The organism is Arthrobacter sp. 01N444, assembly GCF_056399305.1.
In genome coordinates this window covers 114,122-229,196 of record NZ_JBFTRB010000003.1, presented here as the reverse complement: position 1 = coordinate 229,196, position 115,075 = coordinate 114,122, and the positions used below count along the sequence as shown (strand labels likewise).

98 protein-coding genes, 6 tRNA genes and 1 riboswitch (1 of these 105 only partly in view) are annotated in these 115,075 nt (G+C 67.8%); of the genes, 41 read left to right on the top strand and 63 right to left on the bottom strand.

The features are described from left to right. The 14 genes from hisG to AC1DKN_RS05385 all read right to left on the bottom strand — a co-directional run. A protein-coding gene (hisG, locus tag AC1DKN_RS05450) for an ATP phosphoribosyltransferase (RefSeq protein ID WP_028277039.1) crosses the window boundary here: on the bottom strand, window positions 1-473 show its 5' portion. 370 nt of this gene lie to the left of the window's left edge; the window shows 473 of its 843 coding nt (coding positions 1-473); the start codon lies at window positions 471-473; its stop codon lies off the left edge, out of view. Window positions 474-577: 104 nt separating this feature from the next. Continuing rightward, a complete protein-coding gene (locus AC1DKN_RS05445; protein WP_018772463.1) occupies window positions 578-841 on the bottom strand; it encodes a phosphoribosyl-ATP diphosphatase in 264 nt (87 codons plus the stop codon). Window positions 842-1,007: 166 nt separating this feature from the next. Beyond that, window positions 1,008-1,493 carry a 6,7-dimethyl-8-ribityllumazine synthase gene (gene ribH / locus AC1DKN_RS05440; protein ID WP_018772462.1) on the bottom strand — a complete coding sequence of 162 codons (486 nt, stop codon included), beginning with the start codon at window positions 1,491-1,493 and terminating at the stop codon, window positions 1,008-1,010. 45 nt (window positions 1,494-1,538) lie between these two features. Further along, a complete protein-coding gene (gene ribA, locus AC1DKN_RS05435; RefSeq protein ID WP_476870768.1) occupies window positions 1,539-2,201 on the bottom strand; it encodes a GTP cyclohydrolase II in 663 nt (220 codons plus the stop codon). Between the two features lie 46 nt (window positions 2,202-2,247). Further along, the gene (ribB, locus tag AC1DKN_RS05430; RefSeq protein WP_476870625.1) at window positions 2,248-2,958 is read right to left on the bottom strand and encodes a 3,4-dihydroxy-2-butanone-4-phosphate synthase; all 711 of its coding nucleotides are present in this window, start codon (window positions 2,956-2,958) and stop codon (window positions 2,248-2,250) included. Beyond that, window positions 2,955-3,641 carry a riboflavin synthase gene (locus AC1DKN_RS05425; protein WP_476870624.1) on the bottom strand — a complete coding sequence of 229 codons (687 nt, stop codon included), beginning with the start codon at window positions 3,639-3,641 and terminating at the stop codon, window positions 2,955-2,957. Before AC1DKN_RS05425 ends, ribB begins: the two co-directional genes overlap by 4 nt. Further along, on the bottom strand, window positions 3,641-4,738 hold the full coding sequence (gene ribD / locus AC1DKN_RS05420) for a bifunctional diaminohydroxyphosphoribosylaminopyrimidine deaminase/5-amino-6-(5-phosphoribosylamino)uracil reductase RibD (protein ID WP_476870767.1): 1,098 nt from the start codon (window positions 4,736-4,738) through the stop codon (window positions 3,641-3,643). The genes AC1DKN_RS05425 and ribD overlap by 1 nt, the downstream gene beginning before the upstream one ends. Window positions 4,739-4,854: 116 nt before the next feature. Then, on the bottom strand, window positions 4,855-5,553 hold the full coding sequence (gene pnuC / locus AC1DKN_RS05415; protein ID WP_476857167.1) for a nicotinamide riboside transporter PnuC: 699 nt from the start codon (window positions 5,551-5,553) through the stop codon (window positions 4,855-4,857). Between the two features lie 94 nt (window positions 5,554-5,647). Next, window positions 5,648-5,798: riboswitch (FMN riboswitch) on the bottom strand. Between the two features lie 138 nt (window positions 5,799-5,936). Next, window positions 5,937-6,593, bottom strand: coding sequence for a ribulose-phosphate 3-epimerase (gene rpe, locus AC1DKN_RS05410; RefSeq protein WP_476870623.1), 657 nt, complete (start codon window positions 6,591-6,593; stop codon window positions 5,937-5,939). Window positions 6,594-6,659: 66 nt separating this feature from the next. Further along, window positions 6,660-8,261, bottom strand: a complete 1,602-nt coding sequence (locus AC1DKN_RS05405) for an RsmB/NOP family class I SAM-dependent RNA methyltransferase (protein ID WP_476870622.1) — start codon at window positions 8,259-8,261, stop codon at window positions 6,660-6,662. After that, window positions 8,258-9,178: a methionyl-tRNA formyltransferase gene (gene fmt / locus AC1DKN_RS05400; protein ID WP_476857165.1), complete on the bottom strand. Its 921-nt coding sequence runs from the start codon at window positions 9,176-9,178 to the stop codon at window positions 8,258-8,260. The genes AC1DKN_RS05405 and fmt overlap by 4 nt, the downstream gene beginning before the upstream one ends. Continuing rightward, window positions 9,175-9,747 (bottom strand): peptide deformylase, encoded by a 573-nt coding sequence (gene def, locus AC1DKN_RS05395; protein ID WP_230011447.1) that lies wholly within the window; start codon window positions 9,745-9,747, stop codon window positions 9,175-9,177. Before def ends, fmt begins: the two co-directional genes overlap by 4 nt. A gap of 134 nt (window positions 9,748-9,881) precedes the next feature. Further along, a complete protein-coding gene (locus tag AC1DKN_RS05390) occupies window positions 9,882-10,727 on the bottom strand; it encodes a cytochrome (protein WP_476851510.1) in 846 nt (281 codons plus the stop codon). An 86-nt stretch (window positions 10,728-10,813) separates the two neighbouring features. After that, window positions 10,814-10,885 (bottom strand) — tRNA-Val (locus tag AC1DKN_RS05385). 381 nt (window positions 10,886-11,266) lie between these two features. Between AC1DKN_RS05385 and AC1DKN_RS05380 the strand changes: the two genes are divergently transcribed. The 6 genes from AC1DKN_RS05380 (at window position 11,267) to AC1DKN_RS05355 (ending at window position 12,286) form a co-directional block, all read left to right on the top strand. After that, window positions 11,267-11,339: transfer RNA gene (locus AC1DKN_RS05380), tRNA-Gly, on the top strand. Between the two features lie 46 nt (window positions 11,340-11,385). Then, window positions 11,386-11,456 (top strand) — tRNA-Cys (locus AC1DKN_RS05375). A 39-nt stretch (window positions 11,457-11,495) separates the two neighbouring features. Then, window positions 11,496-11,570, top strand: a tRNA-Val gene (locus AC1DKN_RS05370). 56 nt (window positions 11,571-11,626) lie between these two features. Next, window positions 11,627-11,699: transfer RNA gene (locus AC1DKN_RS05365), tRNA-Gly, on the top strand. A 38-nt stretch (window positions 11,700-11,737) separates the two neighbouring features. Next, a tRNA-Val gene (locus AC1DKN_RS05360) sits at window positions 11,738-11,812 on the top strand. 204 nt (window positions 11,813-12,016) lie between these two features. Next, window positions 12,017-12,286, top strand: a complete 270-nt coding sequence (locus AC1DKN_RS05355) for an antitoxin (RefSeq protein WP_028277028.1) — start codon at window positions 12,017-12,019, stop codon at window positions 12,284-12,286. Between the two features lie 174 nt (window positions 12,287-12,460). Here AC1DKN_RS05355 and zapE read toward each other — a convergent pair whose 3' ends face one another. Further along, a complete protein-coding gene (gene zapE, locus AC1DKN_RS05350; protein ID WP_476851509.1) occupies window positions 12,461-13,498 on the bottom strand; it encodes a cell division protein ZapE in 1,038 nt (345 codons plus the stop codon). Window positions 13,499-13,724: 226 nt separating this feature from the next. Between zapE and AC1DKN_RS05345 the strand changes: the two genes are divergently transcribed. From AC1DKN_RS05345 to ybaK, 3 genes are all read left to right on the top strand, one after another. Next, window positions 13,725-14,642: a sulfurtransferase gene (locus AC1DKN_RS05345; RefSeq protein ID WP_476870621.1), complete on the top strand. Its 918-nt coding sequence runs from the start codon at window positions 13,725-13,727 to the stop codon at window positions 14,640-14,642. Between the two features lie 70 nt (window positions 14,643-14,712). Further along, entirely contained in the window at window positions 14,713-15,186 is a 474-nt protein-coding gene (locus tag AC1DKN_RS05340) for a SufE family protein (protein ID WP_243179191.1), read from the top strand. A gap of 27 nt (window positions 15,187-15,213) precedes the next feature. Then, on the top strand, window positions 15,214-15,711 hold the full coding sequence (gene ybaK, locus AC1DKN_RS05335; protein ID WP_476851506.1) for a Cys-tRNA(Pro) deacylase: 498 nt from the start codon (window positions 15,214-15,216) through the stop codon (window positions 15,709-15,711). Between the two features lie 110 nt (window positions 15,712-15,821). Here ybaK and AC1DKN_RS05330 read toward each other — a convergent pair whose 3' ends face one another. Next, a complete protein-coding gene (locus AC1DKN_RS05330) occupies window positions 15,822-17,189 on the bottom strand; it encodes an alpha/beta hydrolase family protein (RefSeq protein ID WP_476870620.1) in 1,368 nt (455 codons plus the stop codon). A gap of 137 nt (window positions 17,190-17,326) precedes the next feature. On the opposite strand from AC1DKN_RS05330, the gene AC1DKN_RS05325 reads away from it, so the two are divergent. From AC1DKN_RS05325 to AC1DKN_RS05285, 9 genes are all read left to right on the top strand, one after another. After that, a complete protein-coding gene (locus AC1DKN_RS05325; RefSeq protein WP_230007972.1) occupies window positions 17,327-17,815 on the top strand; it encodes a hypothetical protein in 489 nt (162 codons plus the stop codon). Window positions 17,816-17,829: 14 nt separating this feature from the next. Then, window positions 17,830-18,342 carry a peptide-methionine (R)-S-oxide reductase MsrB gene (gene msrB, locus AC1DKN_RS05320; RefSeq protein ID WP_476870619.1) on the top strand — a complete coding sequence of 171 codons (513 nt, stop codon included), beginning with the start codon at window positions 17,830-17,832 and terminating at the stop codon, window positions 18,340-18,342. Window positions 18,343-18,506: 164 nt separating this feature from the next. Next, window positions 18,507-19,937, top strand: a complete 1,431-nt coding sequence (locus AC1DKN_RS05315; RefSeq protein WP_476870618.1) for a DUF6421 family protein — start codon at window positions 18,507-18,509, stop codon at window positions 19,935-19,937. After that, complete coding sequence (locus AC1DKN_RS05310) at window positions 19,934-20,692, top strand: SDR family oxidoreductase (protein WP_476870617.1); 759 nt, start codon at window positions 19,934-19,936, stop codon at window positions 20,690-20,692. The genes AC1DKN_RS05315 and AC1DKN_RS05310 overlap by 4 nt, the downstream gene beginning before the upstream one ends. A gap of 127 nt (window positions 20,693-20,819) precedes the next feature. Further along, on the top strand, window positions 20,820-21,908 hold the full coding sequence (locus AC1DKN_RS05305) for a threonine aldolase family protein (protein WP_028277018.1): 1,089 nt from the start codon (window positions 20,820-20,822) through the stop codon (window positions 21,906-21,908). A 72-nt stretch (window positions 21,909-21,980) separates the two neighbouring features. Continuing rightward, window positions 21,981-22,628 (top strand): DUF3000 domain-containing protein, encoded by a 648-nt coding sequence (locus tag AC1DKN_RS05300; RefSeq protein WP_018772438.1) that lies wholly within the window; start codon window positions 21,981-21,983, stop codon window positions 22,626-22,628. A gap of 61 nt (window positions 22,629-22,689) precedes the next feature. Next, complete coding sequence (locus AC1DKN_RS05295) at window positions 22,690-24,048, top strand: HRDC domain-containing protein (protein ID WP_243179289.1); 1,359 nt, start codon at window positions 22,690-22,692, stop codon at window positions 24,046-24,048. Between the two features lie 148 nt (window positions 24,049-24,196). Further along, entirely contained in the window at window positions 24,197-25,534 is a 1,338-nt protein-coding gene (locus AC1DKN_RS05290) for a thiolase family protein (RefSeq protein ID WP_476870616.1), read from the top strand. Then, on the top strand, window positions 25,531-27,726 hold the full coding sequence (locus AC1DKN_RS05285; RefSeq protein WP_476870615.1) for a 3-hydroxyacyl-CoA dehydrogenase NAD-binding domain-containing protein: 2,196 nt from the start codon (window positions 25,531-25,533) through the stop codon (window positions 27,724-27,726). Before AC1DKN_RS05290 ends, AC1DKN_RS05285 begins: the two co-directional genes overlap by 4 nt. A gap of 157 nt (window positions 27,727-27,883) precedes the next feature. Here AC1DKN_RS05285 and AC1DKN_RS05280 read toward each other — a convergent pair whose 3' ends face one another. The 11 genes from AC1DKN_RS05280 to AC1DKN_RS05230 form a co-directional block, all read right to left on the bottom strand. Then, window positions 27,884-29,500 carry an ABC transporter ATP-binding protein gene (locus tag AC1DKN_RS05280; protein ID WP_476870614.1) on the bottom strand — a complete coding sequence of 539 codons (1,617 nt, stop codon included), beginning with the start codon at window positions 29,498-29,500 and terminating at the stop codon, window positions 27,884-27,886. Next, complete coding sequence (locus AC1DKN_RS05275) at window positions 29,497-30,255, bottom strand: energy-coupling factor transporter transmembrane component T (protein ID WP_476851496.1); 759 nt, start codon at window positions 30,253-30,255, stop codon at window positions 29,497-29,499. The genes AC1DKN_RS05280 and AC1DKN_RS05275 overlap by 4 nt, the downstream gene beginning before the upstream one ends. A gap of 78 nt (window positions 30,256-30,333) precedes the next feature. Beyond that, window positions 30,334-31,155, bottom strand: coding sequence for an ECF transporter S component (locus AC1DKN_RS05270; RefSeq protein WP_476851495.1), 822 nt, complete (start codon window positions 31,153-31,155; stop codon window positions 30,334-30,336). Between the two features lie 144 nt (window positions 31,156-31,299). Next, complete coding sequence (locus tag AC1DKN_RS05265; protein ID WP_230009738.1) at window positions 31,300-32,328, bottom strand: nucleoside hydrolase; 1,029 nt, start codon at window positions 32,326-32,328, stop codon at window positions 31,300-31,302. Between the two features lie 113 nt (window positions 32,329-32,441). After that, window positions 32,442-33,419 carry an aldo/keto reductase gene (locus AC1DKN_RS05260; protein ID WP_476851494.1) on the bottom strand — a complete coding sequence of 326 codons (978 nt, stop codon included), beginning with the start codon at window positions 33,417-33,419 and terminating at the stop codon, window positions 32,442-32,444. Window positions 33,420-33,490: 71 nt separating this feature from the next. Next, window positions 33,491-33,709 carry a helix-hairpin-helix domain-containing protein gene (locus AC1DKN_RS05255; RefSeq protein WP_026537002.1) on the bottom strand — a complete coding sequence of 73 codons (219 nt, stop codon included), beginning with the start codon at window positions 33,707-33,709 and terminating at the stop codon, window positions 33,491-33,493. Between the two features lie 66 nt (window positions 33,710-33,775). Then, complete coding sequence (locus tag AC1DKN_RS05250) at window positions 33,776-34,333, bottom strand: hypothetical protein (RefSeq protein WP_476857154.1); 558 nt, start codon at window positions 34,331-34,333, stop codon at window positions 33,776-33,778. Window positions 34,334-34,407: 74 nt separating this feature from the next. Continuing rightward, a complete protein-coding gene (gene dxs / locus AC1DKN_RS05245) occupies window positions 34,408-36,381 on the bottom strand; it encodes a 1-deoxy-D-xylulose-5-phosphate synthase (protein WP_476860243.1) in 1,974 nt (657 codons plus the stop codon). A gap of 220 nt (window positions 36,382-36,601) precedes the next feature. Further along, complete coding sequence (locus AC1DKN_RS05240; protein WP_476860242.1) at window positions 36,602-39,415, bottom strand: aconitate hydratase; 2,814 nt, start codon at window positions 39,413-39,415, stop codon at window positions 36,602-36,604. A 208-nt stretch (window positions 39,416-39,623) separates the two neighbouring features. Continuing rightward, window positions 39,624-41,036, bottom strand: a complete 1,413-nt coding sequence (locus AC1DKN_RS05235; protein ID WP_476870613.1) for a class I SAM-dependent RNA methyltransferase — start codon at window positions 41,034-41,036, stop codon at window positions 39,624-39,626. Continuing rightward, the gene (locus AC1DKN_RS05230) at window positions 41,033-43,009 is read right to left on the bottom strand and encodes an APC family permease (protein WP_476851489.1); all 1,977 of its coding nucleotides are present in this window, start codon (window positions 43,007-43,009) and stop codon (window positions 41,033-41,035) included. Before AC1DKN_RS05230 ends, AC1DKN_RS05235 begins: the two co-directional genes overlap by 4 nt. Before the next feature lie 154 nt (window positions 43,010-43,163). Here AC1DKN_RS05230 and AC1DKN_RS05225 point away from each other — a divergent pair, with 154 nt between their 5' ends. Both AC1DKN_RS05225 and AC1DKN_RS05220 read left to right on the top strand, forming a co-directional pair. Further along, entirely contained in the window at window positions 43,164-43,835 is a 672-nt protein-coding gene (locus AC1DKN_RS05225; RefSeq protein ID WP_079553719.1) for a potassium channel family protein, read from the top strand. Further along, window positions 43,836-44,579, top strand: a complete 744-nt coding sequence (locus tag AC1DKN_RS05220) for a potassium channel family protein (RefSeq protein ID WP_018772421.1) — start codon at window positions 43,836-43,838, stop codon at window positions 44,577-44,579. A gap of 83 nt (window positions 44,580-44,662) precedes the next feature. Here AC1DKN_RS05220 and AC1DKN_RS05215 read toward each other — a convergent pair whose 3' ends face one another. From AC1DKN_RS05215 to dut, 4 genes are all read right to left on the bottom strand, one after another. Then, window positions 44,663-45,511: a DUF3159 domain-containing protein gene (locus AC1DKN_RS05215; protein WP_476870612.1), complete on the bottom strand. Its 849-nt coding sequence runs from the start codon at window positions 45,509-45,511 to the stop codon at window positions 44,663-44,665. Then, the gene (locus AC1DKN_RS05210) at window positions 45,508-45,978 is read right to left on the bottom strand and encodes a hypothetical protein (protein ID WP_476850470.1); all 471 of its coding nucleotides are present in this window, start codon (window positions 45,976-45,978) and stop codon (window positions 45,508-45,510) included. Before AC1DKN_RS05210 ends, AC1DKN_RS05215 begins: the two co-directional genes overlap by 4 nt. Continuing rightward, complete coding sequence (locus tag AC1DKN_RS05205; protein ID WP_476850469.1) at window positions 45,971-46,717, bottom strand: DUF3710 domain-containing protein; 747 nt, start codon at window positions 46,715-46,717, stop codon at window positions 45,971-45,973. Before AC1DKN_RS05205 ends, AC1DKN_RS05210 begins: the two co-directional genes overlap by 8 nt. A gap of 182 nt (window positions 46,718-46,899) precedes the next feature. Further along, the gene (dut, locus tag AC1DKN_RS05200) at window positions 46,900-47,418 is read right to left on the bottom strand and encodes a dUTP diphosphatase (protein WP_230010969.1); all 519 of its coding nucleotides are present in this window, start codon (window positions 47,416-47,418) and stop codon (window positions 46,900-46,902) included. Between the two features lie 173 nt (window positions 47,419-47,591). On the opposite strand from dut, the gene AC1DKN_RS05195 reads away from it, so the two are divergent. Beyond that, complete coding sequence (locus tag AC1DKN_RS05195) at window positions 47,592-48,077, top strand: DUF3093 domain-containing protein (RefSeq protein ID WP_230010966.1); 486 nt, start codon at window positions 47,592-47,594, stop codon at window positions 48,075-48,077. Between the two features lie 117 nt (window positions 48,078-48,194). Here the strand turns inward: AC1DKN_RS05195 and AC1DKN_RS05190 are convergent, their stop codons facing one another. Then, the gene (locus AC1DKN_RS05190; RefSeq protein ID WP_018772415.1) at window positions 48,195-48,494 is read right to left on the bottom strand and encodes a DUF4193 domain-containing protein; all 300 of its coding nucleotides are present in this window, start codon (window positions 48,492-48,494) and stop codon (window positions 48,195-48,197) included. Window positions 48,495-48,826: 332 nt separating this feature from the next. Here AC1DKN_RS05190 and sepH point away from each other — a divergent pair, with 332 nt between their 5' ends. After that, window positions 48,827-50,254: a septation protein SepH gene (gene sepH / locus AC1DKN_RS05185; RefSeq protein ID WP_476857974.1), complete on the top strand. Its 1,428-nt coding sequence runs from the start codon at window positions 48,827-48,829 to the stop codon at window positions 50,252-50,254. 121 nt (window positions 50,255-50,375) lie between these two features. Here sepH and AC1DKN_RS05180 read toward each other — a convergent pair whose 3' ends face one another. The 3 genes from AC1DKN_RS05180 to AC1DKN_RS05170 form a co-directional block, all read right to left on the bottom strand. Then, window positions 50,376-51,602: an alkaline phosphatase family protein gene (locus tag AC1DKN_RS05180; RefSeq protein WP_476870766.1), complete on the bottom strand. Its 1,227-nt coding sequence runs from the start codon at window positions 51,600-51,602 to the stop codon at window positions 50,376-50,378. A gap of 67 nt (window positions 51,603-51,669) precedes the next feature. Next, complete coding sequence (locus AC1DKN_RS05175; protein WP_223917079.1) at window positions 51,670-52,413, bottom strand: DUF5998 family protein; 744 nt, start codon at window positions 52,411-52,413, stop codon at window positions 51,670-51,672. 80 nt (window positions 52,414-52,493) lie between these two features. Then, on the bottom strand, window positions 52,494-55,205 hold the full coding sequence (locus AC1DKN_RS05170; protein WP_223917081.1) for a bifunctional acetate--CoA ligase family protein/GNAT family N-acetyltransferase: 2,712 nt from the start codon (window positions 55,203-55,205) through the stop codon (window positions 52,494-52,496). A 67-nt stretch (window positions 55,206-55,272) separates the two neighbouring features. On the opposite strand from AC1DKN_RS05170, the gene AC1DKN_RS05165 reads away from it, so the two are divergent. Then, complete coding sequence (locus AC1DKN_RS05165; protein ID WP_476870611.1) at window positions 55,273-57,813, top strand: DNA gyrase/topoisomerase IV subunit A; 2,541 nt, start codon at window positions 55,273-55,275, stop codon at window positions 57,811-57,813. A 120-nt stretch (window positions 57,814-57,933) separates the two neighbouring features. On the opposite strand, the gene AC1DKN_RS05160 is transcribed toward AC1DKN_RS05165, so the two are convergent. Next, entirely contained in the window at window positions 57,934-58,317 is a 384-nt protein-coding gene (locus AC1DKN_RS05160; protein WP_223917085.1) for a VOC family protein, read from the bottom strand. A gap of 245 nt (window positions 58,318-58,562) precedes the next feature. Between AC1DKN_RS05160 and AC1DKN_RS05155 the strand changes: the two genes are divergently transcribed. The 4 genes from AC1DKN_RS05155 to AC1DKN_RS05140 all read left to right on the top strand — a co-directional run bounded on the left by AC1DKN_RS05155 (window position 58,563) and on the right by AC1DKN_RS05140 (window position 62,359). Next, entirely contained in the window at window positions 58,563-58,820 is a 258-nt protein-coding gene (locus tag AC1DKN_RS05155; protein ID WP_026266256.1) for an SHOCT domain-containing protein, read from the top strand. Window positions 58,821-58,828: 8 nt separating this feature from the next. Beyond that, on the top strand, window positions 58,829-60,280 hold the full coding sequence (locus tag AC1DKN_RS05150) for a multicopper oxidase family protein (protein WP_476870610.1): 1,452 nt from the start codon (window positions 58,829-58,831) through the stop codon (window positions 60,278-60,280). Window positions 60,281-61,041: 761 nt separating this feature from the next. Continuing rightward, complete coding sequence (locus AC1DKN_RS05145) at window positions 61,042-61,665, top strand: DUF305 domain-containing protein (protein ID WP_476870609.1); 624 nt, start codon at window positions 61,042-61,044, stop codon at window positions 61,663-61,665. 175 nt (window positions 61,666-61,840) lie between these two features. Next, window positions 61,841-62,359, top strand: coding sequence for a DinB family protein (locus AC1DKN_RS05140; protein WP_476870608.1), 519 nt, complete (start codon window positions 61,841-61,843; stop codon window positions 62,357-62,359). A gap of 65 nt (window positions 62,360-62,424) precedes the next feature. Here AC1DKN_RS05140 and AC1DKN_RS05135 read toward each other — a convergent pair whose 3' ends face one another. The 4 genes from AC1DKN_RS05135 to AC1DKN_RS05120 all read right to left on the bottom strand — a co-directional run bounded on the left by AC1DKN_RS05135 (window position 62,425) and on the right by AC1DKN_RS05120 (window position 69,817). Then, window positions 62,425-63,444, bottom strand: coding sequence for a GNAT family N-acetyltransferase (locus AC1DKN_RS05135; RefSeq protein WP_476870607.1), 1,020 nt, complete (start codon window positions 63,442-63,444; stop codon window positions 62,425-62,427). 21 nt (window positions 63,445-63,465) lie between these two features. Next, window positions 63,466-67,101 carry a thiol reductant ABC exporter subunit CydD gene (cydD, locus tag AC1DKN_RS05130; protein WP_476870606.1) on the bottom strand — a complete coding sequence of 1,212 codons (3,636 nt, stop codon included), beginning with the start codon at window positions 67,099-67,101 and terminating at the stop codon, window positions 63,466-63,468. An 8-nt stretch (window positions 67,102-67,109) separates the two neighbouring features. Next, window positions 67,110-68,159 (bottom strand): cytochrome d ubiquinol oxidase subunit II, encoded by a 1,050-nt coding sequence (cydB, locus tag AC1DKN_RS05125; protein WP_230008859.1) that lies wholly within the window; start codon window positions 68,157-68,159, stop codon window positions 67,110-67,112. Between the two features lie 62 nt (window positions 68,160-68,221). After that, window positions 68,222-69,817, bottom strand: coding sequence for a cytochrome ubiquinol oxidase subunit I (locus AC1DKN_RS05120; protein ID WP_476870605.1), 1,596 nt, complete (start codon window positions 69,815-69,817; stop codon window positions 68,222-68,224). Window positions 69,818-70,136: 319 nt separating this feature from the next. On the opposite strand from AC1DKN_RS05120, the gene AC1DKN_RS05115 reads away from it, so the two are divergent. Both AC1DKN_RS05115 and AC1DKN_RS05110 read left to right on the top strand, forming a co-directional pair. After that, window positions 70,137-70,523 (top strand): BlaI/MecI/CopY family transcriptional regulator, encoded by a 387-nt coding sequence (locus AC1DKN_RS05115; protein ID WP_018772400.1) that lies wholly within the window; start codon window positions 70,137-70,139, stop codon window positions 70,521-70,523. A 6-nt stretch (window positions 70,524-70,529) separates the two neighbouring features. Further along, window positions 70,530-71,519 (top strand): M56 family metallopeptidase, encoded by a 990-nt coding sequence (locus AC1DKN_RS05110; protein WP_223917105.1) that lies wholly within the window; start codon window positions 70,530-70,532, stop codon window positions 71,517-71,519. A gap of 103 nt (window positions 71,520-71,622) precedes the next feature. On the opposite strand, the gene AC1DKN_RS05105 is transcribed toward AC1DKN_RS05110, so the two are convergent. Together AC1DKN_RS05105 and AC1DKN_RS05100 are read right to left on the bottom strand one after the other, a co-directional pair. Further along, window positions 71,623-73,149, bottom strand: a complete 1,527-nt coding sequence (locus AC1DKN_RS05105; RefSeq protein ID WP_476859818.1) for a M20/M25/M40 family metallo-hydrolase — start codon at window positions 73,147-73,149, stop codon at window positions 71,623-71,625. 169 nt (window positions 73,150-73,318) lie between these two features. Next, on the bottom strand, window positions 73,319-75,427 hold the full coding sequence (locus AC1DKN_RS05100; protein WP_018772397.1) for a DNA gyrase/topoisomerase IV subunit B: 2,109 nt from the start codon (window positions 75,425-75,427) through the stop codon (window positions 73,319-73,321). A gap of 250 nt (window positions 75,428-75,677) precedes the next feature. Between AC1DKN_RS05100 and AC1DKN_RS05095 the strand changes: the two genes are divergently transcribed. Beyond that, the gene (locus AC1DKN_RS05095; RefSeq protein WP_026266251.1) at window positions 75,678-75,899 is read left to right on the top strand and encodes a DUF7455 domain-containing protein; all 222 of its coding nucleotides are present in this window, start codon (window positions 75,678-75,680) and stop codon (window positions 75,897-75,899) included. A gap of 257 nt (window positions 75,900-76,156) precedes the next feature. On the opposite strand, the gene AC1DKN_RS05090 is transcribed toward AC1DKN_RS05095, so the two are convergent. From AC1DKN_RS05090 to AC1DKN_RS05060, 7 genes are all read right to left on the bottom strand, one after another. Next, a complete protein-coding gene (locus AC1DKN_RS05090) occupies window positions 76,157-77,494 on the bottom strand; it encodes an RNA polymerase sigma factor (protein WP_018772396.1) in 1,338 nt (445 codons plus the stop codon). A gap of 284 nt (window positions 77,495-77,778) precedes the next feature. Further along, window positions 77,779-79,281, bottom strand: a complete 1,503-nt coding sequence (locus AC1DKN_RS05085) for a DUF4192 family protein (RefSeq protein WP_476870604.1) — start codon at window positions 79,279-79,281, stop codon at window positions 77,779-77,781. A gap of 179 nt (window positions 79,282-79,460) precedes the next feature. Beyond that, entirely contained in the window at window positions 79,461-80,339 is an 879-nt protein-coding gene (locus AC1DKN_RS05080; RefSeq protein WP_476870603.1) for a hypothetical protein, read from the bottom strand. A gap of 90 nt (window positions 80,340-80,429) precedes the next feature. After that, entirely contained in the window at window positions 80,430-81,086 is a 657-nt protein-coding gene (locus tag AC1DKN_RS05075; RefSeq protein ID WP_476859821.1) for a response regulator, read from the bottom strand. Next, window positions 81,083-82,342: a sensor histidine kinase gene (locus tag AC1DKN_RS05070; RefSeq protein WP_476870602.1), complete on the bottom strand. Its 1,260-nt coding sequence runs from the start codon at window positions 82,340-82,342 to the stop codon at window positions 81,083-81,085. The genes AC1DKN_RS05075 and AC1DKN_RS05070 overlap by 4 nt, the downstream gene beginning before the upstream one ends. Before the next feature lie 114 nt (window positions 82,343-82,456). Continuing rightward, complete coding sequence (locus tag AC1DKN_RS05065) at window positions 82,457-83,788, bottom strand: MFS transporter (RefSeq protein WP_476870601.1); 1,332 nt, start codon at window positions 83,786-83,788, stop codon at window positions 82,457-82,459. Window positions 83,789-83,822: 34 nt separating this feature from the next. Further along, a complete protein-coding gene (locus AC1DKN_RS05060) occupies window positions 83,823-84,761 on the bottom strand; it encodes a proteasome assembly chaperone family protein (RefSeq protein ID WP_476850450.1) in 939 nt (312 codons plus the stop codon). 374 nt (window positions 84,762-85,135) lie between these two features. Between AC1DKN_RS05060 and AC1DKN_RS05055 the strand changes: the two genes are divergently transcribed. From AC1DKN_RS05055 to AC1DKN_RS05040, 4 genes are all read left to right on the top strand, one after another. Next, window positions 85,136-86,662 (top strand): leucyl aminopeptidase, encoded by a 1,527-nt coding sequence (locus AC1DKN_RS05055; protein ID WP_476870600.1) that lies wholly within the window; start codon window positions 85,136-85,138, stop codon window positions 86,660-86,662. A 267-nt stretch (window positions 86,663-86,929) separates the two neighbouring features. Beyond that, window positions 86,930-88,315 carry a dihydrolipoyl dehydrogenase gene (lpdA, locus tag AC1DKN_RS05050; RefSeq protein WP_018772391.1) on the top strand — a complete coding sequence of 462 codons (1,386 nt, stop codon included), beginning with the start codon at window positions 86,930-86,932 and terminating at the stop codon, window positions 88,313-88,315. A 126-nt stretch (window positions 88,316-88,441) separates the two neighbouring features. Beyond that, entirely contained in the window at window positions 88,442-90,196 is a 1,755-nt protein-coding gene (gene sucB / locus AC1DKN_RS05045) for a 2-oxoglutarate dehydrogenase, E2 component, dihydrolipoamide succinyltransferase (RefSeq protein ID WP_476870599.1), read from the top strand. Between the two features lie 151 nt (window positions 90,197-90,347). After that, entirely contained in the window at window positions 90,348-90,698 is a 351-nt protein-coding gene (locus tag AC1DKN_RS05040) for a hypothetical protein (protein WP_018772389.1), read from the top strand. A gap of 88 nt (window positions 90,699-90,786) precedes the next feature. Here the strand turns inward: AC1DKN_RS05040 and AC1DKN_RS05035 are convergent, their stop codons facing one another. Beyond that, a complete protein-coding gene (locus AC1DKN_RS05035; protein ID WP_476870598.1) occupies window positions 90,787-91,170 on the bottom strand; it encodes a VOC family protein in 384 nt (127 codons plus the stop codon). A 134-nt stretch (window positions 91,171-91,304) separates the two neighbouring features. On the opposite strand from AC1DKN_RS05035, the gene AC1DKN_RS05030 reads away from it, so the two are divergent. After that, window positions 91,305-91,733, top strand: a complete 429-nt coding sequence (locus AC1DKN_RS05030; protein WP_026266249.1) for an OsmC family protein — start codon at window positions 91,305-91,307, stop codon at window positions 91,731-91,733. A gap of 108 nt (window positions 91,734-91,841) precedes the next feature. On the opposite strand, the gene AC1DKN_RS05025 is transcribed toward AC1DKN_RS05030, so the two are convergent. Continuing rightward, on the bottom strand, window positions 91,842-95,435 hold the full coding sequence (locus tag AC1DKN_RS05025; RefSeq protein WP_476870597.1) for a S41 family peptidase: 3,594 nt from the start codon (window positions 95,433-95,435) through the stop codon (window positions 91,842-91,844). A gap of 74 nt (window positions 95,436-95,509) precedes the next feature. Here AC1DKN_RS05025 and AC1DKN_RS05020 point away from each other — a divergent pair, with 74 nt between their 5' ends. After that, complete coding sequence (locus AC1DKN_RS05020) at window positions 95,510-96,403, top strand: TIGR01777 family oxidoreductase (protein WP_476870596.1); 894 nt, start codon at window positions 95,510-95,512, stop codon at window positions 96,401-96,403. Between the two features lie 9 nt (window positions 96,404-96,412). Here AC1DKN_RS05020 and AC1DKN_RS05015 read toward each other — a convergent pair whose 3' ends face one another. From AC1DKN_RS05015 to AC1DKN_RS04995, 5 genes are all read right to left on the bottom strand, one after another. Continuing rightward, a complete protein-coding gene (locus tag AC1DKN_RS05015; RefSeq protein WP_476870595.1) occupies window positions 96,413-97,672 on the bottom strand; it encodes a M20/M25/M40 family metallo-hydrolase in 1,260 nt (419 codons plus the stop codon). Between the two features lie 88 nt (window positions 97,673-97,760). Then, the gene (locus AC1DKN_RS05010; RefSeq protein ID WP_476870594.1) at window positions 97,761-98,207 is read right to left on the bottom strand and encodes a hypothetical protein; all 447 of its coding nucleotides are present in this window, start codon (window positions 98,205-98,207) and stop codon (window positions 97,761-97,763) included. Further along, entirely contained in the window at window positions 98,204-99,646 is a 1,443-nt protein-coding gene (gene gadC / locus AC1DKN_RS05005; protein WP_476870593.1) for a glutamate/gamma-aminobutyrate antiporter GadC, read from the bottom strand. Before gadC ends, AC1DKN_RS05010 begins: the two co-directional genes overlap by 4 nt. A gap of 195 nt (window positions 99,647-99,841) precedes the next feature. After that, window positions 99,842-101,128 (bottom strand): APC family permease, encoded by a 1,287-nt coding sequence (locus AC1DKN_RS05000; RefSeq protein ID WP_476859831.1) that lies wholly within the window; start codon window positions 101,126-101,128, stop codon window positions 99,842-99,844. A gap of 79 nt (window positions 101,129-101,207) precedes the next feature. Continuing rightward, entirely contained in the window at window positions 101,208-102,833 is a 1,626-nt protein-coding gene (locus AC1DKN_RS04995) for a serine/threonine-protein kinase (protein WP_476870592.1), read from the bottom strand. A gap of 107 nt (window positions 102,834-102,940) precedes the next feature. Here AC1DKN_RS04995 and lipB point away from each other — a divergent pair, with 107 nt between their 5' ends. The 4 genes from lipB (at window position 102,941) to AC1DKN_RS04975 (ending at window position 106,061) form a co-directional block, all read left to right on the top strand. Then, window positions 102,941-103,609: a lipoyl(octanoyl) transferase LipB gene (lipB, locus tag AC1DKN_RS04990; RefSeq protein WP_230007918.1), complete on the top strand. Its 669-nt coding sequence runs from the start codon at window positions 102,941-102,943 to the stop codon at window positions 103,607-103,609. Continuing rightward, window positions 103,606-104,613, top strand: coding sequence for a lipoyl synthase (lipA, locus tag AC1DKN_RS04985; RefSeq protein WP_476870591.1), 1,008 nt, complete (start codon window positions 103,606-103,608; stop codon window positions 104,611-104,613). The genes lipB and lipA overlap by 4 nt, the downstream gene beginning before the upstream one ends. 90 nt (window positions 104,614-104,703) lie before the next feature. Beyond that, window positions 104,704-105,453 carry a DUF4191 domain-containing protein gene (locus tag AC1DKN_RS04980; protein ID WP_476870590.1) on the top strand — a complete coding sequence of 250 codons (750 nt, stop codon included), beginning with the start codon at window positions 104,704-104,706 and terminating at the stop codon, window positions 105,451-105,453. 245 nt (window positions 105,454-105,698) lie between these two features. Further along, window positions 105,699-106,061 carry a DUF3817 domain-containing protein gene (locus tag AC1DKN_RS04975; protein ID WP_476870589.1) on the top strand — a complete coding sequence of 121 codons (363 nt, stop codon included), beginning with the start codon at window positions 105,699-105,701 and terminating at the stop codon, window positions 106,059-106,061. 310 nt (window positions 106,062-106,371) lie between these two features. On the opposite strand, the gene AC1DKN_RS04970 is transcribed toward AC1DKN_RS04975, so the two are convergent. Next, window positions 106,372-106,809 carry an RDD family protein gene (locus AC1DKN_RS04970; protein WP_476870588.1) on the bottom strand — a complete coding sequence of 146 codons (438 nt, stop codon included), beginning with the start codon at window positions 106,807-106,809 and terminating at the stop codon, window positions 106,372-106,374. A 284-nt stretch (window positions 106,810-107,093) separates the two neighbouring features. Between AC1DKN_RS04970 and glnA (AC1DKN_RS04965) the strand changes: the two genes are divergently transcribed. After that, the gene (gene glnA / locus AC1DKN_RS04965; protein ID WP_018772378.1) at window positions 107,094-108,518 is read left to right on the top strand and encodes a type I glutamate--ammonia ligase; all 1,425 of its coding nucleotides are present in this window, start codon (window positions 107,094-107,096) and stop codon (window positions 108,516-108,518) included. A 106-nt stretch (window positions 108,519-108,624) separates the two neighbouring features. Here the strand turns inward: glnA (AC1DKN_RS04965) and AC1DKN_RS04960 are convergent, their stop codons facing one another. The 6 genes from AC1DKN_RS04960 to glnA (AC1DKN_RS04935) all read right to left on the bottom strand — a co-directional run bounded on the left by AC1DKN_RS04960 (window position 108,625) and on the right by glnA (AC1DKN_RS04935) (window position 115,003). Beyond that, the gene (locus AC1DKN_RS04960) at window positions 108,625-108,825 is read right to left on the bottom strand and encodes a transcriptional regulator (protein ID WP_079553982.1); all 201 of its coding nucleotides are present in this window, start codon (window positions 108,823-108,825) and stop codon (window positions 108,625-108,627) included. Between the two features lie 44 nt (window positions 108,826-108,869). Next, window positions 108,870-109,517, bottom strand: coding sequence for an MBL fold metallo-hydrolase (locus AC1DKN_RS04955; protein ID WP_476870587.1), 648 nt, complete (start codon window positions 109,515-109,517; stop codon window positions 108,870-108,872). Window positions 109,518-109,587: 70 nt separating this feature from the next. Further along, window positions 109,588-110,103 (bottom strand): GNAT family N-acetyltransferase, encoded by a 516-nt coding sequence (locus AC1DKN_RS04950; RefSeq protein WP_476870586.1) that lies wholly within the window; start codon window positions 110,101-110,103, stop codon window positions 109,588-109,590. A 49-nt stretch (window positions 110,104-110,152) separates the two neighbouring features. Continuing rightward, entirely contained in the window at window positions 110,153-110,569 is a 417-nt protein-coding gene (locus AC1DKN_RS04945; protein ID WP_026266248.1) for a VOC family protein, read from the bottom strand. A 72-nt stretch (window positions 110,570-110,641) separates the two neighbouring features. Further along, on the bottom strand, window positions 110,642-113,653 hold the full coding sequence (locus AC1DKN_RS04940; RefSeq protein WP_476870585.1) for a bifunctional [glutamine synthetase] adenylyltransferase/[glutamine synthetase]-adenylyl-L-tyrosine phosphorylase: 3,012 nt from the start codon (window positions 113,651-113,653) through the stop codon (window positions 110,642-110,644). Window positions 113,654-113,662: 9 nt separating this feature from the next. Further along, complete coding sequence (gene glnA / locus AC1DKN_RS04935; RefSeq protein ID WP_028275859.1) at window positions 113,663-115,003, bottom strand: type I glutamate--ammonia ligase; 1,341 nt, start codon at window positions 115,001-115,003, stop codon at window positions 113,663-113,665. Window positions 115,004-115,075 lie beyond the last annotated feature (72 nt).

Genomic DNA, 115,075 nt, shown 5'->3' with positions numbered 1-115,075 from the left:
GTCTCGACGACGTCGGCAATCGCGTCGGCGACGCCGAGTCGGACGGAGGATTCAACGGCGCCGTCAAGGCGGACCACCTTGGCGTTGATGCCGCGCGCGGCTAGGTAGCCGCGCAGCAGTCCGTCGTAGCTCGTGGCCAGGCGTTTGCCCTCGAGCTCGGCGACCGTGGTGAAGTCGCCGACCGGGCCGGCGAAGCGGAAGGTGGAAGCGGCGAAGCCCAACGGCAGCAGCTCCTCGGCCTCGACCTCCGCGTCGAGCAGCAGGTCGCGGCCGGTGATGCCGACGTCGAGCGTTCCCTGGCCCACGTACACAGCAATGTCGCGCGGGCGGAGGAAGAAGAACTCAATGTCGTTGTCCGGGTCCACCATGACAAGCTCGCGGGTGTCGCGGCGCTGGCGGTAGCCTGCCTCGGCCAGCATGGCCGCGGCAGCTTCGGACAGGGATCCCTTGTTCGGGACGGCAACTCTAAGCATGGGAAAAGTCTCTCTTGGGTGTGGAAGTCTCTGTTGGGGCACATCGGCCACGCGGTGCACGGGATCCGCCAGCGAAGTCATGGCGGTGTCCGGTGCGGGCGCGGCTACAGATGCTTGTAGACGTCTTCCAGGGTGAGTCCTTTGGCGAGCATCAGAACCTGCAGGTGGTAGAGCAGCTGGGAAATTTCCTCGGCGGCGGCCTCATCGGATTCATACTCCGCAGCCATCCAAACCTCGGCTGCTTCCTCCACGACCTTCTTGCCGATGCCGTGGACTCCGGAATCCAGTTCGGCGACGGTGCGGGAGCCCTCCGGGCGGACGGCTGCCTTTTCACTCAGTTCTGCGAACAGCGACTCGAAATTCTTCACGCCCCCAAGCCTACTTGCTCCCGGCGCGGGAACGCCCGCCGGGGCGTTGCATGACGGCGGAGATGTGAGGCACTGCATATCCAGCACGGCCAGCGAGGCCAGCAGACTCTGCCGGCGCGGGCGGCCAGGGAGGCGTCCGCACCGGCTTTGGCTGCAGCCTGGCGGCTCAGCCGAACTGCTTGAGGGTCACTGCCGTGGCCAGGGCAGCGGTAACGGCCTCGTGACCCTTGTCCTCGGTGGATCCCGGCAAGCCTGCCCGGTCGATCCCCTGCTGCTCGGTATCGCACGTCAGCACGCCGAAGCCCACGGGAACCCCGGTGCGGACGCTGACCTCGGTCAGGCCCAGGGTGGCCGCCTCGCAGACATATTCGAAGTGCGGAGTGCCGCCCCGGATGACGACGCCGAGCGCCACGACGGCGTCGAAGTGCGGTGCCAGCCGGGCGGCCGCGACCGGGAGCTCAAACGTGCCCGGCACGCGCAGGACGGTCGGCTCATTGATGCCGGCGTCCTTCGCGGCGCGCAGGGCGCCGTCGAGCAGTCCGTCCATGATCTGGGTATGCCAGCTCGCGGCCACAATGGCCAGCTTGAGCCGTGAGGTTTCTTCCGGCTTGAAGGTGCTGAGGTCGATCTGGGGGGCGCCGTGGCCGCTCATAGGGTATTCCTTGCTGTTGAGTCTGGTGGTCGTGTTGCTGCCCGGTCAGTCCTGGTCGTGCTCGAATCCGGACAGGCCGGCGGCCGGAGCCGGTTCACCGTCCAGGACCAGGCGGTGGTCCATCCGGTCCTTCTTCGTCTGCAGGTAGCGGATGTTCTGCTCCCGGGAGGGGACCTCCGTGGGGACCATCTCCACCACCTTGACGCCTGCCTGCGCGAGCCGGTCCTGCTTGTCCGGGTTGTTGCTCAGCAGCCGGATCTCGTGGAGACCCATCTCCGCGAGGATCTGGGCCGCGGCCTTGTAGCAGCGCGCGTCGACCGGCAGCCCGAGCTGTTCGTTGGCCTCCACGGTGTCAAAACCGGCCTCCTGCAGGGCGTAGGCCTTCATCTTGTTCGCCAGGCCGATCCCCCGGCCCTCCTGGCCGCGCAGGTACAGCAGGGTGCCGCCGAGTTCGTTGATCAGCTCGAGCGCATAGGCCAGCTGCTCACCGCAGTCGCAGCGGTAGGAGCCAAACACATCGCCGGTGAGGCACTCCGAATGGAGGCGGACCAGCGGTGGCTGGCCGTCAACCGGCGCCATCGGTGAACTGACGGCCAGGTGCTCCGCGCCGGTGTCGAGGTCGGTCCAGGCCTGTGCCACGAAGTCGCCGAAGGCGGTGGGCAGCTGGACGATGGGTCCTGCGCTGACCGGATGCGGTTGACGGGCCATGGCCGTCTCTTCTCGGGTCTCCGAAGTCGTCACTATTTCTCCTCCATCAGACAGGGTCCGCTGCGTGGCTGCCGTGCTGTTCCGCTTCAAGATACGCCACCAGATCCGCAATCGAAATCAGGGGGCAGCCATGCTCGATGGCGAAGCCGCGCAATCCGTCCAGCCGCATCATTTCTCCGTTGTCGTACACCAGCTCTGCTATCACGCCCACGGGCTCCAGGCCCGCGAGCCGGCACAGGTCCACGGCCGCTTCGGTGTGGCCGGGACGTTCCCGCACTCCCCCCTTAACGGCGCGGAGGGGAAAAACATGCCCGGGACGGGTCAAGGAATTTGGCCGGCTTTGCGGGTCGGCCAGGATCCGGGCCGTCAGGGCGCGGTCCGTGGCGGAAATTCCGGTGCTGACACCCACGGCGGCGTCGCAGGACACGGTGTAGGCGGTGCCCTTCGCGTCTTCGTTGATTGCCACCATTGGCGGCAGCGCCAGGGCGTCGGCCCGGTCGGCGTCGAGCGGTACGCAGATCACGCCGGAGCTGTAGCGGACTGTCCAGCCCATCAGCGCGGGGGTGGCGTGCTCGGCGGCGAAAATGATGTCGCCTTCGTTCTCGCGGTCCTCGTTGTCCACCACCAGGACGGGGCGCCCGGCTGACATGGCGCTGATGGCGTCCTCGATCGGATCGAGGCCTACACGCCCGGTGCCGGCAGCGGCGGCGCGCAGCCCGGCCACATCATGGCCGGGCTGGTCCGTGACCCGGCTCATTTCGCGGCCCCGTCCGTGAGGGCGGCTTCTCCGTCGGAACCTTCGGCTGCCCTGTGCGCGGCGGGCGACGAACCGCCGGCAAAGGACAGCAGGCGTTCGGTGTACTTCGCCAGGACATCGACTTCGAGGTTTACATGGCCGCCGGGTGTCTTCTGGCCCAGGCCGGTCTCGGCCAGGGTGGTCGGGATGAGCCCTACTTCAAACCAGGGCGCCGGATAGTTGGCCGGGCTGACTGCCGTGACGGTGAGGGAGACGCCGTCGACGGCGATGGATCCCTTTTCGGCGATGTACCGGGCCAGCCCGGCCGGCACCGCGAACCGCAGCCGGTCCCAGTTGCCAAGCCCCTCGCGCTCCACGAGCTGGCCGACGCCGTCGACGTGGCCCTGGACCACGTGGCCGTCCAACCGTCCCCCGGCGGGGACGCAGCGTTCCAGGTTGACGGGATCGCCCGCAGTGAGTTCTCCGATCGTGCTGCGGACCAAGGTCTCGCCCATAACGTCAACGCTGAAGTCCCTGCCGTCGATCTGAGTGGCGGTGAGGCAGACGCCGTTGACCGCTATGGAACCGCCCAGGGCGAGACCGTCCGTGGTGCCGGGCGCATGGAGCCGTACGGTGGCGCTGCTGTCCCCGTTGCGCTCAATGGAGAGCACCTTTCCCTGCTCGGCGATAATTCCGGTAAACATCAATTGCCTCCTGCGGCGGTGTCCGCGCCGGTGCGGTGCGGGGTGGTATCGGATGAAGTAGGGGTGGCGGCCGGGTCAGCCTCATCGGCCGGGGCGGCCGGGCGAAGATGGAGCCGGAGGTCGCGGCCGAGGACCTGGACGGCGCCGCCGGATGCCGGGTCCCATTCCCAGCGCTGGGCATCGGCCAGGGTGGTGATGCCGAGGTCGTCCAGGGCGGCGGTGCCGGAGCCAAGCAGTGTGGGCGCCAGGTAGACGATGAGTTCGTCGACCAGGCCGGCGGCCAGGAACGCGCTCAGTATCCGGGAGCCGCCCTCCACCATGAGGTGCCGGACGCCGTGTGCGAACAGCTCGTCCAGGGCCTCGCGCGGGTCGCGGGTGGCCAGGTGCAGGACGTTGCCGTCGGCTCCGTGGATGGCGGCGTCGTCGGGAATGCCCCGGTACCCCATCACGGCGCGGAGCGGCTGTTTGCCCTCTGCTTCGCCGTCGCCGTTCCGGGCGGTGAGCCGGGGGTTGTCGATGAGGACCGTCTGGGTGCCCACCAGGATGGCGTCTATCCGGCCGCGCAGGGCGTGGTTGTCGGCGAGCGATTCCGGGCTGGATATCCACTGGCTGGTGCCGTCGCTGGCGGCGATGCGGCTGTCGATGGTCTGGGCGATATGCAGGGTGACGAACGGCCGTTTGGCGGCGACGGCGTCGAACCAGCGCCGGTTCAGGTCCAGCGCCGCCTCGGCGGCCAGCCCGGAGCGAACGCGGACGCCCGCGGCCCGGAGCGTCACGGCGCCGCCGGCCGCCGGGTCGTGGGGATCGTCGACGGCGTAGATGACGTCGGTGATGCCGGCGTCGATGATGGCCTGCGCGCACGGGCCGGTGCGCCCACAGTGGTTGCAGGGCTCCAGCGTCACCACGATCGCCGCGCCACGGAGGTCCCGGCCCGCCGCCTTCGCCTGGCCGATGGCGTCAGCCTCGGCGTGGGCAGTCCCGGCTCCGCGGTGGTAACCGGTGGCTAGGTGCGTTCCGTCGGCCCCGACGACGACGGCGCCGACGAGCGGGTTGGCGCCCCGCGGGCCCTGCGCCGCGGCGGCCAGGGCAGCCTGCATCGCAGCATTCTCGGCAGCGTTGAACGCGGCAGCGCCGGACGGGGCAGCGCCGGACGGGGCAGCGCCGGACGGCGCGGCGCTGAATCCGGCGCTCACGCCGGCGGTGTTGAGGGCACTCACTTGGCCACCACAGGGTCGGGGAAGGCGGTTTCGACCGTGACAGGCCGGTTCGCCAGCCTGGAGGCACGCCACCAGACAAAGAACCCGGCCAGGGTGAAGAAGCCGTAGAAGAGGTACATGACGGCGCTGGCGTAGTAGCCGGCGCTGAACAGCAGTGGCACACCGACGATGTCCACCGCCACCCAGATGAGCCAGAACTCCGTCCAGCCCCGCGCCATGCCGTAGGTCGCCAGCAGCGAGCCCATGAACGTCCACGCGTCGGCCCAGACCGGCGGGTAGGAGCCGAGGGAGTCGAAGACGGGGGTAAGCGCCATGGTGCCGGCCACGAGGCTGAGGGCCAGAATCACCCGGGTCTGGTTGCCGGCCCAGCGCGGCGCGACGGCAGTCCCGCCGCTGCCGGACTTCCTGCCCTGCTGCCAGCGGTACCAGCCGTAGAGGGCGACGCCGATGAACATGACCTGGCGTCCGGCCTGGCCCCACAGCGTGGCCGGCGTGGCGGAACCGAAGACGTTGCCCAGGAAGACCGTCAGGAGCAGCAAGTTGCCGGCGATGCCGACGGGCCATGCCCAGACCCGGCGGCGCATGCCGCCGACGGCGCTGGCGAGGCCAAAGATGTTGCCTAGCACTTCACGAAGAATCAGGACAGATCCGCCTACGGGGATCTGCGCTTCGAAGAGCCATCGCAAGGGGTCCATGTGTGTGTCGTTCCTTCCCTCAAGAACCGCGATGGCTCCGGGGGTATACGACAGCGCAATTATGCGGCGCCGTTGGGGCGCCGCAGTAACAGCTGTACGTGCTTCTCTCATCCAGACTTTAACTGTCGGTACCGGAATTTCACCGGTTCAACCGTCTGCCGGCTTCCTCCCGAGAGAGGGCGCTGGCGCGCGGGTCGCGGACTGTCACCGCCGGTTCGGACTTTCACCGACCCCGGAGCACGTATGTGTGTTGTTATTCTGACACAACTGCGGCCCTGCCCGGGCTATTCCCCGGATGCCGATGTTACGCCCGGCGTCATCTTCGCAGCAGTTCCCTGCCGGGACCGCGCGTCAGCGGGACCCCGCGTCAGCGGGACCCCGCGTCAGCGGGACCCCGCCGCCCGGAGCCTTTCGACAGCCTCCGCCGGATCCGCGGCGCCGTAGACGGCCGACCCCGCAACAAAGACGTTCGCCCCCGCCTCTGCCGCGCGCACGATCGTCTCCTCGGTGATGCCGCCATCCACCTGCAGTGCCACCGCGACGCCGGAGCCGTCAATGGCAGCGCGGGCCCGCCGGATCTTGGGCAGCGTCAGGTCCAGGAAAGCCTGCCCGCCGAAGCCTGGCTCCACCGTCATGATCAACAGCAGGTCCAGTTCCGGGAGCATGTCCAGATAGGGCTCCACGGGAGTGCCCGGACGCAGCGCCATGCCGGCTTTGGACCCACGGGCGCGCAGTTCCCGCGCGAGTTTGATCGGCGCGATCGAGGCTTCGGCGTGGAACGTCACCGAGGCCACCCCGGCGTCGGCGAAGCCCGGCGCCCAGCGGTCCGCGTCGGCGATCATCAGGTGGGCGTCCAGCGGCACCGGGCTGACGGCCTGGATGCGCTGCACCACGGTCAGCCCAATGGTCAGGTTGGGCACGAAATGATTGTCCATGACGTCCACATGCACGGCATCGGCATTGCTGATACGGCGCAGTTCGGCCTCAAGGTTGACGAAGTCAGCCGAAAGGATGCTCGGGTTGATGCAGCACTGGGCCATGGATTTCCTTCTCGTTCGTACTTAGCTGGTTCGTTTTTGGTGGCAGTGCCCCAGTATCAGCGAAACTCAGGCCAACTTGCGAATCAGCGCCAGGAACATGGCGTCCGTCTGGTGCACGTGCGGCCAGAGCTGGGCGGTGAGCTCGTGCCCGGCCTTGAGGTGGCCAGTGAGGCTGACGCCGTCCAGCACGGCGCCGGCGTCGAGGAGCTCGAGGTCCTCGCGCTTGCGCAGGGCATCACTGACGACGGCGGTGGTCTCTGCCGGGTGCGGCGAACATGTCACGTACGCCACCACGCCGCCGGGCTTGACGGCGTCGATCGCGGAGTTGAGCAGCTGGCGCTGCAGCGGGCCAAGGTCCACGAGGTCCTTGGGCGTGCGCCGCCAGCGCGACTCCGGGCGCCGGCGCAGGGCGCCCAGGCCGGTGCACGGGACATCCACCAGGACGCGGTCGAACGACTCCGGCTGCTCGGCGCCGATGTCGCGGCCGTCCCCGGTCCTGACCTCCCAAGCCTCCCGCGGGACCGCGGACAGGGCCTGCCGCACGAGTTTGGCACGGTGCGGGGCGGATTCGTTGGCCAGCAGGTGGGCGCCCCGCTGCCGGGCGAGGGCTCCGAGCAGGGCGGCTTTGCCGCCGGGACCGGCACAGAGATCCAGCCAGCGCTCCCCCGCGCCCCCGCCGTCCGTCCCCGCTTCGCCGCCAGAATTTGTGTCGGGGTCTGCGCTGATGTTGTTGCCGGGCCCGGCGCCGGGGGTTGTGCCGAGGTCGACGGCGGCCATGGCGCGGGCCACGAGCTGCGAACCGACGTCCTGGACACGGGTGCTTCCGTCACGGACCGAGGCGAGCCGGCCGAGGTCCCCGCCGCTGGAGAGCGCGGATCCCTCGACGAGCTCGCCCGGGGTGGCCCCGCCTTCCAGGGCCTCGTCGAGGCTGCCGACGCCGGGCAGCGCCACAAGGTTCACCACGGGCGCGGCGTTGTCGGCTTCGAGGAGCGCGTCAATCTCAGAAACCGCCCGGCCGTGGGCCACGAGTGACTGGCGGAGCGCGCGGACGATCCACTCCGGGTGGGCGTAGCGGATGGACGCGATCTTGATGGCATCCGTCTCGGTGCTCAGCAGCAGGTCGAGCCACTCGTCGAGGGTGCGGGCGGAGACTTTGCGCAGGACGGCGTTGATCAGTGCCGAGGGCCCGGCCCCGATCACGGCGCGGGCCAGCCCCACCGTCTGGTCCAGGGCGGCGTGAGCGGGCACGCGCATGGCGAGCAGCTGGTGCACCCCGATCCGCAGGGCATCCAGGATCGCGGGATCCAGCTCCTCCAGCGGACGGTCCACGCACCGGGCCAGGATGGCGTCGTACGTGCCCTGGCCGCGGAGGGCGCCATAGCTGAGTTCGGTGGCGAAACCGGCGTCGCGCTTGTCCAGCCCGTTGTGCCGGATCCGGGCCGGGAGCACCAGGTTCGCGTAGGCGTCCTCGGCGGCCACGGCGCGGAGCACTTCAAAGGCAACCAGCCGGGCCGGATCGGCGCGGCGGGTCCGCTGGGACGGGGCGCTCTCGGTGAAGCCGCGCTGCGGGCCGCGGTTGCGTTCCCGGCCCTGGGCGTTCCGCCTGCTGCCGCCCCCGGCGCCCTGGCCACTGCCTCGGCTGTTGCCGTTGGTCCCGGAACCGCTCATTCGAATACCACGCTTTCAAGTGTTGCCTGCCCACGCGCCCAATCAGCGGCGGCCATCATTTTCTTGCCCGCGGGTTGCACCCGCGTCAATTCCACCGGGTGCGATCCCGTACCGACGAGAACCCGTTTTCCGTCCAATGCCAGCTGTCCGGGCCGAAGCGCCGCCGAGTCCGCTGCCGGCAGCACTGGCTCCAGTTTGATCCGCTGGCCCTCCAGCAGTGTCCAGGCGCCCGGTTCCGGCGTGACGCCGCGGGCTCGGCGGCCGATCGCCAGGGCGGGCTGCTGCCAGTCGAGCCGGCCGTCTTCGAGACTGAGTTTCGGTGCCAGGCTGACGTCGCCCTGCTGCGGGAGCGCGACGGCCTTGCCGGCGTCGATGGCGGACAGCGTTTGGGCCAGCAGGACCGCGCCGCTGTGGGAGAGGCGTTCGAGCAGGGCCCCGGCGGTGTCGGCGGGGTGCACGGTCTCGGTGAGGGTCCCGAAGACCGGACCGGTGTCCAGCCCCTCCTCCAGGCGGAAGGTGACGGCACCCGTGACGTCGTCGCCGGCGATGACGGCGCGCTGCACGGGAGCTGCGCCGCGCCAGGCCGGCAGCAGGGAGAAGTGCAGGTTCACCCAGCCGTGGCGGGGGACAGCGAGGGCCGCAGGGGGAATCAGCCCGCCGTAGGCCACGATCGCCGCGACGTCCGGTGCTGCGGCGGCAATGCGGGCGGTCACCCCGGCATCGACTTTGGCGGCGTGGATGATCTCAATGCCGAGCTCGGCGGCCCTGGCGGCCACGGGCGACGGCGTCAGGACGCGTTTGCGTCCCAGCGGTGCGTCCGGGCGGGTGAGGACAGCGACGACGTCGAACCCGGCGGCAACAAGGGCGTCGAGCGACGGCACTGCGACAGCGGGGGTCCCGGCGAAGAGAACCCTCACGGGGTGATTCCGAAGCTGGACCCGCCGAAGCTCGTCCCGACGCTCTTCGCGCGCTTGGTGGTTGTCTGTTCCGTGATGGCGTCGTAGTTGGCATTGCGGATGGCGCGCAGGGCGGCCTTTCGGTCTTCGCCCTCGAGCCGGTCGGTATAGAGAATGCCGTCCAGGTGGTCGGTCTCGTGCTGGAAGCAGCGCGCCAGCATGTCTTCGCCCTCCACGGTGACGGGGTTGCCGTGCAGGTCCACGCCGGTCACCCGGGTTTGGCGGTACCGGCGGACGGGGAAGCCCAGGCCCGGGATGGACAGGCATCCCTCGACCTGGTCCGGCTGGAAGTCCTCGCTGTTTTCCAGCACGGGGTTGACGATGTGACCCTCGACGCCGCCGATCCGGTAGGTGAAGACGCGCAGGCTCACACCGACCTGGGGCGCGGCCAGGCCGGCGCCCTCGACATCCTCCATGGTTTCGGTCATGTCGGCGACGAGCTTTGCCAGTTCAGGCCCGAATTCCGTCACGGGATCGGCGACTGTGCGCAGCACAGGATCTCCGATGATGCGGATATTCAAAATGGCCATGTGCAGTCTGTCCTCACGGTGGGCGGCTAGGGGTCCAGTCCAGTTTAGTTGCAGCTGCCCGGCTTCTGTTCGGCGCGTCTTGTCGGTGCTTCTGGTCAGCGCTTCTGGTCAGCGCTTCTGGTCAGCGCTTCTGGTCAGCGCTTCACGGGCGGCGCCAGCGGGAGAAGTGCTGCTCCGGCGGTTGCCGTGTCGGCGGACATCTCCCACACGCGGCGCAGCGCACAGAATTTCCACCAGTGATGCTTCAGGACCTCGGGGTTGGCCCGCTGCGGACGGACCTCGGTCTCGCCGACCGCCACGGCCAGGAGGATCGGGGACTCGCCGTGCTGCCAGGCCTCCCACTCCCCCGCGACGGGATCCACGAGGCTTTCCTCCGCCTTCATGCCCGCCACGAGCTGCATGACCACCTTGTCATCAAGCGGTTTGACGGTGCCGTCCCGGCTGGTGCCCTTGGTCTTGTAGTCGATAAGACAGGTCCGGCCGTTGATCCGTGCCACGAGGTCCAGGGTGCCGGCATAGCCGACCGTCTTGTTCCACACCGTAATTTCCGGGGCGATGGGCTCAACCTGGAAGAGCTCCCACCATTCGTCGAAGCGTGCCGCGAAGGCTTCCTCGCCGTTGGCGGCCAGCGCCTCCCGTGTTTCCTTCATCTGGTGCGGCCGGCCGAGCGCACGCAGCGCAACCTGCTCGCAATAGTTGTGGACCCGGTCGCCGCGTTTGGCGGCATCGTCCCGGTACGACTCCGCCGCCTTGGCGGCCCGGCTGACCGCCTGCCGCAGTTTGGCCGGGCTCCCCAGGATGCCGGGGAGCTCGGGATCCTGGGCCAGACTGTTGGCGCCCATGTACCCGAACCAGCCATCCAGGCCGTGTGGCTGCTGGCCGATCACCGTGGTGATGGAAGGGACAGAGAACTGAGCCGACGTGGAGCGGGCGTACATGCGGCCATGGTCCGTGGCGTGGGCGAGGAGTGGAGCGGTCATATGAAGACTCTTTCACGGGGGTCAGACAACGATGAAAAGCAAAATGGCCCGCCCCGCTGAGTCAGCGGAACAGACCATTTCGTTAGTGGGCGATACTGGGTTCGAACCAGTGACCTCTTCGGTGTGAACGAAGCGCGCTACCACTGCGCCAATCGCCCTAACGACATTGAATGCTAGCCCACCCGGGCGGATTTTAGAAATCGGCCCGGAGGAACCTGGCCGCGGCGGGAATGCGGGCCCAATACTCCCGCGCAACAGGCCCCGTGCACGGGCAGTTCCACCAGCCCTCCACCGGCCGTTCCAGTCGTCCCCCTCAGAAGGCCCGCTCAGTAGTCCCGGCGCCACTTAGGGCCACGGCTGAACACCGACGCTAATTACAGCGCTGTAATTAGCAAAATCCCCTAGAACTCGGGGAAGTAGGGCCATGGAACCCGGGCCAATGGGTCTCGATTTGTAGATTCCCAGAACCTCCTATAGAGTTCTTACTCGTTGGAACGCGAGGAAATGCCGAATGCGGCAAGGAAATGCACACCAACAATGCGGACGTAGCTCAGCTGGTAGAGCACCACCTTGCCAAGGTGGATGTCGCGAGTTCGAATCTCGTCGTCCGCTCGCAGGACACTGTCACGGCAAAGGTTCTTCGGAATCCTGTCTACACGGTGGGTTGGCCGAGAGGCGAGGCAGCGGCCTGCAAAGCCGTATACACGGGTTCGAATCCCGTACCCACCTCGGTGAAAACCCTGGTTTCCGGTTTCGATCGGATGCAAGGGGCGATTGGCGCAGCGGTAGCGCGCTTCCCTGACACGGAAGAGGTCACTGGTTCGATCCCAGTATCGCCCACCAGAGCAAGGCAACTTGCTTGATGCAGTACCACCGGCCCAGCCGGCATGGACTAAAATGCGGACGTAGCTCAGCTGGTAGAGCACCACCTTGCCAAGGTGGATGTCGCGAGTTCGAATCTCGTCGTCCGCTCTCTTCATTACAACTCCACTCCGGATCCTTCCGGTTGCGGGCGATTGGCGCAGCGGTAGCGCGCTTCCCTGACACGGAAGAGGTCACTGGTTCGATCCCAGTATCGCCCACCACAAGAGCAGCTCCCCCGGAGCTGCTCTTTTTTGTGCACTGCGGGTTTGTGCACTGCGGATTGGTGCACTCCGGGCCCTTCTACCCTGTGCACCTGGCCTTCCATCTTTTATCCTCTGGGCGGACACCCTTGGCACCCCCGCCACCTCCCGCTAGGGTAGAAAACGCAAGGAGCGATCTGGCTCCGCGACCGAAGGGAGGTGCCCGTGGGTTTACTTGACGATCTAAAGGGCAAGGCTCAGCAAGTTATTGGTGGCAACGAAGAAGCCATCAAGGACGGCATCGAAAAGGCAGGCGACTTCGTCGACTCCAAGACCGGCGGAAAGCACGCCGGCACGATCGATGCCGTGCAGCGTGGCGCTTCCGACTTCGTGGACAAGGCGAACGACCGGCCGAATTCGGCCCCGGTCGCCGATCAGACTCCCGCAGCCGGTGAGCCCCCCGTAGCCGGGGAACCCCGCCAGCCAGGCCTCTGACCCAGATCCGTCAGCGAGGTGCCGGTCCCGCCGAGAGGCGGCGCCGGCACCTCCGGCATTTAAGGGCGACTCCAACCGGGCAACGCGGGGTCAGTTACGGCCCATCCGGTGCATCCGGATGGGCCGTAACTGACCCCGCGTTGGATTTGGCGTTGTACTTGGAGGGGCTGGCGGCTAGGACGGTTCGTGGTTTTGGCCCTCGCGGGCCAGCGCGGTCAGCCTGGAGACGGCGCGGAAGTACTTCTTCATGTACCCGCCGGTCATCATTTCCTCGGTGAAGAGCTGGTCGAACGGCACACCGCTGGCAAGGATGGGCACGTCCTTGTCGTACAGCCGGTCAGCCAGCACCACGAAGCGCAGCGCAACGGCCTGCTCGGTAATCGTGTGCACGTTCTTCCAGACCACGCCCTCGATCCCCTCCAGCAGCTGGCGGTAACGGCTCGGGTGCACGCCGGCCAGGTGGTTGATCAAGGTGCTGAACTCATCGCGGGCCACGGTCTTGCCGTCGAACTCGGCATGCATGTGGTGGGTCAGGTCATCATTGCGCAGCGGCGACGGCGCGGCCGGCAGGCCACGGTGGCGGAAGTCCTCGCCGTCGATCCGCACGACGTCGAACTGGTCCGCCAGCACCTGGATTTCGCGGGCAAAGTCGACGGCGGCGAAGCGCCCGTCCCCGAGGGACCCCGGCAGCGTGTTCGATGTGGCGGCAAGCTTCACGCCGGCGTCGGCGAGTTCGCGCATGAGCCGGGACATGAGCACAGTGTCGCCCGGATCATCGAGCTCAAATTCATCGATGCAGACCAGCTTGTAGTGGCTCAGGGCCTCAACGGTCTTGCGGAAGGACAGCGCACCGACGAGGTTGGTGTATTCGACGAACGTGCCGAAGGCCTTGGGCCCGGGGGCGGCGTGCCACAGCGATGCCAGCAGGTGGGTCTTGCCCACACCGAATCCGCCGTCGAGGTAGATCCCGGCCCGGGAAGTGTCCTTCTTGCCGAAGAGCCGCTTGAACAGCCCGTCGCCGTCGCGTGCGCCCACGCCCGCCGCAAAATGCTGCAGGGCATGGACCGCCTGGGCCTGGCTGGGCTGGGCGGGATCGGGCCGGTAGCTGGAAAACGACACCTCACCGAACCGCGGCGACGGATAGAACCCATTGAGGAGTTCATCCACGGAAACTGCCGGTGTGCGGGCGGCGAGCTGTTCGATCTGTACCAAGGTGGTCCGTTCTGCTGGTCTCTTGTCCCCAGCAAGAATACCGGCAAAGCCTGGCCGGCCCGCGTGCGCGGCTGTGGACCCGCGGCCGGCGTGAGGAAGACCACATTTCCCCGTGTGAACCCGGTGGAGCATTCCCATCGGCCCGTGACTAGTGTTGTAACAGGCCTGGCGCGGCGCACGCTTTCCGCGCCCGGCCTCCTGACCGTTCAAGTGAAAGGCCATCGCAATGACCTACCCCGTTGAGCAGAACGAGAAATTCGCCGCCTACGCCCACCCTGACCGCCTGGTGTCCACGGAATGGCTGGCCACGGCGATCGAGGACGGTGCCCTCGACGGCGGCAATCTCGTGGTGGTCGAATCCGACGAAGACGTCCTGCTGTACGAGACCGGGCACATCCCGGGAGCAGTGAAAATCGACTGGCACACGGACCTGAACGACGAGGTGACCCGCGACTACGTCGACGGTGAAGCCTTCGCCGCGCTGGCCGCGTCCAAAGGTATTTCCCGGGACAGCACGGTGGTCATTTACGGCGACAAGTCGAACTGGTGGGCCGCATACGCCCTGTGGGTGTTCACGCTCTTCGGCCACGAGGACGTCCGGCTCCTGGACGGCGGCCGGGACAAGTGGATCGCGGAAGACCGGGCGCTCTCCACCGTCACGACCGTCGCCACCCCCGCCGACTACCCCGTCGTGGAGCGGGACGACGCCCCGATCCGCGCCTTCAAGGATGACGTCCTGGCGCACTTCGGCAAGCCGCTGATCGACGTCCGCTCGACCGAGGAGTACACCGGCCAGCGCACCCACATGCCCGCCTACCCGGAAGAGGGCGCGCTGCGCGGCGGCCACATCCCCACGGCGGCCTCCATCCCCTGGGCCCGCGCGGCGGCCGGCGACGGCACGTACCGGAACCGCGGCGAGCTCGAGGCCCTCTACCTCGGCGAGGCCGGATTGAACGAAGGCGACGACGTCGTGGCGTACTGCCGGATCGGCGAGCGGTCCAGCCACACCTGGTTTGCGCTGAAGTACCTGTTGGGCTTTGAGACCGTGCGGAACTACGACGGCTCCTGGACCGAATGGGGCAACGCCGTGCGCGTCCCGATCGTCAAGGGTGCCGAACGCGGCGCGGTTCCGGCCGGCCGTTAGCCGTGGTGACCGTGGAGCGGGACCGGTCCCGACAGGGACACAATCGGCGCGCCTGCGTAAGCTGGGAGTGATGAATACTTCAGCCCTCCCCGCCGCACTGGCGGACATTGTCGACGATTTCCAGGCCCTGACCGAAGCAGAGCGGCTGCAGCTGCTCCTTGAGTTCTCACAGGGGCTTCCGGAACTTCCGGAGCGGCTCCGGGATCACCCGGAGCTGCTCGAGCAGGTAGTGGAGTGCCAGACGCCGCTGTTCCTCACCGTCGAGACGGAACAGGCCGACGGCGACGCGCCTGAGCGCGTCCGGCTCTACTTCAAGGCACCCAAGGAGGCCCCGACCACCCGCGGCTTCGCCGGAGTGCTCCACGAAGGACTCGACGGGCTCAGCGCCGCGGAAATCCTGGCCGTCCCCGACGACATGCCCGAACTGTTGGGCCTGACCCGCGCCATCACTCCCCTGCGCATGCGCGGAATGACCGCCATGCTGGGCCGGATCAAGCGCAAGGTCGTCGCCTCCGGAGACCGCCAGCCGTCGGCGCAGTCCTGACCTTCGGCGCCCGGACAGCCAGAGAACATGGCCCGCAAGCACGCGTCGCAGGGAACTCCGGCCACCGCGGCACTCGCGGCCGCCGGGGTTCCCTTTGTGGCCCACCCCTACACCCATGACCCCGCGGCGGCCAGTTATGGCCTGGAAGCGGCGGAAGTGCTCGGCGTCGACCCTGACCGGGTCTTCAAGACCCTGATGGTCGACGTCGACGGCCGGCTCGCCGTCGGCGTCGTGCCGGTCAGCGGCAGCCTGGACCTCAAGGCGATGGCCGCGGCTTTGGGCGGCAAGAAAGCAGAGATGGCCGATCCGGCCGCGGCGCAGCGGCGGACCGGATATGTTCTCGGCGGCATCTCACCGCTCGGCCAGCGCCAGTCCTCCCCCACAGTGGTGGATGAGAGCGCACTGGCGCTGGAGACCATCCTCGTTTCGGGCGGACGGCGCGGCCTGGACATCGAGCTGGATCCGGCCGAGCTCATTCGGCTCACGGCTGCCCGCACCGCCAGGATCGGGACCCGGCGCGACTGACCCGGCCCCAGATATCGAGACGGCACGTCACGGCCATGTTCGCGCACAACACTGCCGTGATCTGTCAGCGAACCGTCAATGAACTGTCAATGATCTCTGTCAGTGAACTGTCAATTGAATGCGGCATTGCCGGCCGGAGGCTCCTGGTCGCCGGGGTTGGCGCGGGGCGCCAGCTGCTGCCGGAGCCAGGCCGAGACCTGCCGCTCCCAGCGCTCCGGGTCCACGTTCCATTCCTTGGTATGCAGGGCCTTGTCGAAGGGCTCGAAGGTGACCATCTCGGGGTTTTTCTCGGCCAGCGCCGCTGAGGGCCCGTACGGTACGTACTCGTCGTCCACGCTGTGCACAATGAGGGTCGGCGTCCTCAGCTCCACGGCCCGCGAGACCCAGTCCATCGCTTTGAGGTCGACGGGCGCGGCCAGCCCGGTCAGCCGCCGGCCCAGGCGGTGGCTGAGCATGAGTTGTCCGTAGCGGCCCACGGACGACGGAATCCGGTTCAGCTCCGCGTGGTGGGCCAGCACGTTGACCCAGTTGATCACCGGCGCGTCCAGGACCATGGCCCGGATCAAGTGGCGGTGCCGGGAAAGGTCAGCGGTCTGGAGGCATATCGCGCCGCCCATCGACCAGCCGAACAAAACCACCTCGCGGGCGCCCTGCTGTACGGCGTAGCCGATGGCGGCCTCGACGTCGCGCCATTCGGTGGAGCCTAGGCCGTACCGCCCGTCGCTGGCTGACGGGGCCAGGCCGTCGTTGCGGTAGGAGATCAGAAGACTGGACATGCCCAGTTCCCTGGCGGTCCGGACGGCCCGCAGCCCTTCCTGCCGGGTCGCCCCGCGCCCGTGCACCATGATCGCCCACACGTCGGGGGCCACATCCTCCGCCACGGCCGGCGCGGCGCGGACGAGCCAGGCCGGCGCGGTCCCGGCGTCGACGTCGATCAGCACGTCCTCCACCGGAAACCCCAGGGCGGCCGGATCCGGAAAGGCCGCGCCGCTCCACCAGCCGCGCCGGGCGGTGGCCATGTCCCCGCTGTAGACGTGCTCGACCTCGCGCAGCACGGTGCGTTCGGCCGGGGAGTAGGACAGGATCCGGCCGATCCGCGCATGCCCGCGGCCGCCGTCGAAGAAGAAACCGTACACCCCGTCCACCGTGGCGTCCGGGGTGGCGGCGAAAATGACCCGCAGCGCCCGTCCCTCGCGGATGACGGCCAGCACTTCCTGGTCCTCTGCCCGGAACCGGGCCGGGGTGATGACGCGGCGGGCGAAGTAGAGGGCGAGGGCGGAGGAGCCGGCGGCGAGCACACCCGCAGCGGCGCTGCCGCCGATGATGCCCCCCACCGCCCACTTGGCGCTCCCGGACGTCACGCCGCCGGGGGCTGGCGCGACGGGGAGTGCTGTTCTGCGGGCAGAGGCCCGCCGGGCAGCGGCCTGGCGGGCAGCGGTCTGGCGGAGGTCCGGGCGGAGGCGCAGGGAGGATGCCATGGCACCATTCTTACTGAAGCGCAGCCCAACCACGGCATTGGCGGGGTTTCAGGCGCACGGCCGGGCCGGTCCAGACACGCCAGGGTCCCGCGGGACACAACGATGCAGGTCAACACGAGCGCGACTAGGCTGGGGTCATGAGTGATCCAATCGTCATTTTGACAGAAGAGCCCCTCGGTGCGGATGACCGCGTCAATATTGAAACCCTGATTGCCGGCGGTGATGCGCCCCTGCTGATCCTGGTGCCGGCCAACACCGAGCGGCACCTGGTGGTGGATTTCCTGGAAAACCTTTCCATGCTTGAAATCGCCAAGGCCTTCCGTGAACTGACGGCACACTCGGATCCCGCCGAGGAGCGGGCCGAAGCAGCCGACACCCTGGCCGCCTCGCTGGCCGCGCTGGCCGGTCTGGGCGGCGGCGTCTCGGGCGAAGTCGTCGAGGGCAAGGCCGTTGACGGCCTGGTTGCCAAGGTCAAGGAACTCAGCGCCGGACAGGCTGTGGTCATCACCCGCCCGCACGCCGTGGCCGACACGTTCCACACCGACTGGGCCACCAAGGCACAGGACAAGCTGGGGCTGCCCGTCCTGCATCTTTACGCCGGTTCGGGATTTATCGGGGACTCCTGAGCGTTATTGAGGCTATGAGTATCTTTAACAGGCCTAAATCCATGCCCTCGGCAGTGCCCGCCACCGACCCCACAGCCGACCCCGCCGCCACGGCCCTTGACCAGACTCCGACCGGAACGCCCGTCGAAAAGACGGACGCCCAGTGGCGCGAGGAACTGACGCCCGAGGAGTACCGCGTGCTCCGCCAGGCAGGCACCGAGCGGCCGTACACCGGCGAATACTGGGACACCCACACCCGCGGTGTCTACAAATGCAGGGCCTGCGGCACCGAACTCTTCACCAGCAACGAAAAGTTCGACTCGCACTGCGGCTGGCCGTCCTTCTGGGCGCCGCTCGCCGAGGGCACCGTTCGCTACATCCATGACCGCACCATGGGCATGGACCGGGTGGAAGTCCGCTGCAGCACCTGCGATTCCCACCTGGGGCACGTGTTCGACGGCGAGGGCTACGGCACCCCCACGGACCAGCGCTTCTGCATCAACTCGGTTTCCTTGAAGCTGGTTCCCGCGGACGACGCCGGGCAGTAGCCCGCAGCCCTGCCTCTCCTTCCGCTGGAACGGCTTTTCAGAATCACTTGCCACAGACTTTCTTATGCTCGAGGCAATTTTGCATTAGAGTCTCTGCTTGCTTGCTACGCTCGATTTAGATCCAGCGACACGCTCCACAGCAAACAGAAAGGCGACCGTCGACGATGACCACGACCGCTCTTACCGCCCCCGCCCCGATCACCGCCGGCAACCAGGAATGGCTGCGGCTCAAGGCTGCCGCCACCGCCCTGCGCGCCCTCCAGGTCCAGGACGGATCCGTGCCGGATGCCGAAGCCCACGAAGCCGCGGCCGGCCACGTCGCAACCATCACCGCGGCGGTCGCGGCCCTGGCCCCGTCCTTCCCGCACGACGCGAACTACCTGGAACTGCTGGTCACCGACTTTGACCGCTGGGCCGATGGCGGCTTTGGGGTCCCGGACTTCCTGGATTCCCTGCAGGCGTTCCAGCCGCAGCAGCACCGGGTCAACGGACTCCAGCACCTGGTCGTGTTCCCGATGTACACCCAGAACGGCAGCAGCAGCCGCCTCGTCGAGGCCGTGCTGATCGAGGTCATCTGGCCGGAATTCATCGGCGGCCTGGAAGCCGGCGAATACTCCAACAAGCTCTTCGTCCCGATCCGGTTCCTCGACTTCACCGCGGGCTACGACACCAACTCCGCAGTCCTGTTCCCCGAGACCGTCGCGGTCCGCGAGACCCCGACGTTTACGTGGGGCGCGATCTTCGCCGACCGCGAGGCCGCACGCTTCCGCCGCGTCCTGCGCGCCGCCGCCGAGATCACCTCCCTGCAGCTGCCCGAGGACGCCGCCGGGCTCCCGGAGGACCAGCAGCTGACGCAGGAAACCTTTGTCATGTGGGACCTGATCCACGACCGCACCCACATGCGCGGCGACCTGCCCTTCGACCCGTTCATGATCAAGCAGCGCATGCCGTTCTTCCTCTACTCACTGGAGGAACTGCGCTGCGACCTCACCGCCTTCCGCGAATCCGTGAAGATCGAGAAGGACGAGGACGCTGACCCGGAGGCCCGCCGGCACGCCAAGCTGGTCCAGTACGCCGTGATCTTCGACCGCATCTTCCGCTTCGCCATCACCGGCACGCGCGTACGGAACTACGACGGCCTTGGCGGCCAGCTGCTCTTCGCCTGGATGCACCAGCACCACGTCCTGCACTGGACCGACAGCAAACTCAGCATCGACTGGGACGAGGCTGCCGACGTCGTGGTTGAACTCGGCGCGAAGATCGAGGAACTGTACTGGCGCTCGATCGACCGCCCCAAGATGGCCCACTGGCTCGCCGCCTACGAGCTCATCTCCGGCACGGTCACGCCCAACCCGGCCTCGGTCTGGGCCAAGGGTCCCGACGCCCTCCCCCTGGACGGTCCGCCCCGCGGCCTCACGGACCAGGTCCTCGACGACGAGTTCCCGCTCTCCATGTTCTACGAGGCGCTGGAGAAGAAGATGCGGCCCGTCATCGAATCCACTGCCGGCATCACCGGGTCGTCAGACATCAGCACAGATACCGGCACTGACACGGGATCAGAGTCCGGCGGCACCCAGGCCCTGAACGCCGGATGAGTGCCGGACGCACTTTGAACGTGCTGGTCACGGGGGGCAGCGGGCCGTCGGGAATCGCGACGGCCCGCGCCCTGCGCGGCGCCGGCCACAGGGTCTTCACGGTCGGATCGGATGCCGCGCGCATCGAGGCAGCCGCCGCCGAGGCCGGCGACGGCGTCACGCCGCTCGCCTGCGACCTCGCCAGCCTGGCCGACGTCCGTGCCCTGCGGGAAAGCATTGCCGGCCTGGCCGGACGCGTCGACGGCGTTATCCACCTGGTGGGCGGCTGGCGCGGCGCGAAAGGCATCACCGACCAGAGCGACGACGACTGGGACTTCCTGGAGCGCAACGCCGTCACGACCCTGCGGAACGTTACGCGCGTCTTCTTCGACGACCTCGCCGCCTCTGAGGCAGGACGCTTCGCCATGGTGTCCTCCACGGCGGTAAGCGCCCCGACGGCGGCGGGGGCGAGCTACGCCGCGGCCAAGGCGGCCGCCGAGTCCTGGACGCTGGCGGTCGCTGACGGCTTCCGCCGGGTCCACGCCGCGGGCAATGCCACCAGCACAGGCACTCCCGGGCAGGACAGCGCCGCGCTGCGGAGCGCCGCCGTCATCTTCGTGGTGAAAGCCCTCGTTGACGCGCAAATGCGGGCCAAGGCCCCGGACCGCAAATTCCCGGGCTTCACGGACGTGGCTGACCTGGCGGCTGCCGCAGCGGGACTCTTCAACGCTCCTGCCGGCGACCTGAACGGCCAGCGGCTGCTGCTCAGCCGCTGAACATCCCTGATTCCGCGGCCCTGATCCTGGACCCCAGCGTCTGTGGCACAGGGTCTGGGCCCCGATCCAGGGCCCCGGGCTTAGCCCGGGGGGCCCGACCTCTTAGACTGAAAGCGTGAGCAAAACGATGACCAGCACAGTTGAAACTGTCCCTGCCGGCACTGCGGTGCGGCTCCACGATCCCTCCGTCCGCGGTTTCGCCTCGGACAACTATTCCGGCGTGCACCCGGAAGTTCTTGCGGCCCTGGCCGCCGCCAACGAAGGCCACCAGGTCTCCTACGGCGAGGACGATTACACCGCGCGCCTGCAGCAGCTGATGGAAGAGCACTTCGGCGAAGGCATCGAGTGCTTCCCGGTGTTCAACGGCACCGGAGCCAACGTCCTGTCCCTGCAGTCGCTGCTTCCGCGCTGGGGTGCGGTCATTTGCGCTTCCACCGCCCACATCAACATGGACGAAAACGGTGCACCGGAGCGGATCGGCGGCATCAAGCTGCTGCAGGTCCCCACCACCGACGGCAAGCTCACCCCCGCACTGATCGACCAGGAAGCCTGGGGCTGGGGCGATGAGCACCGCGCCCAGCCGCTGGCCGTGTCCATCACCCAGACCACCGAGCTTGGCACCTGCTACACCCCGGACGAGGTCCGGGCCATCGCTGAGCATGTCCACGCAAAGGGCATGAAGCTGCATATGGACGGTGCCCGGCTGGCCAACGCCGCCGCCCACCTGGGCGTCCCGCTGCGGGCCTTTACCCGTGACGCCGGCGTGGACATCCTCTCCTTCGGCGGCACGAAGAACGGCCTGCTGTTCGGCGAGGTTGTGGTCGCCCTGAACCCGGAGGCCGCACACGGCCTGGTCTACCTGCGCAAGATGAACATGCAGCTGGCCTCCAAGATGCGGTTTATGTCCGCCCAGTTCATTGCCCTCCTCGAGGGTGAGCTGTGGCTGCGCTCGGCCTCGCACGCCAACGCCATGGCCGCCCGGCTGCGCGCCGGCGTCGAGGCGATCCCCGGCGTCGAACTGACGCAGAAGACCGAGTCCAACGGCGTCTTCGCCGTCCTGCCTGCCGGTGTCGCGGACCGGCTGCGCAAGTCCTTCCGCTTCTACGACTGGAACGAGGCGGCCCGCGAGGTCCGCTGGATGTGCTCCTTCGACACCACCGAGGATGACGTTGATTCCTTCATTGCGGCCATCAAGCGCGAGCTCGCCGCTGCCTGAGCCGTGCAACGCTTCCCCTGCCCGGCGGCGAGCCTGCCGGGCAGGGCTCCGGCCGTTGCATAACCTTCCAAGGTGAGCTCCCTCGATCAGGTTCCGGCAGATTTCCTCTTCGCCCTGGGGACCCTTCGGCAGGCACGGTGCCGCAGCGAGCTGCACCTGGACGAAATTCCGGCCCCGTCCCGGCTGGCACCGTTCGCGGTGGCCCTGGGCGCGGAAGTGATCGGCCCGGGCGACTCCCCCGCCGGCGGACCGGTCCACGGCCCGGCCGCCGCGGCCCTGGCACGGGCGTCCGGCAGCGACGACGTCGAGCTGGCCACTGGCCGCTTCATTCTGCTCCACGATCCCGACGGCTCTGCCGTATGGGACGGGGAATTCCGGATCGTCACCTACATCCGCGCCCAGCTGGAACCCGAGATGGGCAACGACGAACTCCTGGGGTCCGTGGCGTGGACCTGGCTGGTCGAAGCGCTGGAGAACCATCAGGCCCCCTACCGCTCCGCCGGCGGCACCGCCACCCGGGTGCTTTCGGAGAGCTTTGGAACGTTGTCGGACCGGCCGAATTCAATCGACATTGAGCTCCGGGCCTCCTGGACCCCGGCCACCCCGGACATCACCTCGCACCTGGAGGCGTGGTCGGACATGGTCTGCACCTTCGCCGGGCTGCCGCCCCTGCCCGAGGGCGTCACGGCCCTTCCCCGCCGCCCCCGCGGACACGCATGAGGCCCCTGTTCGGCCGCGGTCACGGCCCTATACGCCATGTTGTCGGTAAACTGTAGAGACCATGACCCCTCAGAATCCGGAAATCAGCACGGCCGGCGCCAGTCGCACTACGGCCGAGGCTGCTGACACCACAGCCCACATCACCGTGGAAGGCTTCGACAGCCTGGTCCCTGAAGTGATCGACCTCGACATTCCCCGCGACGGCGTGCCGCTGGTCATTGAAACCCAGTCCGGACTCGAACGCTGCGCCGCGGCCCTCGCCGCCGGCCACGGCCCTGCGGGCGTGGACGCGGAGCGCGCCTCGGGGTTCCGCTACGGCCAGCGCGCCTTCCTGGTCCAGATCCGGCGCGAAGGCTCCGGAACCTGGCTGATCGATCCCGAACCTTTCGGGGACCTCAGCATCATCAATGACGCTTTGCGCGGCGTCGAATGGATCCTGCACGCCGCCAGCCAGGACCTGCCCTGCCTGTCCGAACTCGGCATGTGGCCGGACAAACTCTTCGACACCGAGCTCGCCGCCCGCCTGGCCGGGCTGCCCCGGGTGGGCCTCGCCGCCGTGATCGAACAGCTCCTGGGCTTCGGCCTGGCGAAGGAACACTCCGCCGCCGACTGGTCCACCCGCCCCCTGCCGGAACCGTGGCTGCGCTACGCCGCGCTCGACGTCGAAGTCCTGACCGAGCTGCGCGAGGAACTGATTGAGCTGCTCGTGGCGGACGAGAAGCTGGAATACGCCGAGCAGGAATTCGCCGCCATCCTCGAAGCCGGACAGGCCCCGCCGCGCGTTGATCCGTGGCGCAAGACGTCCGGGCTGCACCAGATCCGGGACCGACGCCAACTGGCCGCAGTCCGGGAGCTGTGGCTGGAACGCGATTCCCTGGCCCAGAAACGTGACGTCGCCCCCGGCCGGCTGATCCCGGACTCCGCGCTCGTCGCCGCGGCCAAAGCGATGCCCTCCACGGTTCCCCAGCTCCTGGGCACCAAGGGCTTCCACGGCCGCGCCGCACAGCGGGAAGCCCCCCGCTGGCTGCGCTGCATCGGCGTGGCCCGGGCCCTGGAGGACCTGCCGCCGCTGCACCTGCCCACCAACGCTCCCCCGCCCCCGCGCGTCTGGGCGGACCGGGACCCGGAGGCGGCCGCCAGGCTCGCCACCGCCCGTCCAAAACTCCAGGCCAGGGCCGAGGAACTGAACCTGCCGGTGGAGAACCTGCTGACCCCGGACTATCTTCGGCGGGTCGCCTGGCGTCCACCGGCAGAATGCAGCGAGGAAGGCGTGGCCGAGGAACTGGCGAACCTCGGGGCGCGCCAGTGGCAGATCGAAATCACGGCTCCGCTCATTGCCGAGGCCTTCCTGCACCCCGAGCCGCTGCCCGCAAAGGAACCCAAGGCCGCCGCGGAGGCGCCGTCGGGTTCCACGGTCTAGCGGCTCCTTCCGGGGCCGCTCATCTCCTCCTTGCCAGCTATGTTACTGGCGAGTAACATAATGCATGATGTCGCTCGGAACCCTCCTGCCTGTGGCAACCCCTGCCACAGGCACGGTTCCGGCACCATGTCTCAATGAGGAGTACGCCGTGAGCCAAGCCCGCACCAGCGGAAAACCCAGCAGCGCAAACCCGAGCAGCGGAAGAAACAGGACCGTGCGCGACGTCGTCTTTGTCGACGGCGTCCGCACCCCGTTCGGCCGCGCCGGCGACAAGGGCATCTACGCGGGCACCCGCGCCGACGACCTCGTGGTCAAGTGCATCCGCGAACTGATGCGCCGCAACCCTTCGCTTCCGGCGGACCGGGTCGACGAGGTCGCGATCGCCGCCACCACCCAGACGGGCGACCAGGGTCTGACCATCGGCCGCACCGCCGCCCTGCTGGCCGGACTCCCCCGCACCGTGCCCGGCTTCGCGATCGACCGCATGTGCGCCGGCGCCATGACCGCCGTCACCACGACGGCGAGCGGCATCGGCTTCGGCGCGTACGACGTCGTGATCGCCGGCGGCGTGGAACACATGGGCAACCACCCGATGGGCGCCGGCGCCGACCCCAACCCGCGCTTCATGTCCGAACGGATCGTGGACCCGGCCGCGCTGAACATGGGCAACACGGCCGAGAACCTGCACGACCGTTTCCCGGCCATCACCAAGGACCGCACCGACGCCTACGCCGTCGCCTCGCAGGACAAGCTCGCCGCAGCCTACGCCAACGGCCAGATCCAGCCCGACCTCGTACCCGTCGCCACGATGAAGCCGGGCCAGGGCTGGACCGTCAACACCGTGGACGAACCCCCGCGCCCCGGGACCTCGCTCGGGGACCTGTCCACGCTTAGGACGCCGTTCCGCGCCCACGGCCGGGTCACGGCGGGCAACGCCGCGGGCCTGAACGACGGCGCCACCGCAGCCCTGCTGGCCTCCGCCGATGCCGCCGAGGAACTCGGGCTGCCGGTCAGGATGCGCCTGGTGAGCTATGCCTTCGCCGGCGTCGAACCCGAGGTCATGGGCATCGGCCCGGTCCCGGCCACCGAGAAGGCACTCAAGAACGCCGGACTCGGCATCGGGGACATCGGGCTCTTCGAAATCAATGAGGCCTTCGCCGTCCAGGTCCTGAGCTTCCTGGACCATTTCGGGATCGCCGACGACGACCCCCGCGTCAACCGCTATGGCGGCGCGATCGCCGTCGGGCACCCGCTGGCGTCCTCGGGGGTCAGGCTGATGAACCAGCTGGCCCGGCAGTTCGAGGAGGACCCCTCGGCCCGCTTTGGCATGACCACGATGTGCATCGGCCTGGGCATGGGCGCCACCGTAATCTGGGAGAACCCGCATCACGCGGATTACGGCACCGAAACACACAGCACTGAAACACACGGCACCGCAGCACAGCACGCAGAGACCACGACCACCGAGACTGGAGCCACAGCATGAGCGCCGCTGACTTCCGCAAGCTTGCAGACCTCTTCCCGCACGAGACGGTCACCCACTCCTACGTCCAGGACATCGAACTGCCGCCCGTCGACGGTGGGGAGACGACTGACGGCAAAAGCCCCGGCATCTTCGCGCTGGTCACCCTCGACAACGGCCTGGACCACTCCAAGCCCACCACCCTCGGACCCAACACCCTGATCGAACTCGGCACGGTCCTGGAAGGACTGAAGGAACGCGCCGCCCGGGGCGAGATTGCCGGCGTCGGCGTCACCGGCAAGCCGTACTTCCTCGTGGCCGGCGCCGACCTCTCCACGGTCAAGTCCGTCAGCGGACGCGAACAGGGCCTGTGGATGGCCCAGCTCGGCCACGACGTCTACGCCACCCTCGCGAACCTCGGCGTGCCGAGCTTCGCATTCATCAACGGACTGGCCCTGGGCGGCGGCCTGGAGATCGCGCTGCAGTCCACCTACCGCACGGTCTCTACCGGCGCCGGCGCTCTGGCCCTTCCCGAGGCGTTCATCGGACTCATCCCTGGCTGGGGCGGGGTCCACATCCTGCCGCGGCTGATCGGGCCGGAGAACGCCCTCAAGGTCATGATCGAAAACCCGCTGAGCAACAACCGCACGCTCACCGGGCCGCAGGCCTACCAGCTGGGCATGGCGGACGCGATGTTCGAGCCGGCCGACTTCGTGGAACAGTCCCTGGCGTGGGCCGCGAAAGTCATTGCCGGTGCCGTGGCGCCGGAGCGGGCGAACGCCGTGGACCCGTCCGCTCCGGAGGTCGCCGCCCGCTGGGCGGCCGCCGTCGCCAAGGGCCGCGCCTTCGTGGAGGCCAAGACCTCCAACGCTTCCCCGGCGCCCGCCAAGGTCCTGGACGTCATGGAGGCCAACCGCACCCTGACCCAGGCGCAGTCCGCTGAGCTCGAATGCGAGACGCTCGCCGACCTCATGCAGACCGACGAGTTCCGCTCCACGGTGTACGCCTTCCTGGACCTCGTGCAGCGCCGCTCCAAGCGTCCAGCCGGCGCCCCGGACCGCAAGCTTGCGCGCCCGGTGACGAAGATCGGCGTCGTCGGTGCCGGCCTGATGGCCAGCCAGCTCGCCCTGCTCTTCGCCCGCCAGCTCAAAGTGCCCGTGGTCCTCACGGACATCGACCAGGCCCGCGTGGACAAGGGCGTGGGTTACGTCCACGCCGAGGTGGAGAAGCTGCTGGCGAAGGGCCGGATCAGCCCCGACGCCGCCAACCGCACCCGCGCGCTCGTCACGGGATCAGTTTCGAAGGAGGCCTTCGCCGACGCCGACTTCGTCATTGAGGCCGTCTTCGAGGAACTCAACGTCAAGAAGCAGGTCTTCAAGGAAGTCGAGGCGATCGTCTCGGAAGAGTGCATCCTCGCGACCAACACGTCCTCGCTGTCCGTCACCGCGATGGCGGAGGACCTTGAGCACCCCGAGCGCCTGGTCGGCTTCCACTTCTTCAATCCGGTGGCCGTGATGCCGCTGCTGGAGATCGTGCGGGCACCGAAGACCGACGACGCCGTGCTGGCCACCGCGTTCGAGCTCGCCAAGGGGCTCAAGAAGTCGGCGGTGCTGGTCAGGGATGCCGCCGCGTTTGTGGTCAACCGCGTCCTGCTGCGCCTCATGGGTGAAGTCACCGCGGCCTTCGACGAGGGCACCCCCGCCGACGTGGCCGATAACGCGCTGCGGCCGATGGGCCTGCCCATGACGCCCTTTGTGCTCGGCGCCATGGTGGGCCTGCCCGTGGCGCAGCATGTCCAGGAATCGCTGCACACGGCGTTCGGGGACCGCTTCAGGGTCTCGGCGAACCTGCAGGTGCTGATCGACAACGGTGTGACGTCCATTTGGGCCGTGCAGAACGGCACACCGGTGCCGGGCCCGGACGGCAAGCCGTTCATACCGGCCGAAACCCTGGCGCTGATGTCCTTTGGCAGCACCCCGTCCACCGGCGAGGGGGTGCTGCGCCGGACGCAGGACGCCCTGGCGGAGGAAATCGGGCTGATGCTCGAGGAAGGCGTTGTGGCCGGTCCCGAGGACATTGACCTCTGCATGATCCTCGGCGCGGGCTGGCCGATGTTCCTGGGCGGGATCACCCCGTATCTGGACCGGGTGGGCGCCTCGGAACGGGTCAACGGCAAGAAGTTCCTGGCCCCGGGCGTGGCGTCAGAGCCGGCCTAAAGCCAGGCTTCACCGCTCGCTTTTGTTGGCGCCGCCGCCCGGACTTTGGTCCGGGCGGCGGCGCTGCTTTCGGGAGAGTGGCCGGGCATCCCGGCGGCGCCATGACGTGGGCAGCCTCGATGTCTGCGGTGTTTCCGTGCCTACCCCGCGGCCCCAGTCAGATTTCCCGCAGGCTCCCGCCGCTGAGTTCCAGGACGCGGTGCGCGTTCCTCCGTGCGTAGTCCAGGTCGTGGGTGACCATGACGACGGCGGCGCCCCGCGCGGCGGCGCGGTCGACGGCGCCCTGCAGCGCCTCGAGGCCGTGCCGGTCCAGCCCGACGGTCGGTTCGTCCAGGGCCACCACCGCCGGTTCGCGGGCCAGGACCGTGGCCAGGGCGAGCAGCCGCTGCCGGGAGGCGGACAGCTCGGCCGGGTGTGCCTCCTCGGTACCGGACAGGCCCACCGCGGCCAGCGCGGCCCGGGCCTTGCCCTCGGCGCCGGCCTTTCCGGACAGTTGCCGGAGTCCGAACGCGGCTTCCCGCAGGACGGTGCGTTCGAAAAGCTGGTCCCGGGGGTGCTGGAACAACAGGCCCACGGAGGCCGCGACCTTTCCCACCGGCTCGCCGGCAATGCTGCGCCCGCAGACCAGCACGTCCCCGGCCGAGGGCCGGAGCAGTCCATTGAAGTGGCGCAGCAGTGTCGACTTGCCGGCGCCGTTGAGCCCGGTCACGGCGATGATCTCGCCCGGGCGCACGGCGAAATCCACGTCCCGGAGGACCCGGTCCTGCGCGCCGGTGCCGTGCCGACGCGGGTCCCGAGCGTAGCCGAACCCAACCCCGCGCAGTTCCAGCGATGCCGGGCCGGGACCGGGCGCCGCGGCAGGCACCGGCCCGGGATGGCGGGCGCCGGCGGCGACGCCGGACCCACTGGCCCCCAGGACGCCGGACCCAATACCGCTCGGCCCAATGCCGCCGGGCCCGCCTACGCCAATCACTCCGGCGCGCTCCAGTTCGGCCGAGCCCGCCAGCTGCGCCGGCGTCCCGGCAGCGGTGACCGTCCCGGCAGCGGTGACCCTCCTGCCGTCGGGCCCGGTCTGAGCGTCAAGAATCGTCCAGTGCGTGGCTTCCCCGGCGAGCCCGTCGGCTGCCTGGCTCAGGAGGACGACGCCGGTCCCGGCTCCGCAGAGGCTGCGGACCAGGGCCTCGACTTGCGCGGCTCCGGCCGCGTCCAGCGATGCCAGCGGCTCGTCCAGGATGAGCACGTCCGGTTCCGTGATGACGGCGCAGCCCACGGCGAGCCGGCGCAGCTCCCCGCCGGAGAGCGTGGCCGGGTCCCGGTCCAGCAGGTGAGAGAGTCCGGTGCGGGCGGCGGTGCGCTCCACCGCGCGGAGCATGTCCTCCCGGGCCGTCGCGCGGTTTTCCAGGCCGAAGGCCAGCTCCTCCGCGACCGTGGCGCGCACCGAGGAGAGCATCGCCGCGGCGTCCTGCGGAACGAAGGCCACGCGGCGCGACCACTCGGCGGGGTTGATCCGGGGGTCCTCGGGCACGCCGCGGAATTCCAGCACCTTGCCGCCAAGCTCCAGGCTGCCGCGGAATTGTCCGGCGTGACCGGCCCGGAGCCAGCCGGCCAACAGTTTGCCCAGCGTGGATTTTCCGCTCCCGGACCCGCCCAGGACGGCGGTCAGGGAACCCGACGTGACCGAGAGTGCGGCATCCCTCAGCACCGGGGTGTCATCGCCGTGGAACGTGAACGCCTCGATCCGGATCTGAAGCGCCGTGCGGGTGGTGGCCGTCATGACACCGCCCCGGCAGGCCAGGAGGCCACAATCCGCCCGGCGACGGCGGCCGCCGCGAATACCAGTGCGGCTGCCCGGCATAGCCGCTGGGCGGGCGGGTCGGCGACTTCGCGGTAGCTGGTCCGGGGCCCCGGGCTGCCGAAGCCGCGGGCGTCGAGCGCCTGGGCGCGGCTTCCGGCGTCGTCAATCAGGGCCAGGACCAGCGGCACCATCTGCAGACGGAGGGTGCCGAGGCGGGACAGCAGGCCGCGTCCGACCACCATCCCGCGGGTTTCCTGGGCCTGCCGGATCCGGTCCAGGCGGCCCGCGACGGCGGGCAGGAGGGTGAGCGTGGAAGCCAGGACGAAGCCGAACTGCGGTGGGATCCTGCGCCCGGCGAGGGCGGAGACGAGGTCGGGGACGCTCACGGTGAAGGAAAAGAGCAGGAATACCAGCACGCAGGCCGTGGTCCGGGTTCCCAGCTCCAGCGCGAAGCCCAGACCCTCGGCCGTGACCCTCGCCGGACCCCACTGGGCCAGCACGGTCTGGCCCTCAGGGAAGAAGAGGCCGTGCAGCACCAGCAGGGACAGGCACAGAGGCGTCAGGATCACGGCTCCTGCGGTCAGGACGCGCCCCGCAATGCCATGGCGGGCGGCAAGGATCACCGCGGCGAGGGCCACGGCGACAGACAGCGGCCAATAGGCGGCCGCCGTCGTGACGACGGCGGCGCATACGGCGAGGGTCAGCGCGGTGAAGGGGTGCAGTCGCGGTGTCATGGTCGCTGTGTCAGTGTCTCAGGGTCAGTGTCGCTGTGGCAGTGTCGCAGGGTCGGGGTGTCCCAGCCGCAGCGGGGCTCAGGCGTCCGGCGCTGCCGGGGCCTTGCCGGCGAGTACCCGGTAGCGCCGCACGAAGGGGAACTGGAAGGTGGCGCGGCGGGGCAGCGCGTAGGCGAGCAGCGCCGCGATGGTGAAAACGATCGCCTTGTCCATGGGGTCGGAAATCAGTGCCTGCTTGGTGATGGCGGCGAGGAGGGTGTCCCCCATGGCGCGGAAGGCGCTGACGATCGCCCCGGTACCCAGCCCTGACGTGCCGCCAAAGACGAACGCGGCGATCGGGGCGGAGACGACGCCGGCCAGGATGCCGGTGACGAAGCCGGCGACGGGGGCGAGGTAGAAGCGGCGGAACAGCCCGCCGCGCGCGGCCATGCCGGCGAGGAATCCGATCAGGGCGGCACCGGCGGCGAACGGCAGAACGGTGGGGTTGAAGAAGGACCAGACGATGCTGCTCAGCGCGCCCGTGGCGGCACCCGCTGCGGGTCCGGCGAGGACGGCGATCAGGACGGTGCCGATCGCGTCAATGTAGAACGGCAGGCCCGTGCTGCCCATCAGCTGTCCGAGGACCACGTTCAGGACCAGCGCCACCGGGATGAGGACCACGGTGGAGGTGGGCAGCGCCGGCAGGACGGCCACAATCAGCAGCACAGCGCCGAGCAGGAAGCCGCCGAGGGCAACGAGGGCCGAGAAGCTGGCCGGGCCGTTGGCAATGTCAGCGGGCTGGGTCAGCACCAGGAAGATGTAGGTGGCGGCGATCGCGGCGGCGCCGGCGATTTCGAGCAGGCGGCGCCTGCGGCCGGCCGCCTGTCCAGGGGCAATGATGGTGAGGGCTGGCTGTGACATGAGGGGTGTTCCTTTGGCTGGGTACAACAAGTTCCGCCTCATGTCACCTCGGCGCAGCTACCATCCTAGCGAGCGGCGACCATTCTAGCGATCTGCAGACCCGTCCGGGCACTCCCCGCATTGGCCCAGCCGTACTGTCCGGTTTCAGGCCACCGGCGCCCGGGGGCCCACCGCGCGCGCAAGGGCGCCGATCGAGGAAATCAGTTCGTCGAAGCACTGCCCGGGGTTGTTGTCAGAGACGATCCTGACGTTCGGCGCCAACCCCCACAGCCCGCGGAAATCGGCCACCGTGGTGCCGATCAGCAGGGGCGAATCCGTTTCGACGTCGACCGTGGCCAGCCGGGTGGCGAACGGTGTGCGCCCCGCTGCAGCGCAGGCCGCGAAGGCGTCGTGCACGTGCGCCACATAGCCTTGGTCATAGAGGCGGTGAAATTCCATGTAGAAGCGCAGGGCGTCGGACAGGCAAGCGACAAGGGGGTTCCCGGACTGGCTCCGCTGGCCTTCGGACTGCTCCGGGAGGACGAGTTCGGGCTCCGGTGCACCGGCGGCCTCGCCAAGTCGGCGCAGGTGCTCCGGGTGCATCTCGATCCGCTCGGTCATTTCCAGGGCACACAAGATCGGCAGTTTGTCCTCGGGCAGGCCCCGGTAGGCGGCAAACACCTCCTTGGCGGCATGCGGATCCACCGAGGTGTTCCATTCGGCCGTAGGGGTGGTGTTGCCCTGGTAGTAGAAGCTGCCGCCCATGATCACAAGTCCCTTGAGCAGCCGGGGAAGTTCCGGTTCCCGGCGCAGGGCCAGGGCGAAGTTGGTCAGCGGTCCGGTGATCAGGCCGGTGAGCTCCCCCGGGTGCGCCCGCACCTCCTCGACCCAGACGTCGACGGCGTGCCGCGCCGAGATCTGCTGGCGCGGCGGCGGCAGCTCGGCATAGCCGATGCCCTGCGGCCCGTGGGTCTCCTCGGTGGTGACCAGCGGGATCTCCAGCGGGACCTCGGCGCCGATGGCCACCTCGATGCCCTCGCGGCCGCAGAGCTCCAGCAGGGCCAGGTTGTTCAGCGCCACCTGACGGGCCCCGACGTTCCCGGCGGTGCACGTGATCGCCTGGACGTGGACCTCGGGCCGGGACAGCAGGTAGACCAGGGCCAGGGCGTCGTCGATCCCGGTGTCGACGTCCATCAGGATCGAATGCGTCACGGCAGGTACCGCCGCCCGGGCGCTTGCAGCACTGTTCAGACCAGCACTGTTCATACGATCAGTGTTCAGACCTGGACCGTTCAGAACTGGACCGTTCAGAACAGCGCCACCTTGGGCGTGCGCGGGAAGAGGTCGTCCAGCTCGGCGAGGTCGGCCTGGCTGGGTTTCCAGGCCACGGCGGCGGCGTTCTGGCGCACCTGCTCCGGCGTGGTGGCGCCGGCGATGACGCTGCTGACGGACGGCTGGGCGGCCAGCCAGGAGAAGGCCACCTGGACTTCGTTGAGCCCGCGGTCGGCGGCGAACTTGCCGAAGGCACCCAGCTGTTCCCAGTCGGCGTCGTGGACCAGGTTGGTGCGGGTGTGGCTGAGCCGGCTTCCCTCGGGGGCCCGGCCGGCGGAGTATTTGCCGGTCAGCAGGCCGTTGGCGAGCGGGAAGTACGGCAGGACGCCCAGGCCGTATGCCTCGGCCGCCGGGGTCACCTCGAGTTCGGCGCGCCGGTCCAGCAGGTTGTAGTGGTTCTGGCTGGAGATGAAGCGGGCTCCCCCGCGGGCGCGTGCCACGTACTCAGCCTCGGCGATCTGCCAGCCGGCCCGGTTGGAGTGGCCGATGTAGCGGACCTTGCCGCTGGTGACCAGGTCGTCGAGGGCCGAGAGCGTCTCGTCGATGGGCGTGAGCGGGTCCGGGGTGTGGAACTGGTAGAGGTCGATCCAGTCCGTGCCGAGCCGGCGCAGCGAGGCCTCCGCCGCCTTGATGATGTAGCGGCGGGATCCGCGCGCACCAAAGTCCTCGCCGTTGGCGCCGCGCATGTCCATGCCGAACTTCGTGCCGATGACCGCATCGTCGCGGCGGGAACCGAGGGCCTTGCCGAGCATTGACTCGCTGAGGCCGGGCTCGCGGCCGTAGGCGTCCGCGACGTCAAAGAAGGTGATCCCGGCGTCGAGCGCCGCATGCACGACGGCGTCGGTGCCTTCCTGCGATTCGGTCACGGTCCCGGACCGGCCCAGGTTGTTGCAGCCAAGTCCCACGACAGAGACGGACAGTCCGGAATTTCCAACGCGGCGGTATTCAGTCATGGTTTTAGCCTATATCGCCCCGGCGGGTGCCCCGGCCAGGCCGCCGCGGGCGGCGGAGAAGCGGGACCCCGCTACCCTGCCGGCAGCTTCAGCCCGTGCTCGTCCATGGCGTCCTGGAGCTGCGCGAGGGTGCGAGGGCAGACGCCCGGCATCCCGGCAAGCCGGCGCCGGCCAAGCTGCACGAGGTGTTCGAGGGTCTCGACCCCCGCGTGCGCGAGCGACTTTCGCGCCGGCGCCGCGAGTCCCGCGGGCAGCGGGGTGCAGCCTGGTTTCGAGGGTTTGCGCGTCATTGCGTTGCCTTTCAGTCCGTGCCCCCAAACTGGTGTGAGCCGTGCCCGGCTCCTTGCCCGTGCTGCCTACAGCGTGAAGCCGTTTGCCGGCTTCGGCGAGTGCTTGAGCTTGAAAGTATCCTCGCCAAACGGCGCAGCGCCAATGCTCAGTTTGGTGAAGTCGAGGTCTTCGCCGCGGACGCAGACCTTGATGGCGTTGACCGTCTTATTCACGTCCGGGGTGAGGCAGAAGATGTTGAGCCGGGCGTCGGAAAATTCGCTGCGGTCCACGATCCCCAGGCCCCGCCAGGCCAGATGGCTGATCAGGGCGTCTTTGGCTTTTTCCTCGAGGTACCGGTCGCGGCTGGTCCCCTCCTTGGTTTTGAGCGCGTACTGGGCCACTACCCAGGACTGTTCCTCAGCCGGAATTTCGGCGTAGCCGTCCTCGGCGCACTGCGCCGCGAAGGCGTCCATGAGGCGCTCCGCGGCCTCCGCGTCCGCGACGTCCGTCTCGTCCGTCTTGCTCTGGTGTCCGACGACGCCGTAGTTCATCACGAACTGGCTGTAGTCCTCATCAAACCAGGCCTCCCTGAAGTGCAGGGTGCCCTCTTCGTCGCGCTTGTAAACTCTGATAATTCCACTCATATGCCAGTTCCTTCCTGGGCCGTCCGGCGCCGGATTCAGTGGCGCCCACGGGTAGTGCTCAACGGATGTGCTGGCTACAGCTGCGGGATGCTGCCGGTGCTGGGGTGTTCCTGGCCGGGCAAGGGCCGCGCAAACGGCACCTTGGTGCCCAGGACCTGGGCGACGACGTCGTGCGTGATCTGCTGGGCGGTCAAGCCCACGCGTTCGAGCACCTGGCTGCGCGTGCCGTGATCGAGGAACTCGACCGGCAGGCCGACCTCGTTGAGGGCAGTGTCCACGCCCGCGGTACGCATCTCCTGGCGGATCCGGGAGCCGACGCCGCCGGCCCGCACACCGTCCTCAATGCAAATGACCAGGCGGTGGCGCGCGGCGAGATCGATGATGGACTGCCGGACCGGGAGGACCCAGCGGGGATCCACCACCGTGGAGCTGATGCCCTGGGCACCGAGCCGGCCGGAGACGTCCAGCGCGAGTTCTGACATGGCGCCCACGCTGACGATCAGGACGTCGTTCTCGCTCGAGCCCGCGGGCCGGCGGGCCAGCACGTCCACGCCGTCCTCCAGGCGTTCGACCGCATCGACTTCGGGGCCGACGTTGCCCTTGGAGTAGCGGAGCACGCTCGGGGCGTCTTCAATGGCCACAGCCTCGCGCAGTTCCTCCCGCAGCCGGGTGGCGTCGCGCGGCGCGGCGAGGTGCAGCCCGGGGACGATCTGGACCATGGCCATGTCCCACATGCCGTGATGGCTTGCGCCGTCGGGTCCGGTGACGCCGGCCCGGTCCAGCACGATCGTGACGCCGGCTTTGTGCAGGGCGACATCCATCAGCAGCTGGTCGAAGGCGCGGTTCAGGAACGTCGCGTAGACCGCGACCACCGGGTGCAGTCCCCCGAACGCCATGCCGGCAGCCGAGGTGAGGGCGTGCTGCTCGGCGATGCCGACGTCGAACACGCGCTCCGGGTGCCGGGCGGCGAACTTGTGCAGCCCGACCGGAATCAGCATGGCACCAGTAATCCCGACGATGTCCTGGCGCTCGTCGGCGATGTCGGCGATCTCGTCGGCGAACACCGCGGTCCAGGACTTCGCGCCACCGGCTTCGGTGGGTGCGCCGGTCTCCGGATCGATGATCCCCACGGCATGGAACTGGTCCGCTTCATGGGCGCGGGCCGGGGCGTATCCGTGGCCCTTTTCCGTCATGGCGTGCACGATCACGGGGCCGGCATAGTTCTTGGCGGTGGACAGGGCGTTTTCCAAGGCCTGGAGGTCGTGGCCGTCGACGGGACCGATGTACTTCATGCCGAGGTCCTCGAACATGCCCTGCGGGGCCCACCAGTCCTTGATGCCCTTCTTCATGGCATGCAGGCTCTTGTACGTGAACTGCCCCGCGGGGCCGCCCTTCTGCAGTTTGCGCTTCCACCACTCGAGCGTGCCTTCATAGGAGGGGGCGGCCCGGAGGGAATCGATGGTGGGGCGAAGGGACGCCAGGTAGTCGGCGAACCCGCCGACCGTCGGGGCGTACGAGCGGCCGTTGTCGTTGACCACAATCACGACACGGCGTTTCTTGTCCGCCGCGATGTTGTTGATCGCCTCCCAGGCCATGCCGCCGGTCAGGGCGCCGTCGCCCACCACCGCGACGACGAAGCGGTCGCCGTCGCCGGTCAGCTGCCGGGCGCGCGAGATACCGTCGGCCCAGGACAGCGAGGAGGACGCGTGCGAGCTTTCGACGATGTCGTGCTCGGATTCGCCACGGTCCGGGTAGCCGGACATGCCGCCCTGCTGGCGGAGCGTGCTGAAATCCTGCCGTCCGGTGAGGAGCTTGTGCACGTAGGACTGGTGCCCTGTGTCGAAGACAATGCTGTCGCGGGGGGAATCGAAGATCCGGTGCACCGCGATGGTGAGCTCGACGACGCCGAGGTTCGGGCCCAGGTGCCCTCCCGTCCGGGAGACGTTGCCGATCAGGAAATCCCTGACCTCGGCTGCCAGCTGATCCAGCTGCGCCCCGGACAACTTACTCAGGTCCTGCGGATTCCGGATGGTGTCCAAGATTCCCAACGGCCCCTCCTTCGGGTGGTAGACATGCCTTTTAACTCTAACGCCTCCGGGCGGGCCGCCGCGCCGGAGGCCAGCACCGGTGCCCTGCACGCTTCACGCTCTCCGCTCCCCCGCTCCAGATCCAGCACCCGCGGCCGAAACCGGGAACGCAAAGGCCCCGGCCGGTCAGTGACCGGCCGGGGCCTTTGCATGCGTTACCGGAGCGTGCCCGGCAGCTCCGCTAGTGCGCGGAGATCTGGCGCAGGACGTACTGCAGGATGCCGCCGTTGCGGTAGTAGTCCGCCTCGCCCGGGGTATCGATGCGCAGCACGGCGTCGAAGGACGTGACGGAACCGTCTCCAGCGGTGGCCGTGACCTTGAGGGTCTTCGGCGTGGTGCCGTCGTTCAGGGCGGTGACGCCCTCAACTGCGTAGGTTTCCGTACCGGTCAGGCCCAGGCTGGCGGCGTTCTGGCCGGCCGGGTACTGCAGCGGGAGGACACCCATGCCGATCAGGTTGGAGCGGTGGATGCGCTCGTAGCTCTCGGCAACGACAGCCTTGACGCCCAGGAGCGCGGTGCCCTTGGCGGCCCAGTCACGGGACGAACCCGAGCCGTACTCCTTGCCTGCCAGGACCACCAGCGCGGTGCCGGCAGCCTGGTAGTTCTGTGCAGCGTCGTAGACGTAGGCCTGCGGGCCGTCGGCCTGGGTGAAGTCGCGCGTGAAGCCGCCCTCCACGCCGTCCAGGAGCTGGTTCTTGATGCGGATGTTCGCGAACGTGCCGCGGATCATGACCTCGTGGTTGCCACGGCGTGAGCCGTAGGAGTTGAAGTCCTTGCGCTCCACACCGTTGGCCAGCAGGTACTGGCCGGCCGGGGTGTCCGACTTGAAGGAACCGGCCGGGGAGATGTGGTCCGTGGTGACGGAGTCGCCGAGCTTGAGCAGCACGCGCGCACCGGTGATGTCCTGGACCGGCTCCGGCTGGGCCTTCATGCCCTCGAAGTACGGGGGCTTACGGACGTACGTGGACTTCTCGTCCCAGGCGAAGGTGTCGCCGGCGGGGGTGTCGAGCGCCTTCCAGCGATCGTCACCCTCAAAGACGCCTTCGTAGCCGCGGGCAAACATTTCCTTGTCGATCGAGGAATCGATGACCTGCTGGACCTCAACCGGGTTCGGCCAGATGTCCTTCAGGAAGACGTCGTTGCCGGCCTCGTCCTGGCCCAGGGCGTCGTTGTCGAAGTCGAAGTCCATGGTGCCGGCAAGGGCGTAGGCGATGACCAGCGGCGGGGAGGCCAGGTAGTTCATCTTCACGTCCGGGTTGATCCGGCCTTCGAAGTTGCGGTTGCCGGAGAGCACCGCGGTGACGGAGAGATCGTTGGCCTGGATGGCCTCGGAGATCTCGGCGTCGAGCGGACCGGAGTTGCCGATGCAGGTGGCGCAACCGTAGCCCACGATGTAGAAGCCGAGCTTCTCCAGGTACGGGGTCAGGCCCGACTTGTTGTAGTAGTCGGTGACCACCTTGGAGCCGGGAGCCACAGAGGTCTTGACCCACGGCTTGGACGTCAGGCCCTTGTCGACGGCGTTGCGGGCCAGCAGTGCGGCGGCCAGCATCACGGACGGGTTGGACGTGTTGGTGCAGGAGGTGATCGAGGCGATCGACACTGCGCCGTGGTCCAGCTCGAACTCGCGTCCGTCCGCGGTCTTGACGCTGACCGTGTTGGACGGGCGGCCGTTGGACTTCGGGCCATGCGCGTGCGGGGCCACGTCACTCAGGTGCGACGCTGAGGCGGTGAATGAGGGCGAGTCCGAAGCCGGGAAGCTTTCGTCGATCGCTTCGTCCAGGCTTCCGCCGGCCAGGTCTTCCTTCACGTAGTTGCGCAGGTCCTCGCGGAACTGGGCCTTGGACTCAGTGAGGATGATGCGGTCCTGCGGGCGCTTCGGGCCGGAGATCGACGGAACAACCGTCGACAGGTCCAGCTCGAGGTACTCGGAGAACTTGATCTCGCGGGAGGGATCGTGCCAGAGGCCCTGTTCCTTCGCGTAGGACTCCACGAGGGCGACGTTCTCGTCGGACCGGCCGGTGAGGCGCAGGTAGTCGAGGGTGACGTCGTCGATCGGGAACATCGCGGCGGTGGAGCCGAACTCCGGGCTCATGTTGCCGATCGTTGCACGGTTGGCCAGCGGCACAGCCGCGACGCCTTCACCGTAGAACTCGACGAACTTGCCGACCACACCGTGCTTGCGCAGCTGCTCGGTGATGGTCAGGACGACGTCGGTGGCGGTGGCGCCGGCCGGGATGGAGCCGGTGAGCTTGAAGCCCACGACGCGCGGGATGAGCATGGACACGGGCTGGCCGAGCATGGCAGCCTCGGCCTCGATGCCGCCAACGCCCCAGCCCAGCACGCCCAGGCCGTTGACCATGGTGGTGTGCGAGTCGGTGCCGACGCAGGTGTCCGGGTAAGCGCGGACAACGCCGTCGACTTCACGGGTCATAACGGTGCGGGCCAGGTACTCGATGTTGACCTGGTGCACAATGCCGGTGCCCGGCGGGACGACCTTGAAGTCGTCAAATGCAGTCTGGCCCCAGCGCAGGAACTGGTAACGCTCACCGTTGCGCTGGTATTCGATCTCCATGTTGCGCTCCAGTGCGCCGGAGTTGCCGAAGGCGTCAATCTGGACCGAGTGGTCAATGACCATTTCGGCCGGCGCCAAGGGGTTGACCCGCTTCGGGTCGCCGCCGAGCTCCTTGACGGCCTCACGCATGGTGGCGAGGTCAACGACGCAGGGCACGCCGGTGAAGTCCTGCATGATCACACGCGCCGGCGTGAACTGGATCTCGGTGTCGGGCTCGGCGCTGGGATCCCAGCCTGCCAGCGCACGGACGTGGTCGGCCGTGATGTTGGCACCGTCCTCGGTCCTCAACAGGTTTTCAAGCAATACCTTGAGGCTGAACGGAAGGTTCTCTGCACCCTCGACGGAGTTCAACCGGAAAATTTCATATTCGGTTCCGGCTACATTAAGTTTGCCTTTTGAACCGAAACTGTCCACAATGCTCATTCGCAGGACTCCTCTCGCAACAGTTTCATCTTTGTCGCGCCGCAGGACCCTTGCTAGTTAGGGCGGCCTAACTAATACAGGCATCAGTACAACGTGGTACGCAATGCAGGTAAGAAACGCAGGGAACGGCCGTTACATCAACACCAGTCAAATTAAAAGCAGCGGTGATGGAGCGCGACGACGGACTACTACGCCCATCCTAGTGGCATCACGGTTGAGGAGTCAGCAACGCCACAGTCTCCATGTGGTGGGTGTGCGGGTACAGGTCGAAGGCACGCAGCCCGGCCAGGCCCCAGCCGCCCTGCCGGAAATAGCCCAGGTCGCGGGCGAACGAGGCCGGATCGCAGGAGACGTAGGCGACGGCCCGGGGACCGGCGTCGATCAGCTGTTTGACTACCGCCTTACCGGCACCTGCGCGTGGCGGGTCCAGGATCAGGGCGTCGAAGTTGCGCGGTTTCTGCCGCAGCACGCGCTCCACACGGCCCTGGACGATCTCGACCTGGGCGGCGTCGTGCAGGTTCTTGCGTGCATCGCGGCTGGTTCCGGGTGCTCCCTCGACCGAGAGCACGGATCCGGTCACGCCCACGGCATCAGCCAGCGGTGCCGTGAACAGCCCGGCCCCGGCGTACAGGTCCGCCACCACCGAGCCCGGCGCGAGGTAGCCGCCGTCGTGCAGGAAGCCGGTGACGGCGCCGACGAGTGTCTCTGGGGCATCCCGGTGGATCTGCCAGAAGCCGTCGCCGGTAACCCGGTACTCGTGGCCCGCGGCCGACTCCTGGACGTAGGTGCGGCCGCGCAACTGCAGCACCTCGCCGGTGGCCGGGTCCAGGCTGGCGACCGAGACGTCGTCGGGCAGCTGGGCCAGGATGCCGCTGAGCCGCTTGGACCGGGTTCCCGGGGCTGGCACCAGCAGCACCAGCGGCCGGGAGCCGTTCGCCGGCGCGGCAACCTCGATCCGGTCGATGCCCTGCAGGTCGATGTCCCAGAGCCGGAGCGCGTTGATTCCGTCCACGGCCAGCGGCATCTCGCGCACGGGCAGGATGGCATCGGAGCGGTGGGCGTGCATGCCGAGCTTGCCGGCCTGTGTCACGGCGAAGCCGGCGCGCGTCCGCCAGCCCAGGCCGGAAGCGGCCGGCTCCCCCGCGCTGCCGGCATCCTCCGGCGCGCCTGCGCCGGCGCCTGCCGCCTCGCCGACGGCCTCGACTGTGATCTGCTCTGCCGGCGCAAGTTCGACGCCGGCCAGCCGCTTGAGTTGTTCGGCCAGGACCTCGGCCTTGAGGCTGCGCTGGCGGGCCAGGGAGATGTGGCCGAGTTCGGCGCCGCCGACGGGCGCGTGCCGGTGCGACCAGGAACGTGCGGAATCGGCGAGGTCCCAGAAGTGCGACACGCGGTCCGGGGAGGCCTCCAGGACCTCCACCACATCGGCGCGCCAGAATTTCGCGGCCGGGCCGTCGTCGGTGAGCCGGACGCGGACCTTTTCGCCGGGAATCCCGTGCCGGACGAAGATGACGCGTCCCTCGTGCCGGGCCACACAGTGGCCGCCGTGGGCGACGGGTCCGACGTCGAGCGTCAGCTCGGTGCGGGTCTCGGTGTGGGTGTGCGTCCGGGTGTCGGGGGTCATTGGATATCCTGCAGTTTCTTGGCTTCTTCGGACGATTTCAGCTGCCACGGCACACTGCACACCATGACCCCGGGCTCGAAGTGCAGCCGGGTTTTGATGCGCAGCGCGGTCTGGTTGTGGACCAGTTGCTCCCACCATTTGCCCACGACGTACTCCGGGATGTAGACCACGATCAGGTCGCGCGGCGAATCCCGGCGCATGCTCTTGATGTAGTCCATGATCGGAGTCACCGTTTCGCGGAACGGGCTGGCAAGGACGGTCAGCGGCACAGGGATTTCGAGCTTCTCCCAGTCCGCAACAGTCGCCTCGGTCTCCTCGGAGCTGATGTCCACGGTAATGGCGTCCAGCCGCGACGGGCGGGAGGCCCGGGCGTAGGCGAGGGCGCGCAACACCGGCTTGCGCACGTGCGAGACGAGCAGCACGGCGTGCACCCGGGTGGGCAGCGCGCGCGGCGAGGAGTCCTCGTCCACGGCGAGTTCCTTGGCCACGTTGTCATAATGCGCCCGGATGCTCCACATGATCAGGAACAGCACGAACATGGCCAGCAGTGCGATCCAGGCGCCCTGCGAGAACTTGGTGATCAGGACGATCACCAAGACCAGGGCGGTCATGCAAAAGCCCACCGTGTTTATGGTCCGGGACTTGATGATGCGCAACCGCACGGCAGGTTCCTTGGAAAGCTTCAGCTCCCGTCCCCAGTGCCGGATCATGCCCAGCTGGCTCATCGTGAAGGAGATGAAGACGCCCACGATGTAGAGCTGGATGAGCTTTGTGACGTCGGCGTTGAAGGCGATGATCAGCACCAGGGCGCCGGCCGCCAGGGCCAGGACACCGTTGCTGAAGGCCAGCCGGTCGCCACGGGTCCGCAGCTGGCGCGGCAGGTAGCCGTCCTGTGCCAGGATCGAGCCGAGCACCGGAAAACCGTTGAACGCCGTGTTGGAGGCGAACACCAGGATGACGCCGGTGGCGGCCACCACGATGTAGAACGGGATGGACCCCTCGCCGAAAACTGTCTGCGCGATCTGGCTGATGGCCGGGTTCTGGATGTAGCCCTCTTCCAGCGGTTTGCCGTTCAGCAGGAATTCCGTCGCCGGGTCCAGCACGATGTGCACCTTGGTGGCGTTGGCCAGGTAGATGATGCCCGCCAGCATGGCGGAGGCAATCACGCCGAGCAGGAGCAGTGTGGTGGCCGCGTTCTTGCTCTTGGGCTTCTGGAAGTTGGGCACACCATTGCTGATGGCCTCGACGCCGGTCAGGGCCGCGGCGCCGGAGGAGAAGGCACGCAGCAGCAGGAACGCGCCGGCCAGGCCGACAAGTCCTTCGTCGAAGCCCGGCTCCGGCACAATCTCGAACGCCGCCGACGGTGCCTGCCCCAGCTGGCCTGTCGCGGCCTGGAAGATCCCGACGGCGGTCATGCCCAGGATGGAGGCCATGAAGATGTAGGTCGGGACGGCGAAGACACTGCCGGCCTCTTTGATGCCGCGCAGGTTCACGAGGGCCAGGATGATGACGCCGATCGTGGCAATCGCCGCCTGCTGTCCGTGCAGCGAGGGCACGGCGGTGGTCAGGTACGTCGCGGCCGAGGACATGGACACGGCCACGGTCAGCACGTAGTCGACCAGGAGCGCCGAGGCGACGGTGAGGCCGGCGAACTTGCCGAGGTTGACGTTGGCGATCTCGTAGTCGCCGCCGCCGGAGGGGTAGGCGTGGACGTTCTGGCGGTAGGAGGCCACCACGGTCAGGAGCACCACCATGACGGCAAGGCCCACCCACGGGGCGACGGCGACAGCGCTCACGCCGGCGATGGCCAGGGTCAGGAGGATTTCGTCAGGGGCATAGGCCACGGAGGACAATGCATCCGAGGCGAAAATGGGCAGCGCGATCCGCTTCGGCAAGAGTGTGTGGGCCAGACGGTCGTTCCGGAAGGGCTTGCCTACCAGCACCCGCTTCACGGCATTGAAAATTGTCAGCACCACACAAAGCTAGTCTGATTCGGACGCGATGTCATGACGGCGAAGTCGGTGTGCGCAAGGGCGCCGGCCGGCGCCCCGTGCCCGTGGCCTTCCGGGACCGCGTGGCCGGTAGAGTTTTACGCAGTATCAGACGCAGAACCAAGAGGAGGCCCATGTGGCGCACTTCGTGATCATGGGTTGTGGCCGTGTCGGGGCAACCCTGGCACACACGCTCGAGGACGCCGGGCATTCGGTGGCCATCATCGACCAGGATGACCGCGCTTTCCGGCGGCTCCGCACAGGATTTTCCGGACGGAAGGTCACGGGGGTCGGGTTTGACCGCGAGACGATGAAGCGCGCCGGCGTCGAGGAAGCCTATGCCTTCGCGGCGGTTTCCAGCGGCGACAACTCCAACATCCTCGCCACCCGGGTGGCGCGGGAGACCTTCCACGTGCCCCATGTGGTGGCCAGGATCTATGACCCGGGCCGCGCCGAAATCTACCAGCGCCTCGGCATTCCCACGGTCGCCGCGGTCCGCTGGAGCGCCGACCAGGTGCTGCGCCGCATCCTGCCCGAACAGCACATCGCCGGTGACTTCCGGGAGCCCTCGGGCCGGCTGGTGCTCGCGGAGGTTGACCTCAACCCCGACTGGATCGGGCACCCGATCTCCTCGATCGAGAAGGCGGCCGGCATCCGGATCGCGTATCTGACCCGGTTCGGTGAGGGCATGCTGCCCGCTGCCGCCACGTCTTATCAGGACGGCGACACTGTCCACGCCATGCTGAACGTGGACCGGAGCTCCGAGATCGGCCACATTCTCGCCAAATCCCCCGCCAAGGAGTCCTGAGTGAAAGTCGTCATCGTCGGTGCCGGAAGCGTCGGGTCCTCGATCGCCCGCGAGTTGTTGGCCCACAAGCACGAAATCCTGCTGATCGACGAGAAGCCGGAGGTGATCGGCCGGAGCGGGCTGCGCGGAGCCCACTGGCTGGTCGGTGATGCCTGCGAGCTGAGCACGCTGCAGGACGCCAAACTCGAGGACGCCGACGTCGTGGTCTCCGCCACCGGTGACGACAAGGTCAACCTGGTGGTCTCGCTGCTGGCCAAGACGGAATTCGGCGTGGGGCGTACCGTCGGCCGGGTCAACAACCCCAAGAACGACTGGATGTTCGACGACTCCTGGGGCGTCGACGTCGCGGTCAACACCCCGCAGCTGATGACCGCGCTGGTGGAGGAGGCGGTGGAGATCGGCGACCTGGTGCGGCTGCTGACACTGCAGACCGGGGTGTCCTCGCTGGTGGAGTTCACGGTCCCGCACGACTCGCATGTGATCGGGCTGACCGTGGGCGATGTCCAGTGGCCCGAAGACGCCACCCTCGTCGCGATCCTGCGGGACCAGGCGCCCATTACGCCGAGCCGCGACGACGTGATCGACGGCGGCGACGAACTGTTCTTTGTCACCACGATCGCGGCCGAGGACGACCTCCGCGCCCTGCTGGCACCCGAATCCCCGCTGGAGGACCAGCACCCGGTGACCTCGGACCAGCACGGCCACGGCACCCAGCCGGCCGGGGACGACGGCTTCGACGGCTAGAGCAGTTCCGCTCCCAATAGTTGCGCTATCAGATATGGCCGTTCCCGAAGTCTGGGAACGGCCATATCTGATAGCGCAACGGGTCAGTTGGCCTCTGGGGCTGCGGCGGGCACCGGGGCCGGCCGGGTGATCAGCCAGGCAATCCAGATGCCGAGGATGTACAGCGGGGCGCCCATGATGAGCCTGGTGGTGGCGAGGGCGGCGAGGCCCTGCTCGCCCATGAAGTAGAGCGGAACCTGCACCACGAGCCGCAGGACCAGCACGGCAACGATCACCCAGGTGCCGATGCTGTACGCCCTGATCCGTTTCGGGTCCTTGCGCCATTCCAGGCCCTCGTTGCGGATGAAGCCGAAGAGCAGGCCGGCGATCGGCCAGCGCACGGCCACAGAGATCGACATTGCCAGGATGTAGCCGACGTTGGTGAAGAACCCCAGGACGTAAAAATTCTCTGCTTTGCCGGTCGAGGTGGCCAGCCAGGCGGAGAGGCCGACGCCGATGAAGCCGGCCAGAGCCTGCGTCAGTGGTTTGCGCTGAACCAGCCGCGCCACGGTGAAGACGGCGGCCACCGCCAGGGAGGCCGTGACGGCCATCGTTAGGTTTTCCCGGTCGATGGTGAAGGCAATCAGGAAGACCAGGCCCGGGAGGATGCTCTCGGCGATGCCCTGGATGCCGCCGGCGCTTTTCAGCACGTCGATGTTGCCGTTGCTCGACCGGTGCAGGCCGGCCTTGGCCGCGTAGTCCCCGGCAAGCTGGGCGACGGTGGGCGCGGCGGTTGTGGGCTGGGCGGTTGTGGGCTGGGCCGTTGTGGGCTCGGAGGTCACGGGGGCGGAAATGTCCCGGCCGCCGTCCGCGGATTCCGCCGGCTCGTGCCGGTCGGTGTCTTGTTGAGGCCGCTCCGGGCGGTCCCGCTCGGGGTGTTCGGGCAAGGTCATTGCTCCTCCTGGCGGGAGAGTATTTCGTAGCGTGGGTTGAAGATCGTGGGCAGCCCGTCGCGGATGGTGACCATGCCCTCGAGCCGGAGCTCAGTTCCGGCGTCGACGCCAGGGATCCGGCGCCGGCCCAGCCATACAACGCGCAGCCGCTCCTTGGGGCCGGCCGGCCGCTGGCGCTGAGCGCCGGGGCGCACCCGGTGGGTGGACACGCCGCTGGCCGGCAGGGTGCTGGCCGGCAGGCTGCTGGCCGTCCCGGCACCGGAGCCGGCTTTGACACCAAATCCCGGGAAACGGCTGACGGGCGCAGGCACGTCGTGATCGATCAGGATCGCAATGAAGGAAGCCACCTGGTTGGCGGGCACGTACGTGACGGACTCGATGAAGCCGTGGCACAGCACCCGCCCGCGGTCCGGCAAGTCCCGGACGGACATGGCGGCGGTGGATTTTTTGCCGGCGGCATCAGCCAATCTGGGTTATCTCCGGTCCGCGTTCGGGCTGTTCGAATTCGGGGGCCGCCTGCGGCGACGGTGCAGCGGCGGTGTCCTTTGGCAGGCGCAGCTGCAGCAGGTCACGCGGCGGCATGGGGTTCTCGCCGCGGACCACGACGATCTTCCGGAAGAGCCCCTCCAGTCCGGCCGCCGCGTCGCGGTCAAGGGCTGCCTCGCCGCCGAAGACTCCGCGGAGGAACCAGCGCGGGCCATCAACGCCGATGAAGCGGGCCACGCGGTAGCCCTGGCTGCCGTCCGCGCCGCCGGCGGGAAGCTTCGCCACGAGTTCGGTGCCGAAGCTGCCCTCGACCTCCTCGACCTGGCCGCCCTGGCTGCCGACCGACTGCCCGATCTGCTCACGGATTTCATCCCACAGGCCCTCGGAACGGGGGGCGGCGAAGGCCTGCAGCTGAAGGCTCGAGCCCTCCAGGTCCATAGTGACGGCGACGACGCGCTGGCTCGCCTCTTCAACCTCCAAGCGGAGCTGGAGTCCCTCGCGGGGCGCGATCAGCAGCGCACCGAGGTCCACGTACCCGTCCTGGTCTTCGATTTCCGCGACGTCGAAGGGGCCGGTCGCGGCCCGGCCGGCGGTTTCGGCAACGTTCCCGGCCGGTGTCGCGGCGGCGTCACCAGCAGCTTCCGTGGCCACAGCGTTCTGGTCCGTATCGGCCCCGGTCGGCTGCTCCTGTTTGGCTTTCCTGCCGCGCCCAAAAACCATGGGGTGTCTCCTTCAGTTGTGATCCTGTACCGCCGCCCGGCGCCGTCCTGGCGCCTGTCCGCGTGGCCGCCCGCTACCCCGCGGCCGGCTCCTTATTTCGTGCATCATTGCCTGCATGTGCTGCAGTGCCTGCGGCACTGCAGAAACGCAGTTGGCTCCCGTGGCGTTGCCGGGGCCTGCGCTCAGGCCGGTCCGCCGAAACCGCCGGTGGAACCGAAGCCTCCCCCGCCGCGGACGGAGCCGTCGAGCTCCTCGACCGGGAGGAACCTGGCGTACTCCACGCGCTGAATGACCATTTGTGCAATTCTATCGCCGCGGCGGAGCTCGATCGCCTCGTCCCGGTCCGTATTGAGCAGTGTCACCGCGATTTCACCGCGGTAGCCGGCGTCCACGGTCCCCGGGGCGTTCACCACCGTGAGTCCGTGCTTGGTGGCGAGGCCGGACCGGGGGTGGATCAGCGCAACGAATCCATCCGGGAGCGCAATCGAGACGCCCGTCGGGACGAGGCGGCGCTCCCCCGGGGCGAGGACGACGTCCTCGCGGGCGCGGAGGTCAGCGCCCGCGTCGCCCGGGTGCGCGTACGACGGCGGCTCGAGCCCGTCGTCGAGCATTTTCAGCTGTACCGTCAAGGTGGGCGTTCCGTAGGCTGCGTCGCTGGCCGTCGGTGCGGCACTGGCGACGGCGGTGTTTTCTTCAGTCACAGTCCCTCACTCTAACGCCCGCAAGGAACATCGTCCTAGCCGCCGCTGGCCTGCCCGGGCACGCCGCCCGCGGGGCTGGTGCACGGTGGATGCGGGTTGATCCGGGTTGATCCAGGGCTGGAGCCGGGCGGGGCCGAGGTGAAATAGCCCGGGAAAGATGAAAAGCTGTGCTTATGCCCGAATCCAGCGCAGCCGCGCCTGCCCCGAAGAGCGCCCCGCGCGACTCCACTGCCCTTTACTCCGAGAAGCTTTGGCCGAACTTCTGGATCTGGCTGGTCGCGGCGGGGTTCTCCAGCGCCGGGATCCTCATGCTGGCGCCCATCAGCATCTGGGCCGGCATCACCGCAGCGATCGTGCTCTTCGTCATCATCTCCATACTGCTGGTCCTGTCCACGCCGTCAATCACGGTCACGAGGACCACCCTGAAGGTGGGCAGGGCCACGATTGAACGCGGATTCCTGGGCAAGGCCACGGCGTTCCGGGGCAAAGAAGCGACGGCGGAGCGGGGCACCCGGCTCAACGGGCTGGCGTTCCTGTGTATCCGCGGCTGGGTGGATCCGGTGGTCCGGATCGAGATCGAGGACCCCTCGGACCGCACGCCGTACTGGCTGGCGTCCAGCCGCCACCCGGAGCAACTGATCGCCGCGCTCAACGCTTAGTTCCCACCGCCCCCTGCACGGCTCTCCCCAACTCCCAGAGGGCACCTCACGTCGCCTCCTCCCCGGTCCCGAAATGCGGGCCCGGGATCGGGGGTCCTGGTCAGGGCTGCCGCGTGCCTAGCCCTCGCAATCCTTGCAGTACTTAAGGCCGTCCTTTTCGCGGGCAATCTGCGAACGGTGGCGGACGAGGAAGCAGGAGGCACACGTGAATTCGTCAGCCTGGGCGGGCAGGACCCGGACCAGCAGTTCCTCCCCGGACAGGTCTGCGCCGGGAAGTTCGTAGCCTTCGGCGAGGTCGGACTCATCTTCATCCACCACGGCGGAAGGCTTCTCCGTACGCCGCGCCTTCAGAGCCTCAATCGAATCCTCGCTGAGGTCTTCTTCGGTCTTACGCGGCGCATCGTAATCAGTCGCCATTATTTGTTGCTCACACTCCGCATTCGTTCGATTGATTTGCCGCTCCTGGGTGGCCCGCCGGGATGGTAACCCTGGGCTCCGGGAACGGTTCACCGTTGTAACGCCGGACATGCGGTTTTTGTGCCCGGTGTCGGGTCATTTTTGCTTAAGCGCCTCCCGAATGCCAGAGCCCACCGGTCTCCTCGCCCCGCTCTCTCCCGCAGACCGGCAAAAACCGGCGGAAAGTCGCGTAAAGTCGCGGAAAATCACGGCGCGCCTGCCGTCCTAACCCGAAATGCGTCCGGCTGGTGGCAGAGTTTCGATTGTTAGTAATGCCAGGGTGGAGGATTTGTATGCAGGATCTACGGCTTGTAGGCGTCCACGACGACGGAGAGCATCTCCTGTTGAGTGGCACCGGCGGCGAGATGTTCCAGCTGCCGATCGATGAAGCACTTCGGGTGGCAGCCAGCCGGGCGTCGGCGAAGACCGCGTCCAGCGCGGCCGCACCCCCTATTGCCATGTCACCGCGCGACATCCAGACCAGGATTCGCAACGGGGCCACCGCCGCCGAAGTGGCGGAACTGTCCGGAATTCCGCTGGAGAAAGTCCAGCGCTACGAGGGCCCGGTCCTGGCCGAACGCGAGTACATCGCGCAGCAGGCCCGCAAGGTGGAGGTCGCCTCCCCCGCCCCGGGCCACGACGCCTACCGATCGGTGTTCGGTGAAAACCCGGCGTCCCTCAGCGACATGGTCGAGCACCGGCTCAGGGCCTACGGCGTCGAGCCCTCAACACTGGAGTGGGATTCCTGGCGACGTCCCGACGGCAGCTGGAACGTGGTGGCCCGCTTCGAGCCCAAGCCCGGCGGCCCGGCCGGAATCGGCGAGGAGCCGCCGGCCCTGTGGACCTTCCACCCCGCCCGGAAGACCCTGCAAAACGCCAACCGCTGGGCCCAGCAGCTGAGCGAACTTGAGCCGCTCGAAGGCCCCGTGCCGACCCGGCGCCTTACGGCCGTCTCCGACCGGCCCTTCGACTTTGAAACCGATGCCGAGGCCGCCGCCCGCACAGCGACCGGCCAGCACAGCATTATTCACCAGATGCTGCTCCAGCAGGACAGGATCCACCAGGAACAAGACGCCGACGGGCTGCTGGACATGCTGCGTTCCCGCCGCGGCCAGCGAATCGGCGTGGACGAGGACGCGGACGACGCCCTTGCCACGCTCCTGACCACCGGCGTCCCCGCTGCCCACCCCCGTCCCTCGGAGGTCCCGGAAACACCCGGGCTTCCGGCAACTGTGGAACCGGATGCCATCCCCGAAACGGCTGCGGAGAACGATCCCGCCCCGGCCGAGACCAATCCAGCCCTCATCAACCCCGGTCTGCCGGACGTTCCTGCAGTGGAGGCGGCCGCCCCGTCGGAAACCGACCCCTTCACGCGACGGCGCGACGGCAGGCCCTCGATGCTCTCGCGGCTGAGCCTCGCACCGCGCCTCCCGGAGGAGGACGATGCCCTGAAACTGCACGACGGCGTCAGCACCGAGACCCGGGAAGTCACCATCGCGGCCTCGCAACTGCGCCCGGCCCCTAAGAGCGGCCCGACGGCGAGCCCGGGCCTGGATGAATTGATCGGCGGCGGAACGTCCCGGCGGCAGCACCGCGAGTCCCACGCCGCTGCCCGGAACGAAGCCGGAACGGACCAGCCCGAGCGCCAGCCGGCCAAGCCGAAGCGCTCCAGCGTTCCGAGCTGGGACGAAATCGTCTTCGGAACCCGCAACGACCAATAAAAGCCGGGTGCGCGTTTCCGGCAGGGATTTCAGTCCCGAATTTCAGTCCCGAATTTCAGGCAGGAAATTCAGGCAGGAATTTCCGTCCCGATTTTCAGTCCCGAATTTCAGGCTGGGAACGTCAGCCGCGGGGCGCTTTTTTACCGTCGGCCTGGAAATAGAGCAGCGGGACTTCACGCTCAGCTTTCGTCAGGGAACCGTGCTGGCCCACGACCTCAAGGGCAGTGGGCCGGACCCTGCGTGTATCGTAAAGCGCCAGCGCGTCCCGGGCCGCGATCATGACGTCGCCAATCCGCAAGGCGGCCTCGGCCCTCACGTCGCCGAACAGGCCGCCCGCGATCGCTTCCTCACGGGTGAAGGCCCATATTCTGTCCCCGAAACGGGACCGCCAGTTGGCCAGCAGGCGGCCGCGGGCGGCGTCGTCCGTCCTATCCTCCAGGTAGAGGTGGACCATGCGCGGCTCTCCGGCGGTGTGCCGCACCCCGGCGAGCAGCGCCGGCTCCGCGGAGTAGTCGATCCGCTGCGATTCGGGCACGTCCACCATTCCGTGGTCCGCCGTCAGCAGCACCGTGGTGCCGGCCGGCAGGGTGGCGTTGAGCCGGCGCACCGTGGCATCAAGTTCTTCCAGCTGGTGCTCCCACTGGGCTGACTGGCAGCCGTGGCGGTGCCCGGCCTTGTCGAGCTCATTGACATAGAAGTACATCAGCGAGGGACCGGCGCCAGCCATGGCCTCGGCGGCCGCTTCGGTCCGGGCGTGCGACGTGATTCCGGTGAGGAAGCGGCCTCCGCGGAGCGCGGCCTCGGTCATGGCAGAGGTGCTGAACTGCGGCAGGCTGACCGTCGTCACATCGACGTGTTCCGCGGCCCGTTCAAAAACGGTGGGGAACGGCTGCCACGTCCGCGGGTCCACGCCGGCGTCCCAGTTGCCCAGCATGTTCACTACCCGGTCCTGATCCGGATCCAGGACGTCGTAGCCCACCATGCCGTGCTGGCCCGCCGACAGTCCGGTGCCGAAGCTGGCGAGGGATGCCGCGGTGGTGGACGGGAACGCCGAGTCCAGCGACACGGGCACCTGGCCCTGGCCGGCCTGCTGGACCGCACGCAGGAACGGGGTGTGGGCGCTCTTCTGCTTCAACAGGTTCCGGCCCAGCCCGTCGGCCAGCACCACACACACGCGTTTGGCGGCCGGAAGGTTCAGTTTGTTCTCAAACCCCGGGACTCCCAGGCTGGCGGCGGCGCTGGTGAGCACCTCGGCGATGGAACGGTGTCCGAACGCCGGGGCGGGCGGGAGCGGGGACGGACCAGCACCGGCGGCCAGCGGAACGGCCGCGGCGGCGCCGGCGGCCAGGGAGGGAGCCAATACCGGGACTGGCAGCTGATCTTCGGCGGGCTCAGGCTGACGGAAATGGGCCATGTCAGCGCTGGTGGCCGCGGCTGAGGCGGTTTCCGAACACGCCCATCCGCGGTCGGGGCGGCAGCCCGGGCCCGTTGTGCGGGACCGGCGCCGCGGAGCCGGTGTTCACAGCGCGGAGGGCGCGGGCGAAGAGCTTAGCGTCCTGTACGGCCTGCAGGCCGTCCGCTTCGGCGCTGATGCGCAGGACGATGTCTTCCTGGGCAATGGTGCCGCTGTAGCCGTGATCGGCCTCGCACTGCGGGTCCCCGCAGCTGGCCGGACCCATGTCGAGGCGCTGGCCGCCGGACCATGCAATGGACAACGTCAGCTCGCGGACAGGGTCGGAAGGCTTGTAGTCCTGCGGCTGGGCGTAGACATAGCTCAAGACCACGGAGCGGATCTGGGTGACGGGAACGGACTCGGTGGACACCTGGGCGACGGTCTGCTCGCCGGCCTCGTCGAGCTGCTGGTCGTCGACATGGGTGATGACCAACATGTCGTCGGTCAACACCAGGACGGTGATGTGGCGGCGGACCTCGGCCCGGTCGAAGTGTGTCTCGAGATGTACGAGGTGGGCCACGCAATCGCGGCCATCCAGGGCATCGGCGACGACGTCGGCCACGAGCCGGGGGTAGAAACCGGCCTGCTGGAGGGCCCCTTCCAGGCTCTGGCCCTGCGCACTGTGGTCATGGAGGCCGTGGTGGTGCGCGGTCTGGCGTGCGGGGGCGGTCGCCAGGGGCTTGGGTGCTGGAGGCTGGGTGCTCATAGTCTCCATTTTCACAGATCAGCATGGGACTTGCTAACTGCCGGGCCCTGGACGCGGGCTGCAGCCGGGGAGGTTAGACCCTAACTCCGCATCGCCCGGCGCGCACTGTCGGTCCGCTGGGCGGCGTTCGCGATCCTGACATCGGCGGCCAGGATCGAGGCACCATCGGGCCCGGCGAGGACGGGATTGAAATGCACCAGCGCGATCTCCGGGTGGTTGTCCTTCAGCCTGGTGAGGCGGGCGGCGAGGTCCTCGAGTGCCGCGACGTCGACGGCGGGCAGGCCCTGGTAGCCGAAAAGCTTCCGCGACGCCCGGGGCGCCCGGATGAAGTCGTGGACGTCGGAGCCGGAGAGCGGCGGCACGCGGTGGGCCCAGTCATCGAGCAGGTTCACGGCGTCTCCGGCCAGGCCGAAGGAGATCACCGGCCCCAGCAGCGGGTCTTCGATGGCGCGGAAAGTGCAGGCCTGCCCCACCGGTACCATGGTCTGCACTTCCAGGGACGGCGAGCCGTACCGCTCGAGCGACTTGCGCATCTCCAGCACGTTGCGCCGCAACGAATCGGCGTCCTGGATGTCCAGCCGCACACCTCCCAGGTCCAGCCGGTGCCGCAGTGCCGGGTCCGTGGTCTTCAAGGCCACAGGCCAGCCGAGCTGCCCGGCCGCGGCCACGGCCTCCTCCGCCGTCTCGAACCCGACGGACGGGACCAGCCGGATGCCGTAGTGGCCCAGCAGCCGGGCGGCCGTGTCCTGGTCCAGCCGGACGAGCTGCTCGCCGCCCACATCGCGCAGCAGCAGCTCCAGGTCCGCCCGGGCGGCCTCCGGGTGGCACCCTTCGGGCTCCACGAACAGTCCCTGGTCCCGGTCCAGCCACTGGGCGTAACGCACGACGGCGGCAAGGGCCGCGACCGCCGCACCCGGGTTGGAGTAGCACGGGACCGGCGGAGCGGGCGCGGGCTGGTGCGGCTGTTCAGGTTCGGCGCCGACCATTCCCTCCACATAGATGGAGGGATCAAGGATTCCGCTAAAGGCGGCAACCACCGGCTTGCCGGCCGCCGCGGAGCATTCGGCCAGCACTCCGGCGATCTTTTCGACGGTGAGACCGTGCGCCGGCAGCAGCGCGACCACCGCGGCGTAAACCGTGTCCGCGGTCAGGGTTTCCTGCAGGCTCCGGCGCAGGGCCGGCAGCGCCCGGGACATGCCCGCGTCCAGGTCCACGTCTGTCACGATCCGTTCCACGCCGAGCCCCTGGCGGGCGGCACTGTCTGCTACCACCTTGCCAAGGGCGCGCGAGTTGCTGAAGACGGCGATTCCGGGGCCCCCGGGCAGCGGCTGGCTCGAGACGATCTGGGCGACGTCCATGAGCTCTTCGATGGTCTCGACCCGGATCACCCCGGCCTGCCGCATCATGGCATCCAGCGCTTCCGAGGGAGCCTGGGTGGTGCGGACAGAGTGCCCGGGCGGCAGGTTCAGGCCCATGGCGTCGGACTTGGCCACAATCACCGGCTTGGTGCGGGCCAGCCGGCGGGCCAGCCGGGAGAACTTGCGCGGGTTGCCGATCGATTCCAGGTACAGGCCCACCGCCGTGGTGTCGGCGTCGTCTTCCCAGTACTGCATCATGTCGTTGCCGGAGACGTCGGCGCGGTTGCCGGCCGAGAGGAAGGTCGAGATGCCAACCCGGCGCCGGCTGGAGGCCGCGTAGAGCGAGACGCCGATCGCGGCCGACTGGCTGAACAGCCCCAACCCGCCGCGACGGGCCAGGGCCGGTGCCATCGAGGCGTTGAGGGACACGGCCGGGTTGGTGTTGACGATGCCCAGGGACGCCGGGCCGATCACGCGCATGCCGTTTTCTCGAGCCTGCCGCACCAGTTCGCGCTGGCGCGCCAGGCCGCGTTCGCCGTCGTCCGCGTACCCCGCGGTGGCCACCACAATTCCCTTGACCCCGGCGGCCGCGCATTCCTGGACCACCTTGGGGACCTCGTCGTACGGGACCGCGATGATGGCGAGCGTGACCGGGCCGGGAACCTCGGAGAGCCGGGCGAAGGAGAGCATGCCGGCCAGTTCCAGGGCCTCCGGGTTGATCGCATAGACCGGTCCGCTGAAGCCGCCTTCGATGACGTGCTCGAGCAGCTGGTAGCCCACGGTGCCCCATTTGCGGCTGGCTCCGATCACGGCCACGGACGCCGGAGCGAGCAGTTCCTGGATGCTGCGGGCTTCGGCGCGGTGCTCGCGGGATTCCATCACAGCGCGGGATTTGTCGGTGGGGTCGATGTTGAACTCGAGGCTGACCACGCCGTCGTCGAAGTGGCGTTTGACGTCGTAGCCGGCGTCGGAGAAGACCATGAGCATCTTGCGGTTCTCCGGAAGCACCTCGGCGCTGAACTTGCGGATCCCGTTCTCGCGGGCCGCGGCGGCGAGGTGTTCGAGCAGGATCGAGCCGATGCCGCGGCCCTGGTGGGCGTCGGCGATGTTGAAGGCGACCTCGGCCTCGGCCGGGTCATCGAGCCGGTCGTAACGGCCGATGCCCAGGATTTCGCCGCCGATGGTGATCACCAGGGCCACCCGGTCCTTGTAATCCACCTCGGTGAAGCGCTTGAGTTCCTTGCTGGAAAGCTTGGACTTGAAGGCGAAGAAGCGCATGTAGATGGACTTCTGGGACTGGCCCACGTGGAAGGCCTGGACCGCATCTGCATCGGAGGGGTGGATGGGGCGCACATGCGCCGTGCCGCCGTCGCGCAGGACAACATCGGCTTCCCAATATTCCGGATATACGCCGTCCGCCGGCTGATCCACCATAGGCTTAGCCTAGTCATAAACTTACGCAGTACCCGTTCAGCACCCCTCAGAAGGATCCACCAGCCTTATGGCACGCCGCCAAACCACGCCCCCGGCAGGGGAACCCAGCCACGATTCCGCAGGAAAATTCGTTGAGAACATCGTCGATATCGATGTCACGTCCGAGATGGAAGGCTCATTCCTCGAATACGCCTATTCGGTGATCTATTCGCGGGCCCTTCCCGACGCCCGCGACGGCCTAAAGCCCGTCCAGCGGCGGATCCTCTACATGATGTCCGACATGGGGCTGCGCCCGGACCGCGGCCACGTCAAGAGCGCCCGCGTGGTGGGCGAGGTCATGGGCAAGCTGCACCCGCACGGTGACGCCGCGATCTACGACGCCATGGTGCGGATGGCCCAGGACTTTTCCCTGCGGCTGCCGCTGATCGACGGACACGGTAACTTTGGCTCGCTCGACGACGGCCCGGCGGCCCCCCGCTACACGGAAGCCCGGCTGGCGGCCGCGGCCCTGACCCTCACCGACCACCTCGACGAGGACGTCGTCGATTTCGTTCCCAACTACGACAACCAGCTGACCCAGCCGGACGTGCTGCCGGCCGCGTTCCCCAACCTGCTGGTCAACGGCGCGACGGGCATCGCCGTCGGCATGGCCACCAATATGGCCCCGCACAACCTGGTGGAGGTCATCGCCGCGGCCCGGCACCTGATCGACAACCCGGACGCCACGCTCGAGGACATCATGAGGTTCGTCCCCGGCCCGGACCTGCCCACCGGTGGCCGGATTGTGGGCCTGGACGGCATCCGCGACGCCTATGCCACCGGCCGCGGCTCCTTCAAGACCCGGGCAAAGGTGGACATCGAGCAGCTCTCGGCCCGCCGCACCGGCCTGGTGGTCACGGAACTGCCTTACATGGTGGGCCCGGAGAAGGTGATCGAGAAGATCAAGGATGCCGTCAACGGCAAGAAGCTCACCGGCATCAGCGACGTCGTGGACCTCACCGACCGCAAGCACGGCCTGCGCCTGGTCATTGAGCTCAAGAACGGCTTCAATCCCACTGCCGTGCTCCAGCAGCTCTACCGCTACACCCCGATGGAAGACTCCTTCGGCATCAACAATGTGACTCTCGTCGACGGCCAGCCGCAGACCCTCGGGCTGCTCCAGCTGCTCTCGGTCTACGTGGACCACCGGATCAATGTGGTCCGGCGCCGCACAGCCTTCCGGCTGGGCAAGAAGAAGGACCGCCTGCACCTGGTCGAGGGCCTCCTGGTCGCGATCGTGGACATTGACGAGGTCATCCAGATCATCCGGTCCTCCGACGAGGTGGCCGAGGCCCGTACCCGGCTGATGTCCATCTACGATCTCTCCGAGATCCAGGCCAACTTCATCCTGGAACTGCGGCTGCGGCAGCTGACCAAATATTCGCGGGTCGAGCTGGAGAAGGAGCAAGAGGAGCTCCGCCGGGAGATCGCGGAGCTTGAAGCGATCCTGGGCTCCCCCGCGCTGCTCCGTGCCCTGGTGTCCGACGAACTCGGCGAGATCGCGGAGAAGTACGGCACACCGCGCCGGACCGTCCTGCTGGAATCCGAGGCCGTCTCCCCCACCGTCGCCGCGGCACTGGGCGCAGCCGCCGGGGCCAAGGGCAAGGCCGCACCGCTGGCCCTTGAGATCGCGGACGATCCTTGCTGGGCCATCCTCACCGTGTCCGGGCAGATTGCCCGCACCGCCAACCAGGACAGCCTGGCCGAGGCCGGACCGCGGACCCGGCATGACGTCTTCTCCTCCGTGGTCAAAACCACCGCCCGCGGCGAGATCGCCGCCGTGACCTCGCAGGGCCGCATGCTGCGCCTGCAGGTCATGGACATGCCTGTGCTGCCGCCAACCTCGGGTACCCCCAACATGGCCGGCGGGGTAGCGGCCAAGGATTTCATCACTCTGCTCAAGGGGGAATCGCTGGTGGCCTTCGCGCCGCTGGACCAGGTTCTGGCAATCGGAACCGCCCAGGGCGTGGTCAAACGGGTGCAGCCGGACTATCCGCTGAACCGCGAAGACTGGGAAGCCATCGCGCTCAAGGACAAGGACACCGTGGTGGGCGTTGCCCCCGCCGGGTCCGACGACGACGACCTCGTCTTCATCACGCGGCAGGCCCAACTGCTGCGCTTCAGTGCCTCCGCCGTCCGCCCGCAGGGCCGGACCGCCGGCGGCATGGCCGGGATCAAGCTGGCCGCCGGGGACCGGGTGATGTTCTTCGGGACCGCCAGCCCCGCTGACGCCGCCGCCGTCGTCGTGACCGTCGCGGGGACGGAAGGCGCGCTGCCGGGCACAGCCCCCGGGGCCGCGAAGGTCACCGCCCTGGCCGAGTACCCGGTCAAGGGCCGGGCGACTGCCGGGGTGCGGGCACACCGTTTCCTCAAGGGCGAGGACACGCTGCTGCTCGGCTGGGCTGGGCACGGTCCGGCCAAGGCGTCCTCCCTGGCAGGTGTGGCGCGCTCACTCCCCGGCGAGCATGGCCGCCGCGACGGCTCCGGCATTCCGCTGTCCCAGGCGATCGACGCCATTGGACCCAGCATGGCGTGGTCAGAGGATCCGGAAGCCGGCAACGACACGTAGGACCGCGGACGAACGAAACCCGGCCGGCGGCGCTGTCGCGCTCCGGCCGGGATTCGTGATCCGGCGTTGCCTCCGGCGATCTCAGTCCCGGAAGCCTTGCCCGCATCCTGTGGGCCGGCGCTAGGGCATGTGGTTGAGGCTCAGGATGTTGCCCTCCGTGTCCAGGAACCACGCGGCCGAGCTTCCGTCCGGAGTGGTGGCGATGCCGTCCTCCGTTTTTAGGCCCGGGAAGTCGTATTCCTCGAAGACGACTCCCTTGGCCCGGAGTTCCGCAACGGCACCCGGAAGGTCATCGACCACCCAGCCGATCTGCGTGTTCTTGGCCGTTCCGGCATTGGGCGTCTGGTACAGGAGGAACCCGGTACCGCCGCCGCACTTGTACTGCAGGTTGTCCTCGGCATCCGCGTTCTCGGGTTCGAGTCCGAGCTTATCGCGGTAGAAATCCCGTGCACGGGCGATGTCCGCTGCCGGTAGCACTGCGCCGACTTGCTTGTCCTTGAGCATGGCTATTCTCTTTCCAGGCCCGCCCCCCGGAAGGAATGATACTCCTCCACATCCCCCACGTACCTGAGAAACCGCGACGCCGATTTCCTTGGCCGGCGGGGCACGGCCGGGCATGCGCGCACTCGATATCCGTGAGTGCGTGTAGCTCGAGGCTCCCGGGCGGGGAGGCCTTCGGACTCTACCGGTCAGCCGAGGTCGGCCAAAGAATCGGAATAGCAATGGTCTGAGGCGAAAGGGCACCGGTTTTGATGTGGGGCTACGGCATGAATATGGGCTGGATGTGGATGTGGGGCATACTCCTGCTCATCGGCATAGCGCTGCTGGTACTGGTCGCCGTGCGCATGTTTGCCGGAGGCGGCAGTCACAGCGGGATGCAGGGACCGCAGGGGCCCTACCCGGGCAGGAGCCGGGCCCGGCAGATCCTCGATGAACGCTTTGCCCGGGGTGAACTGACGGCGGAGCAATACCGCGAGCAGCTAAAGGTTCTCGGCGAGGACCAATAGTGCTCCCAATGAGCCGCCGGACCGCGCTCCTGCTGGGCGGCCTCGGCACGGCAGCAGTAGCCGCCGGCGGAGCCGGGCTCTGGTGGACGGTCAGTTCCCGGTTCGCGTCCGTCGCGGGCGGAGACTTCACCGAGCCGAAGCAGCTGCGCAGCAGCAACGGACAGTTGCAGGTCCGGCTCGAAGCGTCCGCTGGCTCAGTGCAGCTCGGCGGCCAGCAGGCCTCGGCGCTTGGCTACAACGGCGGAATCCCCGGCCCAACCCTGCGTTTGAGGGGTGGGGACGTGTTCGCCGTCGAGCTGGTCAACAGCATGGACGTCCCGACAAACCTGCACGTCCACGGACTCCACGTTTCACCCCAGGGCAACGGAGACAACGTTTTCAACGTCGTCGGGCCCGGCCACTCGTTCCGCTACGAGTACCGGCTCCCTGCGGACCACCCGCCCGGCGTGTACTGGTACCACCCCCACCATCACGGCATGGTCGCCGATCAGATTTTCGCCGGCCTGTTCGGTGCGATCATCGTCGAGGACGCACAGCCCGTGGACGTCAGCCGCGAGCGGGTGATGGTCGTCTCTGACATCACCCTGGACGGCTCCGGAACCGTCGCCGGCCCCTCGCCCATGGACCGGATGCTCGGCCGGGAAGGTGAACTTGTCCTGGTCAACGGCCAAAGCAACCCGAAACTTTCCGCCCGGCCGGGCGAGCGTGAGCGGTGGCGGATCGTGAACGCCTGCGTGGCCCGCTACCTGCAGCTGCGCCTGGACGGGCAGCCGATGCAGCTCCTCGGCATGGATTCCGGCCGCTTCCCCACACCCCGGAACGTGGACGAGGTGCTGCTGGCGCCGGGCAACCGTGCAGATGTCCTGGTCACAGCTGTCGAGGGCGACGCCACTCTCGGTGCCGTCTACTACAACCGTGGCAGCATGGCCGGCGTGATGGGACCGGCAGGGCCAGCCCCCAACGGCGCCCAGGGCATAGGGGATCTCGTGCTGGCGACCCTCTCGGTCTCCGGCGCCCCGGCCGCTCCTCCTCCGGCGGTGCCGGCCCGGCCCGCAGCGGCAGACCTGAGGACCGCGGCCGTTGCCGCTCGCCGGCAGCTGACCTTCGCCGTCGGCGGTATGGGGATGGGGATGGGAATGACTTTCACCATCAACGGCCGTGAATTCAACGCAAGCCGGACGGACACCACCGTGGCCGCGCAGACGGTGGAGGAGTGGACCCTGATCAATCCCAGCCCGATGGACCATCCTTTCCACCTGCACGTCTGGCCGATGCAGATCATCGAAGAACAGAGCCAGGCGCCGGGCCAGCCCGTCTGGCGTGACGTCGTCAACATACCCGCCAACGGACAGGTGCGGGTCCGGATCCACTTCAAGGATTTCACCGGCCGCTCCGTGTACCACTGCCACATCCTGGACCACGAGGACCAAGGAATGATGGGCGTCATCGAAGTCCGCTAGCCCAGCGGGAGCAAGTATCCCGACGACGGCCCGGCCAATGCGCAGCCTGTAGCCTTAACCTGGCTACCGTCCAACACAGCCAACCGGAGGGAGAATGCCATGGCCGCAGCTTTCATGAGCCATGCCGCAACCGCCCTTCGCCGCGGATTCCTGCTAGTGGGCCTGCTGGCCGTCATGGCTGGATTCCTCGGGATGCACATCATGACCGGAATGCATGGCGCTCATGCCATGACCGCGGTGACATCCTCCGCGGAAACCGCGGGGTCGTCTTCCCGGCCGGAGACCGGCCTCGCACCTCATCCGGCCGCCCATGCCCTGCAAGAGCGCACCATGGGCCGTGACTCCTTGGCTCCGCGCCCTGCGACCCCAGCCGGTCCCGACCTGACGGCCGACAGCCGGGCCGCTGCCCCAGCGGCTTCGTGCGTATGCCAATCGAACTGCGCCGACGCTGCGTCAATGCACTCGGCCTGTGTGCCCTCGACGGCAATGACGTCCCTGGCCGCGCCCCCGCCTGGCACGGCACCGGCCTCAATGCACAACCCGGACACGCACGGCGACGCCGCCGTCAGGGCCTACTTCTATCGCCCCGCAAGTCCTTCGCCGGGCGATCTGTCCATCAGCCGGACGTAAGACGGGATCGCGCCGTGTCGTGCCCGGCGTCCCTACTTACCCGACACGCTCCATCCCGTTCTTCCAGCGGCGCGGGCGTGTCATCCGCAGGCGTGCCACAACGCCGATTGATGATTGAAGGACTTGACCCCATGAAGAAAACCCTGACCATTTCTGCCACAATTTCTGGCTTCGGCATTTCCGCCGCCATCGCCCTTGCCGGCTGCGCCGGCACCTCCGGCAGCACACCCACTAACACCATGCCGGGCATGGGCAGCGCCGGCATGGGCATGGCATCCAGCTCAGCCCCCGCAACCGCAGACCACAACGCGGCAGACACCATGTTCACCCAAGGGATGATCCCGCACCACGCCCAGGCCGTGGAAATGAGCGACATGATGCTCAGGAAACAGGGCATGGACGCGCGGATCACCGCACTCGCCACCAAGATCAAGGCCGCACAGGCACCCGAAATCGCGCAGATGACGGGCTGGCTCAAGACCTGGAACGAACCCACCCAGATGGCGTCCGGCCATGGCATGGGCGACGGGATGATGGGCGACGACGACCTCAAGACGCTCGACGCCGCCCAGGGCAACGACGCGGCCAAGCTGTTCCTGGCCCAGATGATCGCCCACCACGAGGGCGCGGTGATGATGGCCAAGACTGAAAGCAGCCAAGGCAAGAACCCGGACGCCCTCAGCCTCAGCAAGGCAATCGTGACCGCCCAGGAAGCTGAAATCCAGGAGATGAAGGACCTGCTGGCCAGCCTCTAGCAGCGTCCCGGCCCCGGTCCGTCTTCGGACCGGGGCCGTCAACTGGGCGGCCACGGCCGACGTAGTCAAAGCATCGGCCGACGGCGGTGCTGCTTTGGCCTCGTACGTGGGTGCCGCACCGGCTGCAGCGACGGGCCGGGATGCCCGGCGGAACAAATGCACCTACACTGCTGGAATGCCTATCATTCCGGATTCCAAGGACTGGACTTGGGTCCTGTCGCGGCCCTGCCCCGAGTGCGGTTTCGATGCCTCCGCCGCGACCCCGGCCACGGCGCCGGGGATCGTCATCAGCATGCTCCCGCGGTGGCGTGCAGCCCTCCGACGTCCGGACGCGACGGAACGGCCCAACGAGGCAGCGTGGTCCGTCCTCGAGTATGGCTGCCACGTCCGGGACGTCTTCACGCTTTTCGATCACCGCCTGTCCCTCATGATGTCCGAGGACGATGCCCGGTTCGATGACTGGGACCAGGACAAGACGGCAATCGAGCAGGACTACGCCAACGCCGATCCAGCCCAGGTCGGCGTCGAGCTGACGGCCGAGGGCGAGCAGATTGCAGCGTCCTTCGCACGGGTAACGGAGGAGGATTGGGTCCGCTTGGGGACCCGGAGCAACGGCTCAGTGTTCACTGTCCTGACCTTCGCGCAGTATTTCCTGCACGACGTCGTCCACCATCTCCACGACGTAGACGGCTAACGCGAAGAACCAGCGCGCGGACGGCCGGCGGGCAGGCGCAGGTCTGCGGTTCCCCGAGGCGGCCCCTACGGCGCTGCCGGCTGAAGCTCCTTGTCCCACGCCATGCTCCGGTTGACGGCCACATAGCCCATCTTGATGTAGAGCGCGAGGGCCCCGGTCGGGTTCTCCGAGTCGACATCCAGCGAGGCCACGTCCATGCCCGCGGCCGCGAAGCGGCGCATGGCATCGGCCAAAAGCACCTGCGCGATGCCCCGGCCACGGTACTCCCGCCGGACGCCGAGGAGCTCCGTGTAGCCTTCGCGGAAGCCGCGGGTCAGGGCGGCCCCGACGTCGTGGGTGGCCAACTGGTACCCGGCCACCGTGCCGGTAGAACGGTCCAGCACGACGCCGCTCAGGTCCGGCCGGGCCTGCGGATCATTCACCACAAAGCCCCAACCCTCCTGGTCGCGGGGCTCGCTGCCCCAGTGGTCCCGGAATGCCGCGTTGTGCGCCAGCCGCACCGGTTCATGCAACTCCGGACCAAAAGTGACGAGCTCCAGTCCGGGGTCCAGGGAGGATTCAGGCACAGCCTGGTTCAGTGGCCGGTGCATCTCGTTGTAATAGCGGACAACGCCGTAGCCGGAACCGGCAAACAAGGTGGCCTGGTGCTGGTGCTGCTGTTCGGTATGGAGCCGTAGTCTCGGGCGCGGGACGTCCCCGTTCCCCCCGTCCTCGGCAAAGCGGTCCCTGGTCCGCTGTTCCATCCAGCCCAGCAGCGAGGTGCCGATCCCGCTCCCCTGCCACTCGGGGTCAACGCAGCCGGAGCCGTTCGCCTTGTCACCGTCGCGGTTCTTGGTGATCCGGCCGTAAGCCCGGGCAACGCCCTCCGGATCGAAGCCGATGATGGTGTTTGCCGTTGCCGGGTTATTTTTCGACTCCAGGATCTGTTCCAGATCCGCCTGGCGCTCGAACCAGACGGGTTGCTCGACGGCGGCCGTGCGGGCAATCAGGCCGGCCCACGCGTCGAGGTCGCGGCGCTCCGCCGGCCGCCAGGACAGCCGGGGATCGAGTGCGGGCCGGGGGTGGAGCTCGCCGTTGCGGTTCATGGCAACAGGCTAATAGGCGGGTTACCCGCGCGCCAGCACGGCCGCCGCCGCTGGACCCTCGCCCGCGGCGCCCACGGCGGAAGCCGCGGCTGCGGCGTCCAGGTCCAGCCTGGTGTCCGCGGCGTCGATATCGTCCGGGTTGTGGGTGACCAGGACAACGGTCCGGTCGCGCAGCCCGTCGCGCAATTCGGCGAGCATGAGCCTGCCTGACTCCGCATCGAGGTGCGCCGTCGGTTCATCGAGCAGGATGACGTCGGCCCCGGTCATGAGCGTGCGCGCAACGGCCAGGCGCGTACGCTCTCCGCCGCTGAGGAAGGCCCCGCCCGGGCCGATCCGGGTGTCCAGGCCGTCCTCGAGCCGGGCCAGCATCGGGCCGAGTCCGACGGCGTCGAGGGAAGCCCGCATCTGCTCGTCCCCGTTGGCCACCACGGCGCCGCCGGGTCCTCGCTGCGCACTGTCCGTCCTGGCGGGAGCTGGCTCCGGCCGCGCCAGGAGAAGGTTGCCGCGGATGGTCGAATCGAACAGGTGTGCCTCCTGCGGGCACCAGGCGGCGCGTCCGCTCAGGTACAGGTGGCCGCCGGCCGCCGGCAGGAACCCCAGGACCGTGGCCAGCAGGGTCGATTTGCCGGAGCCGGAGGCGCCGGTGACGGCCAGCCAGCGGCCGGGGCCGGCCTCGGCCGTGAGTCCGCTGAAGACATTTCCGCCGCCAGGCCACGCGGCAGCGAGGTCCACGAGTTCAATCCCTGGCCGGCCGCCGGGCCGCGAAGCCACGGGCACCAGTCCGCCCGTTGCGGCGCCGCCGTCCGCGTCACTGTCCGCCCCCGCCTCCAGGACTCCCGCCGCGCTGATCCGCCGCATCACGGCGCGCAGCGCGGGATACTGCCGCACGGCCGTGGTGATGGCCGCGTAAGGGTCCACCAGGGCCAGCTGCACGAGGACGACGACGGCAACAGCCTCCGGTTTGACCGCGCCGCTCAGGGCGAGCGGGGCGGCCAGCACTGCGCTGGCCAGGGCGGCCCCGGCACAGGCCAGGACGGTCAGGGCCTGGCCGAGACCCTCCGCCCATGCCGACCGTTGTGAGGCTGCCGTCGCGGCCCGGTCCGCCCGGCCAATCGCATTGAGCACGGGGGCGCTGACGCCGTTCGCGTGCAGTTCCGCGCGGGCGTCCAGGGCTGCGGCAACGTGACGGAGCACGCCGGAACGGAGGCTTTGTTCGGTGCCGGCAGACATGCGGTCGGCGGCCAACGCCAGGGCGGGGGCAACGACGATGCTCAGCAGCGCTGCCGCGGCCACGGCAGGCAGCGCAGCGGGAAGCAGCAGTCCGATCCCGGCCACTGCGGCCGCGGCGACAGCGACGGCGGTCACGGGCGGCAGCACGACGCGGGGCAAAAGCTCGCGGACCGTGTCGACGTCGTCCACCACCGTGCCGAGTACGTTGCCGCCCTGCAGGAGCCGGCGCAGGGACAGCGCCCGGCGGCTCAGCGACTCCCAGAGCCGGCCCCGGAGCCGGGTCAAGGCGGCGAACACGGCATCGTGCAGCAGCAACCGCTCGGAGTACCGCAGGCACGCCCGGCCGACGCCGAAAAACCTCACGCCGACGATCGCGGTGAGCAGGTACAGGATGGGCGGCTGTTCACTGGCCCGGATGATGAGCCAGCCGGACAGCCCCGCGAGGGCGACGGCGAACAGGGCCGCCAACGTGCCTACGGCTCCGGCGGCGGCGAACCGGCCCTTGACCGGGGCCAGCAGGCGACGCAACTGGGCAGGGACCGAACCGGACGGGCCGGACGGGCCGGAGCCGATTGAGCTGACCGAACCGGCGGCCGCGGCAGGAGCGGGGCCGGTTTCGGGGCGGCCCGGGGCCGGATCCGGGGTCGGGGTTGGGTCCGGGGTCTGGCTTTGGCCCGGCGCCGCGGCGTCCACGAGGAAGGGCGCCCGGGTGGCCGCCGCCTGCACGCCCGGCTCTCCCCCGGCGGATGCCGGCAGTGGCGGGACGAGGGCCGGAAGTTCACCGCCGTGGTGGCCGCCGGCTCCCGGCGTAACCGCGACGAGAGTGTCGGCAAGGTCCCGGGTGTGCCGGTCGTGCGCAACGAGCAGCACGGTGACCTTTCCCCGGAGCCCGGCGAGGGCCCGATTGACCAGTGTGGCCGATCCCCGGTCCAGATGGGCGGTGGGTTCATCCAGGAGCAGTACGCGGGCGCCGGCCTCGATCCTCGCCAGCCCGCGGGCCAGAGCAACCCGCCTCAGCTCCCCCGGGCTCAGCTCGGCCGGGTGCTTGGCCGCCAGGTGCCCCGCGCCCACGGCTGCCAGGCACCGCTGCGCTGCCGCATCGGCTTCCGCGCCCGCCTCGGTGCCGGCCGTGGCGGCGTCGGCTTCGTCGGCGGGAACGCCGAGATACAGGCGGATCTCGTCCAGCACCGTGGAAGCCAACATGACGGGATGCTGTGGCACCCAGGCGAGATCCGCCGTCGTGAATCCTCCGAGGCGTCCGGACACGGCGGTCCCTGCATCCGTCCCGATGGTCCCGGCGAGGACTCCGAGCACGGTGCTCTTGCCGGCGCCGCTGGCACCGTCGAGTGCCGTGATCTGGCCGGCGGCGGCGGTGAAGCTCAACGGTCCGACGGCGGCGTCCGTGCGTCCGCCGAAGCGGACGGTCAGTCCGTCCACGGTGACGGCGGGCGGGCCGGCAGCAGGAACGGAGGCCGGCGTCGGGTCCAGGGGCGCAGCTCCGGGATCCGCGAGGACCGCTGTGGTTTCGGCGAGCGCTGCCCGGCCGTCGTCGCTGGCGTGGTGTGCGGTGCCGAGCTCCCGGAGCGGAAGGTAGCAGTCGGGAGCGAGGATGAGCGCAAGCAGCCCTGCCTCAAGCGCCATGTCGCCGTTGACCAGGCGGACGCCGATGAACACGGCGACGACCGCCACGGAAATGGTCGAGATGAGCTCGAGGGCCAGGGCGGAAAGAAAGGCCGTGCGCAAAGTCCCCATGGTCCGGGAACGATATTCCTCGGACATGTCCTCCAGCGCCTGGCGCTGGGCGGAGGCCCGGCCCAGGCCCACGAGGACGGGCAGGCCTTTGGCGAGCTCGAGCATGTGCCCGGAGAGCCGTGCCAGCGCGGACTGGGCGTCCCTGACACGTTCCTCGGTGTACCGCCCGATCAGGATCATGAACAGCGGCACCAGCGGCACCGTCAGCACGATCACCACGGCGCTGACCCAGTCGGCGAACAGGATGCGGGCGCCCAGCAGCAGCGGAATGGCCGCGCAGTTCACCAGCGCGGGCAGGAACTGGGTGTAGTAGCTATCCAGGGCGTCCAGCCCCCGGGTGGCCAGCACGGCGAGGCCGCCGTCGGCGGGCCCGGCAGACCGCGTGCCGTTCCTGAGCGCCTGCTCCAGCAGTTGCGAGCGCAGCTCCTCCTTCACTCCGAGCGCCGCCCGGCGTGAGGCCACGGACTGGCCCCACACCGTCAGCGAGCGCAGCACCGCCCCCGCGGCGCCCAGAACCAGCTGGTCTGCCCAGGCGGTGTCATGAGCGGCGAGCCCGGCGAGCATCGATGCCACAGCCTGCGCCATGAGCACGAGCGAGAGGGCTTTCAGGGCGGCAAGCAGTCCCAGCAGGTAGAGGGCGGAACGGGTCGAGGGGCCGGCGGGGAACGGTCTCATCTGGGAAGTTAGTCCTTCGGTGCCAGCGCTTTGGCGGCGATCGCGGGAAGGAAGCTGTGCGCCTCCGGGATATGCGCTGCGCTCACCCGGCGCCGGAACACCCAGTACGTCCAGGCCTGGTACGCCAGGACCAGCGGCAGCCCGATGCAGGCCACAATGCTCATCAGGCCCAGGGTGTAGTCCGAGGACGAGGCGTTGGAGACGGTGAGATTGAACGCGGGATCCAGCGTGGACGGCAGGACCACGGGGAAGGCGGCACCGAAGATGGAGGCGCTGCCGAGCAGGAGGAAGGCACCCAGCGACATGAAGGCACGGCCTTCGGCACCCTTGCGGGCGAAATTCCACGCCAGGACCGCGGCGGCGACGGCGCCGACCACGGCGGCGATGGTCCAGGCCTCGCCGCTGAGGAGCTGGAGGCTCACCGCCCAGCCGGCCATGGGCAGCAGCAGCACGGGCAGCAGCCGGACGAACCAGGCCCGCGCCCGGTGGCGTACCTCGCCGTCGGTCTTCAGGGCCAGGAACCCGAGCCCGTGCAGGAGGGAAAATCCGACGACGGCGAGCCCGCCGAGCACGGCGTAGCCGCTGAACCAGGCAAACGGGCCGCCCTCTCGGTCGCCGTTCGCGTTCAGCGGCAGTCCCGTGGTGGTCAGGGCCAGTGCGGCGCCGACGCCGAAGGCCGCGACGAACGACCCTGCCGAGATGGCCCAGTCCCAGCGGGCGCGCCACCGGGGGTTGTCCACCTTGCCGCGGTATTCGAAGGCGACCGCCCGGAAAATGAGCGCCACGAGGACCAGCAGGAGTGGCAGGTACAGGGCGGAGAACAGCGAGGCGTACCAGAGCGGGAACGCCGCGAAGGTGGCGCCGCCGGCGGTCAGGAGCCAGACTTCGTTGCCGTCCCAGACCGGGCCGATCGTGTTGATCAGGACGCGGCGTTCCGTGTTGTTCCGGGCGAATCCCTTCATCAGCATGCCGACGCCGAGGTCGAAGCCCTCGAGGAAGAGATAGCCCGTCCACAGCACCGCGATGGCAACGAACCAGATGGTGGGTAGCAGTTCCATGCTGAGAATCCTCTGCGTATTTTTCGTGTGGGTTGCTGGGTGGTGGGTTGCCGGGCGGGCGCCTAGTAGGCGAACGCCAGGACGTCGTCGTCGGGTTTGCCGGGACCGCCCCGGGGGGTGGTGTCCTCGTTTTCGTCAACGGGGGCGTGGGCAAGTTCCGGCATGGCCGAGGCCACGCCGCCGCGGATGTACTTGACCAGGAGCTTGACCTCCACCACCAGCAGCACAGCATAGATGGAGGTCAGGACCACGAGGGAGGTCAGGATCTCTCCAGCCGAAACTCCCGGTGAGACGGCCGCGGCGGTGAACATGAAGACCTGGTCGATGCCGCTGGGGTCCGGGTTCGGGGCGACGACGAACGGCTGTCGGCCCATCTCGGTAAAGATCCAGCCCGCCGCGTTGGCACCAAACGGTGCGAGGATCCCGAACACCGCCAGGCGCATGAGGCCGCGGGAGGCCGGCACTGTTCCCTTGCGGGTTGCCCACAGTGCCAGGAGGGCGGCGAGGGCGGCCACGCCGCCGAAGCCGATCATCATCCGGAAGCCCCAGTAGGTGACTTCCATGACGGGCACATACTGGATTTGCTGTCCGGCGCGGTCCCCGTAGATGGGGTTGTCGGGCAGGGTGGTGCCGTACTTGGCCTGGTACTCGCCCAGCAGGCTGTTGACGCCCTTGACCTCCGTGGTGAAGTCGCCCTTGGCCAGGAAGGACAGGATGCCGGGGACCTCGATCACGGCCACGATGTCATCGCAGTTCTTGGCGCCGAGGTTGCCGACGCTGAGGACCGAGAAGCCGGTGCCATCATGGCAGGCCGCCTCGGCGGCGGCCATCTTCATGGGCTGCTGCTCGAACATGAGCTTGCCCTGCAGATCTCCGGTGACGGCGGTGCCCGCGAAGGAAATCATGGCGACGACGGCGCCGATCCTCAGCGAGCGGATCCAGACGGTGTGGTCACTGCGGTCCCGGCCGAGGATGCCGGCGGCTTCGCCGGGGATCACCTTGCCGTCGGCCCCGATGGTGTCGATGCCGTCGTGGCGGCGGCGCCACAGGTGGTACCAGGCAATGCCGAGCAGGAACCCGCCGGCGACGGCCAGGGCGCCGAAGAGAGTGTGGGGCACGGCGACCAGGGCCGTGTTGTTGGTGAAGACGGCCCACGCGTCGGTCATGACGGGCCGGCCGTTGACCATTCCGACGCCGACGGGGTGTTGCATCCAGCTGTTGGCCACGATGATGAAGTAGGCCGAGAAGACGGAACCAATGACGGCGATCCAGAGGCAGGCCAGGTGGACGGCGGGCTTGAGCTGTTTCCAGCCGAAGATCCACAGGCCCAGGAAGGTTGACTCGACGAAGAACGCCAAAAGCGCTTCCAGGGCCAGCGGGGCGCCAAAGACGTCACCGACAAAGCGGCTGTACTCGCTCCAGGCCATGCCGAACTGGAACTCCTGCACGATGCCGGTGGCCACGCCCATGATGAAGTTGATCAGGAAGAGCTTGCCCCAGAACTTGGTCATGCGCAGATATTCCGGCTTGCCGGTGCGGTACCAGAGCGTCTGGATCACAGCCACCACCAGCCCGAGGCCGATCGTGAGCGGCACCATCATGAAGTGGTAGACCGTGGTGATTCCGAATTGCCAGCGTGCGATTTCCAAGGCGTCCAAGGCAGTCCCTACTTTTGGCTAGGTCCGAGCAACTTCTACGTGGCGTAGAAGTAATTCTTCTACAGAGTGTAGAACACATCGTCGCTTCCCCGTAACCCAGACTCCCACGGCACGTCACGGCCTGCAATGGAACAAAGGCCCTCTCCCGCCACCCCGGGTCGGCGGCGCGACACGCCGGGCGGCCGTGTTCTACTTCATGTAGAAAGAATGCGCAAAACGCGGTAAATTTGTAAACGAAGAATTCACACACACCGCCCCGGCAGGCACCAGCAGTTTCCCAGCATGACGCCGGCGCGGCAGGCATAGAAGGATGTACGCAATGGCAAGTCTCGGTGAACTGGAACGGGCAGTGATGGACCTGCTCTGGGCAGGCCAAGAAGCTGCGACAGCCAACACTCTGCGGGACCTCCTCGCACAAAGCACCCAGCCCCAGGACGGCAGCGCCGGACACGTGGGCAAAGACCTCGCGGTCACCACGGTGCTGACCGTACTCTCGCGCCTTGAGCGGAAGGGTCTGGTGGAACGCGAACGCGGCACCCGCCCTCACCGCTACCAGGCCGTCTCGAGCCGTGCGGACCACACCGCGGAACTCATGCACGAGGTCCTCGGCTCCGCTCCGGACCGCGAAGCCGTCCTGGCCCGGTTCATTGGTTCCGTCACGGATAACGAGGCAGAAACCCTGCGCAAGCTTTTGGGCCGCAGCTAGCGCCCGATGTTCTGGACCTCATATTTTCTGGCGGTCCTGGCGATAGCATTGGCGTGGCCGGTGCCTGTCCTCCTCTCCCGTGCCCAGTGGCCGGCCCGCTCCCCCTTCACGGCGATGCTGTTGTGGCAGGCGATCGCGCTGGCCGGTGGCCTGTCCATGATCGGCGCCATGCTGGTTTACGGGCTCGAGCCGGTCGGGGACAACCTGCTCTCCGGCCTGCGGGCGCTGGCTGGCATGGTCTTCCACAATGCCCCCACCACGGAACTGGGCTTCTGGCACATCTTTGCGCTCTCGGCCGCGGCCCTGCTGACGGCGCACCTGGTATTTACCCTGCTGCTGACCTACTACAAGATCCAGCGCCAGCGCCGCCGCCACCGCGAGCTGCTGGACCTCCTGGCGTCGCCGTCCTCCGACGGCCCGGGGACGATGGTCCTGAACGTGGACTCGCCGGTGGCGTACTGCCTGCCCGGCGGCGCACGGTCCGTGACGGTTCTCTCCGACGGCCTCATGGCCGCCCTGGAGCCCGATGAGTTGCGTGCCGTGCTAATTCACGAGAACGCCCACCTGAGCCAGCGCCACCACCTCCTGCTGTGGGCCTTCGCCGCGTGGCGCCAGGCGCTGCCGTGGCTGCCCACCACCCGGCTGGCGCAGGAGTCGGTCAACTCCCTGATCGAGATGCTGGCCGACGACGTCGCGCTCAAGACGGAGAGCAAGGCGACCCTGATCAGGGCGATTGCCATTGTGGCCAGCGGGTCCCCGGCCACCCCCGCGGTGCGCCTGGCGTTCGGCGAGCCCGGCGTGGCCGACGGCGACCCCAGCCAGCCCGGCGCCACCGGAGGCAGCGGCTCGGCGGGCACGACGGCGTCACGCGTCAGCCGCCTGCTCTCGCCGCAGCCGCCGTTGTCGGAACCGCTGCGCGCCGCTGTCCTGGCCTGCTGCGTGCTGCTCCTGGCCGTGCCGACGGCCCTGCTGCTGGTCCCCGGCCTGCTCGGCTAACTCCGGCCCCCTGCCACTCCTGTCATCCGGCCCCCACGCCGGACCGCCCCGCCACAGGAACGGCGGAGCGGCCGGTTTCGCGCCAGGATAGCCATCTGCGCCGCTATTTCAGCAGCTTGCTGGCCTTGAATTGCAGGTCGACGTTGCCGGACCCGTTGCCCTTGGACGTTCCATTGATCGCCGAGGTGGTCATGGCGAAGGTCAGTGTCGAGTGGGCGATCGCGTCGGCCATTTGCTCCAGCACAGTGGTGTTGACGTTGGCGAGAGTGTCGCAGGCCTGGTGGTAGCAGGCGTCATGAGCCACGTTTGGTGTCCCGCCGAACACTGCCGCTTCCGCCACCGTCTTAAGGTCTTCCGCGCCGGTGAACAGGCCACCCGCCGGAATCCCGTTGTTGATGAACCCGGAGTAGTCCGAGCGCCCGTCGAACTGCGTCGGCGCAGTAGGCAGGTTCTGGGACTTGAAGTAGTCCAGGAAGACCTTCTCGACGAGCCCGGAGCCATTGGGGCCCTTCGTGCCGAAGGAGGAGCCGTCGCCGTCGTAGACGAACCGCACAAAGTTCGGCGAGCCGACCATGTCGAAGTTGAGGTTGACCGCGTGCGCCTTGATCTGGCTCGCCGTCAGCTGGGATGTGTAGAAGTCGGAGCCGACAAGTCCGGGCTCCTCCCCTCCCCAGAAGGCGAAGCGGACCCTGTTCACGGGGGTCTGGCCCGACGCCTTCAGCTGGATCGCCGTCTCGAGGATGGAGGCTGTCCCGGTGCCGTTGTCGTTGATGCCCGGCCCTTCCGGCACGGAATCCAGGTGCGCCCCCACCAGGACGGTGCGGTCCGCGCGTCCGCCGGTGTCGGCCAGGATGTTGAACGAGGTCAGCTTGGTGACGGTGGAGTTCACGGCGAGGTGCATGCTGACGCCGTTCAGCCCGGCGAGTTCGGCGCCGGTGGCGAAGCTGGTGCTGACCACCGGGATACCTGCCTGAGGCGCGTCCAGCGTGCCGCCGAAGAGGGCAAAGCGCTCGTCCGCCGGGTCCGCATTGCCCTGGTTGAAGATGATGACGCCGGCCGCCCCGGCCGCGGCGGCGTTGTCCGCCTTGATCCGGAAGGTGCAGGTGCCGCGCTGGATCAGGGCGATGTTGCCCGCCGTGAACCCGCCGAAGTCGGCTGCCTCGCAGCCGCTGGTGGAGGCCCGGTCGCCGGCCAGGTTGATGTCGACGGCGCTCAGCGGGGCCGTGACGTTGCCGGAACCGGAATAGTTCATATCGAGGAAGCCGTCCGGGGCGTCATAGGCGTAGGTCCGCGGGGATGGCGAGAGGCGCTCCATCGACGCCGAGACGGTGTCGTAGCGCTCGTAGGGGAAGGTTTGGCGGACCGGGGTGTAGCCGGCGGCCCACAACTTGCGCTCGATGTACCGGGCGGAGGCTTCGTATCCCGGAGTGCTGGCAGCCCGCGTGCCACCGTTGGCGTCCGCGACGGCCTGGAGGGCCGCGAGGTGTTTCATGATGTTTGTTGCCGACACGGCAGCGCGCAGGGGTGCCGTGTTTGTTCCGTTGTCAGCGAGTGCGGGCGGCGCAAGGCTGGCCGCCAGTCCGATCGAGGCGGCGATGGCCGCACGGCGGATATTCCGGCGTTGCTTCATAGGGTTCTCCTGGATTCGGCTGCGGAATCCAATCCGGGCGTCCTTGCCCGCAAGGGTGAGATGAAGCTATCGGAAGCACCTTGGGCAAAGGTTGAGAGAACCAGACGCCGGCGAAGCAGCCGCGACGGCACAGATTTCGGTCGCCGGGCCCGTCCCCGCCGGCGGAACGTCAGGCGTCGATGCGCTCCCGGTCCAGATTGGCGGCGCCTGCAATGATGAAGTCCTTGCGCGGCGCCACGTCCGAGCCCATGAGGAGGTCGAAAGTCTCTTCGGCCTGCTTGGCGTTCTCGATCCCGACCTTGCGGAGCGTCCGGTGTCGCGGGTCCATGGTGGTTTCGGCCAGCTGTTCGGCATCCATTTCGCCCAGCCCCTTGTACCGCTGGATCGGCTCCTTGTAGCGCTTGCCCTCTTTGGCGAGCCGCGCCAGCAGGACATGGAGCTCAGCCTCGGAGTAGGTGTAGATCATCTCGTTGGCCTTCTGGCCGGCGTTGACGACCTCCACACGGTGCAGCGGCGGGACGGCGGCGAAGACGCGCCCCTCGTCGATCATCGGACGCATGTAGCGGAAGAAGAGCGTCAGGAGCAGGGTCCGGATGTGGGCGCCGTCGACGTCGGCGTCGGTCATCAGGATCACTTTGCCGTACCGGGCGGCGCTGATGTCGAACGTGCGGCCGGAACCGGCCCCCACCACCTGGATCAGGGCAGCGCACTCGGCGTTGGAGAGCATGTCCCCCACCGAGGCTTTCTGGACGTTGAGGATTTTGCCGCGGATCGGCAGGAGCGCCTGGAAGTCGGAGGACCGCGCCAGCTTGGCGGTGCCGAGCGCGGAGTCACCTTCGACGATGAACAGTTCGGAGCGTCCGACGTCGTCGGTACGGCAGTCGGCCAGCTTGGTGGGCATGGAGGAGGTTTCCAGCGCATTCTTGCGGCGCTGGGTTTCCTTGTGGACGCGCGCCGAGATGCGGGACTTCATCTCGCTGACGATCTTTTCCAGCAGCAGCGCGGACTGGGCCTTGTCGTTGCGGTTGGCGGAGGTCAGCTTCGCGGTGATCTCCTGTTCCACCACCTTGGCCACAATGGCCCGGACGGCGGAGGTGCCCAGGATTTCCTTGGTCTGGCCCTCGAACTGCGGTTCGGCCAGCCGGACGGTCAGGACCGCGGTCAGGCCGGCGAAGATGTCGTCCTTTTCAATCTTGTCGTTGCCGGCCTTGAGCTTGCGGGCATTGGTCTCCACGGCCTTGCGGAAGGTCTTGAGCAGGGCCTGCTCGAAGCCGGACTGGTGGGTGCCGCCCTTGGGCGTGGAAATGATGTTGACGAAGGTCCGGACCGTGCTGTCGTAGCCAATCCCCCAGCGCAGCGCGACGTCGACCTCACAGTCGCGTTCGACCTCCGCGAGCTGGCTGTGGCCCTTTTCGTCGAGGACGGGGACGGTTTCCTTGAATTTCCCGGCACCGTGGAGGCGCCAGATATCCGTGACGGCGGGGTCGGCGGCGAGGAAGTCGACAAATTCGGAGATGCCGCCGTCGTGGTGGAAGACCTCTTCATGCGGGCCCGATTCTCCGGGCGTGCCGGCAATCCTGCGTTCATCCCGGACCGTGAGCTTCAGTCCGGGGACCAGGAACGAGGTCTGGCGGGCACGCGCGGCGAGGTCATCGTAGGAGAATTTGGCGTCGGGCGTGAATATCTGCCGGTCCGCCCAGTAGCGGATCCGGGTTCCGGTCACGCCGCGCTTGGCCTTGCCCACGACATCGAGCACAGAGCCGTCGATGAAGGGTTCGAACAGGGTCGCGGGGTCCGGCTTGGTGCCCGGATCCTTGAACCGGCCCGGTTCCCCCCGGCGGAAGGACATCTTGTACGTCTTGCCGCCTCGGTCCACTTCGACGTCGAGGCGGGCCGAGAGCGCGTTGACCACCGAGGCGCCCACGCCATGCAAGCCGCCGGAAGCGGTGTAGGAGCCGCCGCCGAACTTTCCGCCGGCGTGCAGTTTCGTGAAGACGACTTCGACGCCGGTCAGCCCGGTTTTCGGTTCGACGTCCACGGGGATGCCGCGGCCGTCGTCGTGGATCTCGACTGAGTTGTCCGCGTGGAGGATGATCTTGATGTCGTGGCCGAAGCCGGCGAGGGCCTCGTCGACGGAGTTGTCGATGATTTCCCAGAGGCAGTGCATGAGGCCGCGGGAGTCCGTGGAGCCGATGTACATGCCCGGGCGCTTACGGACTGCCTCGAGGCCCTCCAGCACGGAGAGGTGCCGGGCGGTGTAATCAGAACTGGGTGCCACGGGTCGTGAACTCCTTAAAGGATCGGGACAGCCACCGCAGCGTGCGCAGGCGGCAGTCACAGAATTTGACGCACTTCCTAGGTTAGCCGGACTCCGGGTGATCGACGGTCTGCCACTCCCCGCGGGGGCTCTCCGGCCACCCGCCGTTACTGAGACGTGATACGCGGACAGCGAAAGTAGGCCATCCGTGCCATGGTTTGGCCACGAATGCTGGTTATATAGGTATACCGATCTACTAAGGAGGCCGAACATGACAACAGCAGTTGCGGACCGCACACTGACCGCCGCAGACCGGTGCGATCGTTGCGGAGCACAGGCATATGTCCGAGTTGTTCTCGGTGCCTCCGGCGGTGAGCTTCTTTTCTGCGGCCACCACGCACGCGCCGTAGAACCGACCCTCAAGCCGCTCAGTTCAGACTGGCATGATGAGACTGACCGCCTTCACCAGAAGGCCCCGGTTCCGGTCGACTAGACCGCACCGGTTTCAGCCCGGCACCCTACAGGGTTCCGGGCGACCTGAGACCACTGCATCAGGGCCCCTCCATACCGGAGGGGCCCTGATTCGTTAAGTGCTGTTTCGTCAGGTGCCGGGTCGGTTAAGTGCCGTGCACCCGGCTGCGGCGGCAAAAAGCAATGCGGGGTCCCTTCCTGCCCGTTCCTCCGGTGAGGATGGGCGGGAAGAGACCCCGCATTGCTGAGAACCTTTACCCGGTCTGCGACCAGTGGCGCTTAGTCCAGGTAGTCGCGCAGGACCTGTGAGCGCGACGGGTGCCGCAGCTTGGACATGGTCTTGGATTCGATCTGGCGGATGCGCTCACGTGTCACACCGTAGACCTTGCCGATTTCGTCTAAAGTCTTCGGCTGGCCGTCGGTAAGGCCGAAGCGCATCGCTACCACGCCGGCTTCGCGCTCGGAGAGCGTATCCAGCACCGAGTGCAGCTGTTCCTGCAGCAGGGTGAAGCTCACGGCATCCGCGGGAACCACGGCTTCGGAGTCCTCGATGAGGTCGCCGAATTCGGAGTCGCCGTCCTCGCCAAGCGGGGTGTGCAGCGAGATGGGCTCGCGGCCGTACTTCTGGACCTCCACGACCTTTTCCGGGGTCATGTCGAGTTCGAGGGCCAGCTCCTCCGGGGTGGGTTCGCGGCCGAGGTCCTGCAGCATCTGGCGCTGGACTCGGGCCAGCTTGTTGATGACTTCCACCATGTGCACCGGGATGCGGATGGTGCGGGCCTGGTCAGCCATGGCGCGGGTGATCGCCTGGCGGATCCACCAGGTGGCGTAGGTGGAGAACTTGAAGCCCTTGGTGTAGTCGAATTTCTCCACCGCACGGATCAGGCCCAGGTTGCCTTCCTGGATCAGGTCCAGGAACAGCATGCCGCGCCCGGTGTAGCGCTTGGCCAGCGAGACGACGAGGCGGAGGTTGGCCTCCAGCAGGTGGTTCTTGGCGCGCTTGCCGTCGTGGATGACGAATTCGAGCTCGCGCTTGAGTTTCGGGTCCATGGTGCCGTCGTCGGCTGCGATCTTTTCTTCAGCGAAGAGACCGGCCTCGATCCGCAGGGCCAGGTCTACTTCCTGTTCGGCATTCAGCAGGGCGACCTTGCCGATCTGCTTCAGGTAGTCCTTGACGGGGTCGGCGGTGGCGCCGGCAGACATAACCTGCTGCACCGGAGCGTCGTCGTCGTCGGCGTCGGAGTAGACGAAGCCGGAGCCGGTGGTGGCCGCGGCCTTGCCGGCGACTTCCTCGCCTTCTACTTCGTCGCCGAGCTCGGCGGCGTCGGGCGTGATGTCGTCGAGATCCTCTTCGGCGTCGACGTCATCGTCAGACGTACTGGCAGAGTTGCCGGCGGCTTCTGCCGCGGCTTTCGCGCCGGGCTTGGGCCCGCGCTTCTTGGGCTCAGGCTTGGCGACTCCGGTTACGGTGTCGCCACCCTCTGCGGAAGCGGCGTCCTTGACAGCCTTGTTGGCTGCGCGCGTGGCGGCGCGCTTGGCGTTGGTCGCCGCCTTCTTCTCCTCAGGGGACAATTCGGCCTGGTCGGCGGGTTCCTTCTTCGCGGAAGACGGGGTCACTGAAAACCTTTCTAGCTGCGGTCTGCGGAATCACCATACGGGCAACACCACTATGACCCTGTCAAGTCCGTGTTCAACATCAGGTGCAACCACGACCAGCAGAGCCACTTAGTAGAACTGCTGGCGCGGCCTTAATGTTCCCTGTTTCCAAGGAACATTTAGGGCACTTGATACACGGACCCAACCGGGTCTCGGCAACCATTGTCTCACGGTTTTCAGGCCGGGTGCCTTTCGCGACGCCGGGTCGGCGATATCGCGGCGGCTTCGCCCGCCGCGTCAGGACCTCATGCCGCGTCCGGGGCAAACTTCTGCCAGGCCGCCTCCCGCCTGGCAGCCCAGCCGCAAAGGGTGCCGCGCCGGCCAAGCTCCGCCAGCAGTTCCGCGAGCCTGTACCCCGGGTGGCCCTGCAGGGCCTGCCGGTAGAGCGCGTCGGCGTAGGAGCCGCGGCCACGGCACCATTCGATCCAGCCCAGCGCCGTCACGGCGGCTGCCGTTGCCTCCCCGTCACCAAGACGGCCGAGCCGTTCCAGGACCCGCTCGAGCCCGCCCATCAGGGTCCAGTCCGGGACCGACGGCGCCAGTCCGAGCAGGACTTCCCCGTAACCGGGAACAGCCCCGGCAGCAGGCACGGCGCCGGCGGCGGACCCGCCGCTGCCGGGTGCCACCGGCAGAGGCGTCCGCGGAGCGGACTTGGTGCGGGAAGTGCGGCCGGACATTGGACCCGGCAGGGGGCTGGGCGTCGGTCCGAGCCATGAGGCGGGCGTGTTATCGGGGAAAGCGGCGGACCCGGGGTCCGGGTCGAAGATACCGAAGTCCTCGGCGCCGCGTTCGGCCGCGGACCGTCCGGCGGCCGCCATCACCAGGACCGCGTCCCGCCACGACGGAATGCACAGGCTGGCCCGCAGGTAGCCGGCGAGTTCCGGTGAGAGCTGAAGCGGCCGGCCACTGGTCCAGGGATCGGGCGTCCCGGAGCCGGTGGTTCCGGCATCGGTCCCGGAGCCGGTGGTTCCGGCGTCGGTCCCGGCGTCGGTGGTTCCGGGGTCGGGGACGGCACCCCTAGCCACGTCACCCGCGGTGGGGACAGGAAGGTGCTCCTGGCCAATGGCGGCCTGCATGGCCATCATCCAGACGTCGAGGACCTGGTCGAATTGGGCCCGGTCCCGCCGTCGAGGAGAGAATTGCTCCGCCCAGCCGCACTCGGCAAGGCTCACCGCGGGGTCCACCGGCAGCGGCGCCGGGGTGGTCCCCTGGGCGCCGGGGACCGCGCCGACGCTGCTGCCGCGGTAGACCATCTCGGCGTTGAGCCTGCTGTTCCTGATCTGTTCGACCGGACGGCCGGGCATCCCACAGCATTCCGGATCGCTGCAGTCTGCGTTGCGCCAGAACTCAGTACCGATAATCCAGGCGTCCCTCACGGGCAATCCGGCTGCCTCAAGGGCAAGCTCGAGTTCTTTGAGCAGGTCCGCCCACGCATGGCCGTCGCCGGCGCTGTCCGTCTGCGTATCGGCGCCGGCCTCAGCGTCAGTGAAGAAGGCCAGCAGCGAACCGTCAGCCGCGTCGTCCGCCTGCAGATAGGCCACGACATTCCGGGCAAAACCGGCCAGCATGTCCCTCCGGCCTGAGCCGCCTCCGGGCACGGGGAGGTCGACCCGCAAGGTGGCTCCGAGGCGTTTCCCCTGCAAGGTCATGGCCACGAGGCTGTCTTCCGGCCAGTAACCGAGGGAGTGCGGGATGAAGCCCAGAATGTCTTCGGGGCCGGTAATTCTCAGGTGATCGGGAGCTGTCATAAGTCCAGCTTCGCGGCGGCTGCGTCCCCGGCGACAGTACCGGGTTGCGCTATGTGGATAACCGCGACGAAGTCGGAACCACTATGGCGGAACCAGCGCCAACGGGCGGTGTCCTCCCCCCGCCCCCCCCCCGAATGCTGACAGGACGCCGGCCTTTCGCCAAACCGCACTAAACCGCACTATTTCGATGCAGTGGCCTCCACCGTTGCCGCGTTCGAGTCCGCGGCGCGGCGAATCTCTTTGACCTTCGCGATCTGCGGGGCGAGTTCCTGCATGCGGGTTGTCAGGTATTTGTCCAGGACTTTGTCCAGGGCAGCGTGGAACCCGGTCTTGTCCCGGCAGACGGCGTCGGTCACGGCGATTCTGAACTCTTCCTGGCCGCCCGCAGTTTTACCGGCATCGGCGGCCTGCCCCGGGTTAGAAAACGAGGCGTAAGGGGTTTCCTTCATGCAGGCCGCCCAGTCAGCGACTGCTTTGGTAATGCCCGAGTCGCCGGAGGCGGACAGGGCGGCCGGGAAAAACCAGTTGGAGGCGATGCCGGTGGCGAGCATGTAGTTTTCCGCGCTGCCGTAGATCTGTGTCATGGCTTCGCCGCGACATCCGCCGGAGGACGTTCCCATACCGTCCACCGTGGTCATTGACGCGGTGTCCCCGGGCCCGGTGAGTGCCTTGGTGAAGGCTGGATTGGCGAAGAGTTTGCCGTCTGCGGACCCGGGAGCCGGCTCGTGAGGTCCCTGCGGTCGGGTGCTGGCGTAGCCGCTGGCTTTGGCGGCGTCGACCGTGAGCCGTTTGAATCCGATGGCTCCGTTGAGGTCCATAGTCGTCTCGGCGGCGGGCGGTGTGTAGTCGAAGCCGGCCTTGGCCATGCAGCGGCGGACAGCCTCCTGCATGCCCTTTTCGGCTATCGGATCTGTTGAGGCGTAGGCCTCTGCCTGGCGGATGATCCCTGGGACGGGCTCCGGGGACGCGGTGACCGACGCGGCCGGGATGGCGGCCGCGGCCAGGGCGGCGCCGGTGCCTACGATCAGCACGGCAGCGCCGAAGATCTTCTTTTTCATGGTGGCTCCTTCGGTTGTTTTGGGCAAAGCGGTGGCTGTCCTTCCCGTATTGGGACGGCGTCGGAGGGTGGGGCGGTGCTGTTGTGAGGGCTAGTTGAGGACGTTGTTTTCGTAAGCGAAGGCGACGAGCTGGATGCGGTTCTTCAGCTTCAGTTTCGCCAGGATGCTGCCGACGTGGGATTTCACAGTGGCTTCGCTGAGTACCAGTGAGGCCGCGATTTCGGCGTTTCCCAGCCCTTTGGCGGTAAGGAGAAACACGTCGCGCTCCCTTCCGGACAGGTCTGCCAGCGCGGCGTCGTTCCCGGAAGAGGGCGTGGTGTAGTCGCGTAGCAGTTCGTTGGTGATGGCCGGAGCGATGACTGAGTGCCCCGAGTGAACCGTTCGGATGGCGGCCAGCAGGAAGTCCGGTGTGGTGTCTTTGGTCAGGAAACCGGCGGCGCCGGCCTGGATGGCTCGGACGACGGCTTCGTCATGCTGGATCGTGGTCAGCACGATGATCTTGGTGGCAGTTCCAGTGGACTTTTCCAGGATCGTCCTTGTGGCCGTGATGCCGTCCATGACAGGCATGCGGATGTCCATGAGGAGCACATCAGGGGAGGTCTCCTGCACGAGTTCGACGGCGGCCTCTCCGTTGACGGCTTCGCCGACAAGGTCCATGTCCGCCTGGCTGCGCAGAATCATTTTGAGCCCGGCGCTGAACAGCGGCTGGTCATCGGCCAGGGCAATCCGGATCGGTGTGGTCGTCATGGTTGTGCTCCCTCCAATGAGCGCAGGCGGGGCCCGTTGGAGGCGGCCGCTGCCTGCTGCCTAGGTCCGGCCGACGGGAGGAAGGCCAGTACTTCGAAGGTCTCTTCGCCGCGGACTGTTTCCACCCATCCGCCGGCGGCTGCGGCGCGGGCTTTCATTCCTGCTATCCCGCGGCCCGATGGGGTGGCCTTTGTCGTCGCGGCCGGGCTGGTGATCAGCGAGGAGTTGATGCGGAGCTCAAGGGATCCTGCCGTCCACACCAGGTGCAGGTGCGTACCCTGGCTCCGGTCTCCGTGCTTGAAGGCGTTTGTGAGGCTTTCCTGCGCCAGGCGGTAGACCGTTAGCTGCTGGGCGGCGGTCATGTCCCATGGCTGGCCCGTCGTTTCGATCGTGACCGCCATGCCGCTGGAGCTCAGACGGTCGGCAAGAATCACCAGGTCTTCAATTTTGTGAGTCGGTTGGTTGCTGAGCTCCGTGGAGAAGCCTTCGATGAGCCGGCGCGTTTCGACAAGGGCGGTCCTCGCCGATTCGGCGATGACCTTGGATGCTTCTTCCACGGTTTCCGGTTCTGTGCGGTGGATGAAGCGTATTCCGTCGGCCTGGGCCACGATGACTGTCAGTGAATGTGCCAGGACGTCGTGGAGCTCCCCGGCGATTCTGTTGCGTTCTTGTTCGATGGCGAGTTCGGTCGCGGTCTCCCGCAGCCGTGTTTCCGCCGCGAGCTGCGCCCTTCGGCTCCTCGAGGCGTTGTTTACTGCCACACCGACGGCCCAGGCGGCGAGGTTCAGGGCGGCGAAGGCTCCAAAGATCAGAAAGGCGTAGGTGAGGGTTCGCAGTAATCCCCTGCCGTAGATCGGGCTGGCGAAGATGATGTTGATCCAGGTCTGGTCGGTGAACCAGTTGACGGTGATGATGCCGGCAAATACGACAGCAGCAACGGGGAGGACCCACCGGTTCCGGGCTTTCCAGCCGATGACGGCGACGAAGATGACCACCGGAACGACAGCGTAGCTCAGCACGCCCGAGAGAAAGACCAACGGGAAAACCTTCAGGCTCTGCAGGGCCAAGGCGGCGAAAACCAGCCCCACGGCAGCGGCCGGCAGGACCTCGGCCACAGCGACGCCGGTCAGGAGCGCCAACAGAAGGGCGCTGTTCTGGTCGAAATGTCGCTCCTCCAGGATAAAGAGAGTCCCCAGAAGCAGCACGGACGTGGCCGGTGCCGCGAGGAGCCTCAGAGACTGGATCGGTTTGAACATGCCTTCACCCTAAGCTGGCGTCCACATCTCCAACGCTCGTTCTGAGTTAGTTCAACCCCGATAATGAACAACTTCAGCCATACGGATGACCGATCAGCCCGGCCCACCACATATTCAGGGCGTGCGGCGGCGCTCCGCGACCAGCCTGCGCTGCTCGGCCAGGGACTTGAGCAGGGGCGGAACCATGACTCCCTGGGCCGCCATTTGGCGCCGGACCTTCCGCCGGGTCACCACGATGGCTCCTGCTCCCCCGGCCAGCAGCAGGAACTGCACGCTCAGGGCCACGCGGAACGGATCCAGGCCGTAGAGCTCCCCCTGCGAGAACCCGGTGGCATGCAGGACGTCGAGCACCAGCCCGATCAGGTAAATGGACACGAGCGCGGCGATGAAGCCACCCACGTTGACTATCCCGGTGGCGGTGCCGAGCCGGTGGGCCGGGTTGAAGGTCCGGGCGAAATCGAAGCCGATCATGGAACCGGGGCCGCCGACGGCGAGGGTCACCACCAGCGCAGCCAGGAGCCAGAGCGGCGCGCGTCCCGGCACCAGCAGAACTGCCGCCCAGGCGGCAGCGGTGCATCCGGAAATGAGCAGCACCATGGTGGAGCGCCGCAGCGGATGCCGGGCAACGAATCTGCCCATCAGCGGTCCGGCGGCGATGGCGCCGGCGACGTACAGCGCCATGAGGGCCGAGACCGTGCCGCGGTCCAGCCCCTCGGCCGAAATCAGGAAAGGGTAGCCCCACGTCATGGCAAAAACCGTGCCACTGAACTGGACGGTGAAGTGGCTCCACAGCCCGAGCCGGGTCCCGGGTTGCCGCCAGGCGTGACCCAGCGAAATGCCGGTGGCGCGCAGCCCCTGTGACTGTGCCGGTGCGGAGTGCCCAGGTGGAAGGTCCTGGAGCAGGATCAGCACCAGCACGACGGCGAGGCCGGACATCGCGCCGAGCGTCAGGAAGGCCGGCGTCCACCCCGCGGAGTGCAGGATCATGGCGAACGGCACCACGCTGAAGAGCTGGCCGAGCTGGCCGGACATGCCGGTCAGCTGCGTCAGGAGCGGGACGCGCCCCGGGGCGAACCAGAGCGGGATGAGCCGGATGACGGAAATAAACGTCATGGCGTCACCGGCGCCCACCAGGACGCGTCCCAGGACTCCGCCGGGTATGTTGTCGGCAAACGCCAGCTGAAGCTGGCCGAGTCCCATCAGGACACCACCGCCCGCCAGCATCGCGCGGGAGCCGAACCGGTCCACCAGAATCCCCACGGGAATCTGCAGCGCCGCATAAACCAGCAGCTGCAGCACGGTGAAGAAGGAGATCTCCGCGGCGCTGGCGTGGAAGCGTTCCGTTGCCTCCAGGCCGACCACACCGAAAGAGGTCCGTTGGCTGACCGCCACGAGATAGGCGAAGATCCCGACGATCCAGATCAGCCAGGCGCGGGGAGAGGTCACTCCCCCATTATGCCCGGTTCATGATAAATAGTATTTATTCGCCGGGTTCTTTACGGGCCAGGTACGCCTCGACGGCGGCACCAAGGGCGTCGGCATTGGGGAGCTGGTCGTTCTCATCAGCCAGCAGCGACCTCCGGACCGTCCCCTCGGCCTTTTCGTCGTACCGGGTCTCCAGCCGTGAGACCACCTGCTGGACCTCCTCGGATGCCTCGATCTGCTCGGCTATCTGCCGGCCCACCTCGCGTCCCGCCTCGCGCAAACGATCGGTCGGCAGCATGAGCGACGTTGCCGCGCCCAGGTACTCGAGCCCGGCCACGGCGGCCGTGGGGTACTCGGCTTCGGCCAGGTAGTGCGGCACATGGATCACATAGCCGGCGATGTTCCGGCCGGCCTCCGTCAGCCGCAGCTCCAGGATGTGGCCCACCGCGGCCGGCACCTCCACCGTGGGCTTCCAGACCGAGATTCCCTCGATCAGCTCCGGCCGGTTGCCGTGCACGGTCACACCGACCGGCCGGGTGTGGGGCACGGGCATCGGGATCGAATGGATCCAGGTGACGAGGTTGACGTCGAGCTCTTCGACGAGGCCGACGACGGCGCGAGCGAAGCGCTCCCATTGCAGGTCCGGTTCGAACCCCGCGAGGAGCAGGAACGGGCTGCCCAGTCCGTCGACCAGCCGGTAGAGGGCCAGGCTCGGTGCCTGGTAGTCCTGCAGGTGGTCCTCGACGAAGCTGACCTGCGGGCGCCGGGACCTGTAGTCGATCAGCTGGTCGGCGTCGAACTCGGCGATCATCTCGGTATCGAGCGTGTCCAGCAGTTCAGCGGTGATCTGCCGGACCACGTGGCCCGCGTCGGCGAAGCCGGTGAACCCCATGACGAGGTTGAGTCCGCGCAGTTCGGTGCTGGAGAACAGCGCGTCATCACGGATATAGAGCGACTGGGGATCCAGCAAAGAGCCGGAAATCCGTTCAATCACGGCGTGTTCCTTTCACGAGGGCGGCGGTGGGAGAAGCGGGGCGCAATCCGCCATTCGGGCGGTGCCTGGCAGAACGGCCAGTCAGGCGGATCCTGCCGGCCAGTCCCATGGAGCACTCACCGCTCGCAGCGTCTCTACCAATACAACGCCCCGGCGCCCGGGCTAATTCCTGCCCGGGGTGTGCTCCAGCTCTCATTCGATTGAATTTCCGCACGGTCGAGAGACTACGATCGGTGATGGCCCTAGGGCTTGTTTTGCAGACACCGGGTTGCGTCCCAGACCGACGGCGCCCCGGGATCCGTGGCAGGACGCCAAACATGCAGTTCCTGCCGAATATCACCGAGAACCATCACAGAGAATTGAGGACTGTCCTCGTGGTCAAGAATAGTGAAGTCAAACTTAGTGCAGTCGCAGGGGATTTGAAGAAGTCCCCCAGCGATGCCCTCGTCATCGGCGTCGGACAGGGTCCTGACGGCCCCGTTCTGCTCGACAATCCGCTGACGGCCAAGGCCGCGGAGGCCCTGGCGGAATCACTGAGCGTTCTTGGCATCACCGGCGCGGCGGACCAGGCTCACCGGCTGCCCGGCCTGCCCGAGGCGGGAGCGACCATCCTGCTGCTCGCCGGCGTCGGCAAGCTTTCCGCCACGCAGCCGCTCTCCGAGGAGGCACTGCGCCGCGCCGCCGGCTCGGCCGTCCGCCAGCTGGCCGGCGTCGCCACCGTCACCCTGGCCCTGCCCACCACCACCCTGGCCGAGGTCGCGGCGGTCGCCGAGGGCGCCGCGATGGGCGCCTACTCCTATACGGAGTTCCGGTCCTCCAAGGACGGGCTCAAGGATCCGGTGAAGAACGTCATCATCCGTACCGACTTCGCCACGGACAAGGCGCTGGCGCCTGTCCTGAACCGGGCATCCCTGATCGGCACGGCCGTGAACTCGACCCGCACGCTGGTCAACCAGCCGCCGAGCCACCTCTACCCCGAGTCCTTTGCCGACGCCGCCAAGGAACTGTCCAAGGGCCTGCCGGTGAAGGTGACCGTCTGGGACGAGAAGCGTCTTGAGAAGGAGGGATTCGGCGGCATCCTCGGCGTCGGCAAGGGCTCCACCCGGCAGCCGCGCCTCGTAAAGGTCGAATACGCCCCGGCGAAGGCCACGGCCAAGATCGCCCTCGTGGGCAAGGGCATCACCTTTGACACGGGCGGCATCTCCATCAAGCCGGCCCTGGGCATGGGCGACATGAAGTCCGACATGGCGGGTGCCGCCGTCGTCCTCAACACCGTCCTGGCCCTCGCGGGCCTCGGGCTGCCCGTCAAGGCGACCGCGTGGCTCTGCATCGCCGAGAACATGCCCTCCGGCGCTGCACAGCGCCCGGCGGACGTTCTGACGATGTTCGGCGGCAAGACCGTCGAGGTCCTCAACACCGACGCCGAGGGTCGCCTGGTCATGGCCGATGGCATCGTCGCCGCCAGCCAGGAATTCCCGGATGCCATCATCGACGTCGCAACCCTCACCGGCGCCCAGCTCATTGCTCTGGGCGACCGCACGGCCGGCGTGATGGGTTCCGACTCCCTTACCGGCGCCATCAAGACCGCCGCGGACCGGGCCGGCGAGCTCGTCTGGCCCATGCCGCTGCCGGAAGAACTCCGGGCCAGCCTCGACTCCCAGGTCGCCGACATCGCCAACATTGGCGAACGCCACGGCGGCATGATGACGGCGGCCGTCTTCCTGCGCGAGTTCGTTGGCAAGGGCAAGGACGGGGAACAGATCCCGTGGGCGCACATCGACATCGCCGGCCCGTCGTTTAATAACGGCAGCCCCTACGGCTACAACCACAAACAGGGCACGGGCTGCACCGTCCGCACCTTGGTGGCCTACGTCGAGGACATCCTCACCAAGACCGTCTAGCGCGCATCGCGGCTTTGTGGCCGGGGCGGCGATGCCTTCCCGGCCACAAAGGCGCGTGACACTGGACACAAGCGCTCCACAAACGCCATGGCAAGGTGGAGCATGTATTAGTGGTTCGCTAAGGTAAACCTTGTTTCCCAGAAGCAGACCCCAATGTAGTAGTCACAAATGAAAGGGAACCGGCCGGCTGGCACAATCACAGCAGACAGGTTCCAAGACCAGATGATGCGTACTCTCGTGTCATCGTTCACGCGAGGGAGCGTTTTAGTGGCCGATCAGGCAACTGCGCAAGAATTCGACATCCTGGTACTCGGCGGCGGCAGCGGCGGCTACGCCACCGCACTGCGTGCTGTCCAGCTTGGCCTCACCGTCGGCCTCATCGAAAAGGGCAAGCTCGGCGGCACGTGCCTCCACAACGGCTGTATCCCCACCAAGGCCCTGCTGCACTCGGCAGAGCTGGCGGACCACGCCCGCGACTCGGCCAAGTACGGCGTCAACGTGACCCTTGACAGCATCGACATCACGGCTGTCAACGCTTACAAGGACGGCATCATTGCCGGCAAGTTCAAGGGCCTGCAGGGTCTGATCAAGGGCAAGAAGGGCATCACCGTCATTGAGGGTGAAGGCAAGCTTCAGGGCACCGACACCGTCGTCGTGAACGGCACCGCGTACAAGGGCAAGAACATTGTCCTCGCGACCGGCTCTTACTCCCGCACCCTGCCGGGGCTGGAAATCGGCGGCAAAGTCATCACCTCCGACGAAGCCCTCACCATGGATTACATCCCCAAGAGCGCGATCATCCTGGGCGGCGGCGTAATCGGCGTCGAGTTCGCCTCGGTCTGGAAGTCCTTCGGCGTCGACGTCACGATCGTCGAAGGCCTCCCGTCGCTGGTTCCGAACGAGGATGCCACGATCGTCAAGGCCTTCGAGCGCGCCTTCAAGAAGCGCGGCATCAAGTTCTCCACCGGTGTCTTCTTCCAGGGCGTCGAGCAGAACGACGACGGCGTCAAGGTCACCCTCGTGGACGGCAAGACCTTCGAGGCCGACCTCCTGCTTGTTGCTGTGGGCCGCGGCCCCGTCACGGCGAACCTCGGCTACGAAGAGGCCGGGATCACGATCGACCGCGGCTTCGTCATCACCAACGAGCGCCTGCACACCGGCGTCGGCAACATCTTCGCCGTCGGCGACATCGTCCCCGGCGTGCAGCTGGCGCACCGCGGCTACCAGCAGGGCATCTTCGTCGCCGAAGAGATCGCCGGCCTGAAGCCGGTCATCGTCGAGGACGTCAACATCCCCAAGGTCACCTACTCCGAACCCGAGATCGCCACCGTCGGCTACAGCGAGAAGGCCGCCAAGGAGAAGTTCGGCGAGGACCAGATCCAGACCCAGGAATACAACCTGGCCGGCAACGGCAAGAGCTCCATCCTGGGCACGTCCGGCCTGGTCAAGCTGGTCCGCCAGAAGGACGGCCCCGTGGTCGGCGTCCACATGATCGGCGCCCGCATGGGCGAGCAGATCGGTGAAGCACAGCTGATCGTGAACTGGGAAGCCTACCCGGAGGACGTGGCCCAGCTGGTCCACGCCCACCCCACCCAGAACGAATCCCTGGGCGAGGCGCATCTGGCGCTGGCGGGCAAGCCCCTCCACGGCTAGCAGCTCCGCCCGCACCATCGCATGAACTCAGAGCCTGGTGCACCCGGCCCGAAAAGCCGGGTGCACTAAGCTCGACCAAGGCAGCAATCATCCGCACTAAAGATCAATAAGGAGAACGGGGACGACATGTCTGAATCCGTTAACTTGCCCGCCCTCGGTGAGAGCGTCACCGAAGGAACCGTCACCCGCTGGCTCAAGCAGGTCGGTGACCGGGTAGAGGTGGACGAGCCGCTGCTCGAAGTCTCCACCGACAAAGTCGACACCGAGATCCCCTCTCCGATCGCCGGCGTGATCGAGGAAATCCTCGTCGCCGAGGACGAGACCGCTGAAGTTGGCGCCCCGCTGGTCCGCATCGGCTCCGGCGAGGCCGCCCCCGCAGAGGCTCCGGCCGCAGCCGCCGAAGAGGCACCGGCTCCCGCCGCAGCTGCGCCGGCCGCAGAAGAGGCTCCCGCGGAGGCTCCGGCCGCCGAGGCCCCTGCCGCCGCTCCGGATTCTGCTCCGGATTCTGCTCCGGCCGGTGAAGGACACGACGTCACGCTGCCTGCCCTGGGTGAAAGCGTCACCGAAGGCACTGTGACCCGCTGGCTGAAGAGCATCGGCGACACCGTAGAGGTCGACGAGCCGCTGCTCGAGGTTTCCACCGACAAGGTCGACACCGAAATCCCGTCCCCGGTTGCCGGAACGCTTCTGGAAATCCGCGTCAACGAGGACGAGACGGCCGAGGTCGGCTCCGTCCTGGCCGTCATCGGTTCCGGCGCAGCGGCACCGGCCGCACCCGGGCCCGCCGCGGCCCCCAAGCAGGAAGCAGCACCGGAAGCTCCCAAGCAGGAAGCGCCGGCCGCCCCCGCACCGGCAGCAGCACCGGAGGCTCCCAAGCAGGAAGCTCCCGCAGCGGCTGCTCCGTCAGCTCCCGCGCCTGCGGCAGCAGCTGCCGCACCGGCAGAGTCCGGCTACGTCACTCCCCTGGTCCGCAAGCTGGCCAACCAGCAGGGTGTCGACATCGCTGCCCTGACCGGCACCGGCGTCGGCGGCCGCATCCGCAAGCAGGACGTGCTGGCAGCTGCCGAGGCAAAGGCAGCACCGGCCGCCTCCGCACCCGCGGCAGCCCCCGCCGCATCTGCGCCGGCAGCCGCGGCATCCGCAGGCGCAGCGTCCTCGCTGCGCGGCACCGTGCAGAAGGCCCCGCGCATCCGCCAGGTCATTGCCCGCCGCATGCGCGAGTCGCTGGACATCTCCACCCAGCTGACCCAGGTCCACGAGGTCGACATGACCAAGGTTGCCAAGCTGCGCGCCAAGGCCAAGAACTCCTTCCAGGCCCAGAACGGCTCCAAGCTGACCTTCCTGCCCTTCATCGCCAAGGCTGTTGCCGAGGCCCTGAAGCAGCACCCGAAGGTCAACGCCTCCTACGACGAGGACAAGCAGGAGATCACCTACCACAACGCCGAGCACCTGGCGATTGCGGTGGACACCGACAAGGGCCTGCTGGTTCCGGTCATCTCGGACGCCGGCAACCTGAACCTGGCCGGCCTGGCCGGCAAGATCGCCGACGTCGCCGACCGCACCCGCAACGGCAAGATCGGCCCGGACGAGCTTTCCGGCGGCACCTTCAGCATCACCAACATCGGTTCGGTGGGTGCCCTGTTCGACACCCCGATCATCAACCAGCCGCAGGTTGCCATCCTCGGCACCGGCGCGATCGTCAAGCGGGCCGTAGTGGTCGCCGACGAGAACGGCGATGACTCGCTGGCCATCCGTTCGATGATGTACCTCTCCCTGACGTACGATCACCGCCTGGTCGACGGCGCCGACGCAGGACGCTTCCTGCAGACGCTGAAGGCACGCCTTGAGGAAGGCGCCTTCGAGGCCGACCTCGGACTCTAGGGTCTAAAAGCGCACACCGACGGCGACGGCGGTGCGGGCTCCGGTGGGAAACCACCGGAGCCCGTGCCGCCGTCGCCGTTTTTGCTGTTCCGCCCCGGGGCCGCGGCGGGTCCTACTACGGTGCGTAGAAGACTCTGGCTACACTGATGCCATGAACATCGTCTATAACGTCATGGTCTTCCTGCACATCATCGGCGCCGCCATGATTGTCGGCATCTGGATCGGCCAGATGAAGAAGCCCACCGTCCACCCGCGCCAGTTTGACGGCGCAATGCTGCAGCTGATCACGGGCATCATCATGATGGGGCTGATACCGGCCCTGGACATGAACGCCAACTACGCCAAACTCGGCGTCAAGCTTGTCATCGCCCTGATCGTCGGCGTCCTGGCCTTCATTGGCCGCCGCAAGTACAAGAAGGGCGAGCCGATCAGCAAGGGCCTCGCGAACAGCGTTGGCGGCCTGGCACTGCTCAACGTCGCGATCGCGACCCTGTGGCAGTAGCCGGCTGACTGCACCGGCCATGACGGCGCCGCTCCCCCGCCGGGGTGCGGCGCCGCCGTCGTTTAACTGCCGCCGTTAAACCGGCTTGTCAGTCGCCGGCGATGCAGAATTCGTTGCCCTCGGGATCCTGCATGACATCCCAGTGGAAGCCGCCGATGTCATTGCCCTCCACGAACCGGGCACCGAGGGACTCGGCGCGGGCGCGCAACGCCGCAGGGTCGGGCCCATGGATGTCCAGGTGCAGGCGCCGCCTGCCCTCCGTGGGGTCCTGGACCTGCTGGAAGGCCAGCTGCGGGGCTCCGGTGCCGGCGGGTTCCAGCCAGACGAACTGCTCGAAGCGCGAGGAGACCACCGTGCCCAACAAGTCGGCCCAGAACTGGGCCAGGCGCCCGGCGTCGACGGCGTTGACCATAATCGTGGCGATACGCGCCACGGGCGCCCCTGGCACCTGCGCATCTTCGGTAAGTTCCATGACGACACTGTACGGGTCACAATCCTCTGACAGCGGAACCCCCGTGCGGCGGCCGCACAGAATCCCTAGGATTGATCACGGCAGGCTCCGGCACCAGCCGGACCCCTGATTCACAACGACGTCGAGGAGTGGACATGGCTACAACACGCACCGCACACACTGTATGGAATGGCGACCTGATGACAGGCGCCGGCAACACCACCCTGGACAGCTCCGGGCTGGGCAACTTCGACGTCACCTGGAAGGCGCGCGCCGAGGCCGCCGAGGGCAAGACCAGCCCCGAGGAGCTCATTGCGGCAGCGCACTCCGCGTGCTTCTCGATGGCGTTCAGCAACGCCCTGGCCCAGGCCGGCCACACGGCCGAGGAGATCAACACCAAGGCCGACGTGACCTTCCAGCCCGGTACCGGGATCACCGGCAGCCACCTCACCCTGGCCGCGCGCGTCCCCGGCATTTCCGCCGACGATTTCCAGCGGCTGGCCGAGGAAGCCAAGACCGGCTGCCCCGTCTCCGCTGCCCTGACCGGCATCGAGATCACCCTGGACGCCACCCTGGCCTCCTAGCCCGGCCGCAGTAAGACGAAGGCCCCCGCCGCCCTGGATGTCCAGGGTGGCGGGGGCCTTGCCATCTGTCCTGCGCGGACCGTCTGTGCGGGCCGCGCCCGGGAGCGCCTAGGCCTGGCCGGCCTGCCGGCGCGCAGGCAGCGGGGCGGGCCGGACCCGGCGGTAACCCTCGCGCAGCGGCGGACGGTCCGTGGGCAGTTCCTGGATCATTTCCTTCAGCGCCCCGATGCCGTACTCCAGCTGCGGGTCGGTTCCGGCGGCGTAGGCGTGCGGCGGGAAGGTCACCTCGATATCCGGGGTGACGCCGAAGTTTTCCACGCCCCAGCCAACGCCACCGGCGAACCAGGTGGCGTAGCGCGGCTGGGTGACGCCGGTGCCGTCGGCCAGCGCGAAGCGGTTGTCGATCCCGACGACGCCGCCCCAGGTGCGGGTGCCAATGACGGGCCCGATCCCCCGCAGCTTGGAGACCTGCGTGATGATGTCGCCATCGGAGCCCGCGAACTCATCGGTGAGAATGATGACCGGTCCGCGGGGAGCGTGGTGCGGGTACGTCCGCGGCTTTTCCCCGCGCGGCATGCTCCAGCCGGTGACCTTGCGCCCGATGAGTTCGGCCACGAGCTGGGAGGTGTGGCCGCCGCGGTTGCGCCGGACATCGACGATCAGCCCGTCCAGGGCCGTTTCGGTGTCGAGGTCGCGGTGGAGTTGTGCCCAGCCGTTGGCCATCATGTCCGGGATGTGCAGGTAGCCGAACGTCCCGTTCGAGGCTTCCCGGACAGTTCGCCGGTTGCCGGAGACCCATTCCTGGTAGCGCAGGCGCTCCTCGTCCTTGACCGGGACCACGGCCACGCGGCGCTGGGCGCCCGCGGCCGCACCATGGCCGGCGCCATTGCGCAGGGTAAGTTCCACGGCGCGGCCGGCCGCGCCGACCAGTTGCATTGCCGGGGTCCGCGTTTGGGTCAGTTCGACGCCGTCGATCGCCAGCAGGACGTCGCCCGGCTTGGCGTCGGCGCCGGGACGGGTCAGCGGCGAAGTGGCCAGCGGGTCAGAGGACTCCCCCGCGAGGATGCGGGTGATTTCCCACCCCTCGCCGGTGAACCCCAGGTCCGCGCCGAGGCGGCCCTGCGGGCTGCTGCCGTTCTCGACAGCGGCCACGGGCCGGACGTAGGCGTGGGAGGTGCCGAGCTCGCCGTGCAGCTCCCACAGCAGGTCCACCAGGTCGTCATGGGAGCCGAGGCGTTCCACCACCGGGCGGTAGCGGGCGTGGACGGACTCCCAATCCTGGCCGGCCATGTCCTCGGTCCAGAAGAAGTCGCGCTGGAGCCGCCATGCCTCGTCAAAGGCCTGGCCCCACACACTGAGTGGGTCCAGCTGCACCCGGATCCGGCCAAGGTCCACCTTGACCAGCTGGCCGGAGTCCTCATCGGCCTTGGCGGCGGCCGGCGCCACGCGGATCTGCTTGTCCTGGATGAACACGATCTTTTCGCCGTCGCCGGAGAGCCGGTAGCTGTCCAGGGCCTCAACGATCGTGGCGGTGCGGCGCTTGGCCAGGTCGTAGCGGACCAGGCTCGGCGCCGCGCCCTTGTCCTCGAGGCTGGCCCGGCCCTCACCGGTGGTGCCGGCGAGCTCGCTGTCCAGCCAGAGCAGGCCGCCGGCGACGGCGGTGAGTCCGGCGTAGTTGCCTTGCGGCACCGGGACCCCGATGACGCGGTGGGCCAGGCCCTCGGCGTCGACCCGCACGGACGGCACGGGTTTTGCCGCCGGCTGGGGCCCGGACGCAGCACCCGCTGTTCCGGCGGCACCTGCCTCGGCGTCGGCGTCGGCGTGGAGGTCGACGCTCGGGCCGAAGGGCGAAGGTGTGTCGGCGGCGAGGGCGACGAGGTACGGCTTGATCGGGCTCGGGAAGGACAGATCGAAGGAGTGCCCGTCGTAGACCGGGTCGAAACTGCGGTTGGAGAGGAAGGCGAGGTATTTGCCATCCGGGGTGAACGACGGCGACTCGTCGCGGAACCGGCCGTCGGTGACGTCAATGATCGCAGCTCCAGTGCCGCCGTCGATCCGGGTGATCCGGAGCCGGCTGCGGGACCCGAAGGACGTGACCGGCTCGGACCAGCCGAGCCACGCGGAGTCCGGGGACCAGGTGAATCCCTCAATGCTGCCCTCGCCGATGCTGCTCAGCTGGGATATCGTGCCCGTGCGGGTGTCGGCAAGGTAGATATCACCGAACGCCGTGCCGACGGCGAGCCAGCGCCCGTCCGGGCTGGCTTCGATGGCGCTGGTCCGGCTGGGCTTGGGGAAGTCGATCCGCGTCAGCTCATCGGAGGCAGGCGCGGCCTCCACGGCGGCGCCCGCACCGGCCCGGTCGGGCTCGGAGCCGGAGATGGAGCCGGCTGCGTCTGCTGCAGCCGGGTCCGGGACCGCTGCGACCGGGCCGGACACGGAACCGTTTGCAGCGGCGGGGATTGATCCTGCGCCGGTCAGCGCGGCGGCGGACACCGGCTTCGGCAACTGCATGCCTGCGTCCTCGGCGGAAGCAGCGGGCCGGGCCGTTGACTCGGCAGCGGACTGCACGGCCGGCTGCGGGGCCTTCGATGCTGCCGCAGCCGCTCCGGCCAGGGGCGCCGCAATGGCTTTCAGGTACAGGGCCTCGACGCCGTCGTGGTCGGCGACATAGGCGATCCGGCCCTCGCCGAAGGGCCGCGGCAGCCGTGCCCGGACGCCCGGGGTGGCCTCGAGGACGCGGGAAGGGCCGTCCTTGTGCCGCAGCCAGTGGACGGTTCCGTGGGATTCGACGGCACTGGACGCGCCCGTGCGGTCCGGTACGACGTCGCCAAGGTGCTTCGAGGGCTTCAGCGGGGCGGGCCGGCGCGCCTGCGAGGCGGAACCGAGCACAATGTCGAGCTTGACGGCCTCGGCGTCGAGGCTGGGCAGCAGCCAGAGCTCACCGGCCGATTCGAAGATCACGCGTTCGCCGTCGGTCGCGGCGTGGCGGACATAGAAGTCCTCGTGGTCCGTGTGGCGCCGCAGGTCGCTGCCGTTGGGCAGGACGGAATAGAGGTTTCCGTAACCCTCGTGGTCGGACAGGAACGCGATCCGCCCCTTGACCCACAGCGGGTCCGTGAGGTTTCCGTCCAGCGCGGCAGCGAGCCGGACGAATTCACCGTTTCCGTCTGCGTCGATCCACAGCTTGCCGGCGGCGCCGCCGCGGTAGCGCTTCCACCAGGCCGGCTCACGCGAGAGGACACTGGCGAGCACCACAGGGCGTTCATCGCCAACGACGGGGCCGAAGGCCACCGACTCGACCGGGCCGAACGGGAGTTCCTGCGCCCAGCCGCCGGTCACGGGGAGGCTGTAGGCGTGGGTGTGACGGCTGTCGGACTGGCGGAACGCGCTGGTCACCAGGACGTCGCCGTCGGGGGTGAAACCCTTGACCCGGGTGGAAGGGTGGCCGAAGTAGCTCAACTGGCTGTAGCCGCCGCCGTCGACGTTGGCCGTGACGACTTCCGGGGCAGTCCCTTGGACGACGGTCCAGACCAGACGCTTGCCGTCGGGCGTGAAGCGCGGGTTGCGGGCCGGCAATTGCAGGGAGGATACGCGCCAGGCGCGGCCCCCGCCCACGGGTGCAATCCAGACGTCGTCCTCGGCCACAAAGGTGACCAGATCGCCGTGCAGATGCGGGAAACGGAAGTAACTCGAGGGGGTCATCGTTCGATCATAGCCACAACGGTCCTTACGGCCCGGGAGGTTTCGCGGCCGTGCCGGGCATGGTGAGATGGATCATGCGAATCCTTATTGCCGGGGCCTCCGGGCTGATCGGAACTGCCCTTTCGGGTGCACTGCGCAGCGAGGGGCACGACGTCGTCGCCCTGGTCAGGCGTGCCCCTGCGTCCCCAGCCGAGTTCCAGTGGGACCCGGCTGCCGGCCGGATCGACGACACCGCACTGAAGGGCGCGGACGCGGTGGTCAACCTCTCCGGCGCCGGAATCGGCGACCGGCCCTGGACCAAGGCACGGGTCAACGAGCTCCGCGCCTCCCGGCTGGGGGCTACCCGGACCCTCGCGGCCGCCATGGCGCGCACCGACGCGCCGCCCGCCGTGTTCCTGAGCCAGTCGGCCTCCGGTTACTACGGCAACGCCGGTACGGCGGTGCTGCGCGAGAACGCGCCGGCCGGCACCGGCACCCTGTCCCGGATCTGCGTCGACTGGGAGGCTGCGGCGCATGAGGCGCCTGCCGGAGTCCGGGTGGTCACGCCCCGCACCGGTGTCGTCCTGAGCCGTTCCGGCGGCGCACTGGGCCGGCTGTTGCCGCTGCTGCGCCTGGGTGTCGGCGGCCCGCTCGGCGATGGCCGGCAGTTCTGGCCGTGGATCACTCTGCCGGATGTGACCGCCGCCTTTTCCTTCCTTCTCTCGGCGCCCGTGTCCGGGCCGGTCAACGTCTGCGCCCCCGAAGCCGCAGATGTGAATTCCCTGATCACGCAACTGGCCAGGGCGCTGCACCGGCCGGCGGCGCTGCGGGTACCCGCCCCGGTGCTGCGGCTGGTGATGGGCGATCTCGCCGAAGAACTGCTGCTCGCGAGCCAGCGGCTGGAGCCGGCCGTCCTGGCGGAGAACAGCTTCGCCTGGAAGCACCCGTCCCTCGCCGGGGCCGCCGCCTGGGTGGCAGGGCGCGGCTAGCCGCAGCTACTAGCCGTGCAGCGTCGCGTACCTCTGGAGGAAGAGGGCCAGGGACTCTGCCAGGGCCCTGATCTCGCCCGGATCGACGCTCTCATTCGGTGCATGGATCAGGGCGAGTGGCTCCTCGACGCCGAGCAGGATGATCTCCGCGTCCGGGTAGGTGTCGGCGAAGACGTTGCAGAGCGGGATCGATCCCCCTTGCCCCAGGGTTGTCATGGGCGTGCCGTAGGCCTGGGACATCGCGGCGCTCATGGCTTCAAAGGCCGGTCCGCCGACTGCCGCCTGGAATGGCGACCCGATGGCCTCGAGGTCCACCGTGACGGGGACATCCCAGGGCGCGGCCGCCTTGAGGTGGCTGACCAACGCCGTGTGGGCGTCGGCGGCCGCCATGCCCGGCGGGACGCGCAGGTTCAGGCGTGCCGCGGCCCGCGGCACAATCGCCGCCGTCGAGCCGGTCACCGCCGGGCAGTCGATGCCGAGCACGGTGACCGCGGGCCGCGCCCAGAGCATGTCGGACACGGTGCCGTCCCCCAGCAAGGACACTCCCTCCAGGACGCCGGCGTCGGTGCGGAACTGCCCTGGCGGATAGGGCGCACCGGTCCAGGTCTGGGCGTTGTCCAATCCCATGACCGTCGTGTTGCCTTGCCGGTCCCGCAGTGATGCCAGCATGGCGATCAGTGCGGCGAGCGCGTCGGGGGCAGCACCGCCAAACATGCCGGAGTGGAGCTCTGACGCCATCGCCTCCACTGTCACCACGACATTGACCATCCCGCGCAGAGTTACGGTCGCGGCGGGGTGGCCCACGGCGGCGTTGCCGGTGTCGCAGACCAGGATGGTGTCGGCACGGAGCAGGTCCGGGTGGCCGGCGACGAACGCCTCGAGCCCGCCGGTGCCCTGTTCCTCCGACCCCTCGACCACCAGCAACAGGTTCACCGGTACGTCACTGCCGAGTGCCCTCAGTGCGAGCAGGTGGGCGAGGATGTTGCCCTTGCAATCGGCGGCGCCGCGGCCGTACCAGCGGCCGTCCACTTCAGTGAGCTCGAAGGGCGGGGTCCGCCATGCCGAGTCATCGAGGGGTGGCTGGACGTCGTAGTGCGCGTAGAGGAGCACGGTGGGCGCGTCCGGATCGGGTCCGGGCCTGGAGCCCACCACCGCGTCGGAGCCGTCCGGGGTCCGTTCGAGGTGCACATCCGTAAATCCGAGTCCGGCGAACTTGTCCAGCACCCATTGGGCAGCCTTGGCACTCCTCGACGGGAAACTGCCGCGCATCCGCCACCGACCGGATGGCCACAAACTCGGCGAGCTCCTCCCGTGCCGGACCCATCAGATCGGTGATGCGGGCGCGCAGGTCCACGGCTCACGCACCACCCGTGTGGTACGTCTTGAGGTCGTCGATGAACTCCTGGAACTCAGCGAGCTGGTCCGGGCAATAGACCTTGATAATCGCGAGCTCGCCGACGGCGATCCGGGCGTTCCCGATCACCGGCCTGTATCCCGGCCCGGTTGCCCCGTTCGCCAGCTGGCTCAAGAAGGTGGCCCGGCTCAACGCGCTGTTCGGGTTCGCGCAAACGGCACCGCCGTCGTCACCGAGCACCCGAGCTATCTGCTCGCGCGAGGGTGCCGTCCCGCCGGCTGATTCGATCGCCGCGATCAGTTGGTCGGCCTTCGCCAGGGATTGTTGTGTCTCCCTCGCCGACCGGAAATTCAGCAATGCGACGACGGCGAACACCACCAGCAGGATCATGGCAACTATGTAAACGACCGAGCGGCTGCGCCTGGTCGAGGACTCCTGATGCGTGCTCATGACCTAGGTGCCTCCGTCTGAGCGTCTTGCTCCGGCAGCTTCCACGAGGGTTTGCGGAACCTGTAAAAGAGGAACGGCACGAGCAGGCCCAGTCCCAGCGCGCCGCCGGCGACGATCAGGAAATAGACGGCCGGATCGCCGTTGCCAAACTGCGAAGGCGGGACGAACCCGACGAGCAGGGCGGCCAGGGAGGCGGTAAAACCGACGCCGCAGAGCCCAACCAGCATTGGCGCCCGGAAGCCACGCGCGTGGTCCGGGTCGTTGCGGCGCAGCCGGACGGCGGCCACGAACATCAGCAGGTACATGATCAGGTAGACCTGCGTGGTGATCACCGAGAAGATCCAGTACGCGCTGGAAACATCCGGGATCAGCGCGTAGCCAAGCGCGATCACGGTGGTGACGAGCCCCTGGACCACCAGGAGGTTCTGCTGGATGCCGTTCTTGTTCAGTTTCTGCAGGAACGGCGGGAGGTATCCTTCCTCACGCGAGATCAGCAGCAGGCCCTTGGACGGACCGGCCAGCCAGGTCAGCATGCCGCCGAGGGAGGCGGCCACCAGCATGATCCCGAGGATCGGTGTCAGCGCCTGGAGGTTGAAGGAGGCCAGCACCGCGTCAAAGGCCTGCATGACACCGGCTGTGAGGGAGAGTTCATCGGCCGGAACGATCCAACTGATCGCCAGCGCCGGCAGGATGAAGATCAGCAGTACCAGTCCCATGGCCAGGAACATCGACTTCGGATACTCCTTACCCGGGTCCTTCAGCGAGGACACGTGCACAGCGTTCATCTCCATGCCGCTGTAGGACAGGAAGTTATTCACGATCAGCACCAGGCTGGCCAGCCCGGCCCATTCGGGGAAGAAATTCGCCGCGGTCATCGGAGCGGCGGACGGATTGCCCTGGCCGAGGAAGACCACACCCAGGATGACTAGCAGGGCGCCCGGGATCAGGGTGCCGATGATCAGGCCACCGCTGGCCAGGCCCGCCACACCCTTCGTGCCGCGGGATGAGACGTACACGCCGGCCCAGTAGAACACCACGATCACCAAGGCCGTCCACACGCCGCTGCTGGCCAGCGCCGGGTTGAAGACGTAGGCGAGCGTGCTCGCGACGAATCCCAGCAGGGTTGGATAGTAGAAAATCGTCATCGCGAACTGGCACCAGACCGCCAGGAAGCCCATCGGTTTGGAGATTCCGGACGATACCCAGTTGTAGATGCCGCCCTTCCATCCGGAGGCCAGCTCGGCCGACACGAGGGAGGTCGGGAGGAGGAAGACGATCGCGGGAACCACGTAGAGGAAGACTGAGGCGAGGCCGTAGACGGCCATGGTCGGGGCCGCACGGAGACTGGCCACCGAACTCGTGGTCATCAATGCCAGGGCCACCCAGGAGATCCACACGGCCGGTGGTGCCTTCGGCCGGGTCACTGCCTGTTCGCTCACGTGAGCCACACCCTCCAGTGCCCCGTGGTCTGCGCCACGGGCCAGGCGGAGCTAAACCGCCTGGGGCGAGTACTCGTCGGCTTGAACATGCCCACTGCCCCCCTTATCACAGAAAGTGCTCGGTGCCTACAGCATGGACCTAGGAATTAGCAGGGAATAGTCCCCAACTCCCCTATACGTCAGATCGCCGGGGTGCTAATTTGCGCGGTTTCGGGCGCGCTTCCACAGCAAATCGGTGATCAGCGCCAGTGCAAGGATGACCACCAGCGCGGCGGCGGTGGCGGGTTCATTGACGAGCGTGGTTGTGCAGAACACGACGAACGTTCCCAAGGTCGCAATCAGGGCGATGATAAGCACCAAAAGCTTGGCCCCGGTCTCCCGGTACACCTTGAAGTGGGCCATCGTGACCGCGGAGAAAATGAGCAAGGCCACCGCACTTCCAAGCGACGCGATGCTGTTGAGGTTGAACGCCACCACCATCACCGCCGCGAGGCCGGCCATGACCAGCAGCCCAACCGGCACCTGCCTGCGGCCCACGGAGCGGCCGAAGACCGGTGGAAACTGTCCCACCGAGGCGAGATGCCGGGTCATCCCCACGGAAGGATAGAGGCTGGCGTTCACCGCCCCGGAAGTGGAGAGCAGGGCGGTGATCACCATCAGCACATAGCCGAACTGGCCCAGCGTCGGCTTGGCGGCCTCGGCCAGCGCAGTGGCGCCGTAGGCGACGACCTCGTCGGCGGTCAGGGTCCCGAAAACTCCCAGCGAGACGGCGACGTACACCGTCGTGGCGATCGCCAGCGCCAGATACATGGCGCGGGGCAGTTGACGGGACGGGTCAGGCAGATCCTTCGCGGTAAAGGTGATGACGCCGAACCCGAGGAAGGCGAAGAACGTCAACGCCACGCTCGCGATGATCTCGCGGACGCCCGGGTAGCCGGCCGGATCCAGGAGCGCTGGGTTCCAGTTCGCGATCGTGACAATCGCGAACACGGACAGGATGGCCAGCACCATCTTCACGATCACCGACTGGACTCTTGCGACCGCCGTGGAACCGACCGCGTTCAGGACGGTCATGACCAGGATGAGCGCGACCGCGAACACTTTGGCCCAGCCTGGGTCGCGACCGGTCAGGACTGCACTGGCATATCCACCGAAGGACGACGCCACCATTGCCCCCACGATCGCGCCGGTCACGTAGAACAGCCACGAAACGATGCCTGTAGCGTGCCCCTCCCCGAACCCCCGGGCCAGGTAGGCCAGCATGCCCCCGCCCGATGGGTAAGTCGCGCCGAGCTTCGCGAACGAGTACCCCTGTAGGCCGGCGATGGCGCCCGCCACCAGAAAGGACACCCACACAGCCGAGCCGGCGACAGCGCCGGCTGCGCCCAGCAGCGCGAAGATTCCCGCGCCCACCATGGAACCCACCCCGATGAACGCTGCTTGAATGACGGTCATCTGCTTCTTCGGAACCGTGGTCGACATGGCGTCCCTCTCCGGCGTCAGGCTCTCGCTAGCAGCCGTCTCGGTGGGAGGTTACCACCGCGCCCTGAAGCGTGGAACCCTAGCCGGCTCCGGGCCCCGGAGGTAGCACGTCCTGGATCCGCCAGCGCCCGTCGACGGGCACCAGGACCAGGTGAAGCTGCTGTGCGGAGGCGGCGGGTACTTCGGCCACCGTGGCGCCGTTCCCATCGATTTCCCGGTAAGCAGAAGGCTCTGTGGTGATGGCCACCACTGCCCGGGCGGGGCTGCTCTCCGCGGTGGTCTCGATCCGGGTCAGGGAGGTCGAGAATCCGGCCAGGACGTGGCCGGAGGCGCTGAGCTGCGCTTTGATGCGGCCGTCCGAGGCGGCGGCCGCCGAGTCCGGGGCGTTGACGGCATCGAGCAGTCTGAAGTCGCCGGAGCTCAGTGCCAGTGAACGGAGCCGGGCCAGGCCGCGGACCGCCTCCACCGGGTCGGCGGAGGCCAGGAGTGCCTCAAGATCGGGAAGGATGGCGGTGGCCCCGCCGTCGGCGGTGGGGGGCGGCGGCCCGCCAACCGGCCCCTCCGACGGCGCCGCCGGTCCCTCGCGGCCCACGGGACTTCCTGTCTGCACCGGCGCATCGTGGCCGGACACAAACCCTGGAAACAGCCCGGCGACGGCGTCGGAGGCCGGCCCGCCACCGGCCAGCAGCCAGGTGCCGGCCAGCAGGACTGCAGCGGCGAGAGCGGGCAGCAGCGCCCGCTGCGCGGGGGTCCGCCGGAATCCGCGGTGGAGTCCGGCTTTCCGGATAGCGCCTGGGCGCCGGCCCGGGCCAGACTGCACAGCCTTGCGCGTGAGCAGTTGGGGGATGACGGTGGGGTGCACGGAGACCGACAGATCGACGGGCTCCGCCCGGGCGCTGCGGTAGACCAGAGCGGCAAACTCCGCCGCCGGGGGACGCTCCCGGCGCTCCCCGCCCAGCCCCGCTTCGAGGGCGGCAACCAACGCTGCCGGCACCTCCGGGACCAGCAGGCTCAGCGGTGGACGATGCGGGCCGGGCTCGGGGGCCCGTCCGGTGAGGCAATACCAGCCCAGGGCGGCCAGGGAGTAAATGTCGCGTTCGGGCTGCAGCCCGGCCCGCACAGCGTCCGACGGGGCGGGATCCTGGAATCCTGCTGTGCCCTCTTCGGCGACCGGAGCGGCGTCGGCCACCATTCGCGCGACGCCGAGATCGGCCAGCAGCGGTTTGCCGTCAGCCGTGAAGAGCACGTTGCCGGGGGCCACATCACCGTGGGTGAAGCCTTGGCCGTGAAGGTATGCCAGGGCCTGCGCGATGGGAGTCAGGACCGTCACCGTTTCGCCGGGACCCAGGCGTCCCCGGCTTCCCACGAGCGTCGCCAGCGAGCCGCCGGGTGCGTAGTCCAGCGCAAGCCCGAGGCCGCTGCCGCCAGAGTCGTGAACCGGCAGGCGCACCACTGCGTGCACGCGAAGCAGGTGGCTGTGTGCCAGGGCGGAGAGGATCCGGACTTCGCGCCGCATGACGTCCCCGGCCTCGGATTCTTCCGGTGCGGCGCGGTCGGCATCGAAGCATTTCAGGGCGAACTCGCGGCCCGTTGACTGTTCGGTCACCAGCCAGACCGTGGCGCTGCCGCCGCGCCCCAGCAGCCGTCCGACGTCGTAACCGGGAACCTGGGGGGCCGCACCGGCGGCCGGCGGGAGATCTTCCATACCCAAGGAATAGTCGATTGCGCGGAATCGTGCAGAAGTTATCCACAGGCATGAGAGCTTAAGCACACAAACGGGAGGTGGGTGCGGCGGGGTCTAAGCTTGATGCCATGACTCTTGAGTTCAAACAGCTGGGTCTCGCCCCGGACTTCGTCGATTACACGCGCGGATGGGACATCCAGCGCGAATTGCATGAAAAGGTCCTCGCGGGCACCGCGCCCAGCACTGTACTGCTGCTCGAACACGCCGCGGTTTACACCGCAGGCAAGCGCACCGAAGACCACGAACGGCCCTTTGACGGAACTCCCGTTGTGGCCGTGGACCGCGGCGGCAAGCTGACGTGGCACGGCCCCGGCCAGCTCATTGGCTACCCCATCATCAAACTGAAGAACAAGGCTGGCATCCGCGACTACGTGGAGCGGCTGGAAGCGGTCATCATCGCCGTCCTGGCGGACTACGGCATCGCCGCCGTCCGGATCAAGGGCCGCGCTGGCGTGTGGATCGAACAGGACGAAAAGGGTCCGGACCGCAAGATCGCGGCCATCGGCATCCGCGTCCACGAAGGTGTCACCATGCATGGCTTCGCGATCAACTGCAACAACGATCTCGCCCCCTACGGCCAGATCATCGCCTGCGGGATCAGCGACGCCGGAGTCACCACGATCGCCCAGGAACTTGGCAGGGACGTCACCCCGGCGGACCTCATGTCGCGGATCACCGAAGAACTGCGCAAGAATGAACAAGCCCTAGTTGCAACCCCAGAAGGAGCTCTACTGTGACACTGGCACCAGAAGGCCGGAAGATGCTGCGCATTGAGCAGCGAAACGCGGCCACACCGGTGGAACGGAAGCCGGAATGGATCAAGGCCAAGGTCCAGATGGGCCCGGAGTTCGTCCAGCTCAAAAACCTCGTCAAGAAGGAAGGCCTCCACACCGTGTGTGAAGAGGCCGGCTGCCCCAACATCTTCGAATGCTGGGAAGACAAGGAAGCCACCTTCCTGATCGGCGGCTCCGAATGCACCCGGCGCTGCGACTTCTGCCAGATCGACACCGGCAAGCCCTCGCCCGTGGACATGTTCGAGCCCACCAAGGTGGCCCGCTCGGTCCAGGCCATGGCGCTGCGCTACGCCACCGTCACCGGCGTGGCCCGCGACGACCTCGCCGACGAGGGCGTCTGGCTCTACGCCGAGACGGTCCGCAAGATCCACGAACTGAACCCGGGCACCGGCGTCGAACTGCTGATCCCCGATTTCTCCGGCAAGCCCGAGCACATCGCGGCGATCTGCGACTCCAAGCCCGAGGTCTTCGCCCACAACGTCGAAACCGTGCCCCGGATCTTCAAGCGGATCCGCCCGGCGTTCCGCTACGAGCGCTCCCTGGACGTCATCACCCAGGGCCGCAAGCTCGGCATGGTGACCAAGTCGAACCTGATCCTGGGCATGGGCGAGACCCGCGAGGAAATCTCCGAGGCGCTGCGGGACCTGCACGAGGCCGGCTGCGACCTGATCACCATCACCCAATACCTGCGCCCCTCCGAACGGCACCTGCCGGTGGACCGCTGGGTCAAGCCGCAGGAATTCGTCGACCTGCAGCACGAAGCCGACGAGATCGGCTTCCTGGGCGTCATGTCCGGGCCCCTGGTGCGTTCCTCCTACCGCGCCGGCCGGCTCTGGGCCACCGCGATGCGCAAGAAGGGCTGGGAAATCCCGGCCGAACTCGCACACATCGAAAGCTCCGGAAGCACCCGCCAGGAAGCCAGCTCGCTGCTCGCGGCACATTCCTGAACCCTGCTCTGACACCCTTCCACTTAAGGGCCGGCACCGGATGACTCTGGTGCCGGCCCTTGGCCGTCCATCACGTAGAATTAAGGAACTATGGCGAATTCCCCTGATCCCAGCAACTCCAGCCCGGCTTCCGAAGCTCCGAAGCGCGGTCTTTTCTCCCGTAAGCCCAAGGAAGCAAAGGTCAAGAAGCCGAGCCGGCTGAAGCAGATCGGCGAGGTCTTCCAGATGACCCGCCGCCACGATCCCATGGTTCCGTGGCTCATGTTGCTGGCGTTCCTGGGTGTTGTTGCCCTCAGCCTGCTGGTCGGTTTCCTGCTCGACAACTGGATCACCGGCCTGATCATCGGCATCGCCCTGGGCGCCCTTGCGGCCACGCTGATCCTGTCCCGCCGTGCCGAGCGCGCCGCGTTCGCGCAGATCGAGAACCAGCCCGGCGCGTCAGGTGCCGCGCTGGGCACGCTCAAGCGCGGCTGGATCACCGAGGACCAGCCCGTCGCCGTGAACCCCCGCACGCAGGATGCCGTCTTCCGCGCCATCGGCCGTCCCGGCGTCGTGCTCGTCAGCGAAGGCCCCAGCAACCGGGTCAAGCCGCTGGTCGACGCCGAGCGCAAGCGCCTTGCGCGCATCCTCCCCAACGTCACCATCCACGTGATCGAAAGCGGCCGCGGCGAGGGCCAGGTGCCGCTCAGTCAGATCGCCAGGAAAATGAACAAACTCAAGGGCGAACTGACCAAGACCGAGGTCAGCGCCGTGTCGAAGCGCATTTCCTCGCTTGGCGGCCGCCTGCCCATCCCGAAGGGCATCGATCCCTACAAGGCCCGTCCGACCCGCGGACGCTAGGCGGGCGGCAGTACCGCACCGCATGATGGAATTGCCCGCAGTACAGAATCGCCCCGGTTCACGGCCCCCTCAGGCCGCCAGCCGGGGCGTTTCTCTTACTGCCCGACGTCGGCCCGCCCGGCGCCGGGCCACCGGACCCGGGACAACGGACGCGGGGTGCCGGACAAAGCGACACCGGACGCGAGGTACCGGACAAAGCGACACCGGACACCGCGAAAACGGACGCAAGAACTCAGGAGATACGCATGAAACTTCCCTCGACCGCCACGATGATCCGCATCTTCCGGGGGCTGGCGATCGCCGAAGCGTTCAGCTGGGCCGCGCTGTTGCTCGGCATGGTGCTCAAATGGATCACCAGGACGACGGAACTCGGCGTGGAGATTGCCGGTCCGATCCACGGGGCGTTCTTCATCGGCTACGCGATTGCGGCACTGAGCCTGTGGGCAATGCTCCGCTGGCCGTTCCGGGTTGCCTTGCTCTCAGGGCTCTCCGCCGTCTTCCCCTTCGCGACGGTGTGGTTTGAGCGCTGGGCCGGCCGCCACGGATACCTGACGGAACGGTCGGGAGAGGCTGCGCCGACGCCGGCCCAGGAGACGGCGGGGGTCTAGTCCGCCGAGGACCTCGGGTTTCTGTGCGCCCCGGCACCATCGCTGTGCCCATCTGACGCACATGGCCGCAATGCGGGGCGGTTAGCGGCCATTCGTGGCCAACGGACGGGGGGCCGCCGCGCAACGGGGAGGTCAGCGGCCGTTCGTGGCAACCGGACGGGGGGGCCGCCGCGCCCTGACACCATCGCTGTGCCCAACTGACGCACATGGCCGCAATGCGGGGGAGGTTAGCGGCCATTTGTGGCAAACGGACGGGGGCCCGCCGCGCCTGGTTGCCTGGCGCCGCCGTCGCGCATCCGGCCGCGGGTTGCTACATCCGGACGAGCACCGTATTCATGGCCTTGTCGTGGAGGCCGCGCTGGTCCGGGTCGAAGATGACGGCAGGGATAACGAGGCACAGCAGCAGAGTGCGCACCAGGGCCGCGAGCGGACCCGCCGGGCCGCCGCCCAACCGGACCACGTGGATTCCCACGATCCGGTGGCCGATGCCGTAGCCGAGGGTGCCGATCAGCAGGATCTGCTCGATGGCAAACACGGCAAGCGTGGCCCAGGAGTCGCCGCCGAAGGCGAAATTGCTGATCAACATCGCGATGCCCCAGTCAATGCAGATCGCCAGGATGCGCCGGCCGGCACGGGCGATCGACCCTGCCCCGGACTCGGGCAGCCCGAGCCGCTCCCCCGGGTACCTGGAGATGCCGGATGTGTCCGGCCCGGTGAGCCATGAACCGATGTCTTTGCGATCAACCACCCTCCAAGCTTATCGGCTCTGGCCTGTCCATAGTGTGGGAGGTAGGGTGTCACATTGTGGACCAGATAGGCCACAGTGTGGACTGGCGACTAGCGTTTACGTGTCAGGACATTCTGTAACCTCCCCGAAACAATGCGGACACTGCGGGGAAATCCCTTGTCCTTAGGGTGGTAACAGTTGCTAGCGACTGCGAAGCGGGGAAGCTTTTTTGCCTTCTCCGCTGTTGGACTGCGCTGGACAAATGTGCCTGACGGCCAGATCTTTCATATGCGTAAGGAGCATAGATGTTCAAGACTGCGGACGAAGTCCTCAAGTTCATCAAGGACGAAGACATCAAATTCGTCGATATCCGCTTCACCGATCTCCCGGGCGTTCAGCAGCACTTCAACGTGCCTGCCAAGAGCGTTGACGCCGACTTCTTCGTCAACGGCCAGCTTTTCGACGGATCTTCGATCCGCGGCTTCCAGGGCATCGCCGAGTCTGACATGCAGCTCATCCCGGACGTCACGACGGCGTTCATCGACACGTTCCGCATGGAGAAGACCCTTGCACTGAACTTCTCGATCGTGAACCCGCGTACCGGTGACCCGTACCACCGCGATCCCCGCGGCGTGGCCGAGAAGGCGGAGGCCTACCTGGCTTCGACCGGCATTGCCGACACCGCTTTCTTCGCTCCCGAGGCCGAGTTCTTCGTCTTCGACAACGTCCAGTACCAGTCTTCCCCGCAGGGCAGCTTCTACAAGATCGACTCCGAGGAAGCACACTGGAATTCGGGCCGTGAGGAAGAGGGCGGAAACCTCGGCTACAAGACCCCGGTCAAGGGCGGATACTTCCCGGTCTCCCCCACCGACAAGCAGGCCGACCTGCGCGACGCTATGTGCGTTGCCCTGGACGAGGCCGGCCTTGAGGTCGAGCGCAGCCACCACGAAGTCGGCTCCGCCGGCCAGGCTGAAATCAACTACAAGTTCACCACCCTGACCCACGCGGCTGATGACCTGCAGAAGTTCAAGTACGTCATCAAGAACACCGCCGATGCCTGGGGCAAGTCCGTGACCTTCATGCCGAAGCCTGTCTTCGGTGACAACGGCTCGGGCATGCACTGCCACCAGTCGCTGTGGACCGGCGGCGAGCCGCTGTTCTACGACGAGAAGGGCTACGCCGGCCTGTCCGACACCGCCCGCTGGTACATCGGTGGCCTGCTGAAGCACTCCTCCGCTGTCCTGGCCTTCACCAACCCGACGGTGAACTCCTACCGCCGCCTGGTCAAGGGTTTCGAAGCCCCGGTCAACATGGTTTACTCGCAGGGCAACCGCTCCGCCGGTATCCGTATCCCGATCACGGGGTCCAATCCGAAGGCCAAGCGCATCGAGTTCCGCGCGCCGGACCCCTCCTCCAACCCGTACCTGGCGTTCGCTGCCCAGCTGATGGCCGGCATCGACGGCATCCGTAACCGGATCGAACCCCCGGCTCCGATCGACAAGGACCTCTACGAGCTCCCGGCCGAAGAAGCCAAGGACATCCCCAAGGCTCCGGGCACCCTCGAGGAGGCCCTGGATGCACTGGCCGAGGACAACGAGTTCCTGCAGGCCGGCGGCGTCTTCACCCAGGACCTGATCGACACCTGGATCGAGTACAAGTACGAGAACGAGATCCGTCCGCTTTCGCTGCGCCCGAACCCGTACGAGTTCGAGCTCTACTACGGCGTCTAGTTAGATAAGCGGCCCGACACTGTTCGTCCGCAACAGTTCCAGTATAAAAAGGCCGGTCACGGGTTCATCCCGTGGCCGGCCTTCTGGTTCAGCGCTTTCCAGCACCTCAGCGCTTTCCGTACTTCTTGTGCACGGCCTGCTTGCTGACGCCAAGGCACACCGCAATGGCCTCCCAGGACAGTCCGGCCTGCCGGGCACGCAGCACTACTTCGGTTTCCGTGCGCGCCAGTTCTTTGTGGAGTTCCGCCACGGCGTAGAGCGCCTCGGCCGGCCCTTTGCCGTCCATGGAACCTATCAATGTCTGCATGAAGCACCTCCGGCGTCAACTTTAGTTGACAACCGGGAGAGGCGTCAACCCTGGTTGACGGCAAGAAGCCGGCGCAATTCCCCTACGGGATCGGGGATCTCCGGTCCGTGGGAAAAGAGCATCCTGTCCGGCTCCAGCAAGCTCAGTCTCAGAAGCGACTCTTCGGCCCGCGCAGAGTCCGCTGTAAACTGCTCCGGCGCCCGTCTCATCACACCTCCTGCTGTCCCCACAGCGTCCCCTACGAAAAGCATTCCGTCGTCGTGCAGCAAGCTGATGTGTCCTGCGGTATGGCCAGGCGTCTGCACGATCTGAATATCGCGGACCCTGTCACGTTCCACGAGCGGGCGCAGCGGCACCGCGGAAGGAATCTGGGAAACGTCCGCCGCGCCCGCCCAGATCGCTGCCAACGGGCTCCGTTCCACGACTTCGCCGAGGCCGCCGACATGGTCCGGATGCCAATGGGTGAGGACGACGTCGGTGATGTCACTCCATGCTGCTCCGACACGGTCCAAGGCCGCCGCAATCGCATCCTCGCTGCCCTTGAGGCCCGTATCGATCAACAGCAATCCCCCAGTGTGCGGCACAAGGAAACAGCGTACGTCCATCGTCAACTCAACGGGCCCTGCCAGCCCGGCGGGGATGTGGAGCTCCTGGATGACCGGTTCTACCTGCATCTGTGAGTGACCCATCATGCACCTTTCCAGCGGCTGGTCTTGGTTCAATACTGCGGCACGCATCGTCCCAGTCAAGATGCGCTTTCGGTCAGAATGCCCGGTACATGATGCGTTGCAGGCCGGCGTCGCCGCCTTCGTAGCGGCCGCGGTCCTCGAATCCGGCCTTGCGGTATGCGGCTCGGCCGCCAGGGTTCAGTTCGTTGACGGAGAGTACGACGCCGGCCTGGCCGCTGCCGAGGTCCGCCGTCAGTTTGGCGGCCTCCCGCACGGCGGCCTCCGCGGCGAGGGTGCCGAGGCCCTTGCCCTGCTGCCGCCGGTCGATCAGGAAGCCCCGCAGGAGCCAGGCCGTGTGGTCCTCTGGCCAGCCCGCGAGGGTCGCCGCCCCAGTCTGGAGCGTCAGGACTCCCACGGCGGCCCCGTTTTCATCCACGGCGAACGGGTGCCGGGACTCTTCCTCGAGCCCGATCAGCATCATCCGCAGCGGGTCCCCCACCAACTTCTGCTGCCCAGCGCCGAGCTCCAGCAGCGCGATCTCCCCAAGCTTGATGGCCCGGGCGTCGTCGTCGAGGTTCTTTAAAGGCAGCAGCCATACATGTCCAGACATGTAGACAGCGTACCCGCGCCGGCGGCGCCCGCCGCCTCAAGGAAAGGGGCTACAGCGCAGCGTCCTTGGGCGGTCCGGCCGGATCCATCCAGAAGACTTCCCAGAGGTGTCCGTCCGGGTCCTGGAAGCTGTGCGTGTACATGAAGCCGTAGTCCTGGGCCTCCTCCGATGCCGTGCCCCCGGAGGTCAGGGCGGTACGGATGACCTCGTCAACGGCTTCGCGGCTCTCCAGCGAGAAGGACATGATGACCTCGGCGGTGCCGGCCGTAGCGGCGACGGACTTCGAGGTGAAGGTCTTGAAGTAGGACTCGACGAGCAGCATCACGTACGCGCCGTCGTTGACGATCATGCAGGTGGCGTTCTCATCGGTGAAGTCGGGGTTGAAGGAAAATCCCAGCGCCGTGAAGAATTCAACGGTCTTATCCAGATTCCGGACGGGAAGGTTCACAAAAAGTTGCCTGGCCATTGGCCAAAGGTAGCACCGCCCGCAGCATGTGTCAGTAGGCCCTGTCAGCAGCCGGCAGGCCGCCGCCGGGCGCTATTGGCCGTAGAAGACCCGCTCGAAGACCGCCCGGGCGCGCCGGCTCAACCGCAGGTAGTCCTCCTCCAGCGCCGCGGCGTTGCCTTGTCCGTAGCCGCACCAGCGGGCCACCGCCTCAAGGTCGCGGCGGGAGGAGGGCAGCAGGTCCGAGGGCCGGCCGGTCCAGATGACGTTGGCCGAACGGATCCGGCTCGCCAGCCGCCAGGCCCGGAGGAGGATGACGGTGTCCCCCGCGTCCATCAGGTCCAGGGCCGCGGCCGCCTCGAGCGCGTCCACCGTGGACGTGGTCCGCAGCTCCGGATGCCGGCCGGCGTGCCGGAGCTGGAGCAGCTGGGCCAGCCACTCGACGTCACTCAACCCGCCCCGGCCAAGCTTCAGGTGACGGGCGGGATCGGCGCCGCGCGGCAGGCGCTCCGCCTCGACCCTGGCCTTGACCCGCCGCACCTCCCGGACGTCCTGGTCAGACAAAGACCCGGGGTACCGGATGGTGTCGATCAGCGCCACGAAATCCTCGGCCAGGGCGTCGTCGCCGGCCATGGGGCGCGCCCGCAGCAACGCCTGGGACTCCCAGACCAGGGACCACCGGCGGTAGTACTCGGCATAAGACTCCAGGGACCGCACCATGGGCCCGCTCTTGCCTTCGGGGCGCAGGTCCGCGTCCACCGCGAGTACCCGCTCGGCCAGGATCGCCGGTCTGAGCGGCTGGGTCAGCAGGCTGGAGAGCTTGCCCACGATCTGCAGGGCCTGAGCCTGTGCCTCCTCTTCCGGCACGCCGGGGAGTCCGCGGTGGACATACATGACGTCGGCGTCCGAGCCGTAGCCGATCTCCCGACCGCCCTGACGGCCCATCGCAACCACCAGCACGTGGGTCTTCAGCGGTTCCCCGGCGGTGATGATTGTCTCCGCCACGCGCAGGGCCCCCAGCACGGCGGCCCGGTCCGTATCGGCGAGGGCTTCCCCCACCTGGTCCTGGTCCAGCAGTCCGGCGCTGTCCGCGATGGCGACCCGGAGGATCTCCCGGCGCCGGATCAGCCGGATCAGCCGCATGGCGCTCTCCGGGTCCGCGTGCCGGGACATCTTCGAGGTGATTTCAAGCCATTGGGATTCGAAGCTGAGCGGCACCAGTTCCTTGTCCGTGCCCAGCCACGCCACTGATTCGGGCGAAACCTCCAGCAGGTCCGCGATCAGCCGGGAGTTGGCGAGCACGTGGCAGAGACGCTCGGCCGCGGCCGTCGAATCCCGGAGCATGCCCAGGTACCAGTGCGTTGTGCCGAGGGCCTCGCTGACCCGCCGGAAGGCGAGCAGCCCGGCGTCGGGGTCCACGCCGTCGGCGAGCCAGTCCAGCAGGATGGGCAGGAGCTGGCGCTGGAGTGCCGCGCGCCGGCTCACGCCGGCGGTAAGGGCCTCGATGTGCCGCATGGCGCCGGGGGGATCGAGGTAACCGAGGGCGGCGAGGCGGCCCTGGGCGGCTTCCGGGGTCAGGCGAGCCTCTTCGCTGCTCAGTGTGGCGACAGTATTGAGCAGGGGGCGGTAGAAGATTCGTTCGTGGAGTTCCCGCACGGAGCGCTTGGTTTTTCGCCATGCGGCGACCAGGGCGTCCGGCTTGGGCCGCTCGGCGGAGAACGGTCCCAGGACCGCCTTGGCGAGGGAACGCAACGACGCTTCGTTCACCGGCATGAGGTGCGTCCGGCGCAGCTGGAACAGCTGGATCCGGTGTTCGAGCAGCCGCAGGTAGCGGTAGTCGCGGTCGAACTCCGCGGCGTCGGAGCGGCCGATATACCCGCCGGCGGAGAGCGCGGCGATGGCCGAGGTGGTGTCCCGGCAGCGCAAGGATTCATCCGACTTGCCGTGCACGAGCTGCAGCAGCTGGACGGTGAATTCGACGTCGCGCAGCCCGCCGCGGCCCAGCTTGATCTGCCGCTGTTCCTCATCGGCCGGAATATGCTCGGTGACGCGGCGGCGCATGGCGCGGACGGATTCGACAAAGCCCTCCCGGCCGGCCGAAGACCAGATCAGGGGCGTCAGGGCTGCCTCGTAGCGGGCCCCCAGGACGGTGTCGCCGGCGATGGTCCGGGCCTTCAGGAGGGCCTGGAATTCCCAGCTCTCGGCCCAGCGCGCGTAATAGCTCTCGTGCGAGGCGAGGGTCCGGACCAGCGGCCCCGACTTGCCCTCGGGCCGGAGGTTCGCATCGACTTCCCACAGCCCGGGTTCGCGGCTCGTGGACATGATCGCGCGCGAGATCCCGGAGGCGAGGACGGTGCCGATGGTCGTGGCCCGGGTCTCCTCCAGCGCGCCGGACTCGATCACGTAGATGACGTCGACGTCGGAAATGTAGTTCAGTTCGCGGGCACCGCACTTGCCCATGCCGATCACGGCGAGGCCGACGTCGGCCACCTCCGCGGCGTCGAACTTCTCCGCCGCCTCGGCCCGGGACACGGCGAGGGCCGCCTCGAGGGCGGCGCCGGCGAGATCCGCCAGTTCCGCACCAGCGGCCGGCATGAAGTCCAGCGGATCGGCCGCGCACAGGTCCTTGATGGCCAGCTCCACGAGCCCGCGCCGGTAGGCGGTGCGCAGGGCAGCGTAGGCTTCCTGACCGCTGAGGGCCGCCACCGGCCGGGCAGACTTGGGATCGGCCCGCACCGACTGCAGCAGGCGCGTCCGCAGGGCCACGGCGTCCGCGGGCATCGGTTCCGGACTGACCCGGACGTCGAAGGCATCGAGGTGTTCGGGGTGGCGGATGAGGAACTCGCCCAGCGCCTCGGAGGCCCCCAGGACCCGGTACAGCGGTTCGCTGCTTTCCGGGTCTGCGACGGCAAGCTTGCGCAGCTCCGGGTGCTTCTCGATCAGCCGGACCAGGGACTGCAGGGCCGTGTCGGGGTTGGCCGCCAGCTGCAGCCCCGCAAAGAGGGCATCCTGGTCGAGTCCCTCCAGCTCCCGGGCCGCCAGGAACCGCTCGCCCTTGTCGAGATCGCTGAAGCCGGCGGCAATGAGGCGTCGTGCCAGGCTCATCGGGGCAACCTACAGAATGCCGAGATTGCGCTGCAGTTCGTAGGGCGTCACCTGAAGGCGGTAGTCCTGCCATTCTGCCCGCTTGTTGCGCAGGAAGTGCTCGAACACCTGCTCGCCGAGGATCTGCGGCATGAGCTCGGAATCCTCCATGGTCCGGATGGCGTCGTGCAGGCTGGCCGGCAGCGGGTCGTGTCCCATGGCGCGGCGTTCCGCGGAGCTCAGCGACCAGATGTCGTCCTCCGCCGCCGCGGGGAGCTGGTAGCCCTCCTCGATGCCCTTGAGGCCGGCACCAAGCAGCACGGCGTAGGCCAGGTAGGGGTTGGCGGCGGAGTCGATGCCACGGTATTCGATCCGCGCGGACTGGCCCTTGCCGGGCTTGTACAGCGGGACGCGGACCAGGGCGGAGCGGTTGTTGTGGCCCCAGCTCAGGTAGCTCGGTGCCTCTCCCCCGCCCCAGAGCCGCTTGTAGGAGTTGACGAACTGGTTGGTCACGGCCGTGAATTCGGGGGCGTGCTTGAGGATGCCGGCGATGAACTGGCGCGCCGTCTCGGAAAGCTGGAACTCGGAACCGGCCTCGTAGAAGGCGTTGGTGTCCCCTTCGAAGAGGGAAAAGTGGGTGTGCATGCCGGAACCCGGGTGGGCGGTGAAGGGCTTGGGCATGAAGGTGGCATAGGTGCCCTGCTGCAGCGCGACTTCCTTGATGACCGTGCGGAACGTCATGATGTTATCCGCGGTCTGCAGGGCGTCGGCGTAGCGCAGGTCGATTTCGTTCTGGCCCGGGCCTGCCTCGTGGTGGCTGAATTCCACCGAGATGCCCACCGATTCGAGCATGGTCACGGCGGTCCGGCGGAAGTCCTGGGCCACGCCGCCCGGGACGTGGTCGAAGTAGCCGCCCTCGTCCACGGGGATGGGTGAACCGTCCGGGCCCGGCTCCTGGGACTTGAGCAGGTAGAACTCGATCTCGGGGTGGGTGTAGCAGGTGAAGCCCATGTCCGCGGCCTTGGCCAGGGTGCGCTTGAGGACGTTGCGCGGGTCCGCGGCGGAAGGTTCGCCGTCGGGCGTCAGGATGTCGCAGAACATCCGCGATGTGGCCTCGGTCTCGCCGCGCCACGGCAGGATCTGGAACGTGGCCGGATCCGGCTGGGCCAGCATGTCGGATTCGAAGACGCGGGCCAGGCCTTCGATCGAGGAACCGTCGAATCCGAGTCCTTCCTCGAAGGCGCCTTCCACCTCGGCCGGGGCCAGCGCCACGGACTTGAGCGATCCCACGACGTCGGTGAACCACAGGCGCACAAACCGCACATCGCGCTCTTCGATCGTCCGCAGGACAAACTCTTGCTGGCGGTCCATACTGGCCTCTTTCCGGTTCTTCCATCCGCCCCGGGCCCGGCATACATGGGCCCCGCGGCTGCTCACGGTTCA

Coding starts and splice junctions, on each gene's coding strand:
- ribH (WP_018772462.1), bottom strand. CDS start 1,493: ATGAGCGGCCACGGCGCCCCCCAGATCGACCTCAGCACCTTCAAGCCG.
- ribA (WP_476870768.1), bottom strand. CDS start 2,201: ATGGCCCGTCAACCGCATCCGGTCAGCGCAGGACCCATCGTCCAGCTG.
- ribB (WP_476870625.1), bottom strand. CDS start 2,958: ATGAGCCGGGTCACGGACCAGCCCGGCCATGATGTGGCCGGGCTGCGC.
- AC1DKN_RS05425 (WP_476870624.1), bottom strand. CDS start 3,641: ATGTTTACCGGAATTATCGCCGAGCAGGGAAAGGTGCTCTCCATTGAG.
- ribD (WP_476870767.1), bottom strand. CDS start 4,738: ATGCAGGCTGCCCTGGCCGCCGCGGCGCAGGGCCCGCGGGGCGCCAAC.
- pnuC (WP_476857167.1), bottom strand. CDS start 5,553: ATGGACCCCTTGCGATGGCTCTTCGAAGCGCAGATCCCCGTAGGCGGA.
- rpe (WP_476870623.1), bottom strand. CDS start 6,593: ATGGCCCAGTGCTGCATCAACCCGAGCATCCTTTCGGCTGACTTCGTC.
- AC1DKN_RS05405 (WP_476870622.1), bottom strand. CDS start 8,261: ATGAGCGGTTCCGGGACCAACGGCAACAGCCGAGGCAGTGGCCAGGGC.
- def (WP_230011447.1), bottom strand. CDS start 9,747: ATGGCCATTTTGAATATCCGCATCATCGGAGATCCTGTGCTGCGCACA.
- AC1DKN_RS05390 (WP_476851510.1), bottom strand. CDS start 10,727: ATGACCGCTCCACTCCTCGCCCACGCCACGGACCATGGCCGCATGTAC.
- AC1DKN_RS05345 (WP_476870621.1), top strand. CDS start 13,725: ATGACCTACCCCGTTGAGCAGAACGAGAAATTCGCCGCCTACGCCCAC.
- AC1DKN_RS05340 (WP_243179191.1), top strand. CDS start 14,713: ATGAATACTTCAGCCCTCCCCGCCGCACTGGCGGACATTGTCGACGAT.
- ybaK (WP_476851506.1), top strand. CDS start 15,214: ATGGCCCGCAAGCACGCGTCGCAGGGAACTCCGGCCACCGCGGCACTC.
- AC1DKN_RS05330 (WP_476870620.1), bottom strand. CDS start 17,189: ATGGCATCCTCCCTGCGCCTCCGCCCGGACCTCCGCCAGACCGCTGCC.
- AC1DKN_RS05325 (WP_230007972.1), top strand. CDS start 17,327: ATGAGTGATCCAATCGTCATTTTGACAGAAGAGCCCCTCGGTGCGGAT.
- msrB (WP_476870619.1), top strand. CDS start 17,830: ATGAGTATCTTTAACAGGCCTAAATCCATGCCCTCGGCAGTGCCCGCC.
- AC1DKN_RS05315 (WP_476870618.1), top strand. CDS start 18,507: ATGACCACGACCGCTCTTACCGCCCCCGCCCCGATCACCGCCGGCAAC.
- AC1DKN_RS05310 (WP_476870617.1), top strand. CDS start 19,934: ATGAGTGCCGGACGCACTTTGAACGTGCTGGTCACGGGGGGCAGCGGG.
- AC1DKN_RS05305 (WP_028277018.1), top strand. CDS start 20,820: ATGACCAGCACAGTTGAAACTGTCCCTGCCGGCACTGCGGTGCGGCTC.
- AC1DKN_RS05295 (WP_243179289.1), top strand. CDS start 22,690: ATGACCCCTCAGAATCCGGAAATCAGCACGGCCGGCGCCAGTCGCACT.
- AC1DKN_RS05285 (WP_476870615.1), top strand. CDS start 25,531: ATGAGCGCCGCTGACTTCCGCAAGCTTGCAGACCTCTTCCCGCACGAG.
- AC1DKN_RS05280 (WP_476870614.1), bottom strand. CDS start 29,500: ATGACGGCCACCACCCGCACGGCGCTTCAGATCCGGATCGAGGCGTTC.
- AC1DKN_RS05275 (WP_476851496.1), bottom strand. CDS start 30,255: ATGACACCGCGACTGCACCCCTTCACCGCGCTGACCCTCGCCGTATGC.
- AC1DKN_RS05270 (WP_476851495.1), bottom strand. CDS start 31,155: ATGTCACAGCCAGCCCTCACCATCATTGCCCCTGGACAGGCGGCCGGC.
- AC1DKN_RS05265 (WP_230009738.1), bottom strand. CDS start 32,328: ATGGACGTCGACACCGGGATCGACGACGCCCTGGCCCTGGTCTACCTG.
- AC1DKN_RS05260 (WP_476851494.1), bottom strand. CDS start 33,419: ATGACTGAATACCGCCGCGTTGGAAATTCCGGACTGTCCGTCTCTGTC.
- AC1DKN_RS05255 (WP_026537002.1), bottom strand. CDS start 33,709: ATGACGCGCAAACCCTCGAAACCAGGCTGCACCCCGCTGCCCGCGGGA.
- AC1DKN_RS05250 (WP_476857154.1), bottom strand. CDS start 34,333: ATGAGTGGAATTATCAGAGTTTACAAGCGCGACGAAGAGGGCACCCTG.
- AC1DKN_RS05240 (WP_476860242.1), bottom strand. CDS start 39,415: ATGAGCATTGTGGACAGTTTCGGTTCAAAAGGCAAACTTAATGTAGCC.
- AC1DKN_RS05235 (WP_476870613.1), bottom strand. CDS start 41,036: ATGACCCCCGACACCCGGACGCACACCCACACCGAGACCCGCACCGAG.
- AC1DKN_RS05215 (WP_476870612.1), bottom strand. CDS start 45,511: ATGACCTTGCCCGAACACCCCGAGCGGGACCGCCCGGAGCGGCCTCAA.
- AC1DKN_RS05205 (WP_476850469.1), bottom strand. CDS start 46,717: ATGGTTTTTGGGCGCGGCAGGAAAGCCAAACAGGAGCAGCCGACCGGG.
- AC1DKN_RS05195 (WP_230010966.1), top strand. CDS start 47,592: ATGCCCGAATCCAGCGCAGCCGCGCCTGCCCCGAAGAGCGCCCCGCGC.
- AC1DKN_RS05190 (WP_018772415.1), bottom strand. CDS start 48,494: ATGGCGACTGATTACGATGCGCCGCGTAAGACCGAAGAAGACCTCAGC.
- sepH (WP_476857974.1), top strand. CDS start 48,827: ATGCAGGATCTACGGCTTGTAGGCGTCCACGACGACGGAGAGCATCTC.
- AC1DKN_RS05175 (WP_223917079.1), bottom strand. CDS start 52,413: ATGAGCACCCAGCCTCCAGCACCCAAGCCCCTGGCGACCGCCCCCGCA.
- AC1DKN_RS05170 (WP_223917081.1), bottom strand. CDS start 55,205: ATGGTGGATCAGCCGGCGGACGGCGTATATCCGGAATATTGGGAAGCC.
- AC1DKN_RS05165 (WP_476870611.1), top strand. CDS start 55,273: ATGGCACGCCGCCAAACCACGCCCCCGGCAGGGGAACCCAGCCACGAT.
- AC1DKN_RS05160 (WP_223917085.1), bottom strand. CDS start 58,317: ATGCTCAAGGACAAGCAAGTCGGCGCAGTGCTACCGGCAGCGGACATC.
- AC1DKN_RS05150 (WP_476870610.1), top strand. CDS start 58,829: ATGAGCCGCCGGACCGCGCTCCTGCTGGGCGGCCTCGGCACGGCAGCA.
- AC1DKN_RS05145 (WP_476870609.1), top strand. CDS start 61,042: ATGAAGAAAACCCTGACCATTTCTGCCACAATTTCTGGCTTCGGCATT.
- AC1DKN_RS05140 (WP_476870608.1), top strand. CDS start 61,841: ATGCCTATCATTCCGGATTCCAAGGACTGGACTTGGGTCCTGTCGCGG.
- AC1DKN_RS05135 (WP_476870607.1), bottom strand. CDS start 63,444: ATGAACCGCAACGGCGAGCTCCACCCCCGGCCCGCACTCGATCCCCGG.
- cydD (WP_476870606.1), bottom strand. CDS start 67,101: ATGAGACCGTTCCCCGCCGGCCCCTCGACCCGTTCCGCCCTCTACCTG.
- cydB (WP_230008859.1), bottom strand. CDS start 68,159: ATGGAACTGCTACCCACCATCTGGTTCGTTGCCATCGCGGTGCTGTGG.
- AC1DKN_RS05115 (WP_018772400.1), top strand. CDS start 70,137: ATGGCAAGTCTCGGTGAACTGGAACGGGCAGTGATGGACCTGCTCTGG.
- AC1DKN_RS05110 (WP_223917105.1), top strand. CDS start 70,530: ATGTTCTGGACCTCATATTTTCTGGCGGTCCTGGCGATAGCATTGGCG.
- AC1DKN_RS05105 (WP_476859818.1), bottom strand. CDS start 73,149: ATGAAGCAACGCCGGAATATCCGCCGTGCGGCCATCGCCGCCTCGATC.
- AC1DKN_RS05095 (WP_026266251.1), top strand. CDS start 75,678: ATGACAACAGCAGTTGCGGACCGCACACTGACCGCCGCAGACCGGTGC.
- AC1DKN_RS05085 (WP_476870604.1), bottom strand. CDS start 79,281: ATGACAGCTCCCGATCACCTGAGAATTACCGGCCCCGAAGACATTCTG.
- AC1DKN_RS05080 (WP_476870603.1), bottom strand. CDS start 80,339: ATGAAAAAGAAGATCTTCGGCGCTGCCGTGCTGATCGTAGGCACCGGC.
- AC1DKN_RS05075 (WP_476859821.1), bottom strand. CDS start 81,086: ATGACGACCACACCGATCCGGATTGCCCTGGCCGATGACCAGCCGCTG.
- AC1DKN_RS05070 (WP_476870602.1), bottom strand. CDS start 82,342: ATGTTCAAACCGATCCAGTCTCTGAGGCTCCTCGCGGCACCGGCCACG.
- sucB (WP_476870599.1), top strand. CDS start 88,442: ATGTCTGAATCCGTTAACTTGCCCGCCCTCGGTGAGAGCGTCACCGAA.
- AC1DKN_RS05040 (WP_018772389.1), top strand. CDS start 90,348: ATGAACATCGTCTATAACGTCATGGTCTTCCTGCACATCATCGGCGCC.
- AC1DKN_RS05035 (WP_476870598.1), bottom strand. CDS start 91,170: ATGGAACTTACCGAAGATGCGCAGGTGCCAGGGGCGCCCGTGGCGCGT.
- AC1DKN_RS05030 (WP_026266249.1), top strand. CDS start 91,305: ATGGCTACAACACGCACCGCACACACTGTATGGAATGGCGACCTGATG.
- AC1DKN_RS05025 (WP_476870597.1), bottom strand. CDS start 95,435: ATGACCCCCTCGAGTTACTTCCGTTTCCCGCATCTGCACGGCGATCTG.
- AC1DKN_RS05020 (WP_476870596.1), top strand. CDS start 95,510: ATGCGAATCCTTATTGCCGGGGCCTCCGGGCTGATCGGAACTGCCCTT.
- AC1DKN_RS05015 (WP_476870595.1), bottom strand. CDS start 97,672: ATGCGCGGCAGTTTCCCGTCGAGGAGTGCCAAGGCTGCCCAATGGGTG.
- AC1DKN_RS05010 (WP_476870594.1), bottom strand. CDS start 98,207: ATGAGCACGCATCAGGAGTCCTCGACCAGGCGCAGCCGCTCGGTCGTT.
- AC1DKN_RS05000 (WP_476859831.1), bottom strand. CDS start 101,128: ATGTCGACCACGGTTCCGAAGAAGCAGATGACCGTCATTCAAGCAGCG.
- AC1DKN_RS04995 (WP_476870592.1), bottom strand. CDS start 102,833: ATGGAAGATCTCCCGCCGGCCGCCGGTGCGGCCCCCCAGGTTCCCGGT.
- lipB (WP_230007918.1), top strand. CDS start 102,941: ATGACTCTTGAGTTCAAACAGCTGGGTCTCGCCCCGGACTTCGTCGAT.
- AC1DKN_RS04980 (WP_476870590.1), top strand. CDS start 104,704: ATGGCGAATTCCCCTGATCCCAGCAACTCCAGCCCGGCTTCCGAAGCT.
- AC1DKN_RS04975 (WP_476870589.1), top strand. CDS start 105,699: ATGAAACTTCCCTCGACCGCCACGATGATCCGCATCTTCCGGGGGCTG.
- glnA (WP_018772378.1), top strand. CDS start 107,094: ATGTTCAAGACTGCGGACGAAGTCCTCAAGTTCATCAAGGACGAAGAC.
- AC1DKN_RS04960 (WP_079553982.1), bottom strand. CDS start 108,825: ATGCAGACATTGATAGGTTCCATGGACGGCAAAGGGCCGGCCGAGGCG.
- AC1DKN_RS04955 (WP_476870587.1), bottom strand. CDS start 109,517: ATGATGGGTCACTCACAGATGCAGGTAGAACCGGTCATCCAGGAGCTC.
- AC1DKN_RS04950 (WP_476870586.1), bottom strand. CDS start 110,103: ATGTCTGGACATGTATGGCTGCTGCCTTTAAAGAACCTCGACGACGAC.
- AC1DKN_RS04945 (WP_026266248.1), bottom strand. CDS start 110,569: ATGGCCAGGCAACTTTTTGTGAACCTTCCCGTCCGGAATCTGGATAAG.
- AC1DKN_RS04940 (WP_476870585.1), bottom strand. CDS start 113,653: ATGAGCCTGGCACGACGCCTCATTGCCGCCGGCTTCAGCGATCTCGAC.
- glnA (WP_028275859.1), bottom strand. CDS start 115,003: ATGGACCGCCAGCAAGAGTTTGTCCTGCGGACGATCGAAGAGCGCGAT.